This window comes from Desulfurobacterium crinifex (assembly GCF_054656775.1).
Genome location: NZ_BAAHXO010000004.1, coordinates 1066468 through 1181102, shown reverse-complemented (window position 1 = coordinate 1181102; position 114635 = coordinate 1066468). Strand labels below are relative to the sequence as shown.

General features: G+C 40.5%; 109 protein-coding genes, 4 tRNA genes and 1 pseudogene (1 of these 114 running past the window's edge). 42 read left to right on the top strand and 72 right to left on the bottom strand.

The window, feature by feature from the left end; translation table 11 throughout:
* Nucleotides 1-169: 169 nt before the first annotated feature.
* Nucleotides 170-1537 (bottom strand): RNA-guided endonuclease InsQ/TnpB family protein, encoded by a 1368-nt coding sequence (locus ACYQ3A_RS08150; RefSeq protein WP_459894822.1) that lies wholly within the window; start codon nucleotides 1535-1537, stop codon nucleotides 170-172.
* Nucleotides 1512-1919, bottom strand: coding sequence for an IS200/IS605 family transposase (gene tnpA, locus ACYQ3A_RS08145; protein WP_459894824.1), 408 nt, complete (start codon nucleotides 1917-1919; stop codon nucleotides 1512-1514). Before tnpA ends, ACYQ3A_RS08150 begins: the two co-directional genes overlap by 26 nt.
* A 499-nt stretch (nucleotides 1920-2418) precedes the next feature.
* Here tnpA and speD point away from each other — a divergent pair, with 499 nt between their 5' ends.
* Complete coding sequence (speD, locus tag ACYQ3A_RS08140; RefSeq protein ID WP_459896771.1) at nucleotides 2419-2808, top strand: adenosylmethionine decarboxylase; 390 nt, start codon at nucleotides 2419-2421, stop codon at nucleotides 2806-2808.
* Between the two features lie 34 nt (nucleotides 2809-2842).
* Here the strand turns inward: speD and ACYQ3A_RS08135 are convergent, their stop codons facing one another.
* Nucleotides 2843-3229 (bottom strand): TraR/DksA family transcriptional regulator, encoded by a 387-nt coding sequence (locus tag ACYQ3A_RS08135; RefSeq protein WP_459896769.1) that lies wholly within the window; start codon nucleotides 3227-3229, stop codon nucleotides 2843-2845.
* 77 nt (nucleotides 3230-3306) lie between these two features.
* Here ACYQ3A_RS08135 and ACYQ3A_RS08130 point away from each other — a divergent pair, with 77 nt between their 5' ends.
* Both ACYQ3A_RS08130 and ACYQ3A_RS08125 read left to right on the top strand, forming a co-directional pair.
* Nucleotides 3307-4494, top strand: coding sequence for a pyridoxal phosphate-dependent aminotransferase (locus ACYQ3A_RS08130; protein WP_459896767.1), 1188 nt, complete (start codon nucleotides 3307-3309; stop codon nucleotides 4492-4494).
* A complete protein-coding gene (locus ACYQ3A_RS08125) occupies nucleotides 4487-5002 on the top strand; it encodes a PH domain-containing protein (protein ID WP_459896765.1) in 516 nt (171 codons plus the stop codon). Before ACYQ3A_RS08130 ends, ACYQ3A_RS08125 begins: the two co-directional genes overlap by 8 nt.
* Before the next feature lie 61 nt (nucleotides 5003-5063).
* On the opposite strand, the gene ACYQ3A_RS08120 is transcribed toward ACYQ3A_RS08125, so the two are convergent.
* The 6 genes and pseudogenes from ACYQ3A_RS08120 to moaCB all read right to left on the bottom strand — a co-directional run bounded on the left by ACYQ3A_RS08120 (nucleotide 5064) and on the right by moaCB (nucleotide 8780).
* The gene (locus ACYQ3A_RS08120; protein ID WP_459896763.1) at nucleotides 5064-6269 is read right to left on the bottom strand and encodes an FprA family A-type flavoprotein; all 1206 of its coding nucleotides are present in this window, start codon (nucleotides 6267-6269) and stop codon (nucleotides 5064-5066) included.
* Nucleotides 6269-6433, bottom strand: coding sequence for a rubredoxin (gene rd, locus ACYQ3A_RS08115; protein ID WP_459896761.1), 165 nt, complete (start codon nucleotides 6431-6433; stop codon nucleotides 6269-6271). Before rd ends, ACYQ3A_RS08120 begins: the two co-directional genes overlap by 1 nt.
* A gap of 165 nt (nucleotides 6434-6598) precedes the next feature.
* A pseudogene (locus ACYQ3A_RS08110) lies at nucleotides 6599-6979 on the bottom strand (peptide-methionine (R)-S-oxide reductase).
* Nucleotides 6963-7319 carry a molybdenum cofactor biosynthesis protein MoaE gene (locus tag ACYQ3A_RS08105; RefSeq protein WP_459896759.1) on the bottom strand — a complete coding sequence of 119 codons (357 nt, stop codon included), beginning with the start codon at nucleotides 7317-7319 and terminating at the stop codon, nucleotides 6963-6965. Before ACYQ3A_RS08105 ends, ACYQ3A_RS08110 begins: the two are co-directional and overlap by 17 nt.
* Nucleotides 7291-7851: a molybdenum cofactor guanylyltransferase gene (gene mobA / locus ACYQ3A_RS08100; RefSeq protein ID WP_459897444.1), complete on the bottom strand. Its 561-nt coding sequence runs from the start codon at nucleotides 7849-7851 to the stop codon at nucleotides 7291-7293. The genes ACYQ3A_RS08105 and mobA overlap by 29 nt, the downstream gene beginning before the upstream one ends.
* 17 nt (nucleotides 7852-7868) lie before the next feature.
* Nucleotides 7869-8780: a bifunctional molybdenum cofactor biosynthesis protein MoaC/MoaB gene (gene moaCB / locus ACYQ3A_RS08095; RefSeq protein ID WP_459896757.1), complete on the bottom strand. Its 912-nt coding sequence runs from the start codon at nucleotides 8778-8780 to the stop codon at nucleotides 7869-7871.
* Nucleotides 8781-8833: 53 nt separating this feature from the next.
* Here moaCB and ccsA point away from each other — a divergent pair, with 53 nt between their 5' ends.
* Nucleotides 8834-9520 carry a cytochrome c biogenesis protein CcsA gene (gene ccsA, locus ACYQ3A_RS08090; RefSeq protein ID WP_459896755.1) on the top strand — a complete coding sequence of 229 codons (687 nt, stop codon included), beginning with the start codon at nucleotides 8834-8836 and terminating at the stop codon, nucleotides 9518-9520.
* Entirely contained in the window at nucleotides 9510-10136 is a 627-nt protein-coding gene (locus ACYQ3A_RS08085) for a hypothetical protein (protein ID WP_459896753.1), read from the top strand. Before ccsA ends, ACYQ3A_RS08085 begins: the two co-directional genes overlap by 11 nt.
* A 165-nt stretch (nucleotides 10137-10301) precedes the next feature.
* Here the strand turns inward: ACYQ3A_RS08085 and ACYQ3A_RS08080 are convergent, their stop codons facing one another.
* Both ACYQ3A_RS08080 and ACYQ3A_RS08075 read right to left on the bottom strand, forming a co-directional pair.
* Complete coding sequence (locus tag ACYQ3A_RS08080; protein WP_459897443.1) at nucleotides 10302-10856, bottom strand: DUF1848 family protein; 555 nt, start codon at nucleotides 10854-10856, stop codon at nucleotides 10302-10304.
* Nucleotides 10828-11130 (bottom strand): DUF1848 family protein, encoded by a 303-nt coding sequence (locus ACYQ3A_RS08075; RefSeq protein WP_459896751.1) that lies wholly within the window; start codon nucleotides 11128-11130, stop codon nucleotides 10828-10830. The genes ACYQ3A_RS08080 and ACYQ3A_RS08075 overlap by 29 nt, the downstream gene beginning before the upstream one ends.
* A gap of 150 nt (nucleotides 11131-11280) precedes the next feature.
* Between ACYQ3A_RS08075 and ligA the strand changes: the two genes are divergently transcribed.
* A complete protein-coding gene (ligA, locus tag ACYQ3A_RS08070; RefSeq protein ID WP_459896749.1) occupies nucleotides 11281-13452 on the top strand; it encodes an NAD-dependent DNA ligase LigA in 2172 nt (723 codons plus the stop codon).
* A gap of 35 nt (nucleotides 13453-13487) precedes the next feature.
* Here the strand turns inward: ligA and ACYQ3A_RS08065 are convergent, their stop codons facing one another.
* The 8 genes from ACYQ3A_RS08065 to ACYQ3A_RS08030 form a co-directional block, all read right to left on the bottom strand.
* The gene (locus ACYQ3A_RS08065; RefSeq protein ID WP_459896747.1) at nucleotides 13488-14777 is read right to left on the bottom strand and encodes a TolC family protein; all 1290 of its coding nucleotides are present in this window, start codon (nucleotides 14775-14777) and stop codon (nucleotides 13488-13490) included.
* Nucleotides 14725-16290, bottom strand: coding sequence for a DHA2 family efflux MFS transporter permease subunit (locus ACYQ3A_RS08060; protein ID WP_459896745.1), 1566 nt, complete (start codon nucleotides 16288-16290; stop codon nucleotides 14725-14727). Before ACYQ3A_RS08060 ends, ACYQ3A_RS08065 begins: the two co-directional genes overlap by 53 nt.
* A 2-nt stretch (nucleotides 16291-16292) precedes the next feature.
* Complete coding sequence (locus ACYQ3A_RS08055; protein ID WP_459896743.1) at nucleotides 16293-17555, bottom strand: HlyD family secretion protein; 1263 nt, start codon at nucleotides 17553-17555, stop codon at nucleotides 16293-16295.
* 596 nt (nucleotides 17556-18151) lie between these two features.
* Nucleotides 18152-18748 carry a class I SAM-dependent methyltransferase gene (locus tag ACYQ3A_RS08050; RefSeq protein WP_459896741.1) on the bottom strand — a complete coding sequence of 199 codons (597 nt, stop codon included), beginning with the start codon at nucleotides 18746-18748 and terminating at the stop codon, nucleotides 18152-18154.
* Between the two features lie 516 nt (nucleotides 18749-19264).
* Nucleotides 19265-21115 (bottom strand): citrate/2-methylcitrate synthase, encoded by a 1851-nt coding sequence (locus ACYQ3A_RS08045; RefSeq protein WP_459896739.1) that lies wholly within the window; start codon nucleotides 21113-21115, stop codon nucleotides 19265-19267.
* 15 nt (nucleotides 21116-21130) lie between these two features.
* Nucleotides 21131-22432, bottom strand: coding sequence for an ATP citrate lyase citrate-binding domain-containing protein (locus ACYQ3A_RS08040; RefSeq protein WP_459896737.1), 1302 nt, complete (start codon nucleotides 22430-22432; stop codon nucleotides 21131-21133).
* A gap of 55 nt (nucleotides 22433-22487) precedes the next feature.
* On the bottom strand, nucleotides 22488-24695 hold the full coding sequence (locus ACYQ3A_RS08035; RefSeq protein ID WP_459896735.1) for an NADP-dependent isocitrate dehydrogenase: 2208 nt from the start codon (nucleotides 24693-24695) through the stop codon (nucleotides 22488-22490).
* A gap of 62 nt (nucleotides 24696-24757) precedes the next feature.
* Complete coding sequence (locus ACYQ3A_RS08030) at nucleotides 24758-26710, bottom strand: aconitate hydratase (RefSeq protein ID WP_459896733.1); 1953 nt, start codon at nucleotides 26708-26710, stop codon at nucleotides 24758-24760.
* Nucleotides 26711-27237: 527 nt separating this feature from the next.
* Here ACYQ3A_RS08030 and ACYQ3A_RS08025 point away from each other — a divergent pair.
* From ACYQ3A_RS08025 to ACYQ3A_RS08010, 4 genes are read left to right on the top strand one after another with little or no spacing between them, the layout of a single operon-like run.
* A complete protein-coding gene (locus tag ACYQ3A_RS08025) occupies nucleotides 27238-27768 on the top strand; it encodes a 4Fe-4S dicluster domain-containing protein (protein ID WP_459896731.1) in 531 nt (176 codons plus the stop codon).
* A gap of 9 nt (nucleotides 27769-27777) precedes the next feature.
* Nucleotides 27778-29679: an anaerobic carbon-monoxide dehydrogenase catalytic subunit gene (gene cooS, locus ACYQ3A_RS08020; protein WP_459896729.1), complete on the top strand. Its 1902-nt coding sequence runs from the start codon at nucleotides 27778-27780 to the stop codon at nucleotides 29677-29679.
* Between the two features lie 57 nt (nucleotides 29680-29736).
* Nucleotides 29737-30540 carry an ATP-binding protein gene (locus ACYQ3A_RS08015; RefSeq protein WP_459896727.1) on the top strand — a complete coding sequence of 268 codons (804 nt, stop codon included), beginning with the start codon at nucleotides 29737-29739 and terminating at the stop codon, nucleotides 30538-30540.
* Complete coding sequence (locus tag ACYQ3A_RS08010; RefSeq protein WP_459896725.1) at nucleotides 30537-31715, top strand: RtcB family protein; 1179 nt, start codon at nucleotides 30537-30539, stop codon at nucleotides 31713-31715. The genes ACYQ3A_RS08015 and ACYQ3A_RS08010 overlap by 4 nt, the downstream gene beginning before the upstream one ends.
* A gap of 25 nt (nucleotides 31716-31740) precedes the next feature.
* Here the strand turns inward: ACYQ3A_RS08010 and ACYQ3A_RS08005 are convergent, their stop codons facing one another.
* Together ACYQ3A_RS08005 and ACYQ3A_RS08000 are read right to left on the bottom strand one after the other, a co-directional pair.
* Nucleotides 31741-32814 carry a type 2 periplasmic-binding domain-containing protein gene (locus ACYQ3A_RS08005; RefSeq protein ID WP_459896723.1) on the bottom strand — a complete coding sequence of 358 codons (1074 nt, stop codon included), beginning with the start codon at nucleotides 32812-32814 and terminating at the stop codon, nucleotides 31741-31743.
* 47 nt (nucleotides 32815-32861) lie between these two features.
* The gene (locus ACYQ3A_RS08000) at nucleotides 32862-34805 is read right to left on the bottom strand and encodes a DUF505 domain-containing protein (RefSeq protein ID WP_459896721.1); all 1944 of its coding nucleotides are present in this window, start codon (nucleotides 34803-34805) and stop codon (nucleotides 32862-32864) included.
* Between the two features lie 175 nt (nucleotides 34806-34980).
* Between ACYQ3A_RS08000 and mutL the strand changes: the two genes are divergently transcribed.
* The 8 genes from mutL to ACYQ3A_RS07960 are packed head-to-tail and all read left to right on the top strand — an operon-like array spanning nucleotide 34981 to nucleotide 44288.
* A complete protein-coding gene (mutL, locus tag ACYQ3A_RS07995; RefSeq protein ID WP_459896719.1) occupies nucleotides 34981-36429 on the top strand; it encodes a DNA mismatch repair endonuclease MutL in 1449 nt (482 codons plus the stop codon).
* Complete coding sequence (locus tag ACYQ3A_RS07990; protein WP_459896717.1) at nucleotides 36339-37658, top strand: NCS2 family permease; 1320 nt, start codon at nucleotides 36339-36341, stop codon at nucleotides 37656-37658. Before mutL ends, ACYQ3A_RS07990 begins: the two co-directional genes overlap by 91 nt.
* A gap of 34 nt (nucleotides 37659-37692) precedes the next feature.
* Nucleotides 37693-38604 carry a zinc metalloprotease HtpX gene (locus tag ACYQ3A_RS07985; protein ID WP_459896715.1) on the top strand — a complete coding sequence of 304 codons (912 nt, stop codon included), beginning with the start codon at nucleotides 37693-37695 and terminating at the stop codon, nucleotides 38602-38604.
* A 4-nt stretch (nucleotides 38605-38608) separates the two neighbouring features.
* Nucleotides 38609-39937, top strand: a complete 1329-nt coding sequence (locus ACYQ3A_RS07980; protein WP_459896713.1) for a chloride channel protein — start codon at nucleotides 38609-38611, stop codon at nucleotides 39935-39937.
* Nucleotides 39918-41111 carry a bifunctional phosphopantothenoylcysteine decarboxylase/phosphopantothenate--cysteine ligase CoaBC gene (gene coaBC / locus ACYQ3A_RS07975; protein WP_459896711.1) on the top strand — a complete coding sequence of 398 codons (1194 nt, stop codon included), beginning with the start codon at nucleotides 39918-39920 and terminating at the stop codon, nucleotides 41109-41111. Before ACYQ3A_RS07980 ends, coaBC begins: the two co-directional genes overlap by 20 nt.
* A gap of 5 nt (nucleotides 41112-41116) precedes the next feature.
* On the top strand, nucleotides 41117-42544 hold the full coding sequence (ftsY, locus tag ACYQ3A_RS07970) for a signal recognition particle-docking protein FtsY (protein WP_459896708.1): 1428 nt from the start codon (nucleotides 41117-41119) through the stop codon (nucleotides 42542-42544).
* A gap of 54 nt (nucleotides 42545-42598) precedes the next feature.
* The gene (locus ACYQ3A_RS07965) at nucleotides 42599-43216 is read left to right on the top strand and encodes a class I SAM-dependent methyltransferase (protein ID WP_459896706.1); all 618 of its coding nucleotides are present in this window, start codon (nucleotides 42599-42601) and stop codon (nucleotides 43214-43216) included.
* The gene (locus ACYQ3A_RS07960; RefSeq protein WP_459896704.1) at nucleotides 43200-44288 is read left to right on the top strand and encodes an HNH endonuclease domain-containing protein; all 1089 of its coding nucleotides are present in this window, start codon (nucleotides 43200-43202) and stop codon (nucleotides 44286-44288) included. The genes ACYQ3A_RS07965 and ACYQ3A_RS07960 overlap by 17 nt, the downstream gene beginning before the upstream one ends.
* A 31-nt stretch (nucleotides 44289-44319) precedes the next feature.
* Here ACYQ3A_RS07960 and ACYQ3A_RS07955 read toward each other — a convergent pair whose 3' ends face one another.
* From ACYQ3A_RS07955 to ACYQ3A_RS07935, 5 genes are read right to left on the bottom strand one after another with little or no spacing between them, the layout of a single operon-like run.
* Entirely contained in the window at nucleotides 44320-45516 is a 1197-nt protein-coding gene (locus ACYQ3A_RS07955) for an ABC transporter permease (RefSeq protein ID WP_459896702.1), read from the bottom strand.
* A 1-nt stretch (nucleotide 45517) separates the two neighbouring features.
* Entirely contained in the window at nucleotides 45518-46708 is a 1191-nt protein-coding gene (locus tag ACYQ3A_RS07950) for an ABC transporter permease (RefSeq protein WP_459896700.1), read from the bottom strand.
* Nucleotides 46709-46711: 3 nt separating this feature from the next.
* The gene (locus tag ACYQ3A_RS07945) at nucleotides 46712-47398 is read right to left on the bottom strand and encodes an ABC transporter ATP-binding protein (protein ID WP_459896698.1); all 687 of its coding nucleotides are present in this window, start codon (nucleotides 47396-47398) and stop codon (nucleotides 46712-46714) included.
* Nucleotides 47399-47400: 2 nt separating this feature from the next.
* Nucleotides 47401-48639: an efflux RND transporter periplasmic adaptor subunit gene (locus ACYQ3A_RS07940; protein ID WP_459896696.1), complete on the bottom strand. Its 1239-nt coding sequence runs from the start codon at nucleotides 48637-48639 to the stop codon at nucleotides 47401-47403.
* Nucleotides 48640-48677: 38 nt separating this feature from the next.
* On the bottom strand, nucleotides 48678-49961 hold the full coding sequence (locus tag ACYQ3A_RS07935; RefSeq protein ID WP_459896694.1) for a TolC family protein: 1284 nt from the start codon (nucleotides 49959-49961) through the stop codon (nucleotides 48678-48680).
* A gap of 240 nt (nucleotides 49962-50201) precedes the next feature.
* Between ACYQ3A_RS07935 and ACYQ3A_RS07930 the strand changes: the two genes are divergently transcribed.
* Nucleotides 50202-50807 (top strand): peroxiredoxin, encoded by a 606-nt coding sequence (locus ACYQ3A_RS07930; RefSeq protein ID WP_459896692.1) that lies wholly within the window; start codon nucleotides 50202-50204, stop codon nucleotides 50805-50807.
* 22 nt (nucleotides 50808-50829) lie between these two features.
* Here ACYQ3A_RS07930 and ACYQ3A_RS07925 read toward each other — a convergent pair whose 3' ends face one another.
* The 8 genes from ACYQ3A_RS07925 to ACYQ3A_RS07890 all read right to left on the bottom strand — a co-directional run bounded on the left by ACYQ3A_RS07925 (nucleotide 50830) and on the right by ACYQ3A_RS07890 (nucleotide 59022).
* Entirely contained in the window at nucleotides 50830-51927 is a 1098-nt protein-coding gene (locus tag ACYQ3A_RS07925) for an aminotransferase class I/II-fold pyridoxal phosphate-dependent enzyme (protein ID WP_459896690.1), read from the bottom strand.
* Nucleotides 51924-52541: a trimeric intracellular cation channel family protein gene (locus ACYQ3A_RS07920; RefSeq protein ID WP_459896688.1), complete on the bottom strand. Its 618-nt coding sequence runs from the start codon at nucleotides 52539-52541 to the stop codon at nucleotides 51924-51926. Before ACYQ3A_RS07920 ends, ACYQ3A_RS07925 begins: the two co-directional genes overlap by 4 nt.
* Entirely contained in the window at nucleotides 52538-53104 is a 567-nt protein-coding gene (locus ACYQ3A_RS07915) for a response regulator (RefSeq protein ID WP_459896686.1), read from the bottom strand. The genes ACYQ3A_RS07920 and ACYQ3A_RS07915 overlap by 4 nt, the downstream gene beginning before the upstream one ends.
* On the bottom strand, nucleotides 53085-54473 hold the full coding sequence (dnaX, locus tag ACYQ3A_RS07910; RefSeq protein ID WP_459896684.1) for a DNA polymerase III subunit gamma/tau: 1389 nt from the start codon (nucleotides 54471-54473) through the stop codon (nucleotides 53085-53087). The genes ACYQ3A_RS07915 and dnaX overlap by 20 nt, the downstream gene beginning before the upstream one ends.
* 186 nt (nucleotides 54474-54659) lie before the next feature.
* Nucleotides 54660-55457, bottom strand: a complete 798-nt coding sequence (locus tag ACYQ3A_RS07905) for a thiamine pyrophosphate-dependent enzyme (protein ID WP_459896683.1) — start codon at nucleotides 55455-55457, stop codon at nucleotides 54660-54662.
* Nucleotides 55426-56487, bottom strand: coding sequence for a hypothetical protein (locus tag ACYQ3A_RS07900; RefSeq protein WP_459896682.1), 1062 nt, complete (start codon nucleotides 56485-56487; stop codon nucleotides 55426-55428). Before ACYQ3A_RS07900 ends, ACYQ3A_RS07905 begins: the two co-directional genes overlap by 32 nt.
* A 55-nt stretch (nucleotides 56488-56542) precedes the next feature.
* Nucleotides 56543-57076, bottom strand: coding sequence for a 2-oxoacid:ferredoxin oxidoreductase subunit gamma family protein (locus tag ACYQ3A_RS07895; RefSeq protein WP_459896681.1), 534 nt, complete (start codon nucleotides 57074-57076; stop codon nucleotides 56543-56545).
* Entirely contained in the window at nucleotides 57064-59022 is a 1959-nt protein-coding gene (locus tag ACYQ3A_RS07890) for an acetate--CoA ligase family protein (protein WP_459896680.1), read from the bottom strand. Before ACYQ3A_RS07890 ends, ACYQ3A_RS07895 begins: the two co-directional genes overlap by 13 nt.
* Before the next feature lie 110 nt (nucleotides 59023-59132).
* Here ACYQ3A_RS07890 and ACYQ3A_RS07885 point away from each other — a divergent pair, with 110 nt between their 5' ends.
* From ACYQ3A_RS07885 to ACYQ3A_RS07850, 8 genes are all read left to right on the top strand, one after another.
* Nucleotides 59133-60650, top strand: a complete 1518-nt coding sequence (locus ACYQ3A_RS07885; RefSeq protein ID WP_459896678.1) for a glutamate synthase-related protein — start codon at nucleotides 59133-59135, stop codon at nucleotides 60648-60650.
* Between the two features lie 11 nt (nucleotides 60651-60661).
* Nucleotides 60662-61111 (top strand): 4Fe-4S dicluster domain-containing protein, encoded by a 450-nt coding sequence (locus tag ACYQ3A_RS07880; protein WP_459896677.1) that lies wholly within the window; start codon nucleotides 60662-60664, stop codon nucleotides 61109-61111.
* Nucleotides 61112-61116: 5 nt separating this feature from the next.
* Nucleotides 61117-62409 (top strand): NAD(P)/FAD-dependent oxidoreductase, encoded by a 1293-nt coding sequence (locus tag ACYQ3A_RS07875; protein WP_459896676.1) that lies wholly within the window; start codon nucleotides 61117-61119, stop codon nucleotides 62407-62409.
* Entirely contained in the window at nucleotides 62406-63536 is a 1131-nt protein-coding gene (locus ACYQ3A_RS07870; RefSeq protein WP_459896675.1) for a class II glutamine amidotransferase, read from the top strand. The genes ACYQ3A_RS07875 and ACYQ3A_RS07870 overlap by 4 nt, the downstream gene beginning before the upstream one ends.
* Before the next feature lie 2 nt (nucleotides 63537-63538).
* The gene (locus tag ACYQ3A_RS07865; RefSeq protein ID WP_459896673.1) at nucleotides 63539-64333 is read left to right on the top strand and encodes a GltB/FmdC/FwdC-like GXGXG domain-containing protein; all 795 of its coding nucleotides are present in this window, start codon (nucleotides 63539-63541) and stop codon (nucleotides 64331-64333) included.
* Between the two features lie 108 nt (nucleotides 64334-64441).
* Nucleotides 64442-64579, top strand: coding sequence for a hypothetical protein (locus ACYQ3A_RS07860; protein ID WP_459896672.1), 138 nt, complete (start codon nucleotides 64442-64444; stop codon nucleotides 64577-64579).
* Between the two features lie 49 nt (nucleotides 64580-64628).
* Nucleotides 64629-65837, top strand: coding sequence for a tryptophan synthase subunit beta (gene trpB / locus ACYQ3A_RS07855; protein ID WP_459896671.1), 1209 nt, complete (start codon nucleotides 64629-64631; stop codon nucleotides 65835-65837).
* The gene (locus ACYQ3A_RS07850) at nucleotides 65831-67054 is read left to right on the top strand and encodes an EAL domain-containing protein (protein ID WP_459896670.1); all 1224 of its coding nucleotides are present in this window, start codon (nucleotides 65831-65833) and stop codon (nucleotides 67052-67054) included. The genes trpB and ACYQ3A_RS07850 overlap by 7 nt, the downstream gene beginning before the upstream one ends.
* A 28-nt stretch (nucleotides 67055-67082) precedes the next feature.
* Here ACYQ3A_RS07850 and ACYQ3A_RS07845 read toward each other — a convergent pair whose 3' ends face one another.
* The 8 genes from ACYQ3A_RS07845 to ACYQ3A_RS07810 all read right to left on the bottom strand — a co-directional run bounded on the left by ACYQ3A_RS07845 (nucleotide 67083) and on the right by ACYQ3A_RS07810 (nucleotide 74713).
* The gene (locus ACYQ3A_RS07845) at nucleotides 67083-69620 is read right to left on the bottom strand and encodes an ATP-dependent Clp protease ATP-binding subunit (RefSeq protein WP_459896668.1); all 2538 of its coding nucleotides are present in this window, start codon (nucleotides 69618-69620) and stop codon (nucleotides 67083-67085) included.
* Nucleotides 69621-69644: 24 nt separating this feature from the next.
* Entirely contained in the window at nucleotides 69645-70016 is a 372-nt protein-coding gene (locus ACYQ3A_RS07840) for a MerR family transcriptional regulator (RefSeq protein WP_459896667.1), read from the bottom strand.
* A 228-nt stretch (nucleotides 70017-70244) separates the two neighbouring features.
* Complete coding sequence (gene rfaD, locus ACYQ3A_RS07835; protein WP_459896666.1) at nucleotides 70245-71189, bottom strand: ADP-glyceromanno-heptose 6-epimerase; 945 nt, start codon at nucleotides 71187-71189, stop codon at nucleotides 70245-70247.
* Nucleotides 71186-71497, bottom strand: coding sequence for a hypothetical protein (locus ACYQ3A_RS07830; protein ID WP_459896664.1), 312 nt, complete (start codon nucleotides 71495-71497; stop codon nucleotides 71186-71188). The genes rfaD and ACYQ3A_RS07830 overlap by 4 nt, the downstream gene beginning before the upstream one ends.
* Nucleotides 71498-71510: 13 nt before the next feature.
* The gene (locus ACYQ3A_RS07825) at nucleotides 71511-72515 is read right to left on the bottom strand and encodes a 3-dehydroquinate synthase II (RefSeq protein WP_459896663.1); all 1005 of its coding nucleotides are present in this window, start codon (nucleotides 72513-72515) and stop codon (nucleotides 71511-71513) included.
* A gap of 11 nt (nucleotides 72516-72526) precedes the next feature.
* Entirely contained in the window at nucleotides 72527-73213 is a 687-nt protein-coding gene (locus ACYQ3A_RS07820) for a YggS family pyridoxal phosphate-dependent enzyme (protein WP_459896662.1), read from the bottom strand.
* The gene (locus ACYQ3A_RS07815; RefSeq protein ID WP_459896661.1) at nucleotides 73203-74306 is read right to left on the bottom strand and encodes a hypothetical protein; all 1104 of its coding nucleotides are present in this window, start codon (nucleotides 74304-74306) and stop codon (nucleotides 73203-73205) included. The genes ACYQ3A_RS07820 and ACYQ3A_RS07815 overlap by 11 nt, the downstream gene beginning before the upstream one ends.
* Nucleotides 74303-74713, bottom strand: coding sequence for a PaaI family thioesterase (locus tag ACYQ3A_RS07810; protein ID WP_459896660.1), 411 nt, complete (start codon nucleotides 74711-74713; stop codon nucleotides 74303-74305). Before ACYQ3A_RS07810 ends, ACYQ3A_RS07815 begins: the two co-directional genes overlap by 4 nt.
* Nucleotides 74714-74780: 67 nt before the next feature.
* Between ACYQ3A_RS07810 and polX the strand changes: the two genes are divergently transcribed.
* The 6 genes from polX (at nucleotide 74781) to dapE (ending at nucleotide 78049) form a co-directional block, all read left to right on the top strand.
* On the top strand, nucleotides 74781-76505 hold the full coding sequence (gene polX / locus ACYQ3A_RS07805) for a DNA polymerase/3'-5' exonuclease PolX (RefSeq protein WP_459896659.1): 1725 nt from the start codon (nucleotides 74781-74783) through the stop codon (nucleotides 76503-76505).
* Nucleotides 76506-76632: 127 nt separating this feature from the next.
* Nucleotides 76633-76708 (top strand) — tRNA-Lys (locus ACYQ3A_RS07800).
* Nucleotides 76709-76716: 8 nt separating this feature from the next.
* Nucleotides 76717-76794: transfer RNA gene (locus tag ACYQ3A_RS07795), tRNA-Glu, on the top strand.
* Between the two features lie 11 nt (nucleotides 76795-76805).
* Nucleotides 76806-76881 (top strand) — tRNA-Ala (locus ACYQ3A_RS07790).
* A gap of 10 nt (nucleotides 76882-76891) precedes the next feature.
* Nucleotides 76892-76968 (top strand) — tRNA-Ile (locus ACYQ3A_RS07785).
* Nucleotides 76969-76987: 19 nt separating this feature from the next.
* Complete coding sequence (gene dapE / locus ACYQ3A_RS07780; protein WP_459896658.1) at nucleotides 76988-78049, top strand: succinyl-diaminopimelate desuccinylase; 1062 nt, start codon at nucleotides 76988-76990, stop codon at nucleotides 78047-78049.
* A 191-nt stretch (nucleotides 78050-78240) separates the two neighbouring features.
* On the opposite strand, the gene nadB is transcribed toward dapE, so the two are convergent.
* Nucleotides 78241-79800 carry an L-aspartate oxidase gene (gene nadB / locus ACYQ3A_RS07775; RefSeq protein ID WP_459896657.1) on the bottom strand — a complete coding sequence of 520 codons (1560 nt, stop codon included), beginning with the start codon at nucleotides 79798-79800 and terminating at the stop codon, nucleotides 78241-78243.
* 8 nt (nucleotides 79801-79808) lie between these two features.
* Entirely contained in the window at nucleotides 79809-80519 is a 711-nt protein-coding gene (locus ACYQ3A_RS07770; RefSeq protein ID WP_459896656.1) for a septal ring lytic transglycosylase RlpA family protein, read from the bottom strand.
* A 95-nt stretch (nucleotides 80520-80614) separates the two neighbouring features.
* On the opposite strand from ACYQ3A_RS07770, the gene ACYQ3A_RS07765 reads away from it, so the two are divergent.
* Nucleotides 80615-81994 (top strand): class II fructose-bisphosphate aldolase, encoded by a 1380-nt coding sequence (locus ACYQ3A_RS07765; protein ID WP_459896655.1) that lies wholly within the window; start codon nucleotides 80615-80617, stop codon nucleotides 81992-81994.
* A gap of 24 nt (nucleotides 81995-82018) precedes the next feature.
* Here ACYQ3A_RS07765 and ACYQ3A_RS07760 read toward each other — a convergent pair whose 3' ends face one another.
* Nucleotides 82019-82309 (bottom strand): cupin domain-containing protein, encoded by a 291-nt coding sequence (locus ACYQ3A_RS07760; RefSeq protein WP_459896654.1) that lies wholly within the window; start codon nucleotides 82307-82309, stop codon nucleotides 82019-82021.
* 62 nt (nucleotides 82310-82371) lie between these two features.
* Here ACYQ3A_RS07760 and rsgA point away from each other — a divergent pair, with 62 nt between their 5' ends.
* From rsgA to ACYQ3A_RS07745, 3 genes are read left to right on the top strand one after another with little or no spacing between them, the layout of a single operon-like run.
* Nucleotides 82372-83256: a ribosome small subunit-dependent GTPase A gene (gene rsgA / locus ACYQ3A_RS07755; RefSeq protein ID WP_459896653.1), complete on the top strand. Its 885-nt coding sequence runs from the start codon at nucleotides 82372-82374 to the stop codon at nucleotides 83254-83256.
* Nucleotides 83256-84047: a 3-methyl-2-oxobutanoate hydroxymethyltransferase gene (gene panB / locus ACYQ3A_RS07750; RefSeq protein WP_459896652.1), complete on the top strand. Its 792-nt coding sequence runs from the start codon at nucleotides 83256-83258 to the stop codon at nucleotides 84045-84047. The genes rsgA and panB overlap by 1 nt, the downstream gene beginning before the upstream one ends.
* Nucleotides 84047-85000, top strand: coding sequence for an ABC transporter ATP-binding protein (locus tag ACYQ3A_RS07745; RefSeq protein ID WP_459897442.1), 954 nt, complete (start codon nucleotides 84047-84049; stop codon nucleotides 84998-85000). The genes panB and ACYQ3A_RS07745 overlap by 1 nt, the downstream gene beginning before the upstream one ends.
* Before the next feature lie 136 nt (nucleotides 85001-85136).
* Here ACYQ3A_RS07745 and ACYQ3A_RS07740 read toward each other — a convergent pair whose 3' ends face one another.
* Genes ACYQ3A_RS07740 through hisC form a run of 4 tightly spaced genes read right to left on the bottom strand, consistent with a single transcriptional unit; the run spans nucleotide 85137 to nucleotide 88407 of the window.
* Nucleotides 85137-85874, bottom strand: coding sequence for a ComF family protein (locus tag ACYQ3A_RS07740; RefSeq protein WP_459896651.1), 738 nt, complete (start codon nucleotides 85872-85874; stop codon nucleotides 85137-85139).
* Entirely contained in the window at nucleotides 85835-86992 is a 1158-nt protein-coding gene (locus ACYQ3A_RS07735; protein WP_459896650.1) for a metallophosphoesterase, read from the bottom strand. Before ACYQ3A_RS07735 ends, ACYQ3A_RS07740 begins: the two co-directional genes overlap by 40 nt.
* Before the next feature lie 12 nt (nucleotides 86993-87004).
* Nucleotides 87005-87298 (bottom strand): hypothetical protein, encoded by a 294-nt coding sequence (locus ACYQ3A_RS07730; protein ID WP_459896649.1) that lies wholly within the window; start codon nucleotides 87296-87298, stop codon nucleotides 87005-87007.
* The gene (gene hisC / locus ACYQ3A_RS07725) at nucleotides 87295-88407 is read right to left on the bottom strand and encodes a histidinol-phosphate transaminase (RefSeq protein ID WP_459896648.1); all 1113 of its coding nucleotides are present in this window, start codon (nucleotides 88405-88407) and stop codon (nucleotides 87295-87297) included. Before hisC ends, ACYQ3A_RS07730 begins: the two co-directional genes overlap by 4 nt.
* Before the next feature lie 62 nt (nucleotides 88408-88469).
* Here hisC and ACYQ3A_RS07720 point away from each other — a divergent pair, with 62 nt between their 5' ends.
* The gene (locus tag ACYQ3A_RS07720) at nucleotides 88470-88967 is read left to right on the top strand and encodes a CinA family protein (RefSeq protein WP_459896646.1); all 498 of its coding nucleotides are present in this window, start codon (nucleotides 88470-88472) and stop codon (nucleotides 88965-88967) included.
* Nucleotides 88964-89362 (top strand): 2-amino-4-hydroxy-6-hydroxymethyldihydropteridine diphosphokinase, encoded by a 399-nt coding sequence (folK, locus tag ACYQ3A_RS07715; RefSeq protein ID WP_459896645.1) that lies wholly within the window; start codon nucleotides 88964-88966, stop codon nucleotides 89360-89362. The genes ACYQ3A_RS07720 and folK overlap by 4 nt, the downstream gene beginning before the upstream one ends.
* A gap of 115 nt (nucleotides 89363-89477) precedes the next feature.
* Here the strand turns inward: folK and der are convergent, their stop codons facing one another.
* From der to ACYQ3A_RS07605, 22 genes are all read right to left on the bottom strand, one after another.
* Nucleotides 89478-90911 (bottom strand): ribosome biogenesis GTPase Der, encoded by a 1434-nt coding sequence (der, locus tag ACYQ3A_RS07710; protein WP_459896644.1) that lies wholly within the window; start codon nucleotides 90909-90911, stop codon nucleotides 89478-89480.
* Complete coding sequence (locus tag ACYQ3A_RS07705; RefSeq protein ID WP_459896643.1) at nucleotides 90911-91525, bottom strand: hypothetical protein; 615 nt, start codon at nucleotides 91523-91525, stop codon at nucleotides 90911-90913. The genes der and ACYQ3A_RS07705 overlap by 1 nt, the downstream gene beginning before the upstream one ends.
* 239 nt (nucleotides 91526-91764) lie before the next feature.
* Nucleotides 91765-93024 carry a GGDEF domain-containing protein gene (locus ACYQ3A_RS07700; protein WP_459896642.1) on the bottom strand — a complete coding sequence of 420 codons (1260 nt, stop codon included), beginning with the start codon at nucleotides 93022-93024 and terminating at the stop codon, nucleotides 91765-91767.
* Nucleotides 93012-93791, bottom strand: a complete 780-nt coding sequence (locus ACYQ3A_RS07695) for a hypothetical protein (RefSeq protein ID WP_459896640.1) — start codon at nucleotides 93789-93791, stop codon at nucleotides 93012-93014. Before ACYQ3A_RS07695 ends, ACYQ3A_RS07700 begins: the two co-directional genes overlap by 13 nt.
* A complete protein-coding gene (locus ACYQ3A_RS07690; protein ID WP_459896639.1) occupies nucleotides 93764-95809 on the bottom strand; it encodes a TonB-dependent receptor plug domain-containing protein in 2046 nt (681 codons plus the stop codon). Before ACYQ3A_RS07690 ends, ACYQ3A_RS07695 begins: the two co-directional genes overlap by 28 nt.
* Nucleotides 95810-95822: 13 nt before the next feature.
* Nucleotides 95823-97208, bottom strand: coding sequence for an L-seryl-tRNA(Sec) selenium transferase (selA, locus tag ACYQ3A_RS07685; RefSeq protein WP_459896638.1), 1386 nt, complete (start codon nucleotides 97206-97208; stop codon nucleotides 95823-95825).
* Nucleotides 97205-98653: an NADH-quinone oxidoreductase subunit N gene (locus ACYQ3A_RS07680; RefSeq protein WP_459896637.1), complete on the bottom strand. Its 1449-nt coding sequence runs from the start codon at nucleotides 98651-98653 to the stop codon at nucleotides 97205-97207. Before ACYQ3A_RS07680 ends, selA begins: the two co-directional genes overlap by 4 nt.
* Before the next feature lies 1 nt (nucleotide 98654).
* Nucleotides 98655-100109 carry an NADH-quinone oxidoreductase subunit M gene (locus tag ACYQ3A_RS07675; RefSeq protein WP_459896636.1) on the bottom strand — a complete coding sequence of 485 codons (1455 nt, stop codon included), beginning with the start codon at nucleotides 100107-100109 and terminating at the stop codon, nucleotides 98655-98657.
* Nucleotides 100110-100119: 10 nt separating this feature from the next.
* A complete protein-coding gene (gene nuoL, locus ACYQ3A_RS07670; protein WP_459896635.1) occupies nucleotides 100120-101982 on the bottom strand; it encodes an NADH-quinone oxidoreductase subunit L in 1863 nt (620 codons plus the stop codon).
* A 2-nt stretch (nucleotides 101983-101984) separates the two neighbouring features.
* Entirely contained in the window at nucleotides 101985-102284 is a 300-nt protein-coding gene (nuoK, locus tag ACYQ3A_RS07665) for an NADH-quinone oxidoreductase subunit NuoK (RefSeq protein WP_459896634.1), read from the bottom strand.
* Nucleotides 102284-102763, bottom strand: coding sequence for an NADH-quinone oxidoreductase subunit J family protein (locus tag ACYQ3A_RS07660; protein WP_459896633.1), 480 nt, complete (start codon nucleotides 102761-102763; stop codon nucleotides 102284-102286). Before ACYQ3A_RS07660 ends, nuoK begins: the two co-directional genes overlap by 1 nt.
* Complete coding sequence (gene nuoI, locus ACYQ3A_RS07655; protein WP_459896632.1) at nucleotides 102760-103221, bottom strand: NADH-quinone oxidoreductase subunit NuoI; 462 nt, start codon at nucleotides 103219-103221, stop codon at nucleotides 102760-102762. Before nuoI ends, ACYQ3A_RS07660 begins: the two co-directional genes overlap by 4 nt.
* Before the next feature lie 19 nt (nucleotides 103222-103240).
* Nucleotides 103241-104200, bottom strand: coding sequence for an NADH-quinone oxidoreductase subunit NuoH (nuoH, locus tag ACYQ3A_RS07650; RefSeq protein ID WP_459896631.1), 960 nt, complete (start codon nucleotides 104198-104200; stop codon nucleotides 103241-103243).
* On the bottom strand, nucleotides 104197-104670 hold the full coding sequence (locus ACYQ3A_RS07645; protein ID WP_459896630.1) for a Crp/Fnr family transcriptional regulator: 474 nt from the start codon (nucleotides 104668-104670) through the stop codon (nucleotides 104197-104199). The genes nuoH and ACYQ3A_RS07645 overlap by 4 nt, the downstream gene beginning before the upstream one ends.
* Complete coding sequence (locus tag ACYQ3A_RS07640) at nucleotides 104670-106865, bottom strand: 2Fe-2S iron-sulfur cluster-binding protein (RefSeq protein ID WP_459896629.1); 2196 nt, start codon at nucleotides 106863-106865, stop codon at nucleotides 104670-104672. Before ACYQ3A_RS07640 ends, ACYQ3A_RS07645 begins: the two co-directional genes overlap by 1 nt.
* A complete protein-coding gene (nuoF, locus tag ACYQ3A_RS07635) occupies nucleotides 106866-108134 on the bottom strand; it encodes an NADH-quinone oxidoreductase subunit NuoF (protein ID WP_459897441.1) in 1269 nt (422 codons plus the stop codon).
* Entirely contained in the window at nucleotides 108131-108613 is a 483-nt protein-coding gene (locus tag ACYQ3A_RS07630) for an NADH-quinone oxidoreductase subunit NuoE family protein (protein WP_459896628.1), read from the bottom strand. Before ACYQ3A_RS07630 ends, nuoF begins: the two co-directional genes overlap by 4 nt.
* Nucleotides 108610-109788, bottom strand: coding sequence for an NADH dehydrogenase (quinone) subunit D (nuoD, locus tag ACYQ3A_RS07625; RefSeq protein ID WP_459896627.1), 1179 nt, complete (start codon nucleotides 109786-109788; stop codon nucleotides 108610-108612). The genes ACYQ3A_RS07630 and nuoD overlap by 4 nt, the downstream gene beginning before the upstream one ends.
* A 3-nt stretch (nucleotides 109789-109791) precedes the next feature.
* Nucleotides 109792-110277 carry an NADH-quinone oxidoreductase subunit C gene (locus tag ACYQ3A_RS07620; RefSeq protein ID WP_459896625.1) on the bottom strand — a complete coding sequence of 162 codons (486 nt, stop codon included), beginning with the start codon at nucleotides 110275-110277 and terminating at the stop codon, nucleotides 109792-109794.
* Nucleotides 110265-110747 carry an NADH-quinone oxidoreductase subunit B gene (locus tag ACYQ3A_RS07615; RefSeq protein ID WP_459896624.1) on the bottom strand — a complete coding sequence of 161 codons (483 nt, stop codon included), beginning with the start codon at nucleotides 110745-110747 and terminating at the stop codon, nucleotides 110265-110267. The genes ACYQ3A_RS07620 and ACYQ3A_RS07615 overlap by 13 nt, the downstream gene beginning before the upstream one ends.
* Complete coding sequence (locus ACYQ3A_RS07610) at nucleotides 110738-111103, bottom strand: NADH-quinone oxidoreductase subunit A (protein ID WP_459896623.1); 366 nt, start codon at nucleotides 111101-111103, stop codon at nucleotides 110738-110740. The genes ACYQ3A_RS07615 and ACYQ3A_RS07610 overlap by 10 nt, the downstream gene beginning before the upstream one ends.
* Before the next feature lie 57 nt (nucleotides 111104-111160).
* On the bottom strand, nucleotides 111161-111742 hold the full coding sequence (locus ACYQ3A_RS07605) for a Fe-S-containing hydro-lyase (protein WP_459896622.1): 582 nt from the start codon (nucleotides 111740-111742) through the stop codon (nucleotides 111161-111163).
* 78 nt (nucleotides 111743-111820) lie between these two features.
* On the opposite strand from ACYQ3A_RS07605, the gene ACYQ3A_RS07600 reads away from it, so the two are divergent.
* Together ACYQ3A_RS07600 and ACYQ3A_RS07595 are read left to right on the top strand one after the other, a co-directional pair.
* Entirely contained in the window at nucleotides 111821-112678 is an 858-nt protein-coding gene (locus ACYQ3A_RS07600; protein WP_459896620.1) for a glucosaminidase domain-containing protein, read from the top strand.
* Nucleotides 112611-113648: a polysaccharide deacetylase family protein gene (locus ACYQ3A_RS07595; RefSeq protein WP_459896619.1), complete on the top strand. Its 1038-nt coding sequence runs from the start codon at nucleotides 112611-112613 to the stop codon at nucleotides 113646-113648. The genes ACYQ3A_RS07600 and ACYQ3A_RS07595 overlap by 68 nt, the downstream gene beginning before the upstream one ends.
* On the opposite strand, the gene ACYQ3A_RS07590 is transcribed toward ACYQ3A_RS07595, so the two are convergent.
* Nucleotides 113645-114259 carry a peroxiredoxin gene (locus tag ACYQ3A_RS07590; RefSeq protein WP_459896618.1) on the bottom strand — a complete coding sequence of 205 codons (615 nt, stop codon included), beginning with the start codon at nucleotides 114257-114259 and terminating at the stop codon, nucleotides 113645-113647. The two genes, ACYQ3A_RS07595 and ACYQ3A_RS07590, sit on opposite strands and share 4 nt — an antisense overlap.
* 139 nt (nucleotides 114260-114398) lie before the next feature.
* Between ACYQ3A_RS07590 and ACYQ3A_RS07585 the strand changes: the two genes are divergently transcribed.
* Nucleotides 114399-114635, top strand: partial view of an RluA family pseudouridine synthase gene (locus ACYQ3A_RS07585; RefSeq protein ID WP_459896617.1) — the start only. The gene runs 606 nt beyond the window's last position; only the first 237 of its 843 coding nucleotides appear in the window; its start codon is at nucleotides 114399-114401; its stop codon lies off the right edge, out of view.

Below are 114635 nucleotides of genomic sequence, written 5' to 3'. Positions count from 1 at the left end.
TTCCTTTCTGAATGACTCTTCCTGATTCATCAACTATATCACCAATTTTTACATCGTCTTCAACAGGAACTCTTGACCTATTTAAAGGTATTGAAATTTTTGCATCATCCCACTGTTCAGTTATCCAGACAACCTTCTCAGGACTTTCCAGAGGAGAAAAAAACGTGAACTACTCCGCCCTTACGGACGGAGCTTCTGGTAGGGATGGACTCCCACCCAGAAGACCCGCTTGGGATTCCTGCTTCAGCGAGGGATAGCTAATCCCCTCTTTTGAGGAGACCCCGCCAGTGCCCTCTCCACAGGCGTAAGTTCGGGTCGCTCCGACCCTACCACCCGTAAGGTGGGTGAGCCCTTCTTCCAGTATGTTTACACTTGCGTTGTAGTCTCTATCAAGCTCTACTCCACAAATAGGACATTTGTGTATCCTGTCTGCTAAGGTCTTCGGAACTTTGTGTCCACATACACTACACTTTTGACTCGTGTATGCAGGATTCACTCTTACTACCCTTGCCCCTGCCATTACAGCTTTATAGGTAGCAAAGGCAATAAGAGTTCCCCATCCTGCATCAAGTATCAGTTTTGCTAATCTGTTATCCTCTACAAGTGCAGGTATGTCAAGGTCTTCAAAGGTTATCAAGTCATAGTTGTCAACAAGGTATCTTGATAGCTTGTGAAGGAAGTCCTTCCTTGCGTTCTTTATCTTTTCGTGAACCTTAGCTACTCTCTTTCTCTGCTTCTCAAAGTTTGAGCTTCCTTTCTCTTTTCTGGAGAGTTTCTTCTGCTGTCGTTTTAGTCTTTTTTCAAGTTTCTGTAAAAACTTAGGATGCTCTATGAATTCTTTTTCACTCGTTACCGCAAGATGTTTTACGCCTAAGTCTATTCCTATTGCTTTTTCTCTTTCCCTCACTCTTTCTTCAGCTTCTTTGAGTATCTGGTCAAGGTCAACTTCTACGCTCACGCATACATACCAGCTTCCCGATGGTTCCTTCTTTATCGTTACTGTTTTTGCTTTCGTCCAGTCTATTTCTCTATGGAGTCTTATTTTGAGCTTACCTATTTTAGGTAAGTGGAGATATGCAAATCGGTTGTTTTTCTTTTCCAATTTGATTATAGGAACTATTTCCCCTTTCTGTTTCATCCAGACTTGTGGAAATGTGAGGGACTTGTATTTCGCTGTCGGTTTCTTTTTGGGATATCCTACCTTAACCTTTTCTCCTTTTTTCTTTCTCTTTATGTCCTGAAAAAACTTCTGAAATGCTTTATCTACTCTCCTGAGTGTATCCTGGAGAACCTGAGAGTGGACAAGTTTTAGTATCGGTTCTTTTTTCTTGAGCTTAGGTAGATTGTTTTGCTGTTCCGAATACTTTACAGTCCTCTGTTCTTCCTTCCAGACTCTTTTTCTTTCTTCAAGTGCATGGTTGTAGAGCCAGCATAAAGCAAAAAGCCAGTTTTCCAGTTTGTATTCCTGTAACGCTGTAGGATAAGCTCTGAACTTATAAGTAAGCAAAAACTTATCTTCTTCCTTGACTCTGGACATATCTCTTTACGTCCTCCAGTTTGACCTGTCCAGTTGTCGCTATGAAGTAGGATGGAGACCAAAACTTCCCACCCCACAACTCTCTTTTCATAACTTCTGGAAACTCTCTCCTAAGTTTCCTTGAGGTTACTGATTTGAGCGAGTTCACAAATCTTGAAAGCATAATCGTAGGTCTTGCGGAAAACAAAATGTGAATGTGGTCTTTATCTGTCTCCTGTTCTATTATCTCAATACCAAAGTGTTCTGCTACTTCCACAACTATCTCTTTTAGCCTATCCGCAAGTTTTCCTACAAGAACTTTTTTCCTATACTTTACCACTAATACAAGGTGGAACTGAAGTGAATATACAGAATGACATCCCTTGTCCAGCTTGTATTCCATGCTTTTATTCTATAGTCAGAACCGACGCTTGTCAACAACGCCTTGCGGCGTCGCTCTGTATCCCCTCCCTTACGGAAGGGGACTTAGAGCGTATTTTTAGTTAAAAAGGACAAACACGAAAAGGGCGATTACTGTTCCTAGTAGAAGTTCTGACAGTTTAAACTTAAACCAGTAGTAAATCAACAAAGTAAGCGCTGCCAATAAACAAAATATAAAGTAGGGCTTACCAAAATTTTGAATCGTAATAACGAGGAAACTTAGGAAAAATACGTATGAGGTATGCTTCTCCAACCTTAGAAAATTTCCCCCTTTTTAAACATCCTGGAAATCATTTTATCAAAATGCTTAGGATAAACTTTTTGAAAGCGTTAGTGTTGAAGAACAAAATAAAGTTTGATTTAATTGTAAAAAAGCATATAATTGATTTCTGCAATTTTGCCGGTGGAGGAGGCAAACCCGCCTTGAGTGTTATTTAACTTTATATAGAGGAGGAATGAAAATGGCAAAGACCCTCGGCGTCCACATCGTCGCTGACTTCTACGGATGCAATCCAGAAATTCTCAAGTCTGCTGAAAAGATGGCAGAAATCTTCGAGGGGGCAGTAAAACACGCCAACCTCAACAAACTCTCTTCTTACTACCACCAGTTTGAGCCATTCGGCGCAACGGGGGTTGTAGTAATATCAGAATCACACCTTTCATTCCACACCTGGCCTGAGCACGGATATGTTGCGATAGATGTCTATACTTGCGGAGATCATGAAAATGCCTTTAAGGCTTTTGACTATATAGTAGAAAAACTCAATCCTGAAAAAATCGAAAAAGAAGTTCACTTTAGAGGAGTTGTTAACGAAGAGGAAGAAGTTACCTTCTGTGCAAGCGTTGGCTGAGTTTACTTAAAGGGGGAGAGCCCTCCCCCAAACATTACTCCTCTTCTCCAAATTTCCTTTCAATCTTCTCCTGCTCCAGTTTGCACTTTATGCAGAGCTCAGCAACCGGCCTCAGCTTAAGTCTTTCATAGTTGATACAAGCTCCACACTTCTCGCAAATTCCGTAAGTTCCTTCATTAATTTTCTGGAGAGCTTTCTCTATCTTTTTTAGGTACTTTGCTTCCCTGTCTCTAATTCTCATCTCAAAGGTTTTAAGAATCTCATCAGTTGACATGTCAACGACATCTCCAACTTCTCTTTCACTTTGGAAGTTTTCTTCTAACCCTCTTTTTATGTCTTCTATTACCTCTATCTTTTTTTGTTCAAGAATTTCTTTTAGCTCCTTTATTTGTTCGGGAGTTAGGCACCTGTTCCCCTTCATGATTACCTCCTTCTTTTGCTGTGGGAAAAGTATCAGCAAACGTGTAAAATGTCAATGACACTTTTAAGGAGGCTGCCATGAAGCTGACAAAAAGAGTTTTAAACATGTCCCCTTCACCTACAATGGCAATTACTTCCAAGGCTAAGGAAATGCGAGCTAAAGGAATAGATGTTATAGGTTTTGGAGCTGGAGAGCCGGACTTTGACACTCCAGAGCATATAAAAGAGGCTGCCAAAAGAGCAATTGATGAAGGTTTTACAAAGTACACTCCTCCTGCCGGAATACCGGAACTCAGAAAGGCTGTTGCAGAAAAACTAAAAGATGAAAATGGAATAGATTACGATGTTTCACAGATTGTAATAACAGATGGAGCAAAACAGGCACTTTTCAACTTGATGCTCTCTGTCATTGAGGAGGGAGACGAGGTAATAATACCTGCTCCTTACTGGGTTACCTATCCAGAACAGGTTAAGTTTGCCGGCGGAAAACCGGTTTTTGTTGAAACAAAAGAAGAAAACGAATTTTCTCTTACTCTTGAAGATATAGAACCTGCGGTTACAGAAAGGACAAAACTGCTTATTCTCTGCACTCCAAACAACCCAACCGGTTCTGTCATAGACAGAGAAGAGTTAGAAAGAATAGGGAGATTCTGTGCTGAGAGAGGAATACTAATTGCTTCTGACGAGTGTTATGAAAAGCTTACATACGATGGATTCAAGCATACAAGCATAGCTTCAATTTCTGAAGAGATTAAGTCAATAACTGTTACCATCAATGCACTTTCCAAAGCGTTCTCAATGACAGGATGGAGAGTCGGTTATGCCGCTGGTCCAGAAGAGATAATAAGCTCAATGATAAAGATTAACTCTCAGTCCATATCAAACGTAAACTCCATTGCTCAGAAAGCTGCGGTAGCAGCTTTAACAGGTTCTCAGGATTTTCTAAAAGAGTGGCTTAAGGCTTTTGATGAGAGACGCCGTTACATGGTTGAAAAACTCAACGAAATTCCTGGAGTGAAGTGCCTCCTTCCAAAGGGAGCATTTTATGCATTTCCAAATGTGAAAGAACTCATAGAGAAATCCGGATTAAAGGATGACTTCCAGCTTGCAGACTATCTCCTTGAAAAAGCAAAGATTGCTGTTGTCCCAGGAAGTGCTTTTGGAATGGCAGGATATCTGAGACTTTCTTACGCAACCTCTATGGAAAGCATAGTAGAAGGACTTAAAAGGTTTAAAGAAGCTGTAGAGGAGCTCTTGAATGGCTGAAAAAGTGTTTAGGACTGACAAGTTTACTTTCTTAGGTTACACGCTTCTGGTTCTTACTTATACCCTTTTCTTTGGAACAATCGTTTACAAGTTTGGTGGCTTTTCCTTCAAATCGTTGATTATGGTTCTCCTGATAATTCCTGTTGCCGTTTACTTTTTCTTCCTTTTGAAGAAAAAGGTAGTTATTGATGATACTGGTATAAAGGTTTTTGGTATAACAAGAAAAAAAGAATTTAAATGGGAAGAAATCTCCGAAGTTTCCGTCTCTGCAGGAAGAAGATATTTCCTCTTCATAGCAGACAAAGATGGCAACGTTGCAGTAGTGGATGATTCAACAGAGAATTTCAGAGAACTGCTTGAAGAACTAAAAAATAGACTTCCAGAGAGTAAACTCCCTCCGAGCTTCGAAAATGTAGTCAAATCATACAAACGCTCTTACGGTAGCCTGGCTTTGATATACATTGCTTCTTTTATTCTTCTTTTTGTTCTAATCCAATCTTTAATTTGAAAATATTTGTTGTGCCGCCTTTTGTGGCGGCACCTTAAAATTTACCTCCCCCAAACGCTTATTAGCTTAATTTGAGGGTCGCACATTCTTTAACTTTTGCTGCTATCTCATCTGCCAGTTGTTCAAGTCTCCTGTAATCTTCATCTTTGGGAAGGCCTTTGACCATTACAGGTTCAATCCATTCAGCTTTCAGGTTCTTCAGCGTTTCCTTGATGTGTTTAACAGTTACAAGACCGTTCCAGCCGTAGGAACCTATAACAGTAGCAAACTTCGTTTTGGGTCTAAGACCATTTACAAGATATGCAAGTGAAATTACTGCTGGATGTGCTCCTGCAAGAACTGTTGGCGATGCAAAAACAACACCCGCTGCGTCAACCAGATCCATCACAACGTTTCCAATATCGACGGTTATGAGATTATAAGGTCTTACAGCAACTCCTCTTTCACTTAACTTTGAAGTCAGGAAGTCAACCATGTGGCGGGTACTTTCATGCATGGAAACAAAGGGAATGATGACTAAGGGTTTAACCTCGTCAGAAACCCATCTTTTGTAGGCTCTTAGTATGAATTCTGTTTCCTTTATTACAACACCGTGGCTTGGAGCAAGTATCTCGGGCTGAAGTCTGTCTATAAGGACAAGGTGTTTCTTTATGAAGTTCCTAAAAGGCATCATTATCTCTGCGTAGTATCTCTTTGTCTCCAGATAGACCTTTGCCCTGTTTTCATCAGAAGTGTCAAAGAGCTCACTGGTTGCAATATGGGAACCTAAAAAGTCGCAGGTGAACAAAACTTTATCTTCAACAGCATAAGTGAACATGGTTTCCGGCCAGTGAACCCAGGGGGCTATGAAGAACTGAAGGGTTTTATCTCCAAGAGAAAGAGTTTCCTCATCTTCAATTACCTGAAAGATATCTTCTGGAAGGTCAAGGAGATCGATAAGCATCTGTTTACATTTTTTATTTGTAACAACTTTTACCTCCGGATAGAGCTTAAGAATCTCCGGAATCATTCCAGAGTGATCCTGCTCTGAGTGGTTTGAGACTATGTAGTCGATCTTCTCAACTTTTAGCTCTTTCAGATTTCTTAAAAGTTCTTCTCCCTTGAGAGGTTCAACCGTATCGATTAATGCTGTTTTCTCACTTCCAAAGACTATGTAAGCGTTGTAGCTTGTTCCTTCAGGAAGTGTGACAAGCTCATCAAAGAGAACCCTATCCCAATCTATTGCCCCTACCCAATAGATTCCATCCTTTATCTTCTTCGCGGCCATTACTCCTCCACAGGTTCAAAATCTTCCTTTCCAGCTCCACACCATGGACATGTCCAATTATCTGGAAGTTCTTCAAACGGACTACCTGGTGGAATTCCGTTATCTGGATCTCCAACTTCTGGATCGTAGATGTAACCACAGGGAATGCATCTGTACTTTTTCATTATTACCCCCTGATTAAAAAAGATTCTTGATTTTTAATCTTATGGAGAGAATCAGGCAAAGGCAAGCAATTGTTCAGTAATGTATCCAAGAGATGCTTTATTCGTGTAATAGTCTGCCTTTTCAAAAACACTGACACTTTTTTGAAACTCTTAATTCACTGCCAATTACTCTTCATCAGAGACAAAATCAAGGGAAACTGAATTTACACAATATCTAACGTTTTTCTCCGTTAACCCCTCCCCGTAAAAGACATGCCCAAGGTGAGCACCACAGTTTGCGCAGACTATCTCTATTCTGTCATCTGGAAACTCCTCTGGAATTTCCCTGATAGCTCCAAGAATGCAATCGTCAAATGAAGGCCATCCAGAGGTGCAGTAGAACTTGTGTTCGCTCTTAAAAAGAGGAACCCCTCATCTCTTGCAGAGGTAGGTTCCTCTTTCAAAATGATTCCAGTACCTCCCTGTAAACGGTGGTTCAATCCCCTTTTTCAGTATAACCCACTTCTCAAAATCGGTCAGATGATCATCGTTAAATCTCTTTTTCAACAACAACTTCCTTCTTTATCCTTGAAATGAGTTCCTCAAAGGCCGGTAAAACATCGCTTCTAAACCTTCCAGCAACAACAACTATCATTATGTCATCACCTATCTTTAATCTGCCACTGTTTATCCAGACTCTCACTGCTTCAATTCCCTCTCTTTTTTCAATACTGGATATTACCTCCTTCAACTTTTCTTCATCAAAAGAAAGTTCCATTTCACTTACTTTTTCCCCTGTCTTTGAACTTGCTCTTACTATTCCGTTGTGAACAAGAATCATCCCAACGTTTTCTGGATTTGAAGCCTTTTTGACTTCCTCAATCAGTTTGTCCACAGACGGTCTCATAGAACTCCTCCATCCTGTTCAGATTTATTAAACTTCTCTTCTGATAATCTAACAACTCAAACCTTTTAAAATCAATCTTCTTACTCTTCAGCAACTCATGAAGCTTAGAAATCCTGTGTTTTCCAGATTTAAGAAATTCTTCCACAATGTAAAGCTGAACCTTTGAAATAAGGAAAAAGAGAGAGTGGAGCTTCCCTCTCTCCGAAACAACGGCTGGTGGAATCTCTTCCGAAAGAACTTTCAAAACTTCAGCCTTCACAAAAGGAACATCTCCTGGAAGGAAAAGAACCTTTTCGTTGGATGCAATCTTAAGCCCTGTAACAATCCCATAAATCGGAGAAAAATCGGTAAAAGATTCTGGAATAACTTTGATACCCTTTATGTGTCCAAACTTATCGGGAAACTTCCCAACGACCAGAATCTCAGGAAAATCTCTTGCAGCTTCAACAACGTGTTCAATCAAGAGTTTCCCGTAGAGATTTTGTGTCAGCTTATCCTTTCCAAATCTGCTACTCTTTCCACCTGCAAGGATACAGACTGTAACGTTCCTCAGTGTCCGCCCCCCCTTGCCATTTTAAGGGCATGTTTTATAAGAGGTAAGAACATTTCAAGGTTCTGTCTCACACCTTTTGAACTTCCCGGCAGGTTCAGAACAATGCAGTTTTCACTCAGAAGTCCTGCTTTTGCCCTTGACATTAGAGCCTTTGGTGTAAATCTGATTCCAAGGATGTGCATTGCCTCTGAGAAGCCCACCATCTCCTTTTCAATGATTTCAGAGGTAGCTTCAGGAGTTACATCCCTCTTGCTAAAGCCAGTTCCACCAGTTGTAACTATAAGGTTTGCTCCCATCTGTTCAAACTTTTTGATAGCTTCTTTTATCTTCTCTTTGTCGTCTGGAACAACTGTATAGCCAATAACATCCGCTCCAAACTGCTCCAGAATCTCTTTTGCAAGAGGACCGCTTTTATCCTCTCTCTTTCCAGCATAGGTTGAATCGCTGACTGTAATTACAGCCACCTTTAAGCCGCTCAGATCCTCTGCCCAATCAGACTTTCCACCGCTCTTTGAAACAACCTTAACTTCCTCTATAACCATGTTTTTGTCAAAAGCCTTACACATATCAAATATGTTCAAAAGCGCCATCATAACGGCATTCATCGCCTCAACTTCGTATCCTGTTCTCCAGATTCCCCTGACCTCCGCCTCAACTTCAACATAGTCTTCACCAACCTTTGTGTTCACCTCTATGTGGTCAATAGGAATTGGATGACAGAAAGGCATGAGCTCTGCAGTCTTCTTTGCCCCCATAAGCCCCGCAATTTGCGCTGCGGAAAGGACATCCCCTTTCGGAATTTCTTTATTGAGAATTTTCCTAACTGTTTCCGGAGAAAGCCTTATCCTCCCAACAGCTTTTGCTGTCCTTAAGTTGTCAAACTTTGTAGTAATATCTACTGTCCTCATCGGATTCCTCCAGCAGAGTTTAGGACTATTCTATAAAATCTTTTGGAGGCGACATGGAGAAAATAGGGATAGTAGCTTCTATTCTTCTGCTTCTCCTGGCAATTGTCAGGGAAAACAGGTTTTTACTTTTGGCTTCCTCACTCATCTTAACTGTAGTTCTCATCTACAGAAGCTTTCTTACTGGTTATCCGCCAATTTTCAATCCCTTTGACACGATACTTCTCTTTTCCCTTCTCTTTCAAATAGTTTCCTTCTTCCTAAAAGTTTCAAACAGAATAACCTTTGGATTGGCACTTCTCTTTACCTTACCGCTTCTCTTTTTCAAAACAGGATTCAAGGAGATACCGCCAATAATCAGGACTCCTCTTTTCTTTATCCACGTTGGGACTGCAATGTTCTCCTACTCCCTGTTCCTAATAGCTTCAATCTTTGCGGCTTTCAACCTGTTCGGTAAGGATTATAAAACTGAATCTGTTGTGAAATGGGGGCTTTTCCTCTTTACTCTTTCACTTGTTGTCGGAGGTGTCTGGGCTTTCCTTGCCTGGGGAGATCTTTTTCCCCTTGAGCCTAAATCTCTCTTCTCTCTCTTCATGTGGCTTTACTTTTCACTTCTGGTTCACTTAAAGTTTGATAAAGAGTTCGCAAAACTAAGGAACATTTTGACTCTGATTGGTGGTTTAGTAGTTCTTTTTACATTCCTTGGAGTCAATTTCCTATTTGGGGGAACTCATGGTTTCTAAAGTGCTGAAATCTGTTAAGCTGTTTGGGATTTTTACTCTTCTCTTTTTCGTTTCAGCGTTTTCCGTGGTCTCAATGTCTAACAGAACGATCCACGAAACGGATGTATTAAAGTTCTTCCAGGATTTTTCACTTCCGCTAAAGCTCTCAATTCTATCCCTTGGGGTTGTTTTTCTTTTGATTTCGATTCAAACCATCTATTGCAACTTAAAACGAAAGAAAGTCTCCCTTTTCTTTCATTTGGTAACGGGAATTACGCTTCTTCTCATCCTCTCTTTTCCTTTCTACACGAAAACTGAGGAGTTCTATCTCTACCCCGGAAGTTATGTAAAGGCTGGAGAAACTGTTGTGGCATTAGAAGATTTAAGGTTTGATAGGAAAACGATAAACATAACTGGAAAATTCTGGCTCAAAAATGAAAATGGAGAAGTGAAAGGCGATGTTTCCTACAACTCACCGCTCCTTTCAAAACTTGGAAACGTCTGGATTGAAGACGTAAAGTTTGAGATGGGAATTCCGGTTGTTGAGGTAAAATTCATGAAATTTACGATTTTTCCTTATCTGCTTCTTATATTCAGTATACTAATGGTGGTCTTACTTCCACTTGTGATGTTGTGATAAAGCTCAGCAGTGGTGGTTATTCGTCTACTGGAGTGTTTCGTTGCTCAATTATATCCAGCAAACTGAGTTGCTGTTTTTTTAGTGGTTTAATCTTTCGATTTATGATTTTTTCATTGCCTGTAATTTTTCCTGTTATAAGTGGAGAACCTACTTCATGAGCTTTTATATTTCTTTGAACCATCCTCTGACTGTAATTTGCATAACAATATTTACAGGCATGTTTGCAGGTATTATAGGCACCAATTCAATACTTTCTACACATCCACACGCATTTCTCTGATTTTTATCCTTTGACGCAGAGATTGGAAAGCCAAGAATTCGGGATATAAGTGCATCATCTATGCATTTTCCACGCTTTATCCCGAATTCTTCAAGATCTATATCTTCAGCACACGATTCTATTTTCAGACCATAGCTTTTTGAAATCTCAGCCAGATTCTTAGCAAGTATCCTTTTTTGATGAACATTGAAATTCTTAAGATAAATATCTTTCATATTATTCTGACATTTTTTATACATATCAATAAAGCTTATTATACACTTATTCGTATACTTTGAGAGCTTACTTGCGAGATATTCAAACCATTTGAGATGGTAATTTATGTCAAATTTATCCGTAAGAAATATAGGGTCATATCTCCAGATGACTTTATGTTTCCCTATTTTTTCTGACAATTTTATAAATGTTTCAATAACTTCTTTTTTTTTCTGGAACATTTTTTTCAATAGAAGAATCATAAGATGTAATTGTAAACTGAAAATAGTATTTATATCCCAGCCTGTCTATCAGATGTATTTTCTTGAGAAGAGGAGCAGGATTTTTTGACCAGAAAACGATGCATTCAACAATATTCGGTGAGAGAATAATCTTGAAAATTTGTCGAAAATTAAAGGGATTTCTTACATATAAAAAACCTTCCTGAAGACGACGAATAAACCAATCGGAATAAAATGCCGGTATATCAGTTCTTCTACTTGCACTTATTATCATAACCTGTTCTATCTTTTCTGGTATAGGAAAAACACAGTCTTTGTGGTAGATGGTTATTGCTTTTCTCTCCTCAATCGGTATTTCGTTTTGAATATAATTTCTTTATTCTGTACTAACAACTTCTGACTTTAAGATGTAGTGGAGGATAGAGTGTACACTGTAGCCGAAGAGAGGGAGCTCCAGAAACTAACTGATGAACTCCTGAAGCTCCTCGAAGGGAAAAAGAAAGATTACTGGAAAAAACTCTCAACTGAAGAAGCAAGAGAGTTAGCCGAAAAGCTGAGAAAAGTAATCAGATACCATGACTATAAATACTACGTTCTGGCAAATCCTGTAATTTCGGATTACCAGTACGATAAGCTTTTCCATGCCCTTGAAGATTTGGAAAAAGCTCACCCTGAGATAGCCACTCCCGATTCTCCTACTCAGAGGATTGCTCCCGCATTCACAGGTGAATTTGAAAAGGTCAAACACCTCGCAGAAATGATCTCCTTAGAGAATACATACTCTCCAGAAGACTTGAGAGAGTGGGATAGGAGAGTTAAACAGCTCCTTGCAAAGGATGAGGTTGAATACATCGTTGAACCAAAGTTCGACGGTGCAAGCATTGAGCTTGTCTATGAAGATGACCTCCTCCAGAGGGGTGTGACAAGAGGAGATGGAATTGTTGGTGAAGATATAACAATGAACATAAAGACGATAAAGACCATACCTCTGAGAGCACCCTTTTCTGAGCACGGCATAAAGCGTATTTCAATCCGTGGTGAAGTGATAATGCCAAAGAGTGTTTTTGAAAGGCTCAATAAAAAGAGAGAAAGACAGGGACTAACTCTCTTTGCGAACCCGAGAAATGCGGCTGCAGGAACTCTGAGACTTAAAAATCCGTCGGAGGTTGCAAAAAGAGGTCTTGACTGCTACACCTATCAGATACTCTATTCTGAACCAAAGAAACTTTGTGATGATATTAAAACCCAGTCTGAAGCTCTCAAACTTCTTGCAGAGTGTGGTTTTAAGACTCCTCACATTCAAAAGGTTTGTAAAAATATAGATGAGGTTATTGAAACGGTTCTACAGGCTCAGGAAGAAAGGGAGTTGTGGGACTTTGAAGCAGATGGAATGGTTGTAAAAGTTAACGATATCTGTGCCTGGAACGTTTTAGGCGAGACGATGCACCATCCAAGGTGGGCTGTTGCCTATAAGTTCCCTGCAAAGCAGGCTGTTACAAAGCTGATAGACATTGTGTGGCAGGTTGGAAGAACAGGAGCTCTAACTCCTGTGGCGATCCTTGAGCCTGTAGAAGTTGGAGGAGTGATTGTTTCAAGAGCATCTCTTTTTAACCCCGATTTCATCAAACAGAAGGATATTAGAATTGGTGACTATGTAATCGTTGAAAGAGCCGGCGAAACGATTCCTTACATCGTTGCCCCTGTAAAGGAGAGGAGAACTGGAGAGGAGAAACCGGTAGAGGTTCCCGCTCACTGTCCGGTCTGTGGAGCTCCAATTGTTAAAGAGTTAGACGAAGCTGTTCCAAGATGTCCAAACATCAACTGTCCAGCCCAGTTGAAAGAACACCTCATCTACTGGGGAAAAGTCTTAGACATAAAAGGTCTTGGGGAGTCAACTGCAAACATCTTGCTGAAAAAAGGTCTCGTCAAATCGATTTCAGAGCTCTACTACCTTGACAGAAATGATCTAATAAAACTTCCAGGATGGGGAGTTAAGAAGACAGAGAACTTACTGAAACAGATAGAAAAATCGAAAGATGCCCCATTCTGGAAAAAGCTAACAGCTCTTGGCATAAGACACGTTGGAGAGAAAACAGCTCAACTTCTTGCCCAAAAGTTTGAGGATATAAACGAGCTTATGAACGCTTCTTTCTCTGAGCTTGCCTCCATTCCGGGTATTGGACCAATTACGGCAACCAGCATAAAGAACTTCTTCAAGGCTGAACAGAACGTTGAAATGATTAAAAAGCTTGAGGAAGCAGGTTTTTACTTTAAGAGAACAGAAGAGGAAGAAAAGGAAAGAGAACTTCCTCAACCTCTTGCGGGACAGAACGTTGTGTTCACCGGAGAGCTTGAACACTTTACAAGGAAAGAAGCCCAACACATCATCAGCCTTTTAGGTGGAAATCCTACAAACTCCGTTACGAAGAAGACGAGTTTTGTTGTTGTAGGAGAGAACCCCGGCTCAAAGTTTGCAAAGGCTCAAAAGCTTGGCATTAAAATACTAAACGAAGAAGAGTTCTTGAAGATGCTTAAGGAGTTTTCAAAGGATAACCCGGAGGTTAAAAAAATCTTAGAGGAGAAAGGACTCCTCTAAGGCCTTCGGGCTATGTTCTTACTGTCAAAGAAAAGTTAAGGTTTCGTCAAACTCTTTCCAACAGCATATTCAAGGTCTGCAAGAGCTCTATTGTAGTCTGCAAGGGCTGAGTTCAAATAACCCTTAGCCTTTACATAGTAGGCAATTGCATCTGTTACCTCTGTGGAAGTTCCAACATGCTCTCTATAACGTTCCTTAGAGTCTTTCAGGAGCTCCTCTGCCTCTTCAACCATCATTTTTGCAGTTTTAATCCTTGCCTCTGCTGTCTTTAGAGCTGTATAGGCAGAGATAACCTGAAGCCTTACTAAATCCTTAGCTTTCTTAATTGAAAGTTCAGCTTTCGCCTTTTGCGCCTTTGCCTCTTTTACCTTCCAGAACCTTTGAGCTCCTTCAAAAATTGGAAACTGAACAGCTATCCCAACAGCAGTCCTGTCAAAGTTTCCGTTCATTGGATACTGATCGGTTCTATCGTAGGAAAGACTGAGAACAATGTCTGGAAGAAACTGAGAATAGGAGAGCTTCACACCGTAATCTGCACCCTTCTTCAGGTTTTCAAGATACTTGAGGAGAGGTCTATTCTCAAAAGCTGCTTTAAGAAGCTCCTTTTCAGTAAAGTTGCTATGTAAATATTCAAGTTCTCCCACCTCAACTTCTATATCATTTCTTCCAGCATCACTCCTCAACTTCTCAAGAGCAACCCTGTAAGCCCTCCTTGCGTTTTCAAGCTGTTCTTCAGCATCTCTAACGCGCACCTCTGCTTCAAGAAAATCTCTCCTTGGAACGATTCCCTCATCAAAGAAGGCTTTAACATTTTTCAGATGTTCCCTTGCAGCTTTCAGATAGCTTTCTGCTATCTCAACGGCTGACTTAGCTTCGGAAAGAGTGTAGTAGTCCTTCTTTATCTCTGTCAGAACTTTTAGAACTGTTTCCTGAAACTGATAAAAGGAAGCAGTTTTGAGTTCCTCTTTCATCTTTAAGTTGTAGGTAAGCTTTCCTCCGGTAAAGAGCGGCTGTGTAAGATTGAGGTTCAAAGTGTAAAAGTTCTTTTCCATAATTGAGAATTCCATCGTAGGAAGTCCTGGAAGACTCATTGTATAGGCCGGAACATCTGAAAGAGAAGTTTTTGTGTATTGAAACTTCACAGTAGGCAGGAATTTTCCAACAGCTTCTTTGAACTGATAGTTTGAAATCTCCCTCTCCTTTTTCGAGATTTTGATTTCAGGATTGTTCTCAACTGCAATTTTTAAGAGAGATTTTAAGTCTTTAACTGTCTCAGCCATTGACAGGGATGGTATTAGAACCATCAGAAGAAGTAGCTTCTTCAATTTTCTCCTCCATCAAAAGAGCAGGGATTAAAGTTAGAATACCGCAAACGCTCGCAAAGAAAAAGGCATCTCCGAAAGAGTGCCAGAATGCATGCTTTTGAAAGAGCATTCCAACAAAGGCTTTAGCTTTTTCATTGAGAAGAAGTTCCGGAGTTGACTGGAGGTAGTAAAAATAACTTTTAAGCTTTGCAACAAACTCTGTAAACTGCGGTGAATACCAGGAAGATTTCTCAGCCATCCTGAGAAGATGTCCATCTTGAGAAGATATGAGGATGTGGGTCGATATCGCTGTACCAACGCTTCCGCCAACAAGCCTTAACAGGTTCTGAAGCGCTGAAGCCTGCCTTAAAAACTCCCCTTTAAAGTTTCCAAGTGACACTTGAGAAAGTGCAGGGAAGAAAAAGCCCATTCCCATTCCCCAGGGAAGGAGGAGAAGGATTATCTGGCTCTTCCCCATCGCCAGATCGAGTCTGCTTTGAAGGTGGGTTCCATAGATAAAAATTATAATACCCATAATGATTGAGGTTTTATGGCTTATGATTTTTCTGTCCATGAGAATTCCAGAAATCATGCTAACAACTCCAGTTGCAGCGGCAGGCCAGAAGAGAATCTCCCCGGCGTCTATGGTGGGAAACTCCCTAAGTTTCTCAAGGTAGAGGGGAAGAAGAAAGTAAGAAGCATAGACACCCATTCCAAAAAGAGTAAGTGAAAGAACAGGATATCGGAAAAATTTGAACTTGAAGAGATTCAGATTTACAAGTGGATTCTCAACTTTTAACTCAACAAAAATAAAGAGAATAGAGGAAACAAAAAATGTATAAAGAAAGAGAATTGTCTTCTCATCACTCCATCCCCAGTCGTTTCCCTTAGAGAGGGCTGTAATAAGCGAAGAAAGAGAAATGGCCAAGAGAGTAAATCCCAAAACGTCCAGTTTTCCGTTCTCTGCATGCTCTTTTCTATCATCTTTCATCAAGAGCATGAGGAGGTATACAACAAGAATTCCTGGAAGGAGGTTGACGTAGAAAACCCATCTCCAGTCAAGATGTTCAGTCAAGTATCCACCAAGCGTTGGACCAAGGGAGGGTCCAAAAGTAGCTCCAAGGGCAAACATTCCCATTGCCATTCCTCTTTTCTCAGGAGGGAAGAGCTCAAAGAGTAAAGCCATACTCATTGGAACGGCTATTCCTTCACCAACTCCTTGAAGAATCCTCCCAAGAATCATTGTTTCAAGATTCGGTGCAATTCCGCAGAGTGCACTCATCAGTGTGAAAAGCCCTATTCCTAAAAGGTAAGTATTTCTGTGTCCAAGTTTTCCTCCAAGCCATCCAACAACAGGCATTGCAACTGCAGAAGCTATCATGTAAGAAGTGATTACCCACTGAATATCGTCTGGCTCTGCTTCAAATGCACTCATCATGTGAGGTAGAACAATGTCAACGATCGTCGTATCAAGGAGAGTCATGAACATTCCGGCAACGATTAGTGCCGAAAGAAAGTAAACCTTTCTATCCACAACTACCTCTTTTCAATATAAACAGTAACGTTGGTTCCAGGCTTTATACACCTTAGAGGAACATCTTCGAGCTCAATCTTTACAGGAATTCTCTGTGTTACCCTCGTGTACTCACCCTGAGATGTATCTCTTGGAATCAACGAAAAGATTGAACCTGCAGAAGTGCCAATTGAAGAGACCTTTCCTTTAAAAGCCTCCTTGCAGGTTTCAACCTCAGCTTTTACTCTATTACCAACCTTTATATCCCTGACTTTATCCTCTTCAACCCAGGCAAGAACATAAAAGCTTTCAGGATTGTAAACGGAATAAACAGGAAGACCTGGAGAAACAAAGTCTCCTTTCTCCTTCCACTTCTTTGCTATAAATCCCTTTACAGGAGATTTCACAAGAGTGTGTGAAAGGAGAATCTCGACTTTTTCAAGCTGGTGTTCTGTTGACTTTATCTCTTCTTCAAGCTGCTGTATAGAATAGTTCAACTCCTCAATTTTCTTAAGATCTGCCTTTGAGATTTTTATCTGTTCCCTCAGGCTTTTTATCCTATTTCTGATCTCTTCCTGTTGTTTCTTAACAATCTCGACCCTGTTCTTTAAAGCTTTCGCACTCTTTAAATTCTCTTTTGCAGCCTGAAGACGGGTTTTAGCTGTTTCAAAGCCATGGAGTGCCTCTTTGTATCCCAGTTCCACTTCTTCAAACTGTTCTCGTGAAATTACCCTTCTCTGGTAAAGTCTACTGTACCTCTCATACTGATTCTTCCAGTGGTCAAGGGAAGCTTTTGCAGCTTCAACCCCTTTCTCGGCAGCCCTTACTTCACTCTTTGCCTTTTCAACAGAAGTTTCATAGTTGGTTTTTTCTAAAAGCTCCTGATGTTCTAACTGCTGTAATTTTTTCTCTAAGGCTTTTAAATTTTCTTGATTTATTTTCACGCTTGCAGGAATCTGCTCCTTTAACCTGCTCAATTTCTTTAGAAGTTCCTCTCTCTTTGCTTTCAGGCTTTCAAGTTTTGCCTTTAAAGCATCTACATCCTTCCTGTAGATAGAGTCGTCAACTTTAAAGAGAGGTTCTCCCTCCTTTACAGGTTCATATTCTCTCTTAAAGAGTTTTATTACTTTCCCTGAAACGTCCTGAGTAGAAACAGAAACAACATCCGCCATCTGAAATGCATCATCAGTAATGACGTAGACATAACGGAGGTAGAAGTAGTAAAAGAGCCAGAGAGTTACCAATCCTATGAGAAAAATTCCCACTAAAGAAAAAAGTTTCCTCATGATTTCACCTCGTTGAACATTGAATCACTGTTCAGTGTATCAAAAGCATAAATCAGATTCTAATTTCTGTCAAGAAGTTGTGTGAGAAACACTTCTAAGACGAATCCTTTAACCTCTTCCAGTTTCATATCTATAAAACCTCTTAAACGAAAGCAGTCAATGTTTGCAGGGGCACTTGAAATAAGGAGGAATATCCCCTCCGGATTTAACTTCTTAAATATCCCCTTTCAATTCTCTTTCAACAACTTTTGAAAGCTTTTTAGCGTAATCTCTGCACTAAGATAAGCTAAACTTTCTGTATCTATCATGAATGAACTTCCTAACTCTATCATAAATATACCAAAAAAAAGACCTGTTCTCTTGAAAAAAGTCAACAATGGTATTAACAGCCCCAAAGGAATCCTTTTCTTCAATAGCCTTTTGACTATTTCAAGCATTAAACAATTTTTGCGGTTATTTGAACCTGAATACTGATCAAGACACTCTCAGCTTGCTGAATAAAGGCTTTACATCTTCTTTGGATGTTAGGCTTCCTTTTTATCTATCCCCCTCTTTTATAGTAAAGTAAGAATTTACACAGTTGTGCGGCACTCCATTCATTTCCTTCCTATTGCAAGGAATACAGGGTATTCCTTGTTGTTTTTGTTTATTATATTAACAGTAAAGATCTTTATATCCTTAAATCCTATTTTTTCATAATACTCCTTCATTTTTTCTTTGGAAAAACCAAAATGATAAACGCCTTCATTATCAGAATGGAAATCTCCTTCTTCTTCCTCTAAATCAGCAATAGCTATATATCCACCTTCTTTCAAAGATTTTTTTAATTTCCACAATAAGGATTCCACATCTTCTATATGGTGAAGTCTCATACTACTCACAACAAGGTCATATTCCTCATCTCCAAGTTCATCCTTTTCAAGGTCTTTAAAAACTGGATTTATATTTGAAACTCCTACTTTTCTCGCTTTTTCCTGTAAAACCTCAAGCATCCCCTTTGAGTTATCTATAGCGTCTATTTCTTTGACATAGGGTTGAATATAGAATGTCAGAAGTCCTGTCCCTGTTCCGAAATCCAAAACTCTCCAGTTTTTATCTACAGGAATATTATCAATAATGCCTTGTCCTATTCTTCTTGCATTTTCTACTCTTAAAGGCTTCTCATCCCAGTTCTTTGCAAGCTCGTCAAACATACTCATTTTATACCTCTATCCATCTTGTGGTAGTGTATGAGATTTTACGTAAGCCGAGAGAATGGAATAACCTACTGGGGAACATACCCAAATCCCAAAGTTCTAAACCCCAAAATTGGAAGTAGTGGAAATTTTACCAGACATGCTCAAAGAAATAGCTGGACAATGATTGTTGAAAAAACACAGCGGAACAGAGAAGTGTTTTTACGAAAGGAATCCTGATACAGCCTATAATTTATATGAAACCTAAGCAGTATGCCAAGACCAAGTACAATTAAGATTAAAAAGCATTGGTAATTCTTCATTAACTGGTTTTTCTCGAAATTACAAAGTTTAAAAAATTGATCTTGAGCTCATGTATTCTAAAAATTTGTGGATTATGGAGAATTTGCACCTTTTTCAAGGATAAGGAATGCTGGAGGAAATAGAAAATACAAGTTCACTTATTTTTTCTTTTCTTGGTGTTTATTCATCAGGTAGTTTTTTTGAAAAAAGGGGGACGAAAGTCCCCCGATATTAAGCTTCTTCAGGTCTCTTGACGTCGTAAAGAATATCATCCCATGGATGCCTGTAAAGTGGCATAGCGAGGCGTTTTTCGTCGAGGATATGTCCGATAAATCCAATAGATCTTCCGAGGACGAAGAATGCGTTGAAAGCTCCAGCGTTGATGAGCTCGTCGATTTCCTCATCCGTGTAACCAAGGTTTCTGAACATATCTACAAGGAGAACACCGATTGTACCGTCAACGTTGAGGATGAGGTTTTCTTTCTTAGCTGTTGTAACCTTTTCAACTTCAAGAGCGTAGTCGAGGAGCTCTGTTGATGGGAAGTTCTCTTTTGCGAAGTTCTTGAGAAGCTCAACCCTCTTGTCAGGGTTCTTTGTTGACTTAATTCTGTGTCCAATACCAGGAATTGGTATCTTCTCAACGTTCTTCATGTAATCAACAAACTCGTAAGGATCCATTCCTTTTTCTTTTGCCATCTTGAAGTACTTGGCAGCACCGTCAATAGCACCACCAAACCTTGGTCCAATTGTAAGAATACCTGTAGCAAGACAGGACATGAGGTCTTTTCCAGCTCTTGCAGTTACTTTTGCGTTGTGAGCACCGGAAACCGCAGGACCGTGGTCAGCAACAACCTTGATTACCATATCAATGAACTTTGAAGCCCATGCTGGGAACTTCTTCTTGAACCAGAGGAGACCGATAACGTCAGCAATTGAGTAGTCCTTTTCAACAACTTCAGAAATTGGAATGCCACAGTATGTAGCTTCTTCTCCTCTATCGTCGGAAATTGTACAGATGAAGTTTGTAGGTCTTCTAACTTTTCCAGCCTTAACAGCTTTTGCGTAATCCTCTGGAACTGGTGGAACTTCTGGTTCTTCAATCTCGCCAATTTCACCTTTCCTCTTGAGGTCTTCGTAAACTTCTCTAATAACTTCTGGGAAGTCGTTGAAAGAGTCTGGAACGATAGCACCAGCTTCCTTGAGAGCTCTATTCTTAGCATCTGCTGTTTCTCTGTCAGCACCAGCCTTAGCACCGGCGTGACCGAACTGAACTTCTCCACCAAAGTGCTTTGCAATAGTACCAATACACCATGCAATTACAGGCTTTGTGATAAGCCCTGACTTGATAGCTTCAGCGACTTTGTATTCAAGCTCACCACCAACTTCACCAAGCATTATCATGTACTTAACTTGAGGGTTCTTCTGGAATCTGATGAGGTGGTCGAGGAAATCTGAACCTGGGAATCTGTCACCACCAATAGCAATACCTTCTACGATACCGTCAGCGTTTCTTGCAATGATGTTTGAAAGCTCGTTAAAGAGACCTCCTGACCTTGTAACAAGACCACAGGAGCCAGGTCTGTGGAGTTTTGACTTAACGATGTTTTCAATTGTTCCACCAGCGTTTCCAATTCTGAACGCACCAGCAGCAATACCACCAACAGTAGCAGGACCAATAATCCACTTTCCAAGCTGCTTGGCTTTATGAGCCATATCTCTTGCAAGTCTTTCTGGAATACCTTCAGCAGTAATAGCTACTGTTCTAATAGTTGGAATGTTAAGAGCTTCAATTGTTACATTGTAAGCAGTTCTGAAAGACGCAAAGTTAACGAGAACGTCAGCTTCAGGATGCTTTTCAGCAGCCTCTACAGTGGACTTGTAGATAGGAATCATTATCTCTTGAGTTCCAAAGAAGAACTTCTCAAACTTTCTGTTTTGAGTAGGAGCAACTATTGCAACGATAGAAGGAGTTCTTCCAACTGTATAGTCGTAGTCAAGCATTCTCTGGATAGCATTTCTGTTTAGGTTCCAGAAAATAGCCTTTGTATTTCTGTCAAAAAGTACGTAATCAGGTCTGCCCATTATCTCTCCTCCGTATTAAGGATTCTCTGTGAGAGCTTTTTTAACAATTGCTGTAATGTGCGTTTCAGGACCGTAAACTTCTATTGGAAGACCAAGCTCTTCTGCAGCTTTTTTGATTCTTGCAAGACCAACTTCGTAGTTAGGTCCTCCACGACGTACGTAGATTTTCACTCCAACTTCTTTCATCTTATCAGCATACTCTTTGAAAGCGTCAATGATTCCGTCGAATGTCTTAGCAACATCTGTGAAGTTAGCAATAGCACCACCGATAATTAGGATCTTTGGTCTTCCTTGAGGATCTTTCTTTCTTGTCATAAGGTCGAGAACAGTCTTAACGTACTCCCTTGTTTCAGCCCTTGATGGGTTACCGGAGTACTCACCGTAGTTTGCAAGCTCATTAACGTATCCAAGGTCTGCAACAGTATCTGCATAAACTACAGATGCTCCACCACCAGCAACGAGAGTCCAGATTCTACCTTCTGGGTTAAGAATTGTGAGTTTAAGTGAAGCACCGGACTTTTCGTCCATTTCCTTAATGTACTTCTCTTCTGGTGTAAGCTCTCCACCAAATCCTGCTGGAAACTCTATTTCACCCCACTTTCTACCAACCAAGAACTGAGCTGTATCGTCAAGTCTTCCTACAAAGTCAAGTGGGTAGATTTTATTTCCAACCATAACAAGAGGGTTGATTTCAAGGTATGCAAAGTGCATGTCTTTAAAGAACTTGTAGAGTCTCTTTACAAAGTCAGCATACTTCTCTTTATCCTTTATTTCTTCAGGTACGTTTTCTTCAATAAGCTTTTCAGCTTCTTCATCTGTTGCGAGAACAGGAATAACAACTTCTCTTACCTTGTCCCAGTTTTCTTCAACGTCAATTCCACCAAACGCAGACATGAAGATGTGGTCACCATCCTGACCAAGTGTCATAGCAACGTAGTATTCATCTTCCTGAGCGTGTGGAACACATGGTTCAATGAGGAAGTGAGTAAGTTTACCTTTCTTTCCTTTAATCTCTACATCTTCTTCCATTTTCTTCTTAATCCACTCTTTTGCAGCTTCGTAATCGACATCACAAGGCTTTTCCTTCTTAAAGAGAATAAGTCCAAGCTTACCCCTTTTACCAAAGAGCATGTCAGGTTTTGCAACAAGTGGTAATTCTTTAAGCCATGGATATTCTTCTGGAAGCTTATCGAGGTCTGTTTGTGGTGTTACAAGAACTGATTTAAAGTCGTACTCAAACTCTGGAGCAAAGTACTCGTTCCAGTGCTCTGCAAGGATTCTTTTACCGTCGTATTCCCTAATCCCTCTTTGAGCCATTAATTGACCTCCTTTAAAGTGGTTAAAGGGGGCAGGAGCCCCCCGGATTTTTGTTTTAAATGGAGTCGATGATTGAGTTGAATGTTGCACTTGGTCTCATAGCTGCTTCAGCTTTTGCATCATCTGGGTGATAGTATCCACCGATATCCTTTGGAGAACCTTCAGTTGCTCTAATTTCTTCGAGGATCTTTTCCTCGTTCTCAATAAGAGCTGCTGCTACAGGTTCGAAAATTTTCGCAAGCTCAGCATCTTCTGTTTGAGCAGCAAGCTCTTCTGCCCAGTAACGTGCAAGCCAGTAGTGGCTACCGCGTGTATCGAGCTCTCCAACCTTTCTCTTTGGAGTTTTGTCGTTGTCAAGGTACTTACCAACAGCCTTAGAGAGAGTATCTGCCATGATGAGGATTCTCTTGTTACTATTTCCTGATTGCTTGTATGCAAGCTTGAGAGCTTCTACAAATGCAAGGAACTCTCCAAGGCTATCCCATCTGAGGTGTCCTTCTTTTACAAACTGCTGAACGTGTTTTGGAGCAGAACCACCAGCACCTGTTTCAAAGAGTCCACCACCGGCGATTTCAGGAACAATGGAAAGAGCTCTCGCACTTGTTCCAACTTCAATAATTGGGAAGAGGTCTGTGAGGTAGTCTCTGAGAACGTTTCCTGTTACGGAAATTGTGTTGAGTCCTTTTCTGAATCTTTCAAGTGTAAACTTCATTGCCTCTCTTGGAGGCTTGATGTACCACTCAACGTCAGAAAGGTCGTACTTTTGAAGTTCTTCTTTTACCTTCTCGATAAGCTGTCTATCGTGAGCTCTCATGTGATCAAGCCAGAATACGATTGGCTCACCGGACTCTTTAGCTCTGTTAACTGCAAGCTTAACCCAGTCGCGGATAGCAATATCCTTTGTTACGCAGCTTCTGTAGATGTCACCTTCTTCAACCTCATGTTCCATGAGGACGTTTCCGTCTTCATCAACGATTCTGATAACACCATCTGCTGGTGGGAAGAATGTTTTATCGTGGGAACCGTATTCTTCAGCTTTCATAGCCATAAGACCAACGTTTGAAACGCTTCCCACCTTTGTTGGATCGAATTGACCGCGAACTTTAATGTCTTCAACGATTTCGCTGTACATTGTTGCGTAGGAACGGTCTGGGATTGTAATTACACAGTCATCTGTCTCTCCGCTTGGTCCCCAGCCCTGGAGTCCATTTTTGATAACAGCAGGAACAGAAGCGTCAATGATAACGTCGTTAGGTCTGTGAAGGTTTGTAATACCGTTATCTGAGTCAACCATGTAAAGACGTGGTTGCTTCTTGTAAATTTCCTCTATTGTTTTCTTGATTTCCTCTTGCTTTTCTGCTGGAAGTTTAGAAAGTTTGTTTTCAAGGTCAATGAGACCTTTGTTAGGGTCAAATCCAATCTCTTCAAGCTCTTTTCCATGCTTTTCAAAAAGTTCCTTGTAATAAACCCTGATTGCATCACCAAAGATTGCAGGGTCTGAAACCCTCATCATTGTAGCTTTAACGTGGAGTGAGAAGAGAATATCTTTTTCCTTAGCATCATTAATAACTTCTTCAAAGAACTCTTTGAGCTTCTTTCTGCTCATGTAGGTTCCGTCAACGACGTCACCCATTCCAACTTCAATCTCTTTGAGAACAGTTACGTTTCCTTCTTTATCAACAAACTCGTAACGAATCTTTGTATCTTTCCTGAGAGTTACAGACTTTTCATGTTCGTAGAAATCACCGCTCTTCATGTGAGCAACGTAGCTTTCAGACTTTGGAGAAACATCTCTCATTCTGTGAGGATGTTTCTTGGCATACTCCTTAACAGGTGGAGCAACACGTCTGTCGGAGTTACCCTGTCTGAGAACTGGGTTAACTACACTACCGATACACTTGTCGTACTTTGCTCTGATTTCTTTTTCTTCTTCAGTTTGAGGGTTCTCTGGGAAGTCTGGGAGATCGTATCCTTGGGACTGGAGCTCTTTAACAGCGTCAATAAGCTGAGGAACAGAAGCAGAGATGTTAGGAAGCTTCATAATATTTGCTTCTGGCTTCCAAACGAGCTCCCCAAGGTAAGCAAGGTCATCCGGAACATATCCAAACTGAGCAAGGATTCTTCCTGCAAGGGAGATATCTCTAACTTCAATATCTACGTCTGCATGCTTTACAAAGGCTCTCATAATTGGCAGAAGTGAGTAGGTTGCAAGTGCTGGAGCCTCGTCAACCTTTGTCCAGATAATAGTTGGCTTTTTTGCCATATTTATCCTCCTCCACATTTTGATTTCAATTTCAGGTGAAAGGGGGACAAGCCCCCCAAAGATTACTGAAGTTTACCTTCGAACTTGTCCTTAACGTACTTGAGAACGCCACCAGCCTTGATGATCTTGACCTGTCTCTCGTTGAGGCCGTGCTTTGTAGGAATGGAGATACCCTTTGTTCTGTTGATTACGGTAATGATGTTGTCTTCTCCTGGAGCAAAGTTTGAAAGATCTATCTCAAGAAGATCTCCTTGGTCAATCTTGTCGTAGTCTTCAGGGTTAACAAATACAAGTGGAAGAATTCCAAAGTTGATAAGGTTAGCATGGTGGATTCTTGCAAAGGACTTGGCGATTACTGCCTTAACTCCAAGATACATTGGACCAATTGCAGCGTGCTCTCTTGAAGAACCCTGTCCGTAGTTTTCACCACCAACGATGAATCCACCACCCTTCTCCTTAGCTCTTTGAGCAAATGTTTCATCTACAACTGAGTAAACATACTCAGAGATTGCAGGAATGTTTGAACGGAGTGGGAGGATCTTTGCACCACCAGGAATGATGTGGTCTGTTGTAATGTTATCACCAACTTTGAGGAGAACTTCTCCCTCTACCTTATCTCCAAGAGGCTCCTTATAACCAACATAGTTGATTGTAGGACCTTTGTAGATTTCAACCTCATCTGGATCAGCAGCTGGAGCATAGATCATTGAGTCGTCAATCTCAAACTTCTCTGGAAGGAATACCTTAATCTCCTCAATTCCAAGGTCTCTTGGGTCTGTAATAACTCCCTTCATTGCAGTTGCAGCTGCTGTTTCTGGGGAAGCGAGGTAAACTTCTGCATCCTTTGTACCAGAACGGCCGTAGAAGTTTCTGTTGAATGTTCTAACAGAAACTCCTCCAGATGGTGGAGCAAATCCCATTCCGATACATGGACCACAAGCGTTCTCAAGAATTCTAAATCCAGCTCTCAGGAACACATCGTAGTAGCCTTCTTTATCCATCATTCTGAGAACTTGCTTTGAACCTGGAGAGATTGCAGCTGAAACAAGCGGATGTACCATCTTTCCGGTTCTCTTGAACATTTCACCTACAGTCTTGAGGTCTCTGTAGGAAGAGTTTGTACAAGAACCAATTGCAACCTGATGAACTCTTAGACCTTCAACTTCTTTAACTTTCTTAACGTTGTCAGGCATGTGTGGGCAAGCGATGAGTGGCTCGAGCTCAGAAAGGTCAATATCAATTACTTCATCGTATGTAGCGTCTGGGTCAGCCTGTAGTGGTCTCCACTGGGATTCTCTTCCCTGAGCTTTCATGAAGAGGTATGTCTGCTCGTCACTTGGGAAGATAGATGTTGTAGCACCAAGCTCAGCACCCATATTTGTAATAGTTGCTCTTTCTGGAACTGAAAGGTACTTAACACCCTCTCCACCGTATTCAAAGATCTTTCCAACACCGCCTTTAACGGAAAGTCTTCTGAGGAGCTCAAGGATAATGTCCTTAGCTGAAACGAAAGGTCTGAGCTTTCCGTAGAGGTTAACCCTAACAACCTTTGGCATTGTGAGGTAGAAAGGTTCTCCAGCCATTGCAAGAGCAACGTCCATACCACCTGCACCAATAGCAAGCATTCCAATACCGCCTGCTGTTGGTGTGTGGGAGTCTGAACCAAGGAGTGTCTTTCCTGGAACAGCAAATCTTTCAAGGTGAACCTGGTGACAGATACCGTTTCCAGCTTTGCTGAAGAAAACTCCAAACTTTGCAGCAGCTGTCTGGAGGAAGAGGTGGTCGTTTGCGTTTTCAGGGCCACCAGCCTGAAGTGTGTTGTGGTCAACGTAAGATACAGAAAGTTCTGTTTGAACTTTTGGAAGTCCCATAGCTTCAAAGTGGAGGTATGCCATTGTTCCTGTGGCATCCTGTGTGAGTGTCTGGTCGATTCTGATAGCTATGGGCTTCCCAGGGGTCATGTCCCCTTCAACAAGGTGGGTCTTGATAATCTTCTGGACGATGTTCAAGCCCATTTCTCCTCCTTATGGATTAAATTTTGTATTGCTTACAAATTCCCTTCAAAAAAGCTCTCTAAATAAGCTGTAAAAATTATGTAAAAAACTTGTAAAAATTTCAAGTCCGATTAGGAGAAAAAATTGGAGCCAATCACTCTTTGAAGAACGAGTTTCTATATACATTTATGCCAAGGAAGTTTAATCTGAAGTAAAAGCTCAAACAGAAGGAATAAAGGGTCGCCCATTTTTCAGAGGCAAAATTGCTACAATGCCTGACTGCCATACAGGAAGGGACTGTGTGAAAGGCTAAAGAACACATATATTTGAACAATCCCACAGACCTTATATTTCCGCCCTTAAACAAAGGAGGAAAGAAATACTTACTGGCAATAGAACTTGTCCAGAACTAACAGTAGAACATCAATTTTAAGGTGATAACAATGTCACTTCTCAAAGCGAGTTTAAAAAGGCCCACCATCTACATTGATCCCAAAAAGTGCATGGGGTGTAGGTCTTGTGAAATAGCTTGTGCAGTAGAGCACTCAGTGAATAAAACACTGTTCAAAGCAATCTCTGAAAAACCAATACCCAAGCCAAGGTTAAAAGTTGTGGTTGCTGATTCCTCCAAGGTTCCACTGAGGTGTCAACACTGTGAAGATGCTCCATGTATAAAAGTCTGCCCAACTAAGGCAATAAAGAAGAGTGAAGATGGTTTTGTAATACTCAACGCCAACAAGTGTGTCGGCTGTTTGATGTGTGTTAGGGCCTGTTGTCAATCTGGACATCTGAAGTATGAGCCAGAATATAAGATTGTTCTGAAGTGCGATTTGTGTATTGAGAGACTTAGGGAAGGCAGAGAGCCAGCATGTGTAGAAGCTTGTCCTACCAAGGCATTGAAATTTGGGACTCTTGAAGAGATTCTGGATAGAAAAAAGAAAGCAGAGGAACTTATCTCAGACTTGAAAGCCCCAGGAATTGTATACATAGAGCCGGTTATTGAAGAAAAGGAAAATAAGGAGAAAGTCAGCCCAATAGATGTTAATACAAGTTATTCTAAGGTTAAGTGGTATTCTTAGGTGGTTATGATGGCAGAACAGATAAAGTCTAATGTTCCTGCAAAGCAGGTTTCTGAAACCAAGGGAGTTGCTGACCTCATTGATAAGGCTGAAAAGGATGGGATAAAGACCGCTTGGCACCGCTTTTTAGAGCAGCAACCCCAATGTGGGTTTGGACTGCTTGGAGTATGCTGTAGAAACTGTAACATGGGGCCATGCAGAATTGACCCATTTGGTGCTGGGCCAACAAAAGGCGTTTGTGGAGCAGATGCCGACACAATAGTTGCAAGGAACATTTTGAGAATGATTGCAGCTGGTGCCGCAGCACACAACGACCATGCAAGAGACATTGTCCGCGTCTTTAAGGGAACAGCAACAGGAGAGTTCAAGGGGTACAGGCTCACGGACATTGGAAAGCTTAGGAAATTGGCTCAAATTCTTGGCATCAATATTGAAGAAAAAACCGAGAGTGATATAGCCCTGGAAGTTGCACACATCTTGGAATGGGAGTTTGGAAAACCCGACAATGAACCATTGAAGTTGCTCATGGCAACGGCACCTAAGAAAAGAATTAAGATCTGGAAGAGAGTTGGAGTTCTACCAAGGGCAATTGATAGGGAAGTGTGTGAGTGTATGCACAGGACTCATATAGGTGTTGATGCAGACCCAACTTCTCTTCTCCTTTACGGTGTGAGGACTTCTCTCGCTGATGGATGGAGTGGCTCAATGATGGCTACTTATCTAAGTGACATCCTCTTTGGAACGCCAAAGCCAATTAAAACCACTGCAAACTTGGGTGTTCTCAAGGAAGATCACGTGAATATAGTTGCCCATGGCCACAATCCAATACTGTCAATGAAGATAGCTGAAGTTGCTCAAAGTGAAGAGATGCAAAAGTTGGCTAAGAAATATGGAGCTGAGGGAGTAAACGTTGTAGGGATGTGCTGTACCGGGAATGAAGTTCTAATGAGGCTTGGCATTCCTTCGGCTGGAAACTTTCTAATGCAGGAGCTGGCAATAATAACAGGTGCTGTTGAAGCTACGGTCGTTGATTATCAGTGTTTAATGCCCTCATTGGTTGATGTGGCTGGCTGTTATCACACCAAGATAATCACAACCGAACCCAAAGCCCAAATACCCGGAGCAGTACACGTAGAGTTCAAACCAGAGAAGGCTGATGAAATTGCAAGGGAGATAGTTAAGATTGCAGTTGAAAACTTCCAGAGCAGACCAAAAGAAAAGGTTTACATTCCAAAACACAAGAGTGAAGTCGTCGCAGGTTTCAGCGTTGAAGCAATTCTCGAAGTTCTTGGAGGAACTTTTGAACCTCTCATAAATGCACTCAAAGAAGGCACAATTAAGGGAATTGTCGGAGTTGTTGGGTGTAACAATCCAAAGGTCAAACACAATTACAGCCATGTAACATTAACCAAGGAGCTCATAAAGAGAGACATCTTAGTAGTTGGGACTGGTTGCTGGGGAATTGCAGCAGCGATGGAAGGTTTAATGTCTCCAAAGGCTGCTGAACTGGCCGGTCCAAAGCTGAGGGCGATATGTGAGGCTCTCGACATTCCACCATGTCTACACATGGGAAGTTGTGTTGACTGTTCGAGAATTCTGATAGTGTTTGCTACAATGTCAGAAGCTCTAAATGTTGATATTCCAGACTTGCCTGTTGCTGGTTCTGCTCCAGAATGGATGAGCGAAAAAGCATTATCAATTGGAACTTACTTCGTTGCAAGCGGTGTATTCACTCACTTAGGCGTAGTTCCACCGGTATCTGGAAGCCAGAAAGTAACTAAGCTGCTCACCGATGATATTGAAAACCTCATCGGAGGAAAGTTCTACATTGAGCCGGACCCAATAGAGGCAGCAGAAACAATTTACAATGTGATAACTGAGAGGAGGAAGAAACTCAAGTGGTCTGTTTGACTTTTCCTTTTAAAGGGATTATAGAAAAAGCACAATTTAATCATTAGAGGCACTAAAATGAAGATACTTGTTGCTGGAAAAGGAGGAGTTGGAAAAACCACAATTTCAGCTTTATTAGCTCATATCTTAGCAGACAAAGGGTATAACATACTGGCTTTGGACACAGATTCCGTTCCCAATCTCGCTCAAAGTATAGGAATTCCATTCGAAGAAGCTTTAGAAATTGTTCCACTTTCACGAAATGAAAAGCTTGCAGAGGAAAGGACTGGAGCAAAACCAGGAGAGGGATGGGGATCTCTGTTCTCATTAACTCCAAAAGTTGATGATTTAGCCGAAAAGTACGGTATAACAATAAAACCCAATCTAAAACTTGTTGTTGTCGGAAGCATAGAACAAAGCAAAGAAGGTTGTTTGTGTCCGGCATTGGCTTTAGCAAAAGCTTTTTTAAGACACGCTTTGCTTTCTGATAAAGATGTTGTAATTGTTGACAGTGAAGCTGGGGCAGAAGTATTTGGACGTGGACTGGCTGAGAAATTCGACGTTATGATATGTGTAGCAGAGTCAACATTAAAGTCTTTAATAATAGCGAGAAAACTTATCGAAATGGGAAAACAACTCGGTATAAAAAACATTTTCCTTGTATTAAACAAGGTACATAACTTTCAAGAAGTTTCCTCTCTCTGTAAGGAGGTTTTCTCAAACCCTATTTCCTGTCATCTTGTAAGATTTGACGAAATCGTCGTTTCTATTGAAAATGAAGGGAAAGGCGTTAATGCAATTTCAGAAAAATCCCCAATATATATAGATATAAAGGCTCTATCTAAGAAGATAATTAAAATTGAAAATGGGAGTAGAAATTGAAACCAATCATTATTGAAGGACGCATTCCCATATACATTTATGCTAAGGAAGTTGAACCTGAAGTAAAGGCTCAGATAGAAAGGATAAAAGATCTACCGTTTTTCAGGGATAAGATTGTCATAATGCCTGATTGTCATGCTGGAAAGGGATGTGTCATTGGTTTTACTGGCTACTTCGACGAGGTTGTTATTCCGAACATCGTCGGTGTTGATATAGGTTGTGGTGTTTACACGTATCCTTTGGGAATCAAAGTAGATAAGGAAAGTCCAAAAGAGGAGTTAAATCTTCCGAAATTCGATGCCTTTGTAAAGGGAAAAATACCGACAGGGTTAACATCAAGAACGAAATCCAATGCCAAGAAACTTCCTCTTTCAAAAGAGGATAAGGAACTTCTCACCGAAATCAAGTCAATCCTTATAAATACTTACAAAATAGATCTTCAAGAACCGATTTTGCAGGTTGGAACCCTTGGTAGTGGTAACCACTTTTTAGAACTGGGCTACGATACTGAAAGCGGGGAACTCTACCTGACTGTTCACTCCGGTTCAAGGAATCTTGGGCTTAGGGTTTGCAACCACTTCCAGAGAAAAGCCAAAGAGTACACAAAGAAACGCTATTCCGACATTCCAGCAGACCTCTCATTCCTTCCACTTAACAAAGGAGGAAGGGAGTATTTACGAGCAATGAAACTTGCTCAGAAGTACGCAGATTTAAACAGACGGATGATTTTGAAACTGATAGTTGAAGAGTTCTTCAAACAGGAGTTTGTTGAAAGTAAGCTGATTAAAAGCGTTCACAACTATATAGATCTTGACAGGGATATGTGCGTGAGAAAGGGGGCAATCTCTGCCCACAGAGATGAAAGGGTAGTAATTCCATTTAACCTTACAACAGGACTGATTATCGGTAGAGGAAAAGGAGTTAGAGAGCTCAACCTTTCCGCACCCCATGGGGCTGGAAGGAAGCTGAGCAGAAGAAAGGCAAAAGAGATGTTCTCTGTCAGTGACTTCAGGAAAGCCGTCGAAGAGGCTGGGGTATTTTCAACAACTGTTAACAAAGATACACTCGACGAAGCTCCTTTTGCCTATAAAGACCCAAATGAAATTCTGGAGTTTTTACCTAAAACCGTTGAAGTAGAAAGGTTTGTGAAACCGATATACAACTTAAAAGGATAAAACTCCCCTTCTCGGGGAGTCTTCATTAAGCAACCGGATATGCAAATTCCGGTCTTTCTTCAACAAGTTTAATATCTGTAGCCTCTTCTGGAAGCGGAACAACCTTAACCCTTTCAACCCATCTTTCTGGAAGATGAATCACTCTCTTTCCAATTCTGATTATTGCCGGAGCTACTTTTGCCTTGTATTTGATTCTTACTCCAAAGACTTTTTTACCAAGCTTGTTCTCAAACTCACCTGGTTCTTCCACCTCTATATCCTTAGCACTCCCGGGGAAGTAGATTCTCTTTGCATAGTGTCTATCTCTACCTTTGTGGTAGTAAACAAGCCAGAGAACTTTTCCTTCTTTATACTTAGCTTCAGTCGGAATATACTTCTCGGCCTTTTCCTCTTCCTCGAGAAGTCTTTGAACGTACTGCTCAAGGGTTTCGTCTTCCCTAACCTCGTTTTCTGTCCAGGTTTCAAATTCGATCTGCCAATTCTTAACAGTCGCGATGATGTTTGCAAGCTTAACGTTTTTCTCTTCTTCTTTTTCTACCAGTTCATCGATTTTATCAAGGATGTCCTTAAATCTTTCTCTGAAGTCATCAAGCCTTGTTATCGCAACAATCAGGTCACCCTGCTTCTTGAGTTTCTCAAGGAGCTCCTCATTGTCTGCAAGTACCATCGCCTTTCTGATTTCGCAGAAGTTCTTCCTGAGCTCCTCGAGAATTTCTGGAGAGAGTTTGAGATCAACAACACTCTCAAAGATCTCCTTCGTTATGGCTTCAGGAATTTCTTTTAACCTTTCATCAATCGTCTTATTGTCGCTTCCCCAGGGATTGTAGGTCTTATTCCAGTTGTGATATTTAGCTATGTAGTTTGCAAGCCTTACAGTTATCCTGTTTTCTTCAAGGACAACTTCCCTTAGCTCTTCAATCATTGAGCCGAATTTCTTTTGCCAGAACGGAGAATATGTGAGCGTACAGAGGTAATCTGAACGTTTCTTGAGATCTGTAAGCTGTTCAGGTGTTTCAACTTCAAGCATTTCATCTCTGATGATGCAGTTGATACGGCGAACGTCTTCAGGACCTTCTACTTTTCCGTAAATCCTTCCCATGACTCCCTCCCAGAATCCAAGTAAGAAGGGGGCAGAGCCCCCGATTTTTAGTTAAGTTTTTCAAGAGCTTCAAGGATTAAGAGACCTGCTTCGTTGATGCTGTTTTTTCCAATGAGGTTTGAAGCTCTAAGGACTATGAGCTCTTTCTCAAAAGTATCTGGATCAAGACCGGAAAGTTTCATAGCATCTGCAAAGTTCTTTGGAAGAACCCTTACCTTTTTCTCTTTCTCGTAGAGAGTACCCACTTTTCTCAGTGCTTCAAGGACTCTCACTGCAAGAGGTGTAATTGGATTTGCAAAGCCCTCTGGAGTTCCGGAAAGGGCACGCTTGATTAACTTTCCAGCTTCTGTAAGGATGATGGCTTCGTTCTGGAGGATGTCTATGTAACCGCGAGCTTCAAGCTTGTTGAGAGCATACTCAACTTCCTCTTTCCAGGTTTCGTCAAACTGCTCATAAACATCTTTAATGAAGAAACCTTTCTCTGGGAGTTTGTGAAGAACTTGAAGCTCAAACCTTGTGATGTGTGGAAGCCTTCTAATCTGGTATGCCATTTCTGCGTACATCTTTCCAGCTTCCGTTGCCTCACCACCACCGATGAGCTGAGCATCAACTCCTCTCTTGTACCAGTCAACGTTTGGAGAGGCAAACTCTTTGTTTGCAATTGTGATAGCCTTAACTGCAACGGCTGGAATTTCTCTCATTCCTCTTGTTTCCATATCCTCAAGAACTTTCTTACCGTACTCTGTCAGGTAGTGGACTCTCTTTCCTTCCTTCTCCTCAGCACGGATTAGGTTGAAAGATTCAAGTGTGTAGAGGGACTCTTGGATGATGTCATACATCTTCTCATACCACTTATTGCCCTTTTCGTAAAAGCTCTTAAAGAGTTCCTCAACTGTCTTAACTTCGGCAAACTTGTTTTTAATCTCTTCCTTCTTCTGATAACCCAAGTCCTGATAGAGTCTTCTACCGTAATGTTCAAGGAGATGTTTATACTCTTTGGCAGGTTTGTAAAACATGTAGTGGACAAGCTCATCAACTGTAGGCATTACACTTGGATCGCTTTCGTGGTGTTTCCATACCTCCTGAATAGCCTTGAGGAGCTCTGCATCGAGGATTTCAACGTTAATGGATTTAACAGGTTTAAAGCTTCTCTCCTTCCAGATCCTGTAAGCCTCAAGGAGGTGTTCGCCAGCCGGAAGGATTTCACCGTCACCATCGATGTAGGCAAGTGCCATAAGGACTTCTTTCTCTTCGTTTGTAAGGGCTTCAACCCCCTCATCAATAACCTTAGCAAGTGAATCCATAATGTCTTCAGAGATTACTGTCTCATAGCTTGGAGCAAGGTATTCGCAGGCTTTCTTAATCTCCTGGCCAAGAGCTGTGAGAGCATAAACGTCAGAAGTCGGAACAGAAAATGCAAGAAGTCTCATAGCTCCCATGAGAAGCGGAAATCTTCCACCTGCTGGAAGCATTGAAGACTCTGCAGGTCCTGCTGGCATGTCCTTTATGTACTGGTAGAGTTCTCTATCTATTATCAATCTTGGGTGAGCGTTTCTGAAGATTTCATAGATATCCTTAGCGTATTTGTTGATTGCCTTAAACGTTCCTTTCTTCTCAACTTTTCTCTCTTCAATAAATCCTCTCTTTTCCAGCTCTCCCTCTGTAAGTGGACCAGGAATGTCTTCGTTTTCGATAGCTGTCTCAATCATCATAATGACTTCAGAACCAAGCCACCTGAATCCCTCATCCCACTTTGATGGGTGTTCAATGAGTCCCTTTTGAACCATGTCATCAAGAATATTCGCAAGAGCTCTTCCCCAGTATGTAAGTGAGTATTCTAAAGGTCTCTCCATTCTTAGAAGGTTCATTCTTTCAAGCTCAATGAACGGTGGCTCTTCAGACTTCAGAAAGAGCTGGCAGGTTGGCGCATTGTTGAGCTCCTCCTCCCTAACTCTCAGAAGTGCCAGCGCGTGTTCTTTTCTAATTATCATTTCTCCCTCCTTTTTTCTAATTTATCTCTAAAGTTTAAATTATGTCAAACGCCTTTTTAAGTCAACTAAAAGGCTTTTTTATCGAGAGGATTAAGAATTGTTCTTGGACGGTTTGAATCATAAAATTCCCTTATGATTTAAGAGAAAACGACCTTTTAAACGAGGATACAGTCCGATGATAAAAAGACTGTCTTCTGAAGTTATTTCAAGAATTGCTTCCGGTCAAATAGCTTCTTCTCCTTCCAACGTTCTAAAAGAGCTAATAGAAAACTCTCTTGACGCTAAAGCCACAGAAATTTCAATAAAGATAAAAGACCAGTTCAACTTCAAAGTCATAGACAACGGAAACGGCATTCCCTATAAAGAGTTACCCCTTACTGTCGAAAGGTTTACAACAAGCAAAATAGAAAGTCTCGACGATCTATTAAGAATCAAAACCTACGGCTTTAGAGGAGAAGCTCTCCACGCAATTTCTCAGGTTTCCCACCTTACAATCAAATCAAAATTTTATAGGGAAAGTACTGGTGGAAAGCTTGAAGTAAAAGCAGGAAAAGTTCTCTCCACCTGTCCCATTCCTTTTTCGCAAGGGACTTCTGTCTCTGTAAACTTTCTCTATTTTAATGTTCCTGTAAGAAAGAAAAGCTTCAACTCAAGAGAGAAACAGAACATGATTAAAGTAATTAAGACATTTGCACTCTGCAGACCTGATGTAACCTTCAAGGTGAATGATACAGGTTACTTTGCCACCTCCTTAGAGGAGAGAATTAAACAGCTATTTGGAAAAGAAATAAACTTCAAAAAACTTTCATCAGATAGATTCACTATTCTCTACTCAAGCGAAAGTGAAGAAGAAAGAAGAAGGATAGCTCATATCTTCGTTAACAGAAGACCAGTATCACTTCCTGAAATAGAAAAGTTGCTGGATGAACTGAGAATCAAAAACTATATCCTGTTCATAGATGTCGATCCCCAAGAAGTTGATATTAACGTCACACCAACCAAAGACAGAGTGATTCTGAAGGATAACTCAATAGCTGAAGAGATACGGGAATTGCTCTATCCAAAAACGACACTTCCTGCAATATCTGTTCTACGGGAAAGAAAGGAAATCAACTACGAAACCCCTATAGAACTTTTAGGAACTGATGGCACAGTAATCATCGGCCACGATAGGGAATACTATTACTTCTTTGATCAACACCTGATCCATGAGAGAATAAACTATGAAGAGTTAACAAATCGGCTTTTTTCAAAAGAAATTCCCTTACAAGAACTTATTCCTCCTTTAGAAATAAAAGCTTCTTCTGAAGCAAAGGAGAAGCTTAGAAAATTTGGAGTAGAGTTTGAACAATCGGGAGAAAACCTTTTAGTTCGTGCAATTCCGGAAATTCTGTCTATTGAAGACATAAAGAATATAATAGATGGAGTAGCTCTCGAATCTGTAGCAGCAGTGGCCTGTAGAAAGGCAATAAAATCTGGATACAGACCCGTAGACTTCAACGATTTGAAAGAACTATTTGAAAGGTATCTGAAATGTCAGGAGAGGGAAACCTGCCCCCACGGGAGACCAATCTACTACAGGATAAAGAAAACCAGAATAATGAGGAAACTGGGAAGAAGCTAAAACGGGAGATAATTGCAGGATTTACAACCTTCTTTACAATGTCCTACATCCTGATCGTCAACCCTATCATTCTCTCAACAGCTGGCATACCAAAGGAAGGTGTAGTTTTTGCCACCGCCGTTTCAGCTGCAATTGCCACTTTTATAATGGGGGTTTATGCGGGACTCCCCTTTGCCTTAGCTCCTGGAATGGGACTGAACGCCTATTTTGCCTATACAGTCTGTGGGCAAATGGGAATTTCATGGCAAACAGCCCTCACCGCCGTTTTTCTGGAAGGTTTAATTTTTCTGATAATGGCGCTTTTTGGAGCAAGAAAAGCAATATTTAAGGCAATTCCTCCTTCCTTAGCATACGGAATCTCTTCAGGAATTGGTCTTTTCATTGCACTTATAGGATTTAAAAACAGTGGTATTATTACTTACGACCCAAACACCCTTCTAAAACTTGGCAACATAAAGAGCTTTGAAGCAGTTGTAACCATTTTATCTCTCATTCTCATTGCAGTTCTGGTAAAGAAGAGAGTTTCAGGAAGCCTTTTAATTGGAATTATTTTCTCTACTCTCCTTGCAATCGTTTTTGGAAAAGCAATTTTCCCTGAATCCTTCTTTGGCTTTCCAGAACCGTCTACTGCCTTTCAGCTTGATTTTCACTCAATCTTTTCCGGAGCTATTATTCCCGTAACCCTTACGTTCCTTCTGGTTGATATCTTTGACACAGTCGGAACCCTATCTGGACTCTGCGCAAGACTTGGAATCCCGTTATCCGATAAGAAAATTGGAAGAGCTCTCACAGCCGATGCTGCAGGAACAACAGTAGGAGGACTACTTGGAACCTCCACAGTCACAACATACATAGAAAGTGCCAGTGGCGTTGCATCTGGTGGAAGAACGGGAATAACAGCAGTAACTGTTGCAGTCCTATTTCTGATTTCCCTCTTTCTTTATCCTCTTATCTCTGCCGTTCCGGGATTCGCCACTTCCTCTGCTCTGATATATGTTGGAGCATTCATGATGGCATCCTTAAAGAGAATAGACTGGAATGATCCATCAGAAACTCTTCCTGCATTTGTTACTCTCTCAGCAATTCCATTTACGTTTAGCATTTCCGATGGAATGGGTCTTGGATTTATAACCTACACAGCCATTAAACTGATAAGCGGAAGATTGCAGGATTTAAACCCTCTTCTTATCTTAATTACTGTAATATTTTCGGTTAAGTTCTTTATGTAATCAGCATTTTAAAAATCCCGGAAGGAGGAGATGAATGAACTGGAACACACTGAAGACCACTATACTCCTTGGTCTTCTTACAGGAATACTGCTTGCATTTGGAAAACTCCTTGGTGGAAACGCTGGAATGGTTGTTGCACTCTTCATGGCAGCCATAATGAACTTTGGAAGCTGGTACTTCTCAGACAAAATTGTTCTCTCTATGTATGGGGTAAGACTTCTTGAAAAAGAGGAAGCTCCTGTTCTCCACGAGATAGTTGAAAGACTCGCAAAGAATGCTGGAATTCCCAAGCCAAAGGTTGGTATTGCTCCAATGGACGTTCCAAACGCTTTCGCTACAGGTAGAAACCCTGAAAACGGTGTTGTTGTTGTAACTCCAAGGATTGTAGAACTCCTTGATCAGGATGAACTGGAAGGTGTTCTTGCCCATGAGATAGCTCACATAAAGAATAGAGATACCCTCATTCAGGCAGTTGCTGCAACAATTGCTGGAGCAATTACAATGCTTGCAAACATGGCTCAGTGGTTCTTCCTCTTCGGTGGGGCACGGAGAGAAGAAGAGGAAGGTGGTGGATTCGCCGAAATGATAGGTCTAATTCTGATGGTAATCCTTGCTCCTATTGCTGCAGCTCTAATCCAGATGGCAATCTCAAGATCAAGGGAATACAAAGCAGACGAAACCGGTGGAATGATTTCAGGTAAACCAGAAGCCCTTGCAAGTGCACTTAAGAAATTAGAAGAATACGCAATGAGAGTACCACCAGAAATAGCTAAATCGGAAGTAAACCCTGTAACAAGCCATCTCTTCATTGTTAATCCACTAAAAGGAGATACAATAGCAGCTCTATTTTCTACTCACCCTCCAACAGAGGAAAGAGTAAGGAGACTTTTAGAGCTTGCTAAGAGACTCTTTGGCAGAATCAGAGAAACTCTTTGGAGATGGTAACTGATTGAAGGAAAAACCTTGGTACCTGAAGGAATATTTAAAAGGATGTGCACGGACAAATCTCATTCACAGGTTTGATATCTCCACCATCTCCAATTTCTTTGGGAGATGGATTCCCTTTGCTTTTGCAGTTGGCATCGTTACTGGTTCTATTGCTTCATTGATGGATATAGTAATAGTTAATCTCAACAACTTCCTCTCCTCAAATCTTCCTCTTCTTTTTCTGTACCCACTTGTTGTATCGGTATTGGTTGGGTACGCTCTAACAGTAGATTCATCGATTGGGGGTCCAGGAATTGGTTATTCAATTCTTCACCTGAAGACAAAAATATACATTCCTGTCCGCTCAGTGATACTCAAATTGATAACCTCAACACTCGTTCTCTCAGGTGGTTTTATTGCAGGAAGGGAAGGTCCCTCCTTTTACATAGGAGTGGCTATTGGTGAGTGGCTCGGTAAAGCCTACGGACTGGGTAAGAAATACAAACCTCTCTTAGGGCTTATCGGCGGTGGAGCTTTTACCGGGGCTCTACTGAAAGCTCCTCTTGGAAGTGCCATCTTTGCAATGGAACTTGAAGAAATGTATAACCTTGACTACAGACCTTTTGTTCCCATGATTATCGCTTCAATTGTTAGCTATCTTACATTCTCTTTCTTTAGAGGAGAGAGTACTTTCATTCAGCTCGTACAAAATCCCGAATGGAACCTGAAGGCTATTCCATACATTGTTGTAATGGGGCTTGTAATAAGTTTAATCATATACATCTACACGTTTGTCTTCCATACAGCATCCTGTACCTCAAAGTACTTCTCCCCAGAACACAGACCATTAATTGGTACAGCACTGGCAATTCCTTTCCTTCTTCTTCTTTACCTTGCCACAAAAGATATAGATTTTCTCTCCACTCCAGCACACATGGGAATCGTTTCAAAATTGACACAGGTTCCCTTTCCCATCTGGATAGATATTTTAGTGGTTGTCATTGTGATTATCGTCACAAGTTTTACTCTTTCCTTTGGAATTCCCGGAGGGCTCGTCCTACCTAATCTTCTCATTGGGGCAGCTGTTGGAAACATGTTTGGGCATATACTCCCCGATCAGACAGTCGTTTTTACCCTTGCAGGAATGGGAGCAGCGTTAGCAGCTGGAGCAAAAACACCATTAGCTGCAATTGTCATGATAACAGAAATGACCCATGCAGACGTTGTAATTCCTATGACAGCTGCAATAATTACAAGCTACACTACAAGCTTTGGTTTTAGCCTTTACCTCGGACAGGAGATGAAACTCAAACCAATGGCAGGAGACAAAGGTGAGCATCTTAAAAAGTAGAAAAATTGTTTTAGGAATAACAGGAAGTATAGCAGCATACAAATCAATAGAAATTTTAAGAAGTCTTCAAAAGGCTGGAGCAGAAGTTAGAGTTGCAATGACTCCTTCTGCATTAAAGTTTGTATCTAAGCTTACACTTCAGACACTTTCTGAATATCCAGTCTACTATGAAGCCATTCCTGAAGACTCTGCAGAGATAAGACACACATCTCTATCTGCCTGGGGAGAACTGTTCATCGTCGCTCCGGCAACAGCAAACACAATTGCAAAAATTGCCTGTGGTATTGCTGATAATCCTGTTACAGACCTTGCACTCTGTTTCGGAAAGGGAATTATCTGTCCTGCAATGAATGTCAGAATGTATGAAAACCCAGTAACTCAGGAAAATCTGAAAAAACTAAAACAACTGGGATATGAAATTGTTGAACCAGGTCGTGGCTTTCTTGCATGTAAAGAAGAAGGAAAAGGAAGACTTGCCGAGGTTGAAGATATTCTGGACGCTGCCTCATACTGGTTTATTCCCAAACTGCTAAAAGGTAAAAAAGTTGTTGTAACTGCTGGAGCCACAAGGGAGTACATAGACCCCGTTAGGTTTATCTCAAATCCCTCTTCTGGTAAGATGGGCTTTGCTGTTGCAAAAGCCGCAAGAGGTGCAGGAGCTGAAGTAACACTGATAACGGGAAAAACCTACCTTAGAACGCCTTACGGTACAAAGAGAATAGATGTTGAAACAGTTGAAGAGATGAAAGAAGCCGTTCTTGAAGTTGTAAAGGATGCCGATATCTACATCTCGGCTGCGGCAATCGGCGATTACAAACCAACAAAGAGAGAAGAGAAAAAAATCAAAAAGTCAGAAGGAAAATTAATACTCGAACTTGAAAGAACACCAGACATCTTAAAACTTGTAGGCGAAAGAAAAAGGAATGGACAGCTCGTGATTGGATTTGCAGCAGAGACAGACAATCTTGTAGAAAATGCAAGAGAGAAAATTGAAAAGAAAAATCTTGACGGAATAGTTGCCAATGACGTTAAAAAGGGAATATTTGGTAGTGACAAAACGGAAGTTTTCTTTATAACGAGAAAAGAGGTTTTCCCCATTTCTGGTTCAAAAGAGCAAGTTGCTCTTGAAGTAATTAAACTTATCTACGAAAACTTCTTTAAAGGAGTGGAGTAAAAAAGATGTTTGGATTCTTTAAGAGAAAATCGAAACTTGAAGATGAACTTAAAAAGAACCCCTATCAGCCTGAGAAATGGCTCGAACTTGCAGAAAAGGATGAGAGAAAAGCTCCAGAGGCGGTCATAAATGCTCTTATCTATAGCAACGGAGAGCTTTTAGATGCTGTAGTTAAGAAGATAAAGAGTCTTGCGATCTTCAGAGAGATTGAATCATTCATACCAGGAGTTGAGGAAAAGCTTGGTAAAGAGTACGCCTCTTTTCTGATGGGACTCGTTGAAGAGTATAAAAGAAACCTTCAGAAGGCGAGAAACCTCTATGATGTAGCCAGAAACAGTCAGAATCCTGTTCTTTCTTTCCTCTCAAACTACTACATTGCGTCTATCTACACAAAAGAGGAGCTCTACGACTTAGCCTACAAAACACTTAAAGAGATTGAGGGAAAAGTTCCCGAAAGCTACCAGCTGGAATTTATGGTCAAAAAGAGGGAACTTGAGGAGAAACTTGGAATCTCTGGCTCAAAACTACTAAAGAGCTTCAAAGAAGGTTTAAAGAAGACCAGAGACGCTTTAGGTCTTTCTGCGTTTAAAGGTAGGGAAGTAGATGAATCGCTTTTCGAAGAGCTGGAAGAGAAGCTTATCCTCGCCGATGTTGGTGTAAATACAACTTTAGAGCTAATAGACTACTTGAGAAATGAGGCAAAGAAGAGAAAAATCAAAAGCTCCGACCAGCTTCTTGAGCTACTCAAAGAGAAACTTAAAGAGATGCTCTCAAAGTGCAGAGGTTCTCTCAATATTTCTGAGAAACCCTCTGTTATTCTTGTCCTTGGCGTTAACGGTGTTGGAAAGACAACAACAATTGGAAAGCTTGCAAAACAGCTAAAAGACAAAGGTCACAGTGTAGTCCTTGCAGCAGGGGATACTTTCAGAGCAGCAGCCATTGAACAGCTTGAAGTCTGGGCTGAAAGAGCTGGAGTAAGAATCATAAAAGGACAAGAGGGAACAGATCCAGCAGCCGTTGTCTTTGATGCAATCCAGAGCGTAAAAGCAAAGGGAGATGATATTCTTATAGTCGATACTGCAGGAAGGCTTCACAATAAAGACAGGTTGATGAAGGAAATCCATAAGATCAAAAAGGTTATTGGAAGAGAGTTTCCAGGACAGCCTGCTGAGATTTTATTGGTACTTGATGCAAATACAGGCCAGAATGCAATCTCTCAGGCAAGAGCTTTTAAGGAAATTACAGATGTAACAGGCATAGCTCTCACAAAGCTTGACGGAACAGCAAAAGGAGGAATTGTCATAGCAATCTGTAACGATCTGAAAATACCAATCAAGTTTGTCGGAATCGGCGAAAAAATAGAAGACCTAAGAGAGTTCGATCCAGATGAGTTTATAGAAGGACTCTTTGAGGAAGATACAGAAAACCCATGATAATTAGGACTTCTATACAAAGAAAATGAAGTTCATTATAAAAGGTGGGGAATTTTGAAGGAAGTCAAGAGAACTTTAGAGTATTACAATAGAAAAGCAAAAGAATTAATTGAAAAGTACGATAAGGCTCAAATGGAGGAAGTACAGAAGTTTTTATTGGAACATTTACCAAAAGGGGGAAGAGTTTTAGAGATAGGATTTGGTTCCGGCCGGGAGTTAAGATTTTTAATGGAAAAGGGATATCAAGTTTGGGGAGTAGATGGAGCAATCGAGTTTGTAAAGTTAGCGCAGGAGCGGTTTCCCCAAATATCCGACCGCTTTTTTCATTCTTTCCTTCCTGATTTGTATCTTCCTTCCAGCTTTTTCAATTTTTTCGATGCAATCATTTCAATTGCAGTGTTAATGCATATTCCTAAAAAGTATTACCGGAAAGTAGCAAGGAGCTTTATCAATTATTTAAAAAAAGAAGGAGTGGTGATTTTAAGCTATAGTCTAACTCCTCGTTCGGAAGAAGAACGTTTCTTTGAAACTATAAAACCTACTGAAGTTTTAAAGGCATTTGAATTAGAAGGATTTAAAAAGATAGATGAACTCTTAACCAACGATTCAGCTCTTGAAAAACGGGAAATCGTATGGATAACAGAGGTATATAAATATGCAGGAAACAATTGATGTTAGTAGTTTAATTAAAATTAATAAAATCATTGAAAGAGAGCGGAAAAGCAGTACTTATAAGTTGGCTCTCTTGAAAGCTACTATCTTGGCGGTTCAAAGATATGATCATTTGATAAAGGTTGAGAAAGGAGAAAAAGCTACAATTCCATTAGGACTGATTGTAGAAGACTGGTTTTTTACCTATTTACCTTTTGTATTTGAAAATGTATCGCAACAGAACAATAAAAGAGTTCTGAACAAGCAAATAGAAGAAGAGTATTGGAAAATTTTTAGTACTTTGCACTTAAAAGATAATTGGAAAGAAAGTTACGCTACGATTTTTAATCTATATCACTCTGAAGAAAAACTAAATCTTTTCGTTCCTCTTTTTAAGAAGTTAGCAAGAACGATAATTTCGAATCCAATGAAGTATAGTGGAGAAAGAGAGTATGAAATCTTTAAACCAAGAACTTTAATTGCTTTTCCTAAAAAGTCCATATCAAGGAAAGATTTAATTTTTGGTTTTGGAGAGTTTTCCATTCCTTTTTCTTTTTATTTAGTTTTCCGTTACTTAGGACAAAGTCTTTATGGTTTAACAACTATAACTCAAAAATGGAAGGAAATTACTTTTAAACTGAATGATGAAGTAAGAAAAGATAAAATAGAAGAGTTTTTGGTGGCGGATTTCTTGGCACAGAGAGACACATCTACAGTGAGAAGGTTACTATCTTCTGGTAACGTTTTCTGTGTCTGGAGTGGTAGAAAGATTAGAAAATTTGATATAGACCATTTGTTTCCTTATTCAGTATGGTTTAGTAATGATTTGTGGAACTTACTTCCTGCAAGTCCAGACTTGAATAGGAAGAAAAGTGACAAAATTCCATCTCCTGAACTGATAGAAAGGAAAAAAGATAATATTATTTACTATTGGGAAAGGTATAAAGCCTTGAAAAAGAACATTTTTACAGTCCAACGAGAAATTGCATTAGGTAAAAGGAAAAGTGAAGAAGAATATGTTGCTGCTTTATGTGAGAAGGCAGATTACTTAATTAATGAAAGAGGCTTAGAACCATGGGATCCAAAGATTTAACCTTTCAAGACAGTAAGAGTTTCAGAATGCTCTAAGAATCTTTCAAAATCTCCTTAGGATCAAAAGAGGTTGCTCGCAGAGCTGGATAAATACCTGAGATTAAGCCTATAAAAACAGAAAGAACAGATGAAATCATTGCTCCTTTAACAGGTACATAGACTACCCATCCTGCCATTTTTGATATCAAAACAACGATCAAAATGGCAATAACTATCCCAGATATAGCTCCTGTAAGAGATAGAATAGTTGATTCAATGAGAAACTGTTTAAAAATGTCCAATCTTGTGGCGCCAAAGGCTCTTCTGATTCCAATCTCAATCAACCTTTCATAAACAGAGAGTGTCATGACAGCCAATATTCCAAGAGCTCCAACGCTGAACGCTATGACCGCAACGATTATTGAGAGCTTTGAAAATATCTCCATTGCCTGCTTCTTTGTATTTGCTATGTCTTCATATCTACTTATTGTGAAATCTTTTTTTCCATGTCTTTTGAACAAAAGTCCTTCAACCTCTTTCATCATTTCAGGAATAATATCTGGAGAAACTGGCAGAATATAGATTCCATCAATGTAGTCAACGTTTGAAATCCTCTTAACAGCAGAAGTTATCGGAATGTAAACTCTTTCATCAAGATTTTCTCCACTCAAGTCTGTTCCTCTTCTCTCCATAACTCCAACAATTCTGTAGGGAGCATTGGTAAGGTAAATCGTTTTCCCGATTGGACAGGTCTCACCGTAGAGCTCCTCCGCCACATCCATTCCTATAACAGCAGTTTGCGATATTCCTTCCACATCCTCTTTTGTCAAAAATCTGCCACATACGGGATGGTAGTCTGCAACCTTTTCATATTCAGGAGTTACTCCAAAAACGTCTGCCTTTATCGATTTTCCACCGTAGTGAACATTTGGATTTACCTGTTTATAGGGAGAAACCACTTTAACAGAAGGACACTTTTCGGAAATAGCCTTAGCGTCTTTCAAAGTTAAAGTTGGATAGAAAGAGAGCTGTATTGTCCTTCCTCCAAGGTTCTTCACATCTCCTGGAATTACAACCATGACGTTAGAACCAAGAGTTCCAAGAGCCTTTAAAACCTGCTGTTTCATAGCTCCTGTGATGCCCATCATAAGGGTAAGGGAAAAGACCCCAATGGCTATACCTATACTCGAGAGTATCATTCTCTTTTTGTTCTCTTTAAAGTAAGAAACAAGTGACTTAACAGCCCCCATCTTACACCTTTGTCCTCAAAGCTTTAACAGGCTCCAAAAGAGAAGCCTTTCTGGCTGGGAAGTAAGCTGCAAGGAGTCCCACAAAGACTGAGAAAATGGTTGCAACAACAAAGGCTTTTACCGGATAGACCTCTGGAACATTAAGGAGTGGCAGTATGTAGTGAACAGCTCCATAACCGATAAGACTTCCCCAAAATACCGCAAATACTGATATAACAAGGCTTTCAAGGAGAATTCTAACAAGTACTGCTTTCTTAGTTGCTCCCACTGCCCTTCTCAAACCAATCTCCCACTGTCTTACGTGAACATTAATGTAGAAGATAGACGAAAGGACAAATCCACCAACAACAAGCGCTGTGGTTGAAGCTATTCCCAGAAAGAGAGCAAAGCTTGCAGAGAGCATTGAGAGAAACTTTTTAACAACAACAGGAGTTATTATTGTAAATTCATCTGGCTTGTGGTTCTTCAACAAGATTTGTCTTGTCTCTTTGACTATTTCATCGTATTGTGAAAGATCGAGAACCCTAAATCTAATAACAGACACTCTGTTAAATGTTTTCTCCACTACCTTATCAAAGACTCTGTAAGGAATGAAAACCCTGTTATCAAGGTTGTGTCCGTTAGGAGTTTTCCCTTTCTTTTTATAAACACCAATTATTTTAAACGGTGTCTTTCCGATCAGAATGATCTTTCCTATCGGATTCTGTCCAGGATAGAAAAAATCGCTGACGTCGTGTCCTACAACCGCAACCTTCCTGAAACTTCTAAAGTCGTCCTCAGTAAAGCCTCTACCAATTTCAATCCTGTAATCCCAGGAAAGAAGCCAGTCCTCCCCAACTCCAAAAACAGCAGAGAACTTAGGCATCTGGATATTTGAAATCATCATAGGTTTTACAATTCCATAAGTAAGGGCAAAAATACCTTCCAGTCTTGAGATTTCTTTAACATCTGAAAGCTCAAGGTTTTTTGTCACTCCACGGGGACCTTTCCCGATAGCACCCGAAATGATAAAAACGGAATCGGGCCCCAGCTTTTTTATAACCTTGTTTGCCTGGAGGTTGCTCCCTTCAATGGCAGAAACGATTAGAACCACAGAAGAGACACCAAAAACAATTCCCAGAAGTGCAAAAAATGTTCTTAGCTTATTGTAGATTAAAGAAGATAGAAGATCTTTTAGAAACAGCCTCAGCATTTTTTACTCTATTCTTCCGTCCTTAATTTTTATGATCCTGTTTGCATAGGAAGCAACTGCTGGATCATGGGTTACAACTACAACAGTCTTACCCTCTCTGTTTAACTCTGTAAATATCTCCATAACTGCCTTTCCAGACTCTGTGTCAAGCTGTCCGGTTGGTTCATCTGCAAGGATAATCTCAGGTGAGTTTATTAGAGCTCGTGCAATTGCTGTCCTCTGTTTCTGTCCTCCAGAGAGCTGGTCTGGTTTAAAGTTTATCCTCTCTGCCATCCCAAGCCTTTTAAGGATTTCTTTTCCCTTTTCTTCGGGAGGTTTATCTTTAAAGAGCTCCTTCCTGTACTTGGAATCAAGATACTCAACAGGCAGAATCACATTATCAAGAACGGAAAGGTATGGAACAAGGTAGAAAGCTTGAAACACAAAACCGATATATTTACCCCTTATTTTGGAAAGTTCATCGTCTGAAAGCCCCAGAACGTTTTTACCATCAAGGTAATACTCTCCAGAGGTCGGTCTATCAAGACAACCAAGGATATACATGAGAGTTGACTTTCCAGAACCCGAGGGTCCCATTATGGCAACAAATTCACCTTTCTCAATTTGAAGATCTATCCCCTTTAAGACCTCTGTCTCAAGATCACCCTGTTTGAAAACTTTTCTTATGTTCTTGAGCTCTATTAATGCCATTTTTACTTCCTTGTTACCTTCAGTGCTACAACGTCTCCTTCTTTTAAACCTTCTATCACCTCTGTAAACTGATCGTCGCTCCAGCCAACCTTAACAGGGGTTTCAACAACTTTCTTGCCAACAACCTTATAAACTATGTACTTTCCATTCTTCCACTTAACAGCAGCGTTTGGAACGACAAGAACATCTTTTTTGACTCCAGCTATTATTGAGTTGTGGGTTGTCATTTCAGGTCTCAAAAGTTTTACATCTTTAAACCCTCTCGCCACAACTATGTAATAGACAACGTTATTGAGAACTTTAGGTTTTGGATAGATCTCCTCAACCTTTCCCCTAAAGACTTTATCCCTGTAGGTATCAACTGTAAATTCAACTTCCATTCCCTTTTTCACCTTTCCAATTTCAGTCTCATCAACATATATCCAGTTCTCCAGTTTCTCGGGATCAAGAATTGTTACAAACTCAGGAGCGTTAAGCCCTGCAACGACAGTTTCCCCTTCCTGTGTTGAAACGAAGGATATGATTCCACTTTTTGGAGCGTAGATGTAGGAATAGGAGTACCTGATCTCTGCCTGCTTCAGGGCTGCTTTGGCTGTTTCAAGGTCAGATTTATACTTTGCTTTTAGTTCCTCTAAGTTTCTTTTCTCAATCTTAACGTCAAGCTCTGCCTTTTTCAGGTTCTCTTCAGCAGCCTTGAGAGAACTCCCTGCCTGTTCAAACTCAGCCTTAGCCTGTTTCAGCTTCTGTTGTGTTGTGTAGCCAATTTTGAAAAGACTTTCCTGTCTCTCATACTCCCACTTCTTCAAGCTGTAATTCTCTTTTTCTGCTTTTAGTTTTGCTTCTGCTGCTCTAAGTGAAGCAAGGGCAGATTTCAGCTTCATTTCCTGGGCTTTTATCTTCTCTGGATATGTCTTCTTCACCTCTTCAAGACGCACCTTTGCCTTTTCCAGCTCCTCTCTCAGCTCTCTGTTGTCAATTACAGCAATCAGATCCCCTTTCTTCACGTAGTCGCCAACCCTTACGTTTTCCTTTACAACGGTTCCAGAGATCCTTGCACCGACCTTAACCTCTCCGCCAACTTGTGGCTTTATTATTCCGGTGGCATCTATGACGTTCTTAACTTCTCCCTTTTTGACCTCTACAGTTTGAACAGGAACAAGTTCAACCTTTTTCTGTGATTTAATAAAGAAAAATCCAATAACCAGCAGAACAAAAACTAAGAAGACTGCTACTTTCTTCACCTCTCACCTCTCACTTCTCACCTTTTTCTTCTTCCTTTTCACCTGTTATCCGTCCCTCGCCACCTGTTACTTCCGGACAGTAGTTCTCCAGTTGCTTTTTTTAACTCATAGTATGCACTACTCAGACTAAGAAGAGAATTTATATAGCCTTCTTGCGCATTTTTCAGGTTATCAAACGCCTGAAGCAGAGCAACAATATCTGAAACACCCAGCTTATACTCATTGAAAGTTCTCTCATAAGCTTTCTTTGAATACTCAAAGAAGGATTTAGAGGATTTAACCTCTTCTAAGGCAGAATTTACCGACTCAACGGCGTTTAAAACCTCCCTTTTGATGGCATTTTCCTGCTTCCTTAGAGAAATCTCCTTTGAAACCAGATCCTTTTCCGCCGCAAGGGACTTAAATTTCGTTACGCCGCTGTCAAAAACTGGAAAATTCAGAATAGCAGAAAACTGATAGTTATTGTTCTCTGGGAAAAATTTAGTATCACTTCTTGTGTAGGAAGCCGAAAGGTTAAGCTGTGGAGAGAGGGTCTTTTGTTGGATTTTGACACTCAATTTTGCGACTTCTATCTCTTTCCGCAGGGCGCAAATCTCTGGTCTCGCTGAAAGAGCCCTTTTGACAAGTTTTTCAACTTCTGGAAGTTCCACTGTTTCAAAGAGCTCCACTTCCGGCTTTTCATTTTCTGAAAGTGAAAAGTTAACAAGTTCATTTAGGTTGTTAAACGTCTGATTGTAATCTCTCTCCGCTTTTCTTAAGGAACTCCTTGCGTTCTCAACATTTGCTTTAGATTTAAGAACATCTGTAATAAGAACCAGTCCTTTTTTATACTTTTCTTCTGATACATCAAGTATCTTTTCACTATTTTTCAGTAGTTCCTTTCTTATTTCTATTATCCTTTCTAATGCTTTTAACTTCAACAGGTAGTTAATTCCCTGATAATAAAGATCTAACCTGGTCTTTTCTAACTGCTCTCTGTTTACATCAATAGAATACCTATCAACCTTCAACTGAAGATTTCTCTGAAGATTTAGTGGATTAGCAGTGATTGAAACTCCAAGGCTGTACTGCTGATTCCAGGATTTTGAAGAAAAGCTCGTGTAAGGATAAAACTCGTCAAACTCTCCAGTTAACGAAACTTTCGGGAAATAGGATCGAAAGGTTGATTTTTCAAGTAGCTCTGATTTCTCTACAGAAACTCTTCCAATCGACAGATCAAGAGAGTTTTTATCTATAAGAGATTTGAGATCTGAGATTGTTAGGCTGAACGAACTCCCAGTAGTCAGAATAACCATAAGGAACAAGCTTATAGTTCTTCTCATTGATACCTCACACAGCCTACAAATATAAGCCAGACGACCAAAAGCTGTATTTGCAATTTTAATTAAACAAATTCATCAAAACAAAGATTGCACCCAGAATTTCAACTTGAACAAGGGAACTTTACCATAGCCAAAATCTATAAGTCTTAAATTGAACATAGATACATTTGTATTGAATTGCTAAATGATAATAATTATCATTAAGGAACAGAAAACGTCATCCAAAAGGAGGAGGTAACAATGGCACTTGTAGGACAAAAAGCTCCAGATTTTTGCCTCAACGCTTATGATCCAGTTGAGAAAAAGTACACAGAGGTTAAGCTTTCCAACTATGCAGGAAAGTTTCTTGTACTCTGTTTCTATCCAGCAGACTTTACATTTGTCTGTCCAACAGAAATCGCTGCTGTAAACGCTAAGATTGATGAAATCAGAGCTCTTGGTGCTGATGTTCTTGCAGTTTCAACAGACACACATTTCAGCCACCAGCTCTTCTGTGAAGTAGAACCTCTTCTCAAAGATCTCAAGTTCCCACTTGCTGCAGACCCAACAGGAAAAACTGCAAGGGACTACGGCGTTTATATTGAAGAAGCTGGACTTGCAAGAAGAGGAAGATTTATCATCAACCCTGATGGCATCATCGTAGCTGAAGAAGTTCTCAACCCACCTGTAGGTAGGAATGTTAACGAGCTTCTCAGACAGCTTGCTGCTTGGAAGCACGTTTACGAAAATCCAGATGAAGTTTGCCCAGCTAACTGGAGACCTGGTAAGAAAACTCTCAAGCCTGGTCCAGAGATTGCTGGAAAGGTTGGAACAGTTGTTACAATCGACGAACTTCTTGCCGAGTAATACTTTGGGGGCTTTGCCCCCTTCACAATAACTCCTTTAAGACCTTCCACAGATTTTCTAAATCTTCCTTAGAGTGTTCATAGTTGATTGTTATTCTTAACCTGCTCTCCTTAACCGTTGGTGGTCTTATGGCTGGAACAAAAAATCCCTTTTCCCAAAGTCCTTTTGCCAGCTCTAAGGCTTTTATCTCACTTCCAGTTAAGAAAGGAAAAATTGCAGAGCTCGAATTTATCCCCGTTAACTTCCTAAAAAATTCAATTTTCTCCTGCAAAAATTTCATTCTTTCAGAAACCAATTTCAGATTCTCTAAGGTTTGACAGGCAATGTGAGGCGGAAGAGCCGTTGTGAAAATGAAACTTCTACACTTATTCACAAGGTATTCTCTTAAAACTTTAGTTCCAGCAACAAAAGCTCCGAACGTTCCAAGGGCTTTCCCGAGAGTTCCAACTATGACGGTTCTCTCATCAGGAATTAAGTCGAAGAGTTCCAGAGAAGACCAACCAACTACGCCTGTTGCATGGGCATCGTCAATAATTAAAACGGCATCGTATTCTTCCTTTAACCGAAAAAGTTCAGACAGGGGGGCAATGTCTCCATCCATACTGAAAACAGAATCTGTGACAATGAAGCAATTTCTGTATTTTCTCCTTTCCTTAGATAAGAGGAACTCTAACTCTTCAACGTTACAATGGCTGTAAACTTTTACAGTAGCCTTTGAGAGCCTACAACCATCAATTATAGAGGCGTGGTTGAGTTCATCAGAAAGGATTAAATCTCCCTCCCTTGCAAGAGTTGAGATAACCCCAACGTTTGCCATGTAGCCGGTTGAGAATAAAAGTGCAGATTCTGTTTTCTTTATTTCTGCAAGCTTCTCCTCAAGGAGCTCATGAATCTCAAAGTTTCCACAGACAAGCCTTGAAGCTCCAGAGCCGCTTCCCCATCGTTTAAGACATTCACAGTTAAAGTTTGAAGCAAGTGAGAGGTAGTCGTTTGAGGAAAAATTAAGAACTCTCTTTCCATTTACAGTAATCTCTTTTCCCTGTGGCGAGAAGAGAGTTTTGAGTTCTCTGTAAAGATTCTTCTTTTTTAGCCCCTTTAACTCTTCTTCTAACCACTTCAAACGTTTCCTCCCAACCGCGGCAGAGACCAACCCTTCTCTATTGCAAGAATTCTAACAAGCAGAATCAGAAGAAGTGTTGAGAAAGAGGTAATCTCAACTGGGAATCCCAGCTTTTCAAGAAAGATAAAGACAACTCCACCAATGATTGAACAGGAAGCATAAAAATCCTCTTTCAGGATGAAAGGAATTTCACCTGTTAACACATCGCTGATCAACCCACCGCCTGTTCCAGTTATAAGACCAAGGAGAACAACTCCAAAGGAATTTATCCCGCTCTCCATTCCAACAATAAATCCTGTAACCGAAAAAGCCGCAAGTCCCACAGCGTCAAAGTACTTTATCACCTTTTTAGTCGAGAGATCTTTTCTGAGCTTTAAGTAGAAAAGAAGAGCAAACACTATTCCCAGAAAAGTGATTGTAATGTCTTTGTAGCCTGTAAAAGCCATTGGGATTCTATTAACGATTAAATCCCTGGTTATTCCACCGCCAAGGGCTGTTAGAAAACCAAGAGTCACAATTCCAAGAAGATCAAGGTTTTTATTGATTCCTTTATAAACTCCAGAAGCAGCAAAAGATAAAAGACCAATGGCGTTGAAAAGCTCAAACAGGCTCATTGCTGATTGAGACCATATTTGTTGAGTTTTCTATAAAGATTTGAAATATCTATTTCCATAAAAGCTGCAGCCTTTTTCAGGTCACCATTGAATTTTTTAAGTACTTCCTCAATGTAGTTCTTCTCAAACTCTTCTTTGGCTTTTCTCAAAGGAAGGTTGGAATAGGCACTCACCGTTTTAGAACCAGAAACCTTTGATGAAAGATGCTCTTTTGCACTTTCAATAACGTTGAGAAGCTTTTCATATTTAATCGGCTTCTCTATAAAGTCAAACGCTCCAAGTTTCATTGCTTTTACAGATGTCTCGACAGTTCCATGTCCAGAGACTATTATCACAGCTATCGTCTGGGTAAGTCCTCTATCATGGAGAACTTTTAAAACTTCCATCCCGGAAGCTCCAGGCAGGAATAGGTCAAGAATCAATATCTCTGGTTTGACATCTTCAACCACACTTACAACTTTTGATCCCAATTCTTCAATAAAGACTTCAAATCCCTCTTCTTCAAGTATCTCTCTCAAAGTTTCTCTTATCGTTTTTTCGTCATCAACTATTAGAACTCTCATCTATCACCTTTGGATAGCCTGGAAAGAGTTTCGCATTAAAAGTTTTCAAAAGCTTATCAATTTTCTCTTCTGATTCAGGAGAAATTTTAACTTCTTTTTTCCTCGTTCCATTGTCTATTTCTACAAGTTTTACTTTCTTTCCAAATTTTTTCTCAAGCTCATTTATCCTTCCTTTCAGGAGATCAAAAGCAGTTCGATTCTTTGGAATGACCTCTACAAAGTCTCCTTTGTCGTTAGTTTCCCTTATGTATATGTCTTCTAAACTATTTTTTTCTACTGTCTCTTCAGTTTTTTTTTCAGGCAAAGAGAGTTTTAAGTTCCCAGAGAGTAATTCTCCTATCCTCTTCAAATCCTTAAAGTATGAAAGCTTAAAAAGGTAGAAAAAGAGAGCTGTATATGGATAAGGATGGAAAGCTACAGATCTGTGAGCTTCAGAAAGTATCTTAAAAGCTGCAACGAGCTCTTCATCTGTAAACTCTTCACCTTCTATAAATTCTTTTTCTACTCTTTCAAGGAGTTGTTTAATAACAAAAAGAGGGTTGTATCCCTGATTTTCTAATTTCTTCAGTTGCTCCCTTAACTTCTGCTTATTTCCAGAAAAAGAAAGTTTGAGAATCTCAACGATGTCTTTACCAGTCAGAACTCCAAGAAATTCAGAAACCTCTTTTGCTTTAACTTCACCACTTCCAAAGGCTATAGCCTGATCAAGGAGGCTTTCTGCGTCCCTCATACATCCTTCGGAGGCTGTTGCAATGAGATAAAGAGCTTCTTCTTCGTAACCAACACCCTCTTTCTGGCAAATTTCTCTCAAAGTTTCTACCATCAACTCTTTCGGAATCTTCCTGAAGACAAACTTCTGACACCTCGAGAGAATAGTTGGAGGAATCTTGTCTATCTCCGTTGTTGCAAGAATGAAAACAACATGCTCTGGGGGTTCTTCAAGTGTTTTGAGAAGAGCATTAAAAGCTTCTTTGGTAAGCATGTGGAATTCATCAATGATATAGACCTTTTTCTTTCCCTTTACAGGAGAGTAGTTGACAGACTCTCGGAGCTCCCTTATCTGGTCAATTCCCCTGTTTGTTGCAGCATCAATCTCTATAACATCGGGGAAAGAGCCTTTTGAGATTGCAAGACAGTTTGGACACTGATTGCACGGTTCACCATCGTTTAGATTTTCACAGTTAAGAGCTTTAGCAACAATCCTTGCTGTTGTGGTTTTACCTACACCTCTTGGACCGGCAAAGATGTAAGCGTGAGCAAACCTTCCAGTCCTGATTGCGTTCTTGAGGGTCTCGGTTATGAACTCCTGTCCGGTAACTTCAGAAAACTTCTTTGGTCTGTATTTCCTTGGTATAGCAACGTAAGCCATAACTCTCCAGTCAAGACTTCCTTAGTGATTTCCAAATTATACTCCCATAAGGAACTTTTTAGAACGATGAATCTTTAAGATTACTATTTTGACTGTATCGTTGAAGAAGAATCAGAGGATGAAACAAAGCCCAGATAGTAGGAAACCTCAAAGGAAAATCATTCTCTATACTTTCTTCTTGAAACTTCAAATTCTCTCCTCGTATATTGGTTTCTCTATTTTGTAGAAAATGCCTATCGGAATTCTTACCTCTTCTCTGTCATCGTTGTAGTTCCACTTGTGAGCCCGTCTCATTGCGTCTTGAAGATTAGTTGGGTTGTGTTCTATCTCTTCAAGTTTATAGCAGTGTTTTCTGTAAAACATAAAGAGGTTAAAAAAAGTTACACAGGGCTGTAAAACATCAACAAATGAAAAACCTTTGTGAAGAATTGCAGCCTTGAAAATCTCTTTTAAGTGAGGGATATCTCCTGCGAACCCTCTTGCCACAAAAGTAGCCCCAGCACTCAACATGAGGGCTAACGGATTCATTGGATCCTCTGGAGATCCCTCAGGAGTCGATTTTCCCTTAAACTTTGAAGGACTCGTTGGCGTAAACTGTCCAGTTGTAAGGCTGTAGGATTTGTTATCGTGAACTATCACTGTAATGTTCACGTTTCTCTTTGCTGCAAAAATTAAATGGGATATTCCTTCTGCGTAGATGTCCCCATCCCCAACAAATCCAATGCAAACAAGATTATCGTTTACTATTCTCATTCCTTCAAGGTTACTTAGAGCTCTTCCATGAATTGAGTAGAAACTGTTTAGATTCAAGTAGTCAACAATCCTCCCGTGACATCCAATTCCAGAGGCTATTACAAAATTTTCTATCGGTATCTCTTCGGAAAGCTCAGCCACTACTTCTTCAAAAGCCCTCATTATTCCAAAGTTTCCACATCCAGGACACCATGTATTTTCAGCGTAGGTCTTTAAGTTCAAAGTTTTCATTTTGCCCCTCCCTCAGAAATTCTGTTAATTCTTCTTTGAAAATTGGCCTTGTATCGTACTTTCTGAAGCAACTTGTAGCTTTGATTCCGTAAGTATTGAGGAGTTTTTCAAACTGACCAGAGACTGAAAGTTCAACAACTACGACTTCTTCAGCACCTTCCATCTCTTCTTTTATTCTTCTTTCTGGAAAAGGTTCAAGGTAGAGAGGCCTTACAACCTTATAGCCAAATTCCCTTCCAACTTCATCACAAACTCCAGCATTCTCTCCCCAGGTTATGATGATTCTCTTTGAGTTTTTGTCTCCCTCAACCTTTACTGTATCGTTTCTGCTGCTGAAATAGTTATAGATTGTCTTCTGTTTCCTTGCTCTTTTCTCTTTCATAAGCTTTACTTTCTCTGCATCTTCAACTGTTATTCCATACTCATCGTGCTCATAGCTTATTCCTTTTACAACTGCTCCTTTGGTCCCTGGAAAAGCAAGCGGAGAAATTCCATTTTCTGTTAACTGGTATCTTTTGTACTCTCCCTCTCCATTCCAAAGTTTTGGCTCTTCAACAACTTTTCTTTTCTCTATGTTTTCTGTAAAAAAACTTTCCCCAACGCTTTTACTTCCAAGAACAATCACTGAAGTTTGAAACTTCCAGGCAAGGTTTAATGCTTCCCTTGTTAGTTCGTAGCACTCCGTAGGATTTCCCGGAGCAACAACAACCCTCGTAAAATCACCATGTCCTGCGTAAAGGACAAAGAGGAGGTCGGACTGCTCTGTATAGGTTGGCAAGCCTGTTGACGGACCTCCTCTCTGAGCTTCGTACATGACAACTGGCACTTCACTCATTCCAATTAAGCTGAGAGTTTCTGCCATAAGGGCAAATCCACCGCCAGAGGTTCCCGTCATTGCCCTTCCACCTGCAAAAGCTGCACCAACGACCATATTTATAACGCCGATTTCGTTTTCAGGATGGATAACCTTTACTCCAAACTCTTTCTTATGAGCTGCTAAATAGTGAAGGACTGGAGAAGCTGGAGTCATTGGATAGGCTATATAGACGTCAAGTCCTCCATCAACTGCCCCAAGGGCAATTGCTTCACTTCCCGAAATGTATCCCCCCTTTTCTTTCTTTGAACCTTTCTAACTTTTCAACTTCTTCAGCAAGTTCATAAGCCTGTCCCAAAATTTTTTTGTTTTCCTCAACGTTTTTAAGGCTTCTTATTACCTCTATTCCCTCTTCAATTGGAATTCCAAACGTTTTTAAAAGAGTTCCTAAGATTGCAGTGCTCCTCATTACTCCTTTAGCAATTTTTCTTATTGGCAGTTTTTTGGCTTCAAAATCCACCGATTCATCAACTATCCAGTAAGTACTATCCTTTGCTTCTTCTTTATGTTTTTCAACACTTCTCCTATCAAGTGCAACAATTACATCCGTACACTTCACAGGAGATTTAATCTCTGAATCTGAAAATCTGACTGTTGAGAAGTTGTGACCTCCTCTGATAAGAGAGGGGTAGTCATGGTAGGTAAAAACCCAGTATCCCCTGTTTACAAGAACCTTTGCAAAGAGGTTTGCCGCTTCCTTTACCCCCTCTCCCGCTTTCCCTCCAATCAAAACTACTCTCTCCATAATGTTCTCCTTAAAACGTTAACAGCTCTATATGGATCGCCGTAAACTGGAATTTTTTCTCTTCTCAAAATCTCAACACCAACTTTTACTGTGTGTCCCCCCATAAGACATCCAACAACAGGCTTATCTGAAATTTCCCTAAACCTGACTATCTCGTGGGCAATTTCCGGAATGTCTGTCATGGACTGAGGAGTAACTATGACAATTGCACCATCCCAGCTTTCAAATCTTGAAAGAACATCAAAAGCTTTTCTGTACCTGTCAGAAATTGCATCTCCTATGAGATCAACAGGATTCATCCTGCTCCAGTTGGATGGGAGAAACTTTGAGAGTTCTTCCTTAACTGGTTCTATATCTGCAAGCTTTAAGCCAAATGTAGAAACGTAATCTGAAGCTAAAGCTCCAGGTCCTCCAGCGTTCGTGATAATAAGAACCCTATCTCCCTTTACTCTTCCATAGGCAGAGAGAAACTGACAGCAGTCAAAAGCCTCTTCTATAGTATCAACGACAATTCCCCCTTTTGTTTCAACTGTATCTTTGAAAACTTTAAAGTCACCAGCCAAAGAACCTGTATGGGAAGATGCTGCTCTTTTCCCTTCTTCTCCCCTTCCAACTTTCAGGAAAACGGAAGGCTTTTCCTTCAAGAGTTCAAGAAGCGTATCTCCAAGTTCCAATCCCTCAACATAAGAAAGAATCACCTTTGTTTCATTATCTCTGGTTGCAAGCTCAAAGGCTTCAGTTATCTCAATGTCTGATTGATTACCAAGGCTGATTATCTCTGAGAAGCCAATTCCTTCCTCAATTGCTCTATCTATAACAGCAGTTATTAAAGCTCCGCTCTGAGAGAGAAAAGAAATATTTCCTACTGGTGGGGTTAAACTTGAGAAAGAAGCGTTTAGCTTTAAGGAAGGGACTATAAACCCGAGAGTATTGGGTCCCAGAATCCTTATTCTATATTCTGAGGCTATCCTTACAACTTCTTCTTGAAGTTTTCTTCCTTCTTCTCCTGTTTCAGAAAACCCGGCAGAGATAATGACTACAAGTTTTGCTCCTTTCTTTCCACACTCTCTGACAACATCCGGAACAACCTTCGCTGGAACTGCAACAACAGCACAATCAAGAGGCTCTGGAATTTCTAAAACAGACTTATAACATCTTTTACTCAGAATCTCCTCATACTTTGGGTTCACCGGGAATACACTCCCTTTGAATCTTTCAAGATTTCTTAGAAGAGCGTATCCAACCTTTCCTGGATCTGGAGTTGCTCCAATAACTGCAACCGTTCTGGGTCTGAAAAGATTTTCTTCAAGTTTTTTAAACTCTTTCTTCTTTTCAGGCTCTTTAAGGATCGCTCTTCCATCTGCTGGAACGACCCTTTCTTTTGTTATGAAAACGGGATTTAGATCCATCTCATAGATTTCCGGATTCTCCCAAAGGAGCCGTTGAAGCTTCTTCAAGAAATCGATAAAGAGTTCCAAGTTTCCCTGGTAGCTTCTAAATCCTTCAATCAGCCTGTAAAGTTTTGTTTCCTTCAATTTACTATTTATCTCTTTTTCGTCGGCAGAAACCGGAATGAAGACAACATCCTGAAAAAGTTCAACTAAAATTCCACCACTACCAACACCGATTACATGAGAAAATGAGGAGTCTCTCTTAACCCCGACAAAAGCCTCTATTCCTGACAACTTTTCCTCAACAATGAACTGATCAACTTCAGGGAATCTTTCCTGGAGCTCTTTAACTTTTTCTATCAGTTCTTTTCCATTGTTAACAAAAACAACCCCTCCAGAGTTGCTTTTGTGGATAATCTTTCTGGAAACCACCTTAACAACAGCGGGAAACTTCTGCCAGGTCGGTAAATCCTCCCTCCTAAAGACCTTAAACTGAAGGGTATTTATTCTGTATTTTGCTAAAAGTTCAAAAACCTCCGGCTCTGTCAGGAACATTTCCCCTCCCTTTTCCTATTATATACATTTCGATAAATCTTCAATCTGAAGTTTTTCTATTTCCAAAGAATTTAGTAAAATGTTCCCTACCACTTTCGGGGGTGCTGATTATGCTTTTCAAGAAGCCTCAGGTTGCGTTCTATCCCTTTATGGTTTTGAGAGACGACTACAAGTGTGTAAGATGTAAATCCTGTGTTGATCAGTGCTCGTTTAGTGCCACTTATTACGATGAAGACCTTGATATGATCGTGAACCATCATGAAAACTGCGTCAACTGTAAAAGGTGTGAAGCTTTCTGTCCAACCGATGCAATCAAAGTTGTTAGAAATCCTTCAACTTTCCATCCCGACGCCAACTGGACTGGAGAGGCAATAAGGGATATTCACACCCAGATGTTAACAGGAGCGGTTATCCTTACATCAACAGGAAATGACAAACCTATAAAAAATTACTTTGATCACCTTCTTCTTGACGCCTGTCAGGTAACAAACCCTCCAATTGATCCCCTCAGAGAACCTATGGAGTTAAAAACTTTCATTGGCAGGAAAACCGATCAAGTTGAGTTTGATGAAGATGGAATAAACATAAAAACGAAAATCGGAAAGCAGCTTGAACTTGAAATTCCAGTTCTTTTTTCTGCAATGTCCTACGGTTCAATCAACCTCAACCTCCAGAAGGCAATGGCAAGAGCTGCAAAGGAGTTTGGAACTCTCTGGAACACTGGAGAGGGTGGTCTCCACAAGAGTCTAAGAGAGTACAAGGACTGGACAATCGTTCAGGTAGCTTCCGGAAGGTTTGGAGTTGATCTTGACTACCTTGAGACATCTGCAGCCATTGAGATAAAGATCGGTCAGGGAGCAAAGCCTGGAATCGGGGGACACCTGCCAGGTGAAAAGGTAAACGAGGGAATCGCTGAAACCCGTATGATTCCAGTTGGAGCAGATGCAATCTCTCCAGCTCCTCACCATGACATTTACTCAATTGAGGACTTGAGACAGCTTATCTACGCCCTCAAAGAGGCAACAAACTACGAAAAACCTGTCTTTGTAAAGATTGCAGCGGTTCACAACGTTGCTGCAATAGCCTGCGGTATCGCCCATGCTGGAGCTGATGCCATCGCAATTGATGGTGTGAGGGGCGGAACTGGAGCTACTCCAAAATCTCTGAGAGACCATGTTGGAATTCCAATAGAACTTGCAATTGCAGCAGTTGATGACAGGCTGAGAAAAGAGGGACTTAGAAATGAAGTCTCTCTCATAGCTGCTGGAGGATTCAGAAGTGCAGTTGATGTTCTCAAAGCTATAGCTCTCGGTGCCGATGCAGTTTACATAGGAACAGTTGCAAAGCTTGCGGCTGGTTGCACCCAGTGTCAGCAGTGTCACACTGGAAAGTGTGCCTGGGGAATAACAACAAACGATCCAAGACTTGCAAAGAGACTCAATCCAGATATTGTTGCTGAAAACCTCTACAACCTTCTGAGAGCCTGGGCGCATGACATAAAAGAGCTCCTTGGAGCTATGGGAATAAACGCAATAGAGAGTATCAAAGGAAACAGACTGAGACTCAGAAGCTGGGGACTCACTGAACAGGAAAACAAAATCCTCGGCGTACTCCCTGCCGGAATGTAGGAGAGGTGAAGATGTCAAAGAAGAGAAAGCTTATGAAGGTCTATCCAATAGAGGAGAACTGCATCTCCTGCAGGTACTGTGAAGTTGCCTGCACAATGGTTCACAGCGAAACGCAGGATCCAGTTAAAGCCTACAAGCTCGAAGGTCTTCTCCCAAGAGCAACTGTAGAGGTAAAAGGGGCGGTTTCACTCTCTCTTATGTGCCGCCACTGTAAGCACCCGTTCTGCCTTGATGCCTGCATCTCCGGTGCAATAACCCAGGATGAAGATGGAAGGGTAAGGCTTGACGAAGATAAGTGTGTAGGTTGCTGGGGATGTGTTCTGGTCTGTCCATTTGGTGCAGCTCATCCGTACGTTGAGAAAAAACACTCCTTTAAGTGTGACATCTGTGAAGATAGAGGATTTCCCGCTTGTGTTGAAGCATGTCCAAATAGAGCTCTTATCTATGACTTTGAGAGGTAGAGGGAATGAGATACGTAATTATTGGAAACAGTGCAGCAGCGGTAGGGTGTATAACTGGAATCAGAAAAGTAGATAAGGAAGGCGAAATAGTTGTAATTTCCTACGAGGATAGGTGTTACTCAAAGCCTATGATTGCAGATGTCCTGATAGATTATCCCGATGAAAAGCTCCTCTACAGAGATAAAGATTTCTTTGAAAAGAACAACGTAACCCAGATACTTGGTCATAAAGCCATTAAGATAAATCCTGAAAGCAAAGTGGTAATCCTCGACTCAAATGAAATGGTCCCCTACGATAAGTTACTCATATCAACTGGTGGAGTTCCTTTTGTTCCACCAATTCCTGGAAGAGAAAAAGAGGGCGTTTTCACTTTTACAGAACTTGGCAGTGCAAAGAAATTCAAAAAGTATATAGAAGAAAACGGTGTTGAAAAGGTTGTAGTTATCGGTTCAGGATTTATTGGACTCGAAGTTGCCTATTACTTAAGAGAAATTGGAAAAGAAGTTATAGTTGTGGAACTCCTCCACAGAGTTCTTGGGAAAGCCCTTGATAAAAGAGGCTCAGAAATCGTAGAAAATATGCTCAGAGAGAAAGGTGTTCAATTCATTTTTAACAACACAGTTGAAGAAATCTTAGGAGAAGAGAAAGTAAGCAGCGTAAAACTCAAAAGCGGTGAAGTTCTGAAAACAGAAGCGGTTGTTATCGCAATCGGTGTAAGGCCGAACGTTGAACTTGCAGAAACTGCAGGAATAGAAGTAAACAGGGGAATAGTTACAGATAATCACCTGAGAACAAACGTTCCAGACATTTATGCTGCCGGTGATTGTATCGAGTGCATAGATATTACAGATGGAACGAAAAAGAATTTACCTCTCTTCCCCCTTGCCTTTGAACAGGGACTCATTGCAGGTCTCAACATGGCTGGAAAAGAGATAACTTACTTGGGAGGCTTACCTCTCAACTCACTGAAATTCCTTGAAAAACCTGTTTTGAATGCTGGAATCGTTGAGCCCCCAGACAGCACCTATGAGGTTCTGGTTAACGATAAGTTTGAAAAGAAGGGATACTACAGAAAGGCTATCCTGAAAGATGGAAAACTTGTAGGATTTGTTGCAATTGGAGAAATAGACAGAGTCGGAATCCTTACAAACGTAATAAGACAGAAGATAGATGTATCAAATATCAAAGAGAGACTTGTTTCTCTTGACTTTGGACTTGTTGACCTACCAGCAGAGTGGAGAGAAGAGAAGCTTAAAGAGGACAAAACGGCTTACAAAGACTGGAGGCCTGTGGGATGATCGAAAGATGTGAAATGTCGGGCTGTGGCCTTGCAGGGATAGTAAATAGAGATGGAAAGAAGATTTCAGGGAAGTACATATACGATTCGATCACTTCTATGAAAGAACGTGGAAACGGAATGGGGGCAGGGTACGCTGCCTATGGGATATACCCAGATATGGCAGAGTACTATGCGTTTCATGTAATGCTTGATGACCTGGACGTTGAATCCGAGGTTAAGGCTGTTTTAAACAAGTTTTTCAAAATCGTTAAGAGTGAAATAATTCCAACAAAAAGTGTCCCATCTCTATACAAGAAAACAAAACCACCAGTTTTCTACAGATACTTCGTTGAGCCAAAGGACGATGCAAAGCTCCCACTGGAAAGCGAAGAAGATATGGTAGTAAGAGCGGTTATGACTATAAACGATGGAATAAGAGGAGCTTACGTAATATCCAGTGGGAAAAACATGGGAGCTTTCAAGGGAGTTGGTCACCCAGACGAGATTGGTGACTTCTTTGAGATAAAGGAATACGAAGGTTATATATGGCTTGCACATACGAGATTCCCAACCAACACTCCAGGTTGGTGGGGTGGAGCTCACCCATTTACTCTCCTTGATTGGGCAATTGTTCACAACGGAGAGATTACCTCTTACGGAACCAACAAGAGATACGTTGAAATGTTTGGCTATAAGTGTACCCTTTTAACGGATACAGAGGTTGCAGCTTATCTCTTTGACCTTCTTTTCAGGAAACACAGACTTCCAATCAGAGCTGTTTTCATGGCAATGGCAGCTCCATTCTGGAAGGATGTTGATTACTATAAAGAAATTGGAATGGAAAAACTTTTCGATGTGGCAAAGATGATAAGGACAGTCTATGCTCCGGCAATGCTCAACGGTCCTTTTGCGATGCTTTTTGCATTCAAAGATGGCGTTATCGGATTTAACGACAGAATTAAGCTAAGGCCCTTCGTTGCAGCAATCGATGGTGATACAGTCTATATGGCAAGCGAAGAGTCTGCAATAAAGGTTGTCTGTAAAGAGCCTGAAAAGGTTTGGATGCCAAAGGCTGGAGAACCTGTTATAGCTCTTTTAAACCACTGTAAAGAGGAAGACGTCTGCTATCCTGCTCAAAGGAGTTGAAGATGGAAGTGAGACAGATTTCAGAGGATACTTACGAAATCATCTGTGGGACGACTCACTATAGAGAGGTAAATAAAAAAGTTAAAGAGCTGGTTAAAAACGGAGCTAAAAAGGTAGTTCTTAAAGAAGTTTGCGGTCAGAGGTACATTGGAACCGGAATAAAGGAAAACGTGAAGATTGATATCTACGGAACGGCAGGAAACGACCTTGGAATCTTCCTCTACGGTCCTGAAATAGAGGTCTTTGGAAACGCTCAGGATGGCGTTGGAAACACAATGATGGCCGGAAAGATCATTGTTAGAGGACATGCTGGAGACGTCTGTGGATACGGAATGAGAGGTGGAAAGGTTTACATAGAGGGAGACGTTGGATACAGGGTTGGCATTCACATGAAGGGATATAAGCACTTAATTCCAACATTTATCGTTGGCGGTAAAGCTGGAAACTTCTTCGGCGAGTACATGGCAGGTGGAAGGTTAATACTTCTTGGACTTAACAGAAAGCCTGAGGAAGACATCGTTGGAGACTACTGTGCAACTGGAATGCACGGTGGCGTGATGTATGTAAGAGGAGAAGTTCCCCAAAGGTACTTGGGTAAGGAAGTTAAGGTTTTTGAAGTAGATGAAGAGGATATGAAGATTTTAAGGGAAGAGCTCAAAGGCTTTTCAGAAGCTTTCAACATTCCGGTCGAGGAGATTCTCTCAGAACCGTTTACAAAAATCGTTCCAGTTAGTACAAGACCTTACGGAAGGATGTACGCCCACAGATGGGGTATTGCAAGCGGAGTTATTAAGTGATAAGCAATAAGCAAAGTATCGTCATATATTGGCATATTCCACATTCGGGGGCAAGTCTCCGCCTTAGCTATGCGGGGATAAGCCCCGATTTCATTTTTAGGAAAAAAGATGAAAAGGGGAAAAATTAACATAGATGTTTATTTGGATTTTGATAACATTTGGGGAGGATTATTAAGAGAATCAGAAAAACAGTTTGAAGACAAGTCCCACAGATTAACCTCTATTGAACACTTCAAGAATTCCTAAGGAGTCACCAAAGGGTAAAATATGCTTAACAAATAGTGGAGGTTAAACATTGTACAGCTATCCAGATAACAAAGGAAAGTTTGGAATATACGGTGGTAAATACGTTCCTGAAACTTTGATGGCAGCTCTTTCAGAGCTTGAGGAAAACTATTACAAAATCAAGAATGATCCATCGTTCCAGGAAGAGTTCAACAAATTGCTTAGAGAGTACGTTGGACGTCCTACACCATTACAGTACGCAGAAGGATTCTCAAAGTACCTTGGAAATGGAATTAAGGTTTATTTAAAGAGGGAGGACTTAAACCACACTGGAGCTCATAAGATAAATAACGCCCTTGGTCAAGCCCTCCTTGCAAAGCGTATGGGCAAGAAGAGAATCATTGCCGAAACTGGAGCTGGACAGCACGGAGTTGCAACAGCCACCGCCTGTGCATTTTTAGGTTTAGAGTGTGTTGTCTACATGGGAGAAGAGGACGTAAGGAGACAGGCTCTAAACGTTTTTAGAATGGAGCTTCTTGGAGCTAAGGTTGAAGTTGTAAAGAGCGGAAGCAGAACGTTAAAGGATGCTGTAAACGAGGCAACAAGGGACTGGGTAACAAACGTAAGGACAACTCACTACATAATTGGATCAGCAGTTGGTCCTCATCCCTACCCTGAGATGGTAAGAGACTTTCAGTCTGTTATCGGAAGAGAAACTAAGGAACAGATATTAAAGTCTGAAGGCCGACTTCCTGACACAATCGTTGCCTGTGTTGGCGGCGGAAGCAACGCAATAGGAATTTTCTATCCGTTCATTGAAGACGAGGACGTCAGGCTTGTCGGCGTTGAAGCTGGTGGATATGGCATTGACACAGATAAACACGCTGCGACCTTGTGCAAGGGAACAGTAGGAATTCTCCACGGCGCTAAATCCTATCTTCTACAAACTGAAGACGGACAGATAACCCCAACTCACTCTGTTTCTGCAGGTCTTGACTATCCTGGTGTTGGTCCAGAACACTCTCTTCTCAAGGATATAAATAGAGCGGAGTATTATGCGGTAACTGATGATGAAGCCCTTGAAGCGTTTCAAATACTTTCAAGAACTGAGGGAATAATTCCAGCTCTTGAAAGCTCCCATGCCATTGCCTGGGTAATAAAGAATAAAGATAAACTGGAAGGACAGTTAGTTGTTGTTAACCTATCTGGAAGAGGAGACAAGGACGTTAATCAAGTTAGAGAAATCCTTGAGGAGAGAAGAGATCTTCGCCTATGGTAGATGAGATAACAGGATTACTCTCAAGAAAAGCTTTTTTTAAAAAGTTACAGGAAATACCTGAAGAGGAAGATAAAATAATTCTTTTTTTGGACATAGATAACTTTAGAGTAATCAATCTTTCTTACGGTTATGCTGTAGGAGATTTAATACTCAAAAACACAGGTCTTTACATAAAGAAAGGACTTTCAAAGTACTTTTCCAAATTCTTTATTGCAAGAACTGGTTCCAATACCTTTGGAGTTGTAATTCTTGATGAAGTTCCTCTTGTAAGAATCGAAGAAGCTTTCCATAAATATCTCAAGAAAATAAGCTTTAAAAAAGGAAATGAAGTAATTTCTATTACTTTAAGTGGAGGCGTAAGTAGCGGTAAACAGAACGTTGAAGATCTTATTGCAAAAGCTGAGGCTGCCCTTTTCTCAGCAAAAGAAAGTGGAAAGAGTACTCTTATTGTAAATCAGAGCTCTAAGTTTGCAGATGTAATGAAGATCCAAGAGTTCAGAAGAAAGCTAATTCAGGCTATTGAAGAAGGAGGAGTTACACCCTTCTTCCAGCCTATCGTTTCTCTTAGAACAGGTAAAATTTTTGCTTATGAAGTTCTTGCAAGGATTTTTTACAGAGACGAAGTTCTGAGAGGAGACTACGTCTTTGCGGTTGCAGATAGCTTTTCTCTAACACCCGAGATAGATAAACAGGTATTCCTGAAAGCAATAGAGTTTGCAAGCGATGACTATAAACTCTTTTTTAACCTTTCTATGAAATATTTTGTAAAAGAGCTTAATTTTATCTTCCAAACGATGAAAAAACGTCCTCACCATTGTAAAAACATAGTTCTTGAAATAACAGAATCCCAAAGGATTTTCAACGAAGGAATAGCAAAAAGTTTTTTCCAGATGTTTAAAGAGTTTAATATTGGCATAGCTGTGGATGACTTTGGAGCAGGCTATTCAAATTTCATGTATCTAAAGAAGTTCCCTGCAGATGTTCTAAAGATAGATGGAGGTTTTATAAAGAATGCAAAGAACAACATTAAAGACCTGACGATTGTAAAATCGATTGTCGATGTAGGAAGAGCTTTCAGACTTAGAACATTAGCAGAGTTTATAGAGGATGAAGAGACTTACAGGATTATGAAAGACATTGGCGTTTCACTTGGACAGGGTTGGTTTATTGGAAAGCCAGCACCTGAGCCTCAAAAAGTAAAAATTAAATTAAGTTAAAAAGGGGTGCCTAATGGCACCCCTTTAGTTATTCTTTATCTTCACCTTCCTCTTTCTCACCTTCAGTGCCTTCTGCTGTCTTTATTTCAGCTTGCTTTGGAGGAATTTCTTTCTCTACTTCAAAGGTGAATTCGCCTTTTTCTTTATCGTAGTCAATCTTAACAGTATCTCCATCCTTCACTGTGCCTTCAAGAATCTTTACAGATAGTGGTGTTTCAATATCTCTCTGGATTGTTCTTCTGAGAGGTCTTGCACCAAACTCTGGAACGTAACCTCTCTTGGCAAGTGCAGATTTTGCTTCCTCTGTAAGAACAATCTTAATTCCTCTTTCTTCCAGTCTCTTGTTGAGTTTAGCAATGAGAAGATCTACAATCCTCTTAATCTCCTCTTCGGAGAGAGGATGGAAGATGATTATCTCATCAATCCTGTTGAGGAATTCAGGTCTGAACCTCTTCTTGAGCTCATCCATTATCTGTTCTTTGATCTTGTCGTAGTTCTTCTCAAACTCTTCCTTACTGAGTTGCATCAGGTGCTCAGAACCAACGTTAGAAGTCATGATTATCACAGTGTTGCTGAAATCAACAGTTCTACCTTTTGCATCTGTAAGTCTTCCGTCATCGAGGATCTGAAGGAGGATGTTAAACACGTCTGGGTGGGCTTTCTCAATCTCGTCAAGGAGGATTACACTGTAAGGCTTACGTCTAACAGCTTCTGTAAGTTGTCCACCCTCTTCATAGCCAACGTATCCTGGAGGTGCACCAATAAGTTTGGAGACTGCATGCTTCTCCATGTATTCAGACATATCAAGTCTGATGATCGCAGTCTCGTCGCCAAAGAGATATTCAGCAAGGGTTTTTGCAAGCTCAGTCTTACCAACACCAGTTGGCCCGAGGAAGAGGAATGAACCAAGTGGCCTGTTTGGTGGCTGGAGTCCAGCCCTTGCACGCCTGATGGCTTCGGAAATTGCCTTGATAGCCCTTTCCTGACCGATAACCCTCTTGTGGAGTTCTTCTTCCATTCTAAGAAGTTTCTGAATCTCCTCTTCCTGAAGTTTAGATGCTGGAATTCCAGTCATTTCGGAGATTACTTCAGCAATGTCTTCAGCTGTTACAACAGGAACGCTTTCACCCTCTTCTTTCATCTTCTCCTGCTTCTCTTCAAGTTCCTTGATTTTAGCTTCAATATCCTTAATCTCTTTCTTCAGTTTTGCAGCTTTATCAAACTCTTCATTCTTAACAGCTTCATCAAGCTCAGCTCTCAGCTGGTGAAGTTTCTCTTTGAGCTCAGCAAGTTCAGGAGACATGTAGGTAGCTTCTATCTTCTTCCTTGCACACGCTTCATCAAGAACATCTATAGCCTTATCAGGTAAGTATCTACCTTGAATGTACTTTTTAGAAAGTTTAACTGCTGCTTCAATCGCATCGTCTGTAATCTTAACTTTGTGGTGCTCTTCAAGTTTTGGTCTCAATCCTTTAAGCATCTTAATAGCACTTTCTATGCTTGGCTCATCAACCCATACAGGTGCAAATCTCCTTTCAAGGGCAGGATCTTTCTCGATGTACTTCCTGAACTCATCAACAGTTGTAGCACCGATAACTCTGAATTCACCCCTTGCAAGAGCTGGTTTCATTATGTTTGCAGCATCCATTGAACCTTCTGCCGCACCTGCTCCAACAACAGTGTGGAGCTCATCAATGAAGAGGATAATGTTCCCTTCCTCTTTAACTGCATCAAGAACCTGTTTGAGTCTTTCCTCAAATTCACCACGGTACTTTGTACCTGCAACAAGGGCTGCCATATCAAGAGCAACAATCCTCTTATCCTTCAGCTCATCTGGAACTTCACCATTTGCAATCCTCTGAGCAACACCTTCAACAATTGCAGTTTTACCAACACCTGCTGGACCGACAAGAACGGGATTGTTCTTTGTTCTCCTTGAAAGAATCTGAATAACCCTCTTGATTTCGTTTTCTCTGTCAATAACTGGATCGAGCTTACCTTCCTCTGCAAGACCTGTAAGGTCTATTCCAAACTTCCTTAAAATTTCAGGAATCTGCTTTCCACCTCTTTTAGCTTTCGCACCAATTTCTCTTGAAACTTTTGCTTTACCTTCTCTGTACTTCTTAACAGCATTCCACGCTTCTTCTTTCTCAAGTCCAAACTTGAGAAGAATCCTATAAGCCATGCTCTCAGGAACTTCATAAAATGCTAAGAAAAGATGTTCAAGATCAACACTCCTTGCTTTCATCTGACGGGCAATATCAATTGCCGCATCAAAGACCTTCTTCATTGTTGGAGTAATGTAGATCTCCTCATAACCGGTATAGCTTGATGGAAGTCCAAGCCTTCCTACCCTATCAACCTGTTCTCTGATAAACTTCTTAGCTCTTATAGGGTCATAACCTGCAAGTGTGAAGATATCAAGAACTGGAGAACCTGGCAGTTCTACCATTGCAAGTAAAAGGTGCTCTGCATCTACATATCTCTCACCAAGTTGCCTTGCAATTTCTTGAGAAAGGAGTATTGCATCCTTTGCTCTTCCACTTAAGATATCCCAGATGTTCATCTCTTCCCTCCTATCTTGTTTGATTTATCTTTCAAGAATGCTGAGGAGCTTTTCAGCATCAAGCTCCTCAAACTTCATCTCTTTTAAAAGAGAGATAAGTAATTCCCTTGCAGTATCGTCAAGCTGCTCCGCAAGTGTAGTAAAGAGTCGCTCAAGATCATCTTCAAGCTTGAGTATAAGATGAGTTCCCGCAACGTTAACACCTCTTTCTCTGGTCAGAGAAACTATCCTTTTAACCCTGATCAGATCTCTCTCTGAATAAAGCCTGGTTCTCCCCTCCGTTCTTGAAGGCTTTATAAGTCCTTCATTTTCGTAAAACCTAAGAGTTTGCGGATGAACTCCCGCAATCTTTGCAACGATACTGATCATGTAAACTGGCGTATCCTTGTCAATCACCGCCCATCCTCCTTATCCTTAAATCTTAATTTAGTTATACTCAATAACTCTGTCAACTATATTAAAAAGTTTTTTTAAGGTAATTTAAAAAATATTGCATTCGGACTGAAAGTGCCAGATTTCTCAAGCATTAAAACAGTAAGGAAATTTTAAAAGAGAGAACAATCTTGAAAAGGAGAGGAAGAAAAGCAAAAGAGACCGCAGAAGAAATACTAAGCCTTTAGAAGATTAATAAGGTAACTTGTTAATGTCCACATTCTCTTTGATCCACTCTATGTAGGCTGGAATCCCCTCTTCTATCTGTGTTTTTGGATACCAGTTTAAAACTTCTTTTGTTTCTGTAAGATCGGCTTCTGTGTAGTTCTGATAGAACTCGTAAGGATTGTCAAAGTATTCAACTTCAACATCTACGCCGAGAGTCTTTCTGATTATGTCAACAACTTCATTAAAGCTTCTGGCTCTCCCAGTCCCGACATTTACAATTCCACTTTTATCTGTTTCAAATCCTTTTATGTTTGCCTCTACACAGTCCATAACGTAAACAAAATCTCTCTTCTGTTCTCCCCACTTAAAAAGTCTTGGTCTTTTTCCTTTCAGTATCTGAACTGTCAACTGTAGAACCATACTTGCCATCTTTCCCTTGTATGTTTCCCTTGGACCATAAACATTAAAATACCTGAGACCAACAACACCTATAGACGGGTTTTCTTTCATAAACCTGTAGGCAACCATGTCCATGGCATACTTTGAGAAACCGTAAATGTTTTCGGGCAAAAGCTCCTGATTAACTCTCATTGGAGCAGGTCCATTTCCGTAGACTGCAGCAGATGAAGCATAAACTACCTTTGCTTTACTCTCTCTCGCCACGTTTAGAATATCTTTAAACGCCTCACAGTTAACTTCCATCATTCTTTTTTGATCCATATCTGTCGTATCAACATTTGCAGCCTGATGGAAGATAACGTCAAAGTTGTATTTCCTGAGTTTTTCTATTGTCTCTGACTCTGTGATTGAACTTGTGATGATTTCACCCTCAAATCCAACCAAGTTCTTGAAATGACCAGAAGAAAAATCATCAAGAACAAATATCTCTGCACTCTTGTATCTTTTCTGGAGCTCCAGAGCCAGATTAGAACCTATAAAACCTGCTCCTCCAGTAACAAGTGCTCTCATTCTCCAAGCTCTCCTTTCAAGTGAGTTTCGTAACCCTGCTTTTTAAAGAAATCTGCAAGAGCTCGAGCATACTTCTTTGCAAGTCCCCACTTGTGAAAAGTTGCGTATGTAGAGGACTCAACAAGCTCGTCACCCTCAAAAATAACTACTGAAACACCCCAGTCAAACTTCTTTAGATCTTTGTCTTTATAGATCCTCTGAACAAAAACATCACAGATCTTGGACGGCTCTCCCAGGATTTCCGAAAGCTCCTCAGGAGATTTTCCCAGTGCATCTGCCATCAGCTCTTTGAAAAAATCCTCAGCCACTTCATCCCCCAGATTACTTTTCAACAATGCTCTCTTTTACCTTCATACCAAAGTGTCTTCCAGGTTCTTCTGTATAGACAAGTACTTCATCTCCCTCTTTGAGATCCACAACTGAAATCGGCGTTCCATCGGGTGCTGTTAACCTAATCGTTTCAGCATTCTGCAAGATCCCAGCTACCTTTTTTCCATCTTTTGTTTCTGCCTCTATTAGAAGCATCGGTCTTCTCTCAACCTTAGCTCTACCAACATAGGCGATCCTGCCTTCCCCCTTGTAGTTATAAATCATTATCTCGTCACCACTTTCAATCTCTGAAAGGTATTTGGTTCTACCGTTTGGAAGTCTAACGTACATGTGAACAGCACCGGCATTAACCCTAAAAGGTCTCGCAGCAACGTATGGGTTTGATTCAGTTTCTGCGTGAACAAGGAACATTCCAGCCGATGAATTGCCTACAAGAGCTCCCTCTCCCCTTGTCATGTTTGAACAGGTGTCTATACAGACTCTATCACACATTCCCAGAGACTTCACTCTCTTTATCTTCGCAACCTCTAACTTCACATTCTCACCTGCAAGGTTTATTGCCTCTCCGGCAGCCTTGATCTCGTTTACATCTTCAGTATCAAGAACAACACCTTTTACACCCTTTTCTAAGATCGTAATTGCGGTCTTTGCCTCTTCAGCATTCCTTACCCAGGCATAAACGTTATCACCCTGAGCAAGAAGGTTTTCAAGAGGAATAATGGTCCAGTCTGTTGTTTTAACGATAACGTTTTTTCCCTGCCTTAGAAACTCTGCTGCCCTTTCTTCATCCTCTTTACCTTTTATCTCAACAATAACGAACTCTTCACCTAACCTATAATCCCCATCAGGAGCTATAGTCTTAACCTTTGCTAACTGCTTTACTTTCTTACTCTCTGGTTTATCCAGAAGAAGGGCAAAAATTCCTGATTCCAGAGCAGCTGTAACAACTTTTTTATTGTTAGCATCCTTTACATGAACAATAAGCTCCTTAGCCATACTTCCTCCAATTAGTAATTTCTCGGACCAAAAATAGCAGTTCCAATTCTAACAATTGTTGCCCCCTCCTCCACAGCCACTTCAAAATCGTGGGACATTCCCATTGAGAGATGAGGAAGATTTATCCCAAGAGCATCTTCAAGATTATCCCTTATTTCTCTCAATTTCCTAAAGTAAGGTCTTACAAGTTCCAGATCTTCAAAGTAAGGTGGAACAGTCATTAACCCTTCAAGTTTCAAGTGTTCAAGGCTTAACACATACCTTGCCAGCTCAAGAGCTTCTTCTGGAGAGCAGCCATGTTTTGTCTCTTCAGGAGAAAGCTTAACCTCTATAAAAACTCTCATCTTCTTTCCTAACTTAGAGAGCCTCTTTTCCAGTTCATCTGCAAGCTCTTTGGAGTCAAGAGACTCAACAACATCAAAGAGGTTTACAGCATACTTAACCTTGTTCCTCTGGAGATGTCCAATCATGTGCCATTCAATCGAAAGATCAGAGAGGAGAGGAATCTTATCCCTTGCTTCCTGAACTCTGTTCTCACCAAAAAGCTTGATTCCCGCTTCAAAAACTTCTCTGATCTCTTCTGAAGTCCTTGTCTTTGAAGCTGCAAGGATAGAAACTTCCCTGGGATCTCTACCTACTCTCTCACAGGCTCTTTCTATTCGTTCTTTAATCTTTTGAACGTTCTCTCTAACCCCCATTTTCAAGCCTCTCGTAAACTTCATCTGCAAAGAACCAGAGGTCGTCGCTGAACTCTGACTCAGAATTATTAATGAAATCATCAAGTGTAGATAGCTTATTCTCTTTGTAGTACTGGTAGCTTGAAGCTATAAACCCCTCTTTTAAAAAATCACTTTCTCCATCGAATCTATAAACTTCAATCTCAACAAACTTGTTTACCCCTGAATCAAAACAGAGCTTAGAAACTGTTTTCCAGAAGTTAAAATTTGACTTTTTCAAGATAAGCCTTGTTTTTCTTCCTCTTACCGGTTCTCCGTCCCTGTAGAAAAACTGGTATTTAAACTTTATCTTCAATCCCACACCATCAGAAGTTTTCAAAACCTCAAATGAGGAAACATCAACAGGTAAAAGTTTCACGTAATATCCAATCCTTTCAGAAATTGGAGACGAATACTTAGCTCCATTAAAGATGTCTATCAGGTGATTTATTTCTTCTTCTAAAGAGGCAATGTCTAAATCTCCTACCTCTGACTCTTCAAACTCCGATCCACTCCAGAGATAACTCCTGTATAAGACTCTACCATTTTCATCAATAAGAACAGCCTCTCCAGGTAAAACTTTTAGAGTTTTCCCATCTTCAGAGTAGAGTTTAAGGGGTCTGTTTAGAGAAGCAATCTTAAAAATCACATCCTCAACATGAACATTCTCTCCTTTCACCGCAACAGGTGTCCCCTTATACCAGCCGAAAACCTTATCTCCCTCTTCCTTTCCTAAGAGAATGGCGCTGTTTTCCTCTAAAGAGATAAAGCCTTTATCTGTCTCTGCTTTACATGGAGAAGTTACAACAGCAATTCTTAGCTCAGCCTGTCCTGTTGTTGTGTAGTCAGGAAGTGAATAATCAGTATAGTCAAGATTTATCCAACCCTTGCTGATCTTTCCCCACAGAGAGTACTTATTGAAAAGCGTCTCCGTCTCACCACCGTTTATGGTTCTAACAATTTCACCATCCGGAAAATTCCTAACAGAAACCGCATCAATCAGAACCTTTAACTCCTGAGAGAAGGAGGTAAAGGGAATCATAATAAAGATAAGAACGAAAAATAAACGGCTCATTCACTCTCCCTTTTCACAAACATTATTGCTTCAGCTTCTGCAATCTTCTTCCTATCAGAAACTCTAACCATTTGGGCCTTTGTTATCTTTATTCTCTTTCTATCCTCTTTGATTTCAGCCGTCACCTCTACTTCCTCACCAACAAAAAGAGGATTGTGAAATCTAACTGTTATCTTACCGGTAAGAAATCGTTCCTCATAATTCTGAAGATATGCCATGGCTTCATCAAGAATCAGGGAAATAATTCCACCGTGAATTACATTGTCGTAGCCCTGATAGTACTTTTCGAGAGAAAAACAGGCTCGGACTCTACCGTTCTCCCTGTGAAATTTGAGGTGCATACCCTTAGGATTTTCTTGACCACAAACAAAACAGAAATTATCTCTTCTGAGCTCTTTTCCTTTCATAGTAATTGAAATTATACAGTTATAAAATTTAAACAGGTATCAGAAAAAAACGTAAGACGGGGAGAGAATGAAAAACAAGGAACTTGCAGACATCTTTGACAAGTGGGCAAACATCCTGGAATTCATGGGAGACAATCCATACCACATTAGAGCCTACAGAAATGCAGCAAGATTAATTAGAGATCTCTCTGAAGACATAGAAGTATTAGCTCGTGAAGGAAAACTCTTAAAGCTTCCAGGAATTGGACAGAGACTCCAAGCAAAAATATTGGAATTCCTTAGAACAGGAAAGATAGAGGAGTTTGAAAAGCTCAAAGCGAGTGTTCCGGATACAATCTTTACTCTTTTAGATATTCCTGGTGTTGGACCAAAGACAGTCAAACTACTTTATGACCAGTTAGGAATAAGAAGCCTCGAAGACCTTAAAAGAGCAATTGAGAGAGGAGACCTTTTAAAACTTCCTGGATTTGGTCCCAAGAAAGTAGAGAAGATAAGAAAAGGGATTGAACTATTCGAAAAAGCAAGTGGAAGGATCCTTCTTGGCATTGCAGTATTTATTGCAGACGGGATCATAAATCAGCTCAAAGAACACTCTGCCGTTGAAAGGATTTCAGTCGCTGGTTCAACAAGAAGAATGAAAGAGACAGTGGGAGATATAGATATCCTGGCAACTGGAAAAAACCTTGAGATCATAGAAGCCTTTGTAAACCTTCCAAATGTAAAAGAGGTTCTCTGGAAGGGAACCAAAAAAGCAACTGTGATTGTTGAGGAGGGAGAACAGGTTGATTTGAGGGTTATAGAACCCGACTCTTACGGTTCTGCCCTTCAGTACTTTACAGGCTCAAAAGCCCACAACATACATCTCAGAACTATCTGTATCAAGCAGGGATACAAACTCAACGAGTATGGACTTTTCAAAGGAGATGTAAAGATTGCTGGAAGAACAGAGGAAGAGATATATGAAGCCCTTGGAATGAATACACCTCCCCCTGAAATGAGAGAAGATACTGGAGAGATTGAAACGGCTCTTGAGCACAGATTACCAGATCTCATTGATTACGGGAACATAAAAGGAGATCTCCACATCCACTCAAACTGGTCGGACGGAGCTTCAACTATTGAAGAGATAGCACTGAAAGCGATAGAGCTGGGATACAAGTACATAGCCATAACCGATCACTCAAAATCTCTGAGAGTTGCAAGTGGACTCTCAGAAGAAGATCTTCTAAAAAGAAATGAAGAAATAGACAGACTTAATAAAAAGTTCCAGGGAAAAATAAAGATTCTAAAGGGTACAGAAGTTGACATCCTTCCGGATGGAAGCCTTGATTATAACGACGAAATCCTTTCTCAGCTTGACTTTGTCGTTGCAGCAATCCACTCCCGATTTACACAGGACAACACCAAAAGAATTCTCAAAGCCATGGAAAATCCATACGTTAACGCCATAGCTCATCCTACAGGTAGAGTGATAGGACAGAGAGAAAGCTATCCTGTTGACATAGAAGCTGTAATCAAAAAGGCAGCTGAGACCGGAACAGCCCTTGAGGTTAATGCTTATTACAATCGACTTGATTTGAAAGATGTTCACTGCCGACTTGCAGTAAAGTACGGTGCAAAGCTTGTAATAAGCACCGATTCTCATCATGTTGATCACATGTGGATGATTAAGCTTGGTGTCGGAACAGCACGGAGAGGATGGGTTGAGAAAAAAGATGTCATAAATGCAAAAGGGTTGAGAGAGCTCCAGAAGTTTGTCAAAGAAAAGAGAAAGAAATTTGGAGTCAAGTAGTGTTAAATGCAAACAGAAATTGAATTTAAAGGTCTTTAACTTCTTCAGGAAAGTACCCAATCTTAAAAAACAGAACAATCGCCTTGACATCTCTTCTTCTCTGCTTATATTATCCCTCGTCGCAAGTGGGCCGCTAGCTCAGTTGGTAGAGCAACGGACTTTTAATCCGTAGGTCCCAGGTTCGAGTCCTGGGCGGCTCACCACTTAAAGCGTCCCCATCGTCTAGCCAGGCCTAGGACACCGGCCTTTCACGCCGGCGACGGGGGTTCGAATCCCCCTGGGGACGCCATTGCCATTTATGGGGCCGTAGCTCAGCTGGGAGAGCGTCAGGCTGGCAGTCTGAAGGTCGTGGGTTCAAGTCCCACCGGCTCCACCACAATAAAGATGGGCCTGTAGCTCAGTTGGTTAGAGCATCCGGCTCATAACCGGACGGTCGGAGGTTCGAGTCCTCCCAGGCCCACCACTTCTGAAACGAGGTTACTATGCCAATTTCCCTCCTTCAAAAGCTCATCTCAATTCCTTCCGTTTATGGAAACGAAAAAGAGATTGCCGATTACGTTGAATCTTTCATAAAAGAAAAGAATCCTGAGCTTTCAATAATCAGGGAAAACAATACTATAGTTGCCCACACCTCGCTTGATCCCGAGAAGAAAACTATCGCTCTGGTCGGTCATCTTGATACCGTTCCAGGAGAAAATGACTACACAGGACAGATAATCGATGGAAAACTATACGGTCTTGGCGCCAGCGACATGAAAGCTGGTGATGCTGTTATACTTAAGCTAATTGAAGATTTAACACTTGAAAAATCAAAGTTCAACCTCTTTTTCATCTTTTACGAAAAGGAAGAAGGAGCTTACATTGATAATGGTTTAAGACAGATATTTGACAAATATCTTGATCTCTTAAAGAAAATAGACTTTGCCTTTGTCCTTGAACCTACCGACAATGTCGTTCAGGTTGGATGCCTTGGGGTAATCCACGCCTGGTTCAAATTTAAAGGTAAGAGAGCTCACTCTGCAAGACCCTGGGAAGGGGATAATGCTATTCACAAAAGTTGGAAGCTTTTAAAGTTTCTCAATGAACTTGAACCTGTTGAGTACAAAGTTGGAAAGCTTTCCTACTTTGAGGTTCTCAATGCAACAATGACAGAGTTTAAAGGGGGAAGAAACATAATTCCAGAAGAATTTAAGGTTAATCTTAACTACAGATTTTCTCCAACAAAAACATTAGAAGAAGCCAAAGAGGATCTGCTTAAAATAAAAGAACAGGTTGAAGCAGATGAAATTGAATTTACCGATCTCTCTCCTGCTGCAAGACCCTGCATCGATAATCCAGTTTTAGTTGAGTTTCTTAGGAAGTTCCATCTCCCTGTTGAACCAAAGCAAGCATGGACAGATGTAGCTCAGCTTTCCTACCACGGGATCGATGCTGTCAACTTTGGTCCTGGCCAACCTTATCAGGCTCATCAGAGAAATGAATATGTTGAGATAGAAAAAGTTAAGGAATGTTATGAGATGTTGTATGCATTTCTGAAAGAGTAAAGTTGTCTTTGCTCAGGTGTGAAAAAGTCTTAGACGGAAGAACTATGACAAGCAAATATATATTCCTAAAAAAGTTAACAAAGAAGTGGAGGATTTAAATGTGCTTGATGTACGTTATAAAAGACAAAACACCTACAAAAAAAACTAACAATCTTTAGGAGAACTGTAAGCCGTATCCTTTGAGGTTCAAACTAAATCAATCTCTCAAGGTCGCTTAGCGTGAAGGTGCTGTGTTTTCTAAATTCCTCTCTCTCATAGGGAAAATCGCTTCTATAGTGTCCCCCTCGGCTTTCTTCTCTTCTCATCGCACTTATTGCAATTGCAAGACCCAAAACAGCACTGTTCCTGACTTGCCAGTCGGAGTTTGAATTGGCAATCTCAGAAAGTTTATCAATTGCTTTCGTAAGGGATTCTGCACTTCTTACAATTCCAACATTTTCCCACATTACCCTCTTAACTTCATCTAAAGTATAGCTTTTGTTAATAAAGCTTACTTTTTTTAGCAGTTCTACACCTACAGGAGAAAAATCCTGTTTTAGATATCTCAAATCCCTGTACATTCCATAAGCTGTTCTTTCTCCAAAGACTATGCACTCAAGAAGTGAGTTGCTGGCAAGTCTATTTGCTCCGTGAACTCCAGTACAAGAAGCTTCACCGACAGCAAATAGACCTTCTATAGAGCTCCTTCCGAAGCTGTCAACCGCTATCCCACCAATGTAGTAATGGGCAACAGGAGTAATTGGAATCAAATCTTTTTTTGGATTCAGCCCCCTTTCTAAGAGTTTTGACGTAATAGTTGGAAATCGCTTGAATATGTCTATTCCCTTTTCCTCAATTGGTCTGAAGTCGAGATAAACATTCCCACCACATATCTTCTTCTGACTCTCTATCGCCCGTGTAACAACATCTCTGGGAGCAAGTTCCCATAAGTGATGGTAATCTCCCATAAATCTTCTGCCTTGTTCATCAACAATGATTGCTCCCTCTCCCCTTACAGCCTCAGATATAAGGAAACATTCAGAGTCATCGCAAAATGCTGTTGGATGAAACTGGACAAACTCTAAATCCTGAAGTTTTGCCCCATACCTGAGAGCAATTGCTATTCCATCACCTGTAGAGGTTGGAGGATTTGTGTTTTTCAGGTAAATCCCAGCTGCTCCTCCAGTAGCAATAGCCGTAACGGGAGCATAGAGGGCTTTGAGCTCTCCATTTTTTTCGTAGATAACACCATAGCACCTGTTGTCCTTAACTATGAGCTCTTTTACCTTTGCAAACTCAACAATATCTCCTCTATAGCTATCCAAAAGCGCTCTTTCAACTTCTTCTCCGGTTTTATCTCTGTAATAAACAATCCTTGCAACCGAGTGTGCAGCTTCCTTTGTAAACCGTAGGAGACCTCTTTCATCAGTTTCAAAGTTTGCTCCCATTCTTATAAGATCTATGACCCTCTTAACACCTTCCTCTGTAAGAATTCTTGCCATTTTTGTCTTTACAAGTCCAGCTCCAGCTTTCAGTGTGTCATTAAAATGAAGATCAGGACTATCCTCTTTTGGAAGTGCTACGGCAATTCCTCCCTGGGCAAGTTTTGTTGATCCAACATCTGCTGCATCTTTTGTCAGAACACAAACCTTTAATCCGATTGAAGAAAGTTTAGTGGCACAGAAAAGTCCAGCAGCTCCACTTCCAACAACAATGGCATCGCACTCCTTATAGAGAAGCTTGCTTGTATCTATAGAAAGAAAACTCCTCACAATCCCTCCTAATACCTGACTATAAATGAACCCTTCAACCCAAGATTTCTCAATTTAACCTTGAACTTTTTGGCTTTACTGTAACTGTAAACAGGACCTGCAAGAACTCGGTAGTATCCTTCAAGTTTTACAACTTTTGTTTCGATTCTATACTTCCTATAAATTTTATTTTTAAACCTGTAAGCATTGAGTTTGTTTTTAAAAGCTCCAATCTGGACATAGAATTTTCCTTTTTCAACATCTACAGGTTCATATTTGTGATCAATTTTCTTACCCAGCGCAATCAATTTTACCTTTGCAGTTCCTTTTCTCAACATCCCTATTTTCTTGGCAGCTGCATAAGAAAGATCAATTATTCTTCCTTCAACAAAAGGTCCTCTGTCATTGACTTTAACAATAACACTCTTTCCATTTTCAAGATTTATTACCTTTACGTAAGTTCCAAGTGGTAGCGTTTTGTGAGCTGCTGTCAATTTGTACATGTTGTAAATTTCGCCGCTGGCCGTTCGTTTGCCGTGAAACCCAGGACCGTACCAGGAGGCAATGCCGTACTCAACATAACCATTGTAAGTTTTCCTTACACAATAAGTCTTACCATTAACTTTGTAAGTGTATTTACATCCAGACGGTTTCGGTGGTGGATTCCATGAAACTTCCTTTCGTGTTCCACAGCTTAGCAGGAAAATAGCAACCGATACTAACAGCCATAATCTTTTCATAGCTAAATTTCCTGGTAAATGTATAGCAGCAATTTTACATTATTGATTAAGTTTGTCGTAAAATTTAACAAACAAGCTTTAAGGAGGGAAACAGTATGGAAAAGTTTACATGTGATGAACTTAAAGAGGCTTTAAAGGGTATTGTTGAAGTTGGAGAAGATAGAGTAAAAGTTTTGGATGAGAAAAAAGTAAGAGAAGAGCTTATAGACAAGCTTATCTACACAGCAGTTTTTGGAGATGAAAAGGAAAAAGCATGTACAAGATGGCTTATAAGAGCAATTGCTCTTGAGATGGATATTGTTCCATCTTCGATTCACGACCTTTACGTACAAGGAATGGCAAGGGAAGAAATTGACCAATGGTTTACAGTTCCTGCAATGAATATCAGAGGAATGACCTACGACGTTATGAGGCAGATTTTCAAGATTGCAGTTGAGAAGGAAATGGGTGCTTTTATTCTCGAAATTGCAAAGTCCGAGATTGGCTACACAGATCAGAGACCTGCTGAATATACAGCTTGTGCTCTTGCTGCTGCTATAAAGGAAGGATACAAAGGACCTGTTTTCATACAGGGAGACCACTTCCAGTTTAACGCTAAGAAATATGCTGAGGATCCAGAGAAAGAGCTCGAAAACATTAAAGTTCTTACAAAAGAAGCAATAGAAGCTGACTTCTACAACATCGATATCGACCCATCAACACTTGTTGACTATAGTAAACCAACACTCTCAGAGCAGCAGTATCATAACTATCTAAACACTGCAAAGATGACCGCTTTCATCAGAGAGATTGAACCCGAAGGAATTACAGTTTCCGTTGGTGGTGAAATCGGGCACATTGGTGGTAAGAACTCAACACCAGAAGAGTTTGAAGCCTTTATGGAAGGATATCTTGAGACTCTAAAACAGTACGGAGAAAACATTCCACACATCAGCAAGATAAGTGTTCAAACAGGAACTGAACACGGTGGTGTCCCACTTCCGGATGGAAGAATAGCTGAAGTTAAGCTTGACTTTTCTGTTCTTGAGAAAATCGGAGAGGTTGCAAGAGAGAAGTACTCAATGGCAGGTTCTGTTCAACATGGTGCTTCAACGCTTCCAGATGAGCTATTCCACAAATTCCCTGAAGTGAAAACAGCCGAAATCCATCTTGCAACAGGATTCCAGAATATCATTTACGATCACCTTCCAGAAGATTTTAAACAAGAAATCTACAATTGGCTCAAGACTGAGCTTAAAAACGAGTGGAAAGAAGGCTGGACAGAGGAGCAGTTTATCTACAAGACAAGAAAGAAAGCCTTCGGACCATTCAAGAAGAAATTCTGGGATCTGCCACAGGATGTAAAAGAGAAGATAATGGCTGAACTCGAAAAGAAGTTTAGATTCCTCTTTGAACAGTTAAACGCCTATGGAACTAAAAGATACGTCGATAAGTACATCAAGCCTGTTAAGGTCTACAAGAAGAGACCTTACTAACTTTCTGCCCCCTGGAGGGGGCTTTTAATCTTTGCTTCCACATACATAAACTACTCCCTCATCTCCAACTCTTGCCCAGTGTCTTGTTCCAGCAGGAACATCCATTCTGTCTCCAGCTTTAAGAGTTACAACTCCATTCTCTGTTCCCATGGTTATTTCTCCTTCGAGAACCCATCTGACTTCGTTGAAAGGATGGGTATGCCAATCGTAGTAGGTGTTTGGAGTATCTTGCCAGACGTACAGGTTTGTGTAGCCTTCTTCTGTTAGAATCCTAAAAACTTCATTTTTGTTTGTTATTCTTGTTTTCTTAACCATTTTATCCCCCCAGAGGATTATAATTTAAAATCTAAACTTAATCGGGAGGTTAAAGGCGTTAAATGACTAAAGGAATTGTAACAGAAAGGGCAGGACAGAAGATTACAGTTTTCGTTCCTAAAGAGGAAAAGAGTTACAGAGGAATTCCCCTTGGGAAGGTAAAGAAGAAAGATAAAGTCTATGCTGGAGACAGGGTAATAGGAAGGATTGTTGATAGTGAAAGCTTTGCCATAGAAGAAATTGAGGAAAGGAAAAACTTACTTATAAGACCGCCGATTGCAAACGTTGATAAGGTTGTTGTTGTCTCAACTATTCAAAACCCGCCTTTTCAGAGCTATTTGATGGATAACCTGCTCGTTGTATACGACCACCTCGGGCTTGATACAGTTGTTGTTTTTAACAAAGTTGACATTCTCGATGAAGAAGGAAAAGAGGAGCTCGAAAAGTGGTCTAAAATCTACACAGATGCTGGGTACAAAGTTTTAAAAGCAAGTGCAGAAACTGAGGAAGGTGTAGAGGAATTAAAAAGAGAGCTTTCAGGAGTGATTTCTATTTTTGCAGGACCGTCTGGGGTTGGTAAGAGCTCTCTAATTTCGAAATTAACAGGAGAAGAGCTGAGAATTGGTGAGGTAAGCAGGAAGACAGAGAGAGGGAAACATACAACAAGAGAGGTAAGATTGATTCCGTTTGAAGGTGGATTCATTGGAGATGCTCCAGGATTTTCAAGGGTTGAAGCACTTAACTTCATGGAGAAAGAAGAGGTTAGGTTTCACTTTCCTGAGTTCCTAAGATACCAATGTAAATACTCAGACTGTCTTCATTTGAACGAAGAGGGCTGTGAGGTTAGGAAAGCACTGAAGAGAGGTGAAATTTCCTGTGAGAGATACAAGAATTATTTAAAGATGATCAGAGAGTTCGTTCCCTGGTTGAAGGAGGTCTGTGATTAATGGCTGTGACTACTGCAACGTTTTTAGAGAAAAAGAAAAAAAGAGAAAAGATAACAATCCTAACTGCTTACGATTATCTAACAGCGAAGATAGTCGACAGTGCTGGAGTTGATGCAATCTTAGTGGGAGATTCCCTTGGAATGGTCGTTCTGGGATATCCTTCCACTATCCCTGTAACAATGGAGGAAATGATTCACCACACAAAGGCTGTTGTCAGAGGCAGAAAAAATGCAATGGTTATATTTGATATGCCGTTTCTCTCCTATCAAACAGGAATAAGGGATGCTATTTTGAATGCTGGAAGAGCTTTGAAAGAGACAGGATGTGATGCTGTTAAGATTGAGGGAGGAGTTGAGCAAAAGGAAACTATCAGAGCTCTTGTAGATGCTGGAATTCCTGTTATGGGACACATAGGACTTCAACCTCAGAGCGTAAAGACTCTTGGTGGTTACAGGCTGAGAGGAAAGGGAGAGGAAAGAGAAAAGCTAATAGAGGATGCAAAAGCTGTTGAAGAAGCCGGAGCTTTTGCAGTCGTTCTGGAGAAAATTCCATCTGATCTTGCAAAAGAGATTACAGAGCTCCTCTCAATTCCAACCATCGGGATTGGAGCAGGAAAATACTGTGATGGTCAGGTTCTTGTCTTCCACGATATGGTTGGTCTTTTTGAAGAGTTCAAGCCAAAGTTTGTAAAGCGTTACGCAGAGCTCGGAAAACTTGCAAGAGAAGCTGTTAAACAGTACATTGAGGAAGTTAAGTCTGAAAAGTTCCCTGACGAGGAGCATTCTTATTGATGATTCTTGAAGTCAAAGAAGTTTTCAAATCTTTTCCCGTAAAGAAGAACTTTTTCGGAAAAGTTGAAAAAGTTATAAGAGCCCTCAATGGAGTTTCTCTCTCTATCTCTAAGAGGGAAACTGTCGGCGTAATCGGTGAGAGCGGCTGCGGTAAATCGACTCTTGGGAAGGTAATTCTTGACCTTGAAAAGCCAGACAGAGGAAAGGTTTTCTACAGAGGAAAGGATATCTCCAATTTAGGAAAGAAAGAGTACAGAATTTACAGGAAAAATGTTCAGGCAGTATTTCAAAACCCTCAAAACTCTCTCAACCCGAGGATGAGAATCTGGGAGATAGTTACTGAGGGATTGAAAATTAACTATAGACTCCCACAAAAAGAGCTAAAAGAGAAGGCTGAGGAACTCCTTTCAACAGTTGGATTGCCTTCTTCCTACCTTGATAGATATCCCCACCAGCTCTCAGGTGGACAGAAACAGAGGGTAGCTATAGCAAGAGCAATAGCACTTGAACCTGAACTTATAGTTGCGGATGAACCTACCTCAGCCCTTGATGTTTCAGTTCAGGCTCAGATAGTAAATCTTCTAATGGACGTTCAGGAAAGCTTAGGTATTTCTTACCTTTTCATATCCCATTCTCTTCCTGTTATTGAAGCGATAAGTGACAGAGTGATTGTTATGTACAGGGGATACATCGTTGAAGAGGGAACTTCAAAAGAAATTTTCTCCGATACCAGACACCCTTACACAAAAGTTCTTATCTCCTCTGTGCCGATTCCAGACCCTGAAAGGAAGAGAAAAGTGATAAAGCTGAAAGATTTTGATTCGGAAGAAGTATCAAAAGGATGTCCTTTCTATTCAAGGTGTCCTGAAAGGAAAGAGGAATGTCTCTTTTATGATATGAAACCTTTCAAGATTTCAAAGACTCATAGAGTTTCTTGTATTCTTTACAGTTAGATGCAGGATTCTGTTCAAAAGATGTTTTAAATTTCTTGCCATTCCGAGCAAAGCAAAGAATCTTTTACTTTTAAATAAGATCCTTTGGACTGCGTCCTCAGGATGACTGTAAATAGCACCTTCAAAACAGAATCCATTAAATGCTTCTGGCAACAGTATAGACAAAGACTTTCGAAGCTCCTTTCTCCTTTAATTCCCTAGCGATTTCGTTAACGGTAGATCCCGTTGTGAAAACGTCATCAAAAATAAGAACTCTTTTACCGTTAACGTTTCCTATAACTCTGAATATACCTTTAATGTTCTCTCTTCTCCTGTTTGCCGGTAAAGATGCCTGTTTTTCCGTGTTATAAACCTTTTCAACAAGGGGAAAAAAAGATATTCCAGCTCCTTTTAAAATCTCCTCACACTGGTTGAACCCTCTCTCTTTCAACTCTTCAGGATGTAACGGAACGGGGATAATAATTTCAGCGTCTATCTCTCCAATGTAACTCCTCAAATGGTTCTCAATTGTCTTACCGATTTCCCAGCTTATAGGAAGTCTCTTTTCAAACTTGAGTGCCTTTATTGAGAGATCTATCAGTTCACTGTAAACTCCAAAGTAGTTAACACCGTCAAAGTAAAAAGTTCTTCCCGACTCAAGACACTCTCTGCAAACGGCTTCAATTCCCGGCTTTAACCTGAGAGGATAACCACAAGTTAAACACTTTTTGTCTTTAAATTCTCTGAAATAACTTTCCCAGCACTCGTTGCAGGCTATGTAATGGTGATCCAGAAAAAGAAAAGAACCACAGGCAATGCAGTACTCAGGAAAAAACAGGTCTAAGAATATACTCTTTAAGAGCTTTCCTGCAGATACTTTTCCACCTCTCCCCAATCTCTTCCCAGTTCCTTCTTTACAAAGTCTTTAAGTATTTCTTCTATGTGATCCGTTTGAGATTCAATTACTTCTTCAGCTAAGCTGATAACTTTCTCTCCTTGATTCTGTTCCTTCAAAAACTCAGAAAGGAACTCTGAAAACCGCTTTCCATCTCCACCTGTTACCTCTGTTGATTCCTCAGTAATCTTTCTCTTGTTTACTCTAAGATAAAGAGCTTTTTTCTCTATTTCTTCGAGGATTTTCCTGAATACATCCAACTCTGTTGATCTGTAGATGTAGTCAATTAGAACAACAGGAGGAATTTCATAAGTCTCTACTTTTTGAGCGAGTTCCTTCAACTCCCCTTCAACGTTATCTTCAGAAACTCTTAAAACTTCAAAAGGTCTTAAACCTTCAATTTCTACTCTTTTAAACCCACCTGTTTCCAGTTCAACAATATTGAATCCTCTTCTACCTGAAATAACCTCTCTTTTTGTTCTGAACTCTGTGGAACCGGCGTAACTGAAGATTCCACCGTAGAAATCTTCTTTTACAAATGCGTGGATATGTCCACCAGCGTAGTAGTTGAAGTTTTTCGGCAAGTCTGAAAACTCCATCTCAAAACTTTCTTCATAGGGCAGATATTGACCAATTCCCTGATGAAACATAAGGATAGAACATCTGCTCTTTTCTGCCTCTTCCGAAAGTTTCTCAAGGAAAGAGGCTTTAAGTTGCTGAAGAACTCTCCTCGGGAAATATCTAAAACCTGCAATTAAAAGACCATCCATTCTTAACGTGCCGTATGGATCAACCAATCTCAAAAGTCCAAGGTCTTCAAGAATTTTATGAGGTGGAATTGTCCCTCTCCTCAAAACCCTGTCATGGTTTCCAGTAATGGCTATAAACTCAATCCCGGCATTTTTAATTTTCTGAAGAACACCGATACACCTTGAGAGAGTTACCATATCCGGTTGATAGCTCTCAAAAAGATCTCCGGTATGGATAACAAGATCAACTCTCTCCTCAATGATTCTGTCAACTGCTTTCTCAAAGGCTAAAAAGAAATCCTTTTTTCTTTCAGGGAGCCTGTACTGAGTGTAACCAAGGTGAGTATCCGAAATGTGAGCTATTTTCAACTTTTTCTCCTCTTATTGATAGTCAACGACTACTACTCCTCCAAATCCACCAACTCTAATTATGTGCCCCCTTTCATCCTTAAAAGTAACAACTCCCGTATGTCTACCATTTTTATCCATCTCAAACCAAACGTATCCACTGCCCCTGTAAGTTGTAACAAGTTTTCCACCGTTATAAACGCTGACTGTAAATCTTCCACCGGTAATCTTAAGCACTTCCTTTTCCATTTTCGTTTGCCACTTACAGGAGCAAGAGGTAAAAGAAAAAATCAAAGGAAAAATCGCAAGTAGAAACAATTTCCTCATTTCTGAGTACTCCGGAGTTCCTCTAAAACCTCTCTTAGCTTGTTTATAAAAAATATGTTCTCTCTCATGGTTCCTACCGTAACTCTTATATGGTCGCTGAATCCGTAACCGTCCATTGCTCTAACTATTACACCTTTCTGGAGAAGCCTCTTGAACACTTCTCTGCTTGGAAATCCAACCTTTACAAGAATAAAGTTTGCGTAAGTTGGAACGTATTCAAGTCCTAACTTTTCAAACTGCTCGTAGAGATACTTTTTTCCTTCCTCATTTACAACCTGAGAGTGTTTTATGAACATTTTGTCTTCAAGGGCTGCAACTCCTCCAACCTGAGCAGGTCTTGTGACGTTGAAAGGCTGTCTTATCCTATTCATATCGTCGATGATCTCTTTCTTTGCAACTGCGTAACCCAGTCTCAATCCTGCAAGACCGTAGATCTTTGAAAAAGTTCTTGTTACAACAATGTTTTTTTCGTTTATGTATTCAACGCCATTTTCTATGTCAAATCCAGCTCCAACGGCATATTCGTAGTAGGCTTCATCCAACACCAGCAGAACGTCATCCGGAAAATCCTTCAGAAAAGCTTCAAATTCAGCTTTTGAAAATGCTGTTCCAGTTGGGTTGTTTGGATTTGCAAGGAAGACAACTGCGGTGTTTTCGTCAATCGCATCAAGATGGGCTTTTAAGTCCATGTAGTAATTGTCCTTTGCCTTTACAACCTTGTGTTCAGCACCTGCAAGCTGAACAACTATCGGATAGACTGCAAAAGATTTCTCACTATAAACAGCGTTGAGTCCCGGTCTGAGATATGCCCTTGAGATTATGTCTAAAGCTTCGTTTGAACCAAGACCGACAAAGAGATTCTCAATTCCAACTCCAAGATGCTCTGCAAGAGCTCTTTTAAGATAGTAAGAGTTCCCATCAGGATATCTGTTTAAGTTCTTTAGATCCTCAATTATTGCCCTTACGGCTGCAGGAGAAGGTCCCAGAGGGTTCTCGTTTGATGCCAGTTTGACTATTTCCTTTAAACCAAGTTCTCTCTTAAGTTCTTCTTCAGGCTTTCCTGGTTCATAAACGTGAACTTTCTTTATATGTTCTGGAAGGGAAAACATCTCTCCTCCTTGAAATGGTAAGATAGTTGAGATAGAGATTATAACCTCTGTGGGAGAATGTGATGAAACCAGAACTTGAACTTAAAGAACTCCTTTTGCAAAAAAGACTAAAGCTCTCAACTGCTGAAAGCTGCACTGGAGGACTTGTTGCAGCAAGGATTGTAAATGTACCGGGAAGCTCTGAATATTTTATGGGCGGTGTAGTTGCCTACGATAATTCAATAAAGATGAAGGTTTTAAATGTTAGCCCGGAAACACTCTTAAAGTTTGGCGCAGTTAGTGAAGAGACTGCAAAGGAGATGGTTTTAGGGATTAAAAAGCTTATGAACACAGAATGTGCCATTTCAACTACTGGAATTGCAGGACCTACAGGAGAAACTCCCGAAAAGCCAGTGGGACTCACATACATTGGAGTTTCTGTTGGAAGCAGAGTGGAAGTCTTTAAGTTTATCTTTGAGGATAAGGATCCAGATGAAGTTGCAAGGAGAAATAACAGGCGAAGGAAAGCTGCAAAGAAAGCTCTTAAACTTCTTGTCCAGATGCTCAAAGAGGAAGAATGAGAACGATTTTAATACTTGGAACAAATCTTGGTAATAGAGTAGAAAATCTTAAAAGAGCTGAAGAACTTATAGAAAAGCTTGTCGGTAGGATTTTAAAGAGAAGTGAAATCATTGAAACGGCTCCTTTTGGTGTTGTCAATCAACCTCCTTTTCTCAATTATGGTCTCCTTGTAGATACCTATCATCCCCCCTTTGAACTTTTAAAGCTTCTCAAGTGGATAGAGAAAAGAGTCGGAAGATACAGAACTTTCAGGTGGGGGCCTCGAATCGTTGATATAGATATTGTTAAGTATGGAAACCTATTTGTTGATACAGAAGAACTAAAAATACCTCATCCAGGTCTTAAAAATAGGGAATTTTTCAAATACATTTGCAGATCTTTAGAATCTTCCTAAGCACTTTTACGAAAAGGGATTTCAAAACCAGGAAAATAAAAACCCCCTTGGAAGGGGGTTTTGAAATTTTAAAATCGGTATTGGTATAACTCCCTGAGAGAACTTAAATCCAGCTTTACCTCTTCTTAAAAACAATCCTTATTGGAATCTTATTAAAACCAAACTTTTCCCTTAGTCTGTTTTCAAGGAATCTCCTGAAAGACTTTGGGATACCTTCTGGGTAGTTTGAGAAAAGCAAAAACGTTGGAGGCTTTGTCTTTACCTGCGTTCCGTAGTAAATTTTCACGACTTTATTTTTATAAACCGGTGGCTGGTGGATTTCCATAAGCTCCCTGAGAACTCTGTTGAACTCTCCTGTTCTAACCTTTTTAGTGTACTGTCTATATAGATCCTTAATCTGCTTGAGCAATTCATCGAGTCCTTTCTTCTCCTTCGCAGATATGAAAACCCTTGGAGCGTAAGGAATAAAATCAAAGTTCAGATCAAGCTCCCTATGAAGTCTCTCCCAATCTTTCTGACTTTGAAGCTTATCAATTTTGTTAACAGCAATGATTATTGGCTTGAACTTCTCAAGAGCTATTCCCGAAATCTTTGTATCTCTATCTGTCGGTCCTTCCTCTGCATCTACAAGGAGAACAACAACATCTGCTCTGTCTATTGCATCAAGGGCTCTGAGATAAGAGTAGTACTCTATATCCTTTATTTTTCCACGTCTTCTTATTCCAGCCGTGTCTATGAAGATGTACTCATCGTCTCCTATTTTTACATAAGTGTCTATTGCATCCCTTGTTGTTCCGGGAATATCACTAACTATTGCTCTCTCTTCTCCAACAAGAGCATTTAAAAGGGTCGATTTACCCATATTTGGACGTCCAACAATGGCAACCTTGATCGGTTCTTTCTCCTCTTCCTCTATGGTGTACTCTCCGCCCTCTTCGAGTGTTTCAATGAGTCCTTCAAGCTCTTCGGCACTCTCTCCAGAAATGAGTTTTTCAGCTTTTTCCCTTCTTTCCTCTTTTTCAAATGTTTCTTTAGCACTCTTTCTCAGGTCTTCTGGTAAAAGTTCAAGGATTCTTTCTTTTAGAGTTGGAACACCGATTTTGTGGATGGTTGAAATTGGAATTACTTCCTCAAATCCCAGCCTGTAGGCATCGTAGATTAAGTCTTCCATGTAGGGTTCGTCAATCTTGTTAACAGCAACAATGACTGGCTTTTTCCACTTTCTCAGAATTCTTGCAACTTCTTCATCAAGAGGCGTAATTCCTTCTTTTCCATCAACAACAAAGACTATAACGTCAGCCTCTTCCATTGCTCTCTTTGCCTGTTCTGTCGTCTCTTTTGCAAAACCTTCTCCGGAAGTGTCGACTCCACCGGTATCAACGAGAATGACCTTATGTCCTTCGATCTCAGCTTCCTGAACAATTCTATCCCTTGTAACTCCTGGAGTATCATCGATAATTGCAACCTTCTTACCAAGAAGCCTGTTAAAGAGAGAAGACTTTCCAACGTTAGGTCTTCCGACAATGGATACAACAGGAAGTCTTTTCATCACTCCTCCGCCATCACGATGTCGTAGAGTTTCTGGAATACACAGGTAAATTCGATATTGTCACCGTATGAAAGAGGTGCAGTTCCAACTTCCCAGATTTCTTCGCCATTATATATGTACCTTGCACCAATAAATGCAACATCTTCGAGGTCTCTAAAATAATACTCAACCTCTCCTTCTCTCTTTGTCTTTTCGTAAAACTTTCTCAACTCGTCACTCGAGTCAAAGTTCGTAGTTATTGGAATCACAAAGGCAAGAGAAACATAGTCGTTTCTGCACTTTTCACAAACACCGTATCTTTGAACAGCCTCTATAACGGTTCTAAACTTTCCTTCCTTAACAAGTTCTTCAACCATCTCCATAGGATCAATAAAAATCTCTTCTTCTTTTCCCAAATAGACATTTTCAACAGTCTGCTCAGTCTTTTGTGGGTAAATTTTTATCAGTGGAACTCCACAATAGGGACACTCAACAGTTACTCCTTCCCCATCAACCGGTTCAACAAGTCCCACAAGCCTTTCAAAAAATTCGTTTATATCGTAATCATCAGCAACCAGTTCAATTGGTTCGCTGCACATTGAAAAATCGTATTTGTACTCTTTTTCAGGATACATTTTCACCCCTTTCAAAAATCAAAATTTAAAAACTCTTTTAACCAAGTTAAGCCTTCTAATTGAAAATGGAAGAGTCAGAAAGTTTAGGTAAAGAATTTCTGCTTTAGATTCTCCAGGACTGTATCCTTCAAAACGGGGATTCTTTACCAGCTAAAGCAGATTCAGAATGACGATTAAAACATTTTCATGATAGAACACCATAAGGAGGGTGAATACTCCCTTTTCATCCTTTGTCTTCCTCAATCTTCCAGAACAATTCTGTTCTTTCCATTTCTCTTTGCTATGTAAAGTCTTCTATCAGCAATCTCTATCAAGTCACCAAGAGACCGAAGTTCAGGAATATCCTCCGGAAAACCAGCTACACCTGCACTAAATGTTACCTTCTTTCCTATTCCAAAATCGACTTCGCTAAATTTTTTCTTTATTCTATCGACAATATAGAAAACAGCTTCTTTTTTAGTATTGGGAAATACTAAAAGCACTTCCTCTCCACCGTATCTTACTGCAATATCAGAATTTCTTATCGAACTAAGTACAATCTCTCCCCAACTTTTCAAAACCTCATCTCCCTTCAGGTGTCCGAATGTGTCATTTACCAGTTTAAAATCATCAATATCGAGCATAGCTATGGAAAGTGGAAATTTTTGTCTCTGAACTATCCCTAATATCTTATTCACAAACTGGTTAAGATAGTTTCTGTTGTACAAATTCGTAAGGGAATCTTTAATAGCCTGACGTTGAAGTTCTTCCGTAAGTTTAACAACCCTGTTAATAAGTTTCACTATTAGCTGTCCGGCGTGTCTGAATTCTTTGAAAGAAAATTGATCCAAAAATTGCCTTATCGCATTCTTTGGATCAGATAGTAATTTCTCTTCTTTCAACAACTTTTCAATATAAGTAATCATAGAATTAAGAGTATTAAAGTTTCTATTAATACGTACAAGCATATCAATAAATAGAAATCCTCCTAAGGTTGCAAAGATGATAAATAAAACTATATCCTGGAAAAGCCACTGAATAATTAAAGTATCAATAGTTTTTTCGCTGTATAAAACAGCAAATAGTCCTTCTTTTCTATTTTCTGTTATAAATTGAGATGCAAACTCTCCATATAAAGGATAACAAACCAATATTCCCTTTTCCGTATGGAATACCTCTTCAGAAGAAACCGTTTTACATAGTTCAAATAATTTCTGATAGTCTTCTTTACCTTCAGGATAAAAATACTCCTTTGAAGCAAGTTGCAAATAGACCAACTGCGCAGATTTTATTTCTTCTTTCAAAGTTTTTAGATTTTGTTTAACAAGCATATCGTTGTAGTAGATACTAAATACGTAATGCAAATTTTTTCCTGCCAGAGTAGTTATGTATCTAAGATGTCTTTCGTACAGACTGCTGAGATTAGTTACTGAGAGAAAACTGAGGATAGCTACACTTCCTACAGCCAATACGAAGATAAGAACACTGTGTTTTACCAGAAACTTCCTTATGGATTCCACAGTTTAACTCTCGCCGGGCAGGATAGTATCTTTTCCTCCGGAGTGTTCTTAATCAGGAAATTGATCTTTTCCGCCAGCATATTATAATCAACAGCGTATATAAAGTTTACCCCATACCTATCAAGATCTGGAAGACTTGTAATAACTATTTTCTCATTCTCCTTTGCGAACTTCATGAGCTTAAGAAGATTAACAACCTCAAGAACTTCTGGGTCGGGAAAAATATAAATGTACTCGTACTTAGAAAGCCTTGATTTCAGGCGGGAAATATCACCATCAAAAGGTAAAATTTTAAAGAGTTTAGAATTAGAAAGATATTTCTTAGCTATTTTCTGTGTTCCTCTACTAACTGGAACAGCTATTTTCCTCTTCTCAAAACCTGTATATGAGAAAAAAACTTCCGCTGTTTTATCTGGTAGAGGAATTATTCTTATTCCAAAGAAATTTTTCTTCTTATGCAAACCTAATATTTCGGGAAACATTACAAATGTGTAAATAACTTTTTTATTCTTTATTTTTTTTATAGCTTCAACAACAACAGGCGTTCCTAAGAGTATCAGAGGATCACAAGATTCAATTTTTTCTCTATCCAGACTAACATTAGAAAATACAACAAAATTATTTAATTCCTTTTCTATAAGGGATCTCACATAAGAAGTAGCCTCTATTCTGTAACTGTCAACAATACAAACTGCTTTGCCATTCACTGGATAAACATAGATTAAGAAAAACGAAATTACTAAAATGAGTATTCTATACTTAACCATAAAGTTCTACCCTCTCCCACCATACCTGCTGGTTCTTGAGGTGCAATAAACGTATAAACTGGATAAGAAATTTCCCTGTCAAACAGGTTATTTACTTTTAGAAATAGCTTTACCTCCCGTTTGGGTTTATACATAAAATTGCAATTTAATACTCCATATCCTGGAACTCTTTTTATATCACCCTTTGTAACTTCTGAATAACCTTCAAAATTAAGGTCAACGATTACTTTATCACCATAGTAAGTAATTCCTCCATTGGTTTTCCATTCTGGAAATGCAAAGAATGTGGTATCTTTCAGATCAGAAACAGAAAAGAGTCTGTTCACTCCTGCATATATTTCAAAATTCCATAATCTTCTCCTTAAATCTGCTGTAAGACCCCTAATAAAGATGCTCTTATCCGCATTTGTCCACTTCTGCTGTCCAATATTCGTTACCGTTGTTCTGTAGATCAAATCCTTCAAACGATATACATACAGAAGAAGTTTTAAAGAAGAAACATCATTACTGAACTCTACAGAGGGCATAAAGGAATCCATCTTCTCAAAGTCAAGATCTTTATTTCCAAGAAGGATAGGATTGTTCTTTATGTACATCTCTTCAAAAGAGGGAGCTCTAACTGCTCGTCCAGTATTTAACTTAAAATTCCACTTATCAGACAACTTATAGAGGAAGGACAAGGAAAATGTTTTTTCTGTTCCGACATCGCTGAGTCTGTCCAGTCGGAAGTTGAGAAGAAAATCTGCAGGATCCTTTAAAAACTGATATTGAAAGTATGGTGAAATTGTAGTTCTTTTTGCTGTGTCCATAAGATGTTCTGAAGATGGAAGCTCCTGATAAGGGATGGGTTGGGGAGGAGATAAGAAGTTAAATTCTGATGGACGGAAGTTCCCGGAGAGGCTATACTTGTAAAGCTGAGAAACATTCAATTCAATTCCACCTGTAAACTTTCCATAATCGCTATCATAGATAGCGTAAGCTCCAGCTCCGGGGTTTTTTATATATCTTTCTTCAACACTATAGTAAGTAGTTTGACATGTTGGAAAGCTTGCAGGACAAAGGTTATATCCCCTTTTCAGGTAAAACCAGTTAAAATAGGCATAAATATCAAACTTTACTGCTTCATTTTCTATTTTATATCCCAAGCGATTGAGAAAAGCCTTTCGCTTAGTATAGGATTTGTCTCCGTTTACAACAAGAGTAGCAACGTTTACTGGAAAGTCGTTATCTCTATCAACTCCATACAGGTTAAGGTATAAACCGTTATCAAGGTTTAGTTTTATGTAATAGGTAAAATGCTTAAAGTAAGTTGAGAGGTCAGTTTTTCTTCCTATCCAGTCAGTAAAATGTTCGTAAGGACCTCTATCTTCTCTGTAGTTGAAGGAAACAATACCAGAAAAATTTTCTCCTCTGAACGACTTTATAAAATAGCTATCATTTGAATTGTCCGTATTTATCGCAGTTCCAACTTTTGCGTTCTCTATGTCCTCAGCATCATAAGTAACAAGGTTAATAATTGCCAGACAGGCATTGACCCCGTAAAGGGAAGTCATTGGCCCATAAACGATTTCAACCCTTTTAACGTTGTTGAGGGAAATATTGTTGTTTGAACTAAAGGAGGAACCATTGGAAGGATCAGCAAGAGGAATTCCATCTATAAAAACCTGTATCTTTTCAGAAAAGTAACTCTGTTTAATACCCAACGTCCCAACAGCTCTAAGGTAAATATTACTTCTATAAACGTAAAATTCCGGAAAGTGTTTTAAAAGTTCAAAAAGATTTCTTGCTCCCCAGATATCTATCTGTTCTCGTGTTATCACTCTTACAAATCGGGGAACGGAACTGTAAGAAGTGGCTTCCTTCGTTGCAGAAATTATTTCGAGTTCTTTTTCAACCAGATAGTAAGAAACTGGCGGTTTTACTTCAGAGTTAGAAGCAAAAGAAGGACTTATCGTTAGTAAAAAGAAAAAAAGAAAAATTGAAAAAAATAACTCATTCTTCGCCAATTTTTTTCCCACCTTCCCTCCAGTCTCACTGGAGAGCTCTGGACAGGTACTCAGCAAGAATCCCAATCTCACCATCAAAAACTGTTCTCATATCTAATAAATATGTTTCATTTTTTATTCTTGCAACTACAGGAATTTCCTGATTTCTCATAAAACAGTCAAAGTTTTCCAAGGAGATTTTCTCTGGGTCAATTGCCACACAGTATGTCGGAAGTTTTTGAAGGGGAAGAGCTCCTCCGCCAACCTCAGATTCATCTTCAACAACTTCAATTTTTGCTCTAAGCTCGTTTTTCACGAGGAGCGAATAGAGCCTTTCAGCCCTTCTCTTTATTTCCTCTAAGGGTTGGGATAACAGTCTCCATGTTGGTATCTCTTTTAGAGCTCTTTCTTCATCAAGGTAATACATCAAAGTTGCTTCCAACGTGGCAAGCGTCATCTTGTCAATTCTTAAAACCCTATTTAAAGGGTGTTTCTTTATCTTTTGAATTAACTCTTTTCTTCCAAGAATTACTCCAGCTTGAGCTCCACCAAGGAGTTTATCTCCACTGAAAGAGACAACATCAACTCCAGCTTTCAAAACGTCCTGGACTGTTGGTTCGTAGGAAAGGCCGATCTTCCTGACATCAATAAAGCTCCCGCTCCCAAGATCTTCATAGACTGGAATATCATACTTTCTACCAAGTTCAACCAGTTCCTTCGTTGAAACAGACTCTGTAAATCCCAGAACCTTGTAGTTGCTCGTATGGACTTTTAAAATTAGCCCGGTGTTCTCGTTAATTGCGTTCTCGTAGTCCCAAAGATGGGTTTTATTGGTAGTTCCAACCTCTTTTAAAATTGCTCCACTCTGAGCCATAACGTCTGGAATTCTGAAAGAACCTCCAATTTCTATAAGCTCTCCCCTTGAGACTATTACCTCCTTTCCCTTTGCAAGGGCGGAGAGAACCAAAAGAACTGCACCAGCGTTGTTGTTAACTACACAGACATCTTCAGCTCCTGTTAGCTTCTTCAAAATCCACTCTAAGTTTCTGTACCGGAGACCTCTTTTTCCTTTCACAAGATCATACTCAAGGTTTGAGTAGCCAGTTATAATCCACTTCAGATGCTCTGCGACTCTCTCCGAGATTGGAGCTCTTCCAAGGTTTGTATGAAGGACAACCCCCGTTGCGTTTATAACTCTATGGAGCTTAGGAGAAACAAGCTTTTTGAGCTCCTTAACGATCTCTTCTTTTATTACTTTCTGGTTTACCTTTACAATCCTACCTTCAACTATTCCTTTTCTTACTCTATCAAGAACATTCCTTACAGCTTCAACCAGAAGAACCCTCGGGTGATCACCCAAAATATCAAGAAGGTCTTTATCGTTTAGAAAAAGATCTACCTTGGGAATTTGTCTCAACAGTTCTCTATTCAAATAAGCCCCCTTACAAAAGAGATAACCCCAAGGAGAGAAAATTTAACAAAAAGGTTTGGAAAGAAACCAATAATCAGTATAGCAAGTGTTGAAAGGCCTATTACTGCATAGTCTCTGACGTTATACGAAACAGCAAGGTCGCTCTCTCCCTTCATGAAAGCGTAAACAAGTGGCTTCAAGTAGAAGTAGAGGGACATTAAACTTGAAAGAACTACAGCAAGGGCAAGGGTTATAAATCCTTCTCTTAAAAGTGCAACAAGGAGGTAGAACTTAGCCCAGAAACCTGCAAGTGGAGGAATACCTGCTAATGACATAAAGATAACTACTGCAGAAAGAGCTAAAAATGGACTTTTTTTGTAAAGTCCACTCCAGTCTTCTACGTTTTCTCCTTTGAGCCCTTTTGTGGTCAGGAGAGAAATCATTCCAAAGGCTGCAAGTGTCATAAAAACATAGACAAAAAGGTAAAAGAGAACGACAAAAGAAGCTAAAGCCGGAACTGTAACAAAGGCTGCCAGAATTACCCCCGTATGGGATACTGCCGAGTAGGCAAGCATTCTCTTCAGGTTGTTCTGGTTGAGAGCCAGAAGAGCTCCAGCAAACATTGTAACAACTGCTATCAATTCGATGGCAGGAGTCCAGTCTTTGGCAAATGAAACAAAGACAGGGAAGAAAAGTCTCAAAAATGCTACAAAAGAAGCAACTTTAACAGCTGCCCCCATAAAGGTTGTAATTGGAGTCGGAGCTCCATGATAGACATCTGGAACCCATGCATGAAATGGAACCGCTCCTGTCTTAAAGAGGAAGGCAACAGCTACAAGGGCTATTGAAAAAAGAAGTGCAAGGGTTACACCATTCTTATTTACAAGCTCTGAAACACCATCGTAGGTTGTTACACCTGTTAGACCATAGAGAATTGCAAAGCCATAAACCAGAATCGCTGCACCAACAGAACCCATTATGAAGTACTTAAGTGCTGCCTCTTTTCCTCTGTAATCGTTCTTAAAGAGCGCTACAAGGATATAAACAGAAATTGACATCACTTCCAAAGAGACAAATAGAGTAGAGAACTCGTTTGCAGCTACAAGAAGCATTCCACCAAGGAGTGCAAAGAGAAGTGTGTAGTAGTACTCTCCTTTGTACTTCAATGAGAACTTTTCAATATAGTTATGGCTCAGAAGAACAGCAAAGATTCCAGAGATTAAAAGAAGCAACTGTGAAAGGACAACCATTAAGTCCTTCTTAATAAATCCGTTGAAAGCATAGGAAGGCTTCACTGAGACTGTTCCAGAGATTAAGAACATGGTAACTACAATAACGACTATTGACAGGTTTGAGAAAAAGGAGTTCTTCTGCCTATCGGAAATAACAAGGTCTATCACTATCATCAAAAGAGCAGAAATCAGGAGAAAAGTTTCGGGTAACATAAGTTCAAGGTTTAGATTCATCCTACACTCCAGCTACCTTTAATATTTCTGAAACGTAGTTATGGAAGAACTCCATTATCACTTCCGGGAAAAATCCAAACCAGACAACTAAGATTGCTACAAATGAAAGGGTTAAGAACTCTCTTAAATCTATATCCTTGAAAGATCTAACTTTTGGCTCTAAGAAGAAAACGTTCCTGTACATATAAAGCATATAGGCTGCCCCAAAAATTACTCCAAGAGCCATCAAGACTCCAACCCACTCTGCAGCTTTAAACCCTCCTAAGATGGTTAAGAACTCACCAATAAATGAGCTTGTTCCTGGAAGCCCGACAGAAGCCATTGCAAATACCATCGCAAGAACTGCCAGCTTTGGAGCAAACTCCGTGAGACCTCCCATCTTTGAAACATTCCTCGTGTGAAGCCTTTCATAGATGATTCCAACCACTATAAAGAGGGCCGCACTTACAAGTCCGTGGTTTAACATCTGGAATATCGCACCTTCAATTCCCTGAACGTTCAGAGAAAAAAGGCCTATCATTACAAAACCCATGTGAGAAACAGAACTATAAGCAACTATCTTCTTAACGTCCTCCTGAACAAGAGCAACAAGAGCTGTGTAGATAATAGCAATCACCCCGAGGACAAAGATAACAGGTGCGTAAAGTTTGTAAGCATCTGGAAAGAGTGGAAGGGAAAACCTTAGGAATCCGTAAGTTCCCATCTTGAGGAGGACACCAGCAAGAATGACACTTCCGGGAGTTGGAGCCTCGACGTGAGCATCTGGAAGCCATGTGTGGAATGGCCAAATCGGAACTTTAATTGCAAAGGCGATAAAGAAAGCCCAGAAGAGCCACTTCTGGAGCTCTAATGGAAGGTGAAACTTAGTAAGCTCAATCAGATCAAAGGTATGGTTGCCAGTAACATAACCATGAACCACAAACAGAACAACAAGTCCAACGAGGAGAAAAATACTACCTGCAAAGGTGTAGATGAAAAACTTCAAAGCTGAGTAAATTCTTCTCTCACCACCCCATATTCCAATAATCAGAGCCATTGGAATGAGCATGGCTTCCCAGAAAATGTAGAAGAGAACAAGGTCGAGAGAGACAAAAACCCCTATCATTGCAGTCTCAAGCATTAAAAGTAATGAATAAAAGAGCTTCCTTCTCTCCTGTATGTAGTTCCAGGCAGAAGGAACAGCTATAAGGGTTATAAGTGTAGTCATAAAGACCATTATGAGGCTGAGACCATCAACACCAACCTTGTACATTATCGAAAAATCTGGAATCCAGCTTCCATAGTCTATGAACTGGAAACCGCTCTTACTCGACTCAAAATTTGCCATCATATAAAGGGTCAGGAGAAAATCAATCCCTGTAAAGAGGAGAGCAATCCACTTTACCCTTGTCTCACTTCTGCACAGAGCTACAAACATAGCTCCAAGAAGAGGCAAGAAGAGAATAACACTTACCATCAATCCACCCCTAAGTCAGCCAGATGATTATCATAACGATTAAAGTTCCAGCAACAAGAAAAGCGACATAAGTGTTTACAACACCTGTTTGAGTGATTCTCAAGATTTCTCCAGACCACTTGGTAAGCAAAGCAACTCCGTTGACAATTCCATCAATAACGTATCTATCGATAAAGTTCAAAAAGCTACCAAGTCCAAAACCTGTTCCTCTAACAAAGAGGAAGTTGTAGATCTCGTCAAAGTAGTACTTCTTGTAAACAAGTGTATAAATTGGTCCAAAGATGGAAGCAATCTTTTCAGGTGAAATTTTCTTCCAGAGATAGATATATGCAGCAATGAAGAGACCTCCTACTGAGAGAAGAACCGTTAAAGCGACAAGAGCGAGCTCAACTCCATGGGAAATTTCCTCAACATGGTTTGGAATTGACGTTGACAGGAAATGCTCAAACCAACCTTCAAGGAATCCTGCAAAAACAGATGGAATTGCAAGTCCAATCAGAGGAACAGTCATAACCCATGGAGATTCATGAAGATGTTTCCTTGTCTTCTCGTCAAACCTTTCTTCTCCAAAGAAGACAAGGAACATGAGTCTTCCCATGTAAAGAGCCGTCAGAAATGCTCCAGCAGTAAGGAAGAACCAGAAAATATGGTGTTCATTTGCAAACGTTGCACCAATGATTTTGTCTTTACTGAAAAATCCAGCTAAAGGTGGAATTCCAACAAGAGCTAAGGTGGCAATTACAAAAGTAATTGCAGTAACTTTCATATACCTGTAAAGCCCTCCCATTTTCCTTACGTCCTGCTCTCCTCCCATTGCATGGATTACACTACCAGAACCAAGGAAAAGTAAAGCTTTGAAGAAAGCATGGGTAAAAAGATGAAACATTGCGTATATGTAAGCACCAACCCCAAGGGCTGCAAACATGTATCCAAGTTGTGAGAGGGTTGAGTAAGCAAGAATCCTTTTTATATCAAACTGCGTAAGTCCAATCGTTGCAGCTCCAAAGGCAGTTATAACGCCAATAACCCCAACAACTGGAAGTATGTAACCCCCATCGTAGATCGGCGCACATCTTGCAACCATGAAGACTCCAGCAGCAACCATCGTTGCAGCATGGATGAGGGCTGAAATCGGAGTTGGACCTTCCATTGCATCTGGAAGCCATGTATGGAGTGGAAACTGGGCAGATTTACCAACTGCACCACCAAGCAGGAGAAGACCGATTAGAGATAAAACACCCGCTGAAACTGTATTGACGTTTGAGAATACCTGGTGAAAGTCAAGAGTTTCGAAAGTCCAGAATACTGCAATAACTCCAAGAATAAAGAGAAAATCTCCAACCCTGTTCATCAGGAAAGCCTTTATTGCTGCATCAGCAGCACTCTTCTTCTTATACCAGAATCCAATTAAGAGGTAGGAAGAAAGTCCAACAGCTTCCCACCCAAAGAAAAGTTGAAGGAAGTTTGGCGAAAGAACGAGAACAAGCATTGAGAAGGTAAAAAGTCCAAGGTAGGCAAAGAACCTGTCGTATCCAGGATCATCATGCATATAGCCAACAGAGTAGAGATGAACGAAGAAAGAAACAGTAGTTACAACAACTAACATTATTGCAGTTAAGGAGTCAACGTATCCACCAAAGCTTGCAGAAAGTCCTCCTGAAATCACCCAGTTGAACCAGTTTTCCTGAATGACCTCTCCATGAAGAATCTTAAAGAGCAGGTAGTAGGAAATCAGAAGAGATATTCCAACAGCCGTTACTCCTATATAGTCCGACTTCCTGACAAACCATCCTACTTTAAACATTGAACCAAGTATCCCGCTAAGGAGAAAAGAGAAAAGCGGGAACAGAACTAAAAGTAGCGTTATCTCCATACCTACCACCTCAGCCTTGAGAAGTCTTCAGTGTTAACACTTCCTGTTAGCCTATAGAGTGCGACAACTATCGCAAGTCCAACTGCAGCCTCAGCAGCAGCAACCGCAAGGACAAAAAAGACAAAGACCTCTCCAAAGAGATTTTGGTGGAGTTTTGAAAACCCAACCAAGAGAACGTTTGCACTGTTTAGAATAAGCTCTAAGGAGAAGAAGAGCGATATAACATTCCTTCTTGCTAAAATTCCAAAAATCCCTATTCCAAAGAGCAGAGCACTCAGTATAAAGAAGTCAATCGGAGACATTAGCTATCCCTCCTACCAATTGCAACTGCACCGATCGTTGCGATAAGAAGCAGAACTGAAACGATCTCAAAGGGAAGAAGAAACTTGTAAAAGAGAGGTATTGCTATTTCCGTAGCTCCTGAAATCTGAGGTTCAACTTCTCCACCAACTGTAAATCCACCGGCTATTAGAAGTACCATAACTGCAAACGACAGAAAGCCACCGACAGCAATAGAACCAGCTCTGAAAGGATCTTCTTTCATCTTCTTCAAATCCATGGTCATGAGAGCAAAGAGGTAAAGAACCACTATGGCTCCACCGTAAACAATCACCTGAACAATCCCAACAAACTCAGCTCCTGCTGTGAAGTAGACGGCTCCAAGAGCTACAAAAGAACCGAGAAGAGCAATACCACCTCTTATAATGTTTTTAGCAGTTACAGCAACTACTGCAAAAGCAACAGATAAACCTGCAAATAGGTAGAAGAATACTTCGTTCATTCCTTATTCTCCCTCTCCCACTTCTGGTAGTACTTTCCGAGCTCCATAAGGTCATCTTTGCGAAGTATGAGTTTATCAATGGAGTATTTTGAAAATTCATAGATGTCGGTCATAACTATTGCATCCCTTGGACATGCCTCAACACAAAGACCACAGAAAAGACACCTTGTAAGGTCAACTGTAAAGTCAAGTAGAACTTTTTCTCCATTCTCTCCTTCTGTCATTTCCATATCTATAACGTTGCTTGGACACATCGTTGCACAGAGGTAACAGGCTTCGCATCTGTAAGAGCCGTCGGGATTGAGCTTTAGAGCGTGAATACCTCTAAACCTTTTTCTGGGTTCTTCCTTCTCAAAGGGATAGTGAACTGTTACTGTAGGTTTAAACATCGTCTTTAAGGTTATCCTCATCCCCTTGAGAAGGTCAGAAAAGGTAGCCTTCTTTAAAATCCCAGCCATCAAGACGCTCCTTCGATTTCTAACTCAAGAAAAACCCTTCCAGTGCTGCTATAAAGACGTTAACTATCGCAACGGGTAGCATTATCTTCCACATAATTGAGAGCATCTGGTCAAATCTGTACCTTGGGAAAGTAGCTCTCAGCCAGAATGTCAGAAAAATGAAAAATCCAGCTTTCAGAAGGTGATAGACAACTCCAAGAACAGGAAACTTATCAACAAACGGACCACTCCAACCACCGAAGAAGAGAAGAGTAATAACCAACGAAAGAACTATTATGTTTATGTACTCACCAAAGAAGAAAGCTGCAAATCTCATTCCAGAGTACTCTGTGTGGAATCCTCCTACCAGCTCACTCTCCCCCTCTGGAAGGTCAAAGGGTGGTCTTCCAATCTCTGCAATCATCATTATGAGAAAGATAACAAAGGCTACAGGCTGATAGAAAATTCCCCAGCCGTGTTCCTGCTGCCACTTTACAATCTCTGTAAAATCAAAAGAGCCCATGAGTATTACAACAGCCATTATGGCAAAGCCCATCGGAAGCTCAAATCCTAAAACCTGAGCTGCAGCCCTCATTCCAGCAAGAAAGGAGTATTTATCGTTCGATGAATAACCTGCAAGTATGAGAGCATATATAGAAATTGCACTCATTGCCATTACAAATAGGAGGGCTGACTTCATTTCAACCGCATGGATAAAGCCGATCGGAACAACCGATGCAGCAAGGAGCGCAGCAAAAACGCTAAAAGAAGGGGCAAAGATGAAGAGGAGTCTATCTGAACCCTTTGGAATTATGTCCTCTTTGAATATCAGCTTTATAGCATCAGCAAGAGGCTGAAGTATTCCATGGAATCCAACAACCATCGGACCGGGACGCTGCTGCATGTGTCCAAGCACTTTCCTTTCGAGATATGTTATCGGCGGTACCGCAACGAGCATAAGCCCAACAATGAAGAGTAGGCTCAAGAGGTTATCTATCACTTCTTGGGACCTCCCCAGATAAAGCAGGTGGTATCAACAAATTTTTTGTTCATCTCCTTGAGTCTTTCGGCTATAACCTTAACCATAGCCTCGAGGAGCTTTATTGCGAGCTGAGGGTCTTCCTCCTTTAATTTTTCATAACCTTCCTTTGTAAGAATGAGAGTGTGAGTCTCCTTTGATGCAACACCTTTTGAAGAATGGAGCTTATTGCTGAAAAAAGAGAGTTCTCCAAGTGGAGTTCCGAACTCACTTACTGCGACCTTGACCTCATTTCCAAACGGGTCTGGCCTATAAAGTCCGACTCTTCCCTTTACTATAAAGAAGATCTTGTCTCCAGGATCTCCTTCCTCAAAGAGAACAGTTCCTTTCGGATAGACCTTATAGTCAAGGTACCTTGCTATCTCTTCCAGTTCTTTTTCTGTAAATGTTGCAAACAACGGAAACTCTTTTGCCAGTTCAACTTTTACCATCACTCCTCCGAAAGAATTTTACAGGGCATTCCCGTCAGGTAAGGGAAACTCTCCCTTAAAAGATTTGATATATCCCTTGAAAATCTTTCAATCCTTAATAAAGCTTTTCCTTCAGGAATCGAACTATCCTCAACAACAGGGACAACAAGCTCTCCACCTTCGGTCTTCAGCGTTACCATCTTTCTACCTTTGGCATCTTCAGGGTTGAGGTGGAGCTCTCTTTTACCTGAAACTTTCACAACGTTCTCTGAGTAATAGCTGATAGAGTTCCAGCCTGTTCTGTTTGGAAGAACTGTTAGAGATAGATAGCCTTCTTTTTTCTCTACTTTTGTACTTCCAAGCTCTTTATCGGTTTTAATTTCTTTCCTTTGGAAGCTTGATGTTCCGAACGGAAGTCTTGAAAGTATCTCAAAGAGGGAATATCCCGTATTAAGAGCCGTTTTTAGTTCGAGAATTCCTTCAAGACCCTCTACAGTTCCATTTTTTTCAAGTCCTGTCTCTATTGGAATTATCAAATGGGCTCTTGAAACGTCATGATTGTAGTAAGGCGTAAACAGGACTGTGAATTTTGAAAAATCTATTTCCTCTCCAAAGAAATCTCTATTTGACTCAACATTTACAAGAACGTTTACCTCACCATTAAGCTCGGAAGGTCTTTTCAAATTAAAAAGCTTGGCAACTTTTATAGAATTGGCTTTTGGTGGAATAACAATAATTGAACTTTTTGCTACCATCCTGTCTGCAAGAAAAGCAGTGGTCTTTGAAATCTCCTTAACGTCAGGGTGGAAAAGAGCCATACCTCCAATGACGAAGGCAACCTTCTTGTTTCTGAGAACCTTTGAAACTTTATCTATCTTCTCGTCCTGAGAGGAGTAAGAAGTATCAAAAGTTCCCATGATAAGGTGTTTAAGAGTATCTATGAGTTTTTCCTCGTTAACTATCAGAGATTCAAAGGCAACTGAGTCAAGCTTTGATTTGAAACTTCCAAGTCTTATCAGCCTTCTTCCTCTCTGAACAACAGCAAGCCTCAGGAGAGTTGCTGTTACAGGGTTTATCTTCTCTATAAAATCTCCAACCACGAATATGATTTCAGCGTCGTAGATTGCAGAGAGCTTATCCGTATCAAACCTTCCTGTTACCTCAGCTACACCCTCAAGGGCTTCTTGATAGGGTAAAGCATCTGACGTGACATTTTCAGTTCCAAAGATAGCAGCAAGTCGTGTGAGTTCTTCATTGGTAAGAGAACTTTCAATAAACAGGTTAACTTTCCTGTTTAAGACCTTCTCTCTCAGTATTTCAATGGCTTCATCGATTGAAATTTCCTTTAAATCTTCTCCTTCCCGCAGGAGTGGTTTCTTCAACCTTTTATCTGTATAGACAATATCCCATCCCCACTTCCCTCTTACGCACAAGTATCCTCTGTTGTGACCATCGCTGATACCTATCCTTCCAACAACTCTCTTTATCCTGTCATGGTAGGTATCGATCTCCATCTTACAACCTGTACCGCAAAGGGTGCAGGTTGTCCACGTTCTCGTCATTCTCCATGGACGGTCTTTGTACTTAAAAGCCCTGTCAAGAAGAGAGCCGACTGGACAGACGTCAATACAGCTTCCACAATGTTCACAGCCGCTTTCAAGGAAATCTCCATTAAAAGGTGAAATGTAAGCTTGATAACCTCTTTTGAGGATTCCAAGAACTCTGTTTCCCATGTTCTCACCGCACATCCTTACACAGCGGCGGCAGAGAATACAGCGATCGTTGTCTATTTCAATTAGTGGACCTTTTATGACAATGTCTTTTTCCCTTCTCGGTTCTTTGTATCTTGATTTTTTGGGACCATGCCTGAAACCTGTCATCTGGAGTTCGCACTCTCCAGACTTGTCACAAATTGGACACTCTAAGGTGTGGTTGTTGAGAATCAGCTCAATGACTCCCTTTCTCGCTCTCTTCACTCTTTCTGTGTCTGTTCTTATGACCATATCAGGCATTGCTTTTAATGTGCAGGCAGTTGCAAGTCTTGGAGCTCCCTCAACTTCAACGAGACACACTCTACAGGCACCTTCCGGTCTGAGCTCTTTATGGTGGCAGAAGACAGGAATAACTATCCCGTGGCGCTCAGCCACCTCAAGGACAGTTTCTCCAGGGTAAGCCTCACATTCCTTTCCATCTATGATAACTTTGAATGTCTCCATTTAGCTACTCCTGAAAGGACATCTTCCAAGTCTAATGTGCTCAAGGTATTCATCCCTAAACTTTTTAACAGTTGAAGCAACAGGATTGTGGGCAGCCATTCCAAGACCGCAGAATGAGTTCTCCATAGTTTCTGAAACGGATAGAATAACATCTAAATCCTCTTCTCCAGCCTGACCGTTTTCTATCCTTCTCATTATCCTCACAAGCCAGTCTGTCCCCTCTCTACAGGGAGTACACTTTCCGCAGGATTCGTGTCTGAAAAACTCTATGAGCCTTAAAGCCGCCTTTACAACACAATCTGTTTCATCAAGAACCATGATTGCACCAGAACCGAGCATTGTTCCCGCTCTTGCTAAAGATGGAAAATCCATTGGAACGTCTATTTCATCAGCAGTAAGACAGGAACTTGAAGCTCCTCCTGGAAAGACAAGCTTCAGCTTTCTATCGTTAAGAATCCCTCCAGCGTGCTCGTAGATGATTTCAGAAAGTGGCGTTCCCATTGGGAGCTCATAGACTCCCGGTCTTTTAACCTTTCCGCTAACAGGGAAAAGCTTTGGGCCTGGGCAGTCTGGAGAACCAATAGAAGCATACCATTCACCACCCCTTTCAATTATAAGAGGAACATTTGCAAGGGTTTCAACGTTGTTAACAACTGTCGGCTTCCAGAGGTATCCGGCGTTAACAGGAAATGGTGGTTTTATTCTTGGCTCTCCTCTCCTTCCCTCAAGTGAATCTATAAGAGCTGTTTCTTCACCACAGATGTAGGCTCCAGCACCGCTGTGAACGTAGAGGTCAAAGGAAAAATCGGTTCCAAGAATATTCTCTCCCAAGAATCCTTTATCGTAGCTTTCAGCAATCGCCTGCTCCAGAATCTTTCTACCTATCGGATATTCGCCCCTGATATAGATGTACCCGTATCTGCAGCCAGTTGCGTAAGCTCCGATTAACATTCCTTCGATGAGGGCGTGGGGATCTTTTTCTATAATTATCCTGTCCTTGAAAGTACATGGTTCACCTTCATCGGCATTACAGACCATATACTTAGGCTCTTTCAGGTCTGCTGCTGCAAACTCCCACTTCATTCCAGTAGGGAAACCTGCACCTCCTCTACCTCTCAGACCGCTGTGTTTGACTTCCTCAATAACATCTTCAGGAGTCATCTCTTTGAGGACTTTTCTAAAAGCAGAGTAGCCCCCACTTCTCAGGTAAACTTCTATCGTATGGGAATTTTCCTTATCAATATTTCTAAGAAGGAGTTTTTCCATTATTTCCCCTTCCACCCAAATTTCTTCAGAATCTCTGGTACATTTTCAGGCGTTACGTTTAAAAATCTCTCTTCGTTGACTGTCACAGCAGGAGCTCCATCGCAGAGTCCCATACATTCAAAAGCTTCAACCGTGAAGAGTCCATCCTCCGTTGTCTCTCCCGGTGAGATTCCAAGGAGATCACAAAACTTTTCAAGAATTTCTTCTCCACCCCTCAGCATACAGGAAAGGTTCGTACAGATCCTTATTATGTACTTACCCTTTGGCTTTGTATGGAACATTGCATAGAACTCCGCTGCCTCTTCAACCTCTATAAGCCTGACACCAAGGACATCGGCAATGGTTCTAATTATTTCTGGTGTAATGGCCGAAAAGTTTTTTTCGGCAATCCAGAGGGCAGGAAGTATGTAAGAACCGCTGTATGGATACTTTCCACTATTTTTTAACTTCTCAACTTCTTTCTTGAACTCTTCCAACGTCATCTATCCACTTCTCCCATAAGAGGGTCTAAACTTCCAACTATTGAGATAACATCGGCAACGTAGTGATTTTTAAGGAGCTCCGGCATTATCGCAATGTTTATAAGAGATGGCGGCCTTATCCTTAATCTGTAAGGTTTATCTGAACCATCGCTGACTATGTAGTACCCAAGTTCTCCGCGAGGCCCCTCAACTGCTGCATAGACTTCACCCTCAGGTGGTTTTATTCCATGGATTACAAGTTCAAAGTGCTGAATAAGGCCAACCATTGTGTTATAAACTTCCTTTTTTGGAGGAAGGATTATTGTCGTGTCTTCTATTTGAACAGGACCCTCTGGCATCTTCTCAAGGCACTGCTTTATGATCTTTACAGACTCCCTCATTTCAAACATTCTGACGCGGTAACGGTCGTAAACATCTCCGTTGTGAAAGACTGGCACTTCAAAATCCAGCTTATCGTAAACGCAGTATGGGTAGTACTTCCTGACGTCGTAGTCACATCCTGCAGCTCTCAAAGTAGGTCCTGTTATTCCCCAGTTTATTGCTGTCTCTTTATCTATTACACCTACACCAATAGTTCTTGACTTCCAGATTCTGTTCTCGGTTAGCAGCGTTTCGTACTCGTCAATCTTTGAAGGGAAGAACTCCAGAAAATCATTCAACTCATCTAAAAATTTCTCCGTAGTGTCGTAGGCAACTCCACCAATCCTCATATAGCCTGTGTGAAGTCTCCCACCTGCAATCTCCTCAAAGAGATCCAGTATTTTCTCCCTTTCTCTAAATGCGTACAGGAACACGCTCATTGCCCCAAGCTCAAGAGCATGGGTTCCAAGCCAGATGAGGTGGGAGGAGATACGGGTTAGCTCTGCCATTATGACTCGGAGATACTGAGCTCTCTCAGGTATTTTGTCTTCTATTTCAAGGAGCTTCTCAAGTGCAAGAACAAAACCCAGCTCGTTTGAGTTCGAAGAAACGTAGTCAACCCTGTCAAATACTGGCAAAATCTGCATGTACTTCCTGTGTTCAGCAAGCTTCTCAACACCTCTGTGAACGTAACCAATTACTGCATCGGCTCCAATAATCTTTTCACCTTTAAGCTCAAGAATAAGCCTCAGAACACCATGAGTTGACGGGTGCTGAGGCCCCATATTTAAAATCAGATCAGCTTTCTCTGCCATTCTCTACTCCCAGTCCCACACTTCACACGGTTCTTCGTAACCTTCAAGTGGAAAATCCTTTCTGAGAGGGAAATAGGGATATCTTTGAGGAAGTAGAAGCTTTCTCAATTCCCTCCCTGTAAACTTCACTCCAAACATCTCGTAGGTTTCTCTCTCCGTCCATTCGGCAGTCTTCCAGATATCAATAACAGATGGAATTTCTTCGTTTTCAGCCCAGCATTTGACTCTCAGGTTGTGCCTTTTTGTCAGAGATCTCAACTGATAAACAACCTGAATCCTTGGAGTGTGCTCTGGATAATCAACAGCGGTAACGTCAACGAGCATATCCATCTCAAAATCTGGAGAATCTTTTAGGAACTTCATAAATTCCAGGAGAATATCCTTTTTAACAGTTATACTTACTTCCCCTCTAAACTCTTCAACTTTCTTTATTCCATCTCCAAATCTTTCTTTTAGTTTTTCAACCAACTCTTTGGTTATGTACTGCATTCTTCACCACCAACGATTATTGGCTTGTCTCTCTTAATCTTCTCCTGAAGCATTATGAGAGATTCATAGAAAGCTTCTGGTTTAGGTGCACATCCAGGAACGTAGACATCAACAGGAACAATGCAGTCAAGACCTCTAAGGGTTGAATAGGTCTGAAAAATGTTACCGCTGATTGCACAGCTTCCAATGGCAATTGCCCACTTGGGGTCTGGCATCTGATCCCAGAGCCTCTTAATTATCGGAGCCATTTTCCTGCTTATTGTTCCACACATTATCAAAAGGTCACACTGCCTCGGGGTATTCCTGAATATCACCCCGAACCTGTCAAAGTCATAACGGGAAGCAGCTGCTGCCATCATCTCAATTCCGCAGCAGGCCGTGGCAAAGGCCAAAGGCCAGAGAGCCCCCTTTCTACCCCAGTTAATAAGGTCGTTCAATTTTGCGAGGAATACGCCGTTCTTTATTCCCATTTAAGTGCTCCCTTTGCAATGGCGTACAAGAACCCAATAAGGAGGATCACAATGAAGATAAAGGCTTCAACCAACCCTAAGATCCCGAGATCCTTAAATGCAACCGCCCATGGAAAAAGAAAGACGGTTTCAAGATCAAAGAGAAGGAAAACTAAAGCAACAATGTAGAAAAACGCAAAATAATGCCTATTCAGAGGATAAATTTTTGGAATTCCACACTCATAAGGTTCATACTTTTCTTTAACACTGCGATCGATCTTTACAATCTTATTTGTGATCAGATTGATGTTTGGAACCAAAACAGCAACTGCCAGCGCTATCAGGAAAAAAAGAAAAAGAACCAGATAGCTTTCCAATTCTCTTCTCCTTATTCTGTAATATTAAGTAATTCGCATAGATATTGTAACAAATTTTTAACATTTGAAAAGGGCTGGATCCTCAATCTCCATATACTGGCACCTACCCATCTTATAGAGATCGTTTCCATAAATATCGTTTACAACAAAGGCTGGAAAGTCCTCAACAACCAGTCTTCTTACCGCTTCAGGACCTAAATCCTCATAGGCTATCACTTCAGCAGATTTCACACATCTTGCTAAATATGCTGCTGCTCCCCCTACAGCTCCAAAGTAAACGCCCTTGTACTTTTTGATAGCTTCAATTACTTCTTGATTTCTTGAACCCTTACCTATCATCCCTTTAAGCCCAGCTTCTAAAAGCCTTGGAGCATACGGATCCATCCTGTAGCTGGTAGTTGGACCAACAGAACCAATAGGCCTTCCAGGTCTTGCTGGAGCTGGACCAGCATAGTAGATGATCTGTCCTTTAAGGTCAAATGGTAATTCCTCTCCCTTCTCAAGGGCTTCAACTATCCTCTTATGGGCTGCATCCCTTGCCGTGTAGATGACACCGGAGATGAGAACAAAATCCCCAGCTTTTAAGTTTTCTATGACCGAATCATCTAAGATGGGGGTGGTAATTCTTATTGCAGACATGCCAAAACCTCCTTTTTGTGAAGATACCATAGTATAGCAAAAGGGATTAGAATTCCCTGAAATTTTTAGGGAGAAATGATGAGAGAGAACTTTCTCCTGTTTGTAGCTGCCGTTACTACTTTAATCCTTCCTCTGTTTATTGTTAAGAAACAACTGTCCGTAGAAAAGATTTTTCCCCAAAAGCCTGAAGCAAAGAGAGAGATTAAAGTAAAAAGAGAAGAGATAATTAACTTTATTCTCTACATTGAAAATCCCGATATCAAAGAAATAGTATCTGCAAACTGCAACAAAGTTGTTCCCATTGTCTACTCCCATGTCATGTCTCTTGAAAGACTTCCTGTAAAGAAAAGGAAGAAAAAGTTCATAGATGTGCTACTTCCTGAAATTTTGATTGCAAACGAAAAGGTTCTAAAAGAAAGAGAATTCCTGCTAAGGGTTTTAAGAAAACAGGAGATATCAGAGGGAGAAAAAACAGAAATTGAAAGATTGAAAAAGAAATACAGAACAGATGACCTTAAAGAACTTCTCAGAAGGATCAACACTGTTCCAGTAAGTTTAGTCCTTGCTCAGGGTGCCATCGAAAGTGGATGGGGAACTTCAAGATTCTTCATTGAAGGAAACAATGTATTTGGAATGTATGTATTTCGTCCAACAAACAAAAAGTTAAAAGCGAAAAATAACGATGTTTACCTGAAAGTTTACGATGATATCCTACAGTCCGTGGAAGATTACATATACAACCTAAATGTCGGATGGGCTTACGAAGAATTCAGAAAAGCAAGAGAAAAAGGTGCCAATACAGATTCACTTATCCGGGCTTTAATATACTATTCAACAGAAAGGGATAACTACGTGAGGTTGTTAGAAAATGTCATTGAAAAAAATCATCTTACTCTTTACGATAGCTGTTCTCTTTACATTCCCGGCAAGAGGTGATTACGCTACTGTCTTTATCTATCACCGATTTGGCGATAACAAATACCCCACAACCTCTGTTTCGATGGAAGACTTTGAAAAGCAGATGGAATTTCTAAAGAAAAACAACTACAACGTGATTTCCCTTGACGAACTCTGGCAAATGGTTAGATCTGGCAGAAAAATCCCCCCAAAGACTGTAGTCATCACCGTTGACGATGGTTACAAAACAACAATGAAAGCTTTTAAGGTTCTGAAAAAATACAACTTTCCCTTTACCGTTTTTCTTTACATGGATGCTATAGGAAGGTATCCAGATTTCCTAACTTTAGAACAGATTGAGGAGCTCAAAAAGTATGGAAGAGTAACCTTTGGGAATCATCTGTACAACCACCCTGACCTTGCAAAGTACAGGGCTTCTCTAAAAGAAGAAGAATACATTGAGTTCTTGAAAAGGGAATTAGAACTCTCAGAGAAAAGATTTAAAGAACTTTTCGGAAAGAAACCTGAATTCTTTGCCTTCCCTTATGGTAGCTATGACAGATTAAGCGTAAAGTTCCTTGAGAGGAGAGGATACAAACTCCTTATGACTCAGGATAGAGGAACCTACAACGGTAAAAGTAGTTTAGTTCCAAGAATGGCAACTGTGGGAAGTCTTTCGAGCCCCAAAGCTTTCTATCGGGCTTTGGAAATTGAACCACTCCCTATTAAAAGCTATTCTCCGATTTACGGTCTTCTGGAAGAAAATCCTGCAAAGATTTCCTTTGAACTTGAAAATGGAGAAAACTACAAAAATTGTTCGATTTACATTTCTGAATACGGCTGGTTGAAAACAAAAAGAACTGGAAACGGAATAGAAACTAAGGAAGAAATTGAATTTCACAGGTTCAAGAATAGGGTAGGTATAAAGTGTGTCAATAAGAGGACAAACAGAAGGGCTGAGTTCTTTTATCTGGTTATAAATGGCTCCCCAAAGGGAGCCACTCGTTAAGAGAGAATTTCGTCGATAGTAATAACTTCTCCAACTTTTCCAGCAATCCCTGGACCAGGTTTGAGAGTTTTCTTACCAGGTCTCCAGTTGGCTGGACAAGCTTCATCTGGATGCTCGTAAACGTACTTCCATGCATCAAGTTGTCTGAGGAGCTCATTGACATTCCTTCCAACAGGCGGATTGAGAACCTCTTCAGCTACGATAATTCCATCTGGATTAATAATGAATCTACCTCTCCTTGCAAGTCCAGCTTCTTCAATGTAAACGCCGTACTTTCTTGCAGTCTCGCCTGTTGGATCTGCACCAAGAAGGAACTTAACGTCCTTCATAAGAGGTTCAACTTTGCAGAAAATCTGATGGCTGAAGACTGTGTCTGTTGAAATAGCAATTACATCAGCTCCTCTTGCCTTGATTTCTTCGTACTTAGCTGCGACCGCAGCCAACTCTGTTGGTCAGACGAACGTAAAATCTGCAGGATAAAAACAGACTACAAGGAACTTTCCTTCGTTGTTTGGAACGTAGTCAGAGAGCTTTACAGTTGTGTAGGTATCTGTGTTTGGATCGTAGGCTTGGAGTTCAAACTCGGGCGCCTTTTGTCCCACAAGAGCCATCTTTCCCTCCTGAAAACTTTTCTCAATTTTAAATTAAGTTCATCTATGGATAAATCAACTATTATGGAAATAGACTATACCTATAGTTCCAGAAACTGTTAAACTCACTTAAGCAGGATGATAGAACGGGAGTAGAACCATGTTTAAGGCTTACAGGATTACAGTAAAGAGACCCCAGCCCCTAATTGATCTTGTTTCACAGTTTACAGACAGCAGGAAAAAAGCGAAAAAAGTGATAGATGAGGCTTTGTGTTCTGTAAATGGGATTAAAGAACCTTTCTACAAAAAACAACTAAAACCTGGAAGTACTGTAAGGTTTACCATTCCAGACCTTCTTTTCAAGAGGCCAGAGATAGAAACCCTGTTTGAAGACGAA

What these genes read in the sequence shown, in the direction of transcription:
- ACYQ3A_RS08150 (WP_459894822.1), bottom strand. Translation starts at nt 1,537, where the DNA reads ATGTCCAGAGTCAAGGAAGAAGATAAGTTTTTGCTTACTTATAAGTTC.
- tnpA (WP_459894824.1), bottom strand. Translation starts at nt 1,919, where the DNA reads ATGGAATACAAGCTGGACAAGGGATGTCATTCTGTATATTCACTTCAG.
- speD (WP_459896771.1), top strand. Translation starts at nt 2,419, where the DNA reads ATGGCAAAGACCCTCGGCGTCCACATCGTCGCTGACTTCTACGGATGC.
- ACYQ3A_RS08135 (WP_459896769.1), bottom strand. Translation starts at nt 3,229, where the DNA reads ATGAAGGGGAACAGGTGCCTAACTCCCGAACAAATAAAGGAGCTAAAA.
- ACYQ3A_RS08130 (WP_459896767.1), top strand. Translation starts at nt 3,307, where the DNA reads ATGAAGCTGACAAAAAGAGTTTTAAACATGTCCCCTTCACCTACAATG.
- ACYQ3A_RS08125 (WP_459896765.1), top strand. Translation starts at nt 4,487, where the DNA reads ATGGCTGAAAAAGTGTTTAGGACTGACAAGTTTACTTTCTTAGGTTAC.
- ACYQ3A_RS08120 (WP_459896763.1), bottom strand. Translation starts at nt 6,269, where the DNA reads ATGGCCGCGAAGAAGATAAAGGATGGAATCTATTGGGTAGGGGCAATA.
- rd (WP_459896761.1), bottom strand. Translation starts at nt 6,433, where the DNA reads ATGAAAAAGTACAGATGCATTCCCTGTGGTTACATCTACGATCCAGAA.
- ACYQ3A_RS08105 (WP_459896759.1), bottom strand. Translation starts at nt 7,319, where the DNA reads ATGAGACCGTCTGTGGACAAACTGATTGAGGAAGTCAAAAAGGCTTCA.
- moaCB (WP_459896757.1), bottom strand. Translation starts at nt 8,780, where the DNA reads ATGAGGACAGTAGATATTACTACAAAGTTTGACAACTTAAGGACAGCA.
- ccsA (WP_459896755.1), top strand. Translation starts at nt 8,834, where the DNA reads ATGGAGAAAATAGGGATAGTAGCTTCTATTCTTCTGCTTCTCCTGGCA.
- ACYQ3A_RS08085 (WP_459896753.1), top strand. Translation starts at nt 9,510, where the DNA reads ATGGTTTCTAAAGTGCTGAAATCTGTTAAGCTGTTTGGGATTTTTACT.
- ACYQ3A_RS08080 (WP_459897443.1), bottom strand. Translation starts at nt 10,856, where the DNA reads ATGTTCCAGAAAAAAAAAGAAGTTATTGAAACATTTATAAAATTGTCA.
- ACYQ3A_RS08075 (WP_459896751.1), bottom strand. Translation starts at nt 11,130, where the DNA reads ATGATAATAAGTGCAAGTAGAAGAACTGATATACCGGCATTTTATTCC.
- ACYQ3A_RS08055 (WP_459896743.1), bottom strand. Translation starts at nt 17,555, where the DNA reads ATGAGGAAACTTTTTTCTTTAGTGGGAATTTTTCTCATAGGATTGGTA.
- ACYQ3A_RS08050 (WP_459896741.1), bottom strand. Translation starts at nt 18,748, where the DNA reads ATGTTTGACGAGCTTGCAAAGAACTGGGATGAGAAGCCTTTAAGAGTA.
- ACYQ3A_RS08045 (WP_459896739.1), bottom strand. Translation starts at nt 21,115, where the DNA reads ATGGGCAGACCTGATTACGTACTTTTTGACAGAAATACAAAGGCTATT.
- ACYQ3A_RS08040 (WP_459896737.1), bottom strand. Translation starts at nt 22,432, where the DNA reads ATGGCTCAAAGAGGGATTAGGGAATACGACGGTAAAAGAATCCTTGCA.
- ACYQ3A_RS08035 (WP_459896735.1), bottom strand. Translation starts at nt 24,695, where the DNA reads ATGGCAAAAAAGCCAACTATTATCTGGACAAAGGTTGACGAGGCTCCA.
- ACYQ3A_RS08030 (WP_459896733.1), bottom strand. Translation starts at nt 26,710, where the DNA reads ATGGGCTTGAACATCGTCCAGAAGATTATCAAGACCCACCTTGTTGAA.
- cooS (WP_459896729.1), top strand. Translation starts at nt 27,778, where the DNA reads ATGGCAGAACAGATAAAGTCTAATGTTCCTGCAAAGCAGGTTTCTGAA.
- ACYQ3A_RS08015 (WP_459896727.1), top strand. Translation starts at nt 29,737, where the DNA reads ATGAAGATACTTGTTGCTGGAAAAGGAGGAGTTGGAAAAACCACAATT.
- ACYQ3A_RS08005 (WP_459896723.1), bottom strand. Translation starts at nt 32,814, where the DNA reads ATGGGAAGGATTTACGGAAAAGTAGAAGGTCCTGAAGACGTTCGCCGT.
- ACYQ3A_RS08000 (WP_459896721.1), bottom strand. Translation starts at nt 34,805, where the DNA reads ATGATAATTAGAAAAGAACACGCGCTGGCACTTCTGAGAGTTAGGGAG.
- mutL (WP_459896719.1), top strand. Translation starts at nt 34,981, where the DNA reads ATGATAAAAAGACTGTCTTCTGAAGTTATTTCAAGAATTGCTTCCGGT.
- ACYQ3A_RS07990 (WP_459896717.1), top strand. Translation starts at nt 36,339, where the DNA reads ATGTCAGGAGAGGGAAACCTGCCCCCACGGGAGACCAATCTACTACAG.
- ACYQ3A_RS07985 (WP_459896715.1), top strand. Translation starts at nt 37,693, where the DNA reads ATGAACTGGAACACACTGAAGACCACTATACTCCTTGGTCTTCTTACA.
- ftsY (WP_459896708.1), top strand. Translation starts at nt 41,117, where the DNA reads ATGTTTGGATTCTTTAAGAGAAAATCGAAACTTGAAGATGAACTTAAA.
- ACYQ3A_RS07960 (WP_459896704.1), top strand. Translation starts at nt 43,200, where the DNA reads ATGCAGGAAACAATTGATGTTAGTAGTTTAATTAAAATTAATAAAATC.
- ACYQ3A_RS07955 (WP_459896702.1), bottom strand. Translation starts at nt 45,516, where the DNA reads ATGGGGGCTGTTAAGTCACTTGTTTCTTACTTTAAAGAGAACAAAAAG.
- ACYQ3A_RS07950 (WP_459896700.1), bottom strand. Translation starts at nt 46,708, where the DNA reads ATGCTGAGGCTGTTTCTAAAAGATCTTCTATCTTCTTTAATCTACAAT.
- ACYQ3A_RS07945 (WP_459896698.1), bottom strand. Translation starts at nt 47,398, where the DNA reads ATGGCATTAATAGAGCTCAAGAACATAAGAAAAGTTTTCAAACAGGGT.
- ACYQ3A_RS07935 (WP_459896694.1), bottom strand. Translation starts at nt 49,961, where the DNA reads ATGAGAAGAACTATAAGCTTGTTCCTTATGGTTATTCTGACTACTGGG.
- ACYQ3A_RS07930 (WP_459896692.1), top strand. Translation starts at nt 50,202, where the DNA reads ATGGCACTTGTAGGACAAAAAGCTCCAGATTTTTGCCTCAACGCTTAT.
- ACYQ3A_RS07920 (WP_459896688.1), bottom strand. Translation starts at nt 52,541, where the DNA reads ATGAGCCTGTTTGAGCTTTTCAACGCCATTGGTCTTTTATCTTTTGCT.
- ACYQ3A_RS07915 (WP_459896686.1), bottom strand. Translation starts at nt 53,104, where the DNA reads ATGAGAGTTCTAATAGTTGATGACGAAAAAACGATAAGAGAAACTTTG.
- dnaX (WP_459896684.1), bottom strand. Translation starts at nt 54,473, where the DNA reads ATGGCTTACGTTGCTATACCAAGGAAATACAGACCAAAGAAGTTTTCT.
- ACYQ3A_RS07905 (WP_459896683.1), bottom strand. Translation starts at nt 55,457, where the DNA reads ATGAAAACTTTGAACTTAAAGACCTACGCTGAAAATACATGGTGTCCT.
- ACYQ3A_RS07900 (WP_459896682.1), bottom strand. Translation starts at nt 56,487, where the DNA reads ATGACTCCAGCTTCTCCAGTCCTTCACTATTTAGCAGCTCATAAGAAA.
- ACYQ3A_RS07895 (WP_459896681.1), bottom strand. Translation starts at nt 57,076, where the DNA reads ATGGAGAGAGTAGTTTTGATTGGAGGGAAAGCGGGAGAGGGGGTAAAG.
- ACYQ3A_RS07890 (WP_459896680.1), bottom strand. Translation starts at nt 59,022, where the DNA reads ATGTTCCTGACAGAGCCGGAGGTTTTTGAACTTTTAGCAAAATACAGA.
- ACYQ3A_RS07885 (WP_459896678.1), top strand. Translation starts at nt 59,133, where the DNA reads ATGCTTTTCAAGAAGCCTCAGGTTGCGTTCTATCCCTTTATGGTTTTG.
- ACYQ3A_RS07880 (WP_459896677.1), top strand. Translation starts at nt 60,662, where the DNA reads ATGTCAAAGAAGAGAAAGCTTATGAAGGTCTATCCAATAGAGGAGAAC.
- ACYQ3A_RS07875 (WP_459896676.1), top strand. Translation starts at nt 61,117, where the DNA reads ATGAGATACGTAATTATTGGAAACAGTGCAGCAGCGGTAGGGTGTATA.
- ACYQ3A_RS07870 (WP_459896675.1), top strand. Translation starts at nt 62,406, where the DNA reads ATGATCGAAAGATGTGAAATGTCGGGCTGTGGCCTTGCAGGGATAGTA.
- ACYQ3A_RS07865 (WP_459896673.1), top strand. Translation starts at nt 63,539, where the DNA reads ATGGAAGTGAGACAGATTTCAGAGGATACTTACGAAATCATCTGTGGG.
- ACYQ3A_RS07860 (WP_459896672.1), top strand. Translation starts at nt 64,442, where the DNA reads ATGAAAAGGGGAAAAATTAACATAGATGTTTATTTGGATTTTGATAAC.
- ACYQ3A_RS07850 (WP_459896670.1), top strand. Translation starts at nt 65,831, where the DNA reads ATGGTAGATGAGATAACAGGATTACTCTCAAGAAAAGCTTTTTTTAAA.
- ACYQ3A_RS07845 (WP_459896668.1), bottom strand. Translation starts at nt 69,620, where the DNA reads ATGAACATCTGGGATATCTTAAGTGGAAGAGCAAAGGATGCAATACTC.
- rfaD (WP_459896666.1), bottom strand. Translation starts at nt 71,189, where the DNA reads ATGAGAGCACTTGTTACTGGAGGAGCAGGTTTTATAGGTTCTAATCTG.
- ACYQ3A_RS07825 (WP_459896663.1), bottom strand. Translation starts at nt 72,515, where the DNA reads ATGGCTAAGGAGCTTATTGTTCATGTAAAGGATGCTAACAATAAAAAA.
- ACYQ3A_RS07820 (WP_459896662.1), bottom strand. Translation starts at nt 73,213, where the DNA reads ATGGGGGTTAGAGAGAACGTTCAAAAGATTAAAGAACGAATAGAAAGA.
- ACYQ3A_RS07815 (WP_459896661.1), bottom strand. Translation starts at nt 74,306, where the DNA reads ATGAGCCGTTTATTTTTCGTTCTTATCTTTATTATGATTCCCTTTACC.
- ACYQ3A_RS07810 (WP_459896660.1), bottom strand. Translation starts at nt 74,713, where the DNA reads ATGAAAGGAAAAGAGCTCAGAAGAGATAATTTCTGTTTTGTTTGTGGT.
- polX (WP_459896659.1), top strand. Translation starts at nt 74,781, where the DNA reads ATGAAAAACAAGGAACTTGCAGACATCTTTGACAAGTGGGCAAACATC.
- dapE (WP_459896658.1), top strand. Translation starts at nt 76,988, where the DNA reads ATGCCAATTTCCCTCCTTCAAAAGCTCATCTCAATTCCTTCCGTTTAT.
- ACYQ3A_RS07770 (WP_459896656.1), bottom strand. Translation starts at nt 80,519, where the DNA reads ATGAAAAGATTATGGCTGTTAGTATCGGTTGCTATTTTCCTGCTAAGC.
- ACYQ3A_RS07765 (WP_459896655.1), top strand. Translation starts at nt 80,615, where the DNA reads ATGGAAAAGTTTACATGTGATGAACTTAAAGAGGCTTTAAAGGGTATT.
- ACYQ3A_RS07760 (WP_459896654.1), bottom strand. Translation starts at nt 82,309, where the DNA reads ATGGTTAAGAAAACAAGAATAACAAACAAAAATGAAGTTTTTAGGATT.
- rsgA (WP_459896653.1), top strand. Translation starts at nt 82,372, where the DNA reads ATGACTAAAGGAATTGTAACAGAAAGGGCAGGACAGAAGATTACAGTT.
- panB (WP_459896652.1), top strand. Translation starts at nt 83,256, where the DNA reads ATGGCTGTGACTACTGCAACGTTTTTAGAGAAAAAGAAAAAAAGAGAA.
- ACYQ3A_RS07745 (WP_459897442.1), top strand. Translation starts at nt 84,047, where the DNA reads ATGATTCTTGAAGTCAAAGAAGTTTTCAAATCTTTTCCCGTAAAGAAG.
- ACYQ3A_RS07730 (WP_459896649.1), bottom strand. Translation starts at nt 87,298, where the DNA reads ATGAGGAAATTGTTTCTACTTGCGATTTTTCCTTTGATTTTTTCTTTT.
- hisC (WP_459896648.1), bottom strand. Translation starts at nt 88,407, where the DNA reads ATGTTTTCCCTTCCAGAACATATAAAGAAAGTTCACGTTTATGAACCA.
- ACYQ3A_RS07720 (WP_459896646.1), top strand. Translation starts at nt 88,470, where the DNA reads ATGAAACCAGAACTTGAACTTAAAGAACTCCTTTTGCAAAAAAGACTA.
- folK (WP_459896645.1), top strand. Translation starts at nt 88,964, where the DNA reads ATGAGAACGATTTTAATACTTGGAACAAATCTTGGTAATAGAGTAGAA.
- der (WP_459896644.1), bottom strand. Translation starts at nt 90,911, where the DNA reads ATGAAAAGACTTCCTGTTGTATCCATTGTCGGAAGACCTAACGTTGGA.
- ACYQ3A_RS07705 (WP_459896643.1), bottom strand. Translation starts at nt 91,525, where the DNA reads ATGTATCCTGAAAAAGAGTACAAATACGATTTTTCAATGTGCAGCGAA.
- ACYQ3A_RS07695 (WP_459896640.1), bottom strand. Translation starts at nt 93,791, where the DNA reads ATGGTTAAGTATAGAATACTCATTTTAGTAATTTCGTTTTTCTTAATC.
- ACYQ3A_RS07680 (WP_459896637.1), bottom strand. Translation starts at nt 98,653, where the DNA reads ATGAATCTAAACCTTGAACTTATGTTACCCGAAACTTTTCTCCTGATT.
- ACYQ3A_RS07675 (WP_459896636.1), bottom strand. Translation starts at nt 100,109, where the DNA reads ATGGTAAGTGTTATTCTCTTCTTGCCTCTTCTTGGAGCTATGTTTGTA.
- nuoL (WP_459896635.1), bottom strand. Translation starts at nt 101,982, where the DNA reads ATGGAGATAACGCTACTTTTAGTTCTGTTCCCGCTTTTCTCTTTTCTC.
- nuoK (WP_459896634.1), bottom strand. Translation starts at nt 102,284, where the DNA reads ATGTCTCCGATTGACTTCTTTATACTGAGTGCTCTGCTCTTTGGAATA.
- ACYQ3A_RS07660 (WP_459896633.1), bottom strand. Translation starts at nt 102,763, where the DNA reads ATGAACGAAGTATTCTTCTACCTATTTGCAGGTTTATCTGTTGCTTTT.
- nuoI (WP_459896632.1), bottom strand. Translation starts at nt 103,221, where the DNA reads ATGGCTGGGATTTTAAAGAAGGCTACCTTTTCTGACCTTCTCAAGGGG.
- ACYQ3A_RS07645 (WP_459896630.1), bottom strand. Translation starts at nt 104,670, where the DNA reads ATGGTAAAAGTTGAACTGGCAAAAGAGTTTCCGTTGTTTGCAACATTT.
- ACYQ3A_RS07640 (WP_459896629.1), bottom strand. Translation starts at nt 106,865, where the DNA reads ATGGAGACATTCAAAGTTATCATAGATGGAAAGGAATGTGAGGCTTAC.
- ACYQ3A_RS07630 (WP_459896628.1), bottom strand. Translation starts at nt 108,613, where the DNA reads ATGACGTTGGAAGAGTTCAAGAAAGAAGTTGAGAAGTTAAAAAATAGT.
- nuoD (WP_459896627.1), bottom strand. Translation starts at nt 109,788, where the DNA reads ATGGCAGAGAAAGCTGATCTGATTTTAAATATGGGGCCTCAGCACCCG.
- ACYQ3A_RS07620 (WP_459896625.1), bottom strand. Translation starts at nt 110,277, where the DNA reads ATGCAGTACATAACCAAAGAGTTGGTTGAAAAACTAAAAGAAAGATTT.
- ACYQ3A_RS07615 (WP_459896624.1), bottom strand. Translation starts at nt 110,747, where the DNA reads ATGGGAATAAAGAACGGCGTATTCCTCGCAAAATTGAACGACCTTATT.
- ACYQ3A_RS07605 (WP_459896622.1), bottom strand. Translation starts at nt 111,742, where the DNA reads ATGTCTGCAATAAGAATTACCACCCCCATCTTAGATGATTCGGTCATA.
- ACYQ3A_RS07600 (WP_459896620.1), top strand. Translation starts at nt 111,821, where the DNA reads ATGAGAGAGAACTTTCTCCTGTTTGTAGCTGCCGTTACTACTTTAATC.
- ACYQ3A_RS07595 (WP_459896619.1), top strand. Translation starts at nt 112,611, where the DNA reads ATGTCATTGAAAAAAATCATCTTACTCTTTACGATAGCTGTTCTCTTT.